Origin of the sequence: Caballeronia sp. EK (genome assembly GCF_014384845.1) — a bacterium.
Classification (GTDB): Bacteria; Pseudomonadota; Gammaproteobacteria; order Burkholderiales; family Burkholderiaceae; genus Caballeronia; species Caballeronia jiangsuensis.
On record NZ_JACSUE010000012.1, the window covers coordinates 1 to 115,343 of the forward strand.

102 protein-coding genes (1 of these 102 running past the window's edge) are annotated in these 115,343 nt (G+C 63.2%); 37 read left to right on the top strand and 65 right to left on the bottom strand.

All coding sequences use genetic code 11. The features are described from left to right. Positions 1-81: 81 nt before the first annotated feature. Positions 82-1,119: an aromatic ring-hydroxylating oxygenase subunit alpha gene (locus IAG25_RS29930; RefSeq protein WP_187608073.1), complete on the bottom strand. Its 1,038-nt coding sequence runs from the start codon at positions 1,117-1,119 to the stop codon at positions 82-84. Positions 1,120-1,309: 190 nt separating this feature from the next. On the opposite strand from IAG25_RS29930, the gene IAG25_RS29935 reads away from it, so the two are divergent. Further along, entirely contained in the window at positions 1,310-2,404 is a 1,095-nt protein-coding gene (locus IAG25_RS29935) for a GGDEF domain-containing protein (RefSeq protein ID WP_187608074.1), read from the top strand. A 1-nt stretch (position 2,405) separates the two neighbouring features. On the opposite strand, the gene IAG25_RS29940 is transcribed toward IAG25_RS29935, so the two are convergent. From IAG25_RS29940 to flhF, 3 genes are read right to left on the bottom strand one after another with little or no spacing between them, the layout of a single operon-like run. Then, positions 2,406-3,140, bottom strand: coding sequence for an RNA polymerase sigma factor FliA (locus IAG25_RS29940; protein WP_187608075.1), 735 nt, complete (start codon positions 3,138-3,140; stop codon positions 2,406-2,408). 15 nt (positions 3,141-3,155) lie between these two features. Next, the gene (locus tag IAG25_RS29945) at positions 3,156-4,073 is read right to left on the bottom strand and encodes a MinD/ParA family ATP-binding protein (protein ID WP_187608076.1); all 918 of its coding nucleotides are present in this window, start codon (positions 4,071-4,073) and stop codon (positions 3,156-3,158) included. Continuing rightward, the gene (flhF, locus tag IAG25_RS29950; protein WP_187608077.1) at positions 4,066-5,868 is read right to left on the bottom strand and encodes a flagellar biosynthesis protein FlhF; all 1,803 of its coding nucleotides are present in this window, start codon (positions 5,866-5,868) and stop codon (positions 4,066-4,068) included. Before flhF ends, IAG25_RS29945 begins: the two co-directional genes overlap by 8 nt. A gap of 311 nt (positions 5,869-6,179) precedes the next feature. Here flhF and IAG25_RS29955 point away from each other — a divergent pair, with 311 nt between their 5' ends. The 3 genes from IAG25_RS29955 to IAG25_RS29965 all read left to right on the top strand — a co-directional run bounded on the left by IAG25_RS29955 (position 6,180) and on the right by IAG25_RS29965 (position 8,770). Next, positions 6,180-7,886 carry a thiamine pyrophosphate-binding protein gene (locus IAG25_RS29955; RefSeq protein WP_187608078.1) on the top strand — a complete coding sequence of 569 codons (1,707 nt, stop codon included), beginning with the start codon at positions 6,180-6,182 and terminating at the stop codon, positions 7,884-7,886. Positions 7,887-7,964: 78 nt separating this feature from the next. After that, the gene (locus tag IAG25_RS29960) at positions 7,965-8,228 is read left to right on the top strand and encodes a PepSY domain-containing protein (RefSeq protein ID WP_187608079.1); all 264 of its coding nucleotides are present in this window, start codon (positions 7,965-7,967) and stop codon (positions 8,226-8,228) included. 2 nt (positions 8,229-8,230) lie between these two features. Beyond that, the gene (locus IAG25_RS29965; protein WP_309243985.1) at positions 8,231-8,770 is read left to right on the top strand and encodes a cytochrome b/b6 domain-containing protein; all 540 of its coding nucleotides are present in this window, start codon (positions 8,231-8,233) and stop codon (positions 8,768-8,770) included. Between the two features lie 40 nt (positions 8,771-8,810). Here IAG25_RS29965 and IAG25_RS29970 read toward each other — a convergent pair whose 3' ends face one another. From IAG25_RS29970 to hemE, 4 genes are all read right to left on the bottom strand, one after another. Continuing rightward, complete coding sequence (locus tag IAG25_RS29970) at positions 8,811-9,959, bottom strand: branched-chain amino acid ABC transporter substrate-binding protein (RefSeq protein WP_187608080.1); 1,149 nt, start codon at positions 9,957-9,959, stop codon at positions 8,811-8,813. A gap of 100 nt (positions 9,960-10,059) precedes the next feature. Continuing rightward, entirely contained in the window at positions 10,060-13,992 is a 3,933-nt protein-coding gene (gene putA / locus IAG25_RS29975) for a trifunctional transcriptional regulator/proline dehydrogenase/L-glutamate gamma-semialdehyde dehydrogenase (protein WP_187608081.1), read from the bottom strand. A gap of 473 nt (positions 13,993-14,465) precedes the next feature. Further along, on the bottom strand, positions 14,466-16,712 hold the full coding sequence (locus IAG25_RS29980; protein WP_187608082.1) for a primosomal protein N': 2,247 nt from the start codon (positions 16,710-16,712) through the stop codon (positions 14,466-14,468). A gap of 460 nt (positions 16,713-17,172) precedes the next feature. Continuing rightward, the gene (gene hemE / locus IAG25_RS29985) at positions 17,173-18,270 is read right to left on the bottom strand and encodes a uroporphyrinogen decarboxylase (protein WP_187608083.1); all 1,098 of its coding nucleotides are present in this window, start codon (positions 18,268-18,270) and stop codon (positions 17,173-17,175) included. A 183-nt stretch (positions 18,271-18,453) separates the two neighbouring features. Here hemE and IAG25_RS29990 point away from each other — a divergent pair, with 183 nt between their 5' ends. Next, positions 18,454-19,293 (top strand): transporter substrate-binding domain-containing protein, encoded by an 840-nt coding sequence (locus IAG25_RS29990; RefSeq protein WP_187608084.1) that lies wholly within the window; start codon positions 18,454-18,456, stop codon positions 19,291-19,293. Positions 19,294-19,296: 3 nt separating this feature from the next. Here IAG25_RS29990 and IAG25_RS29995 read toward each other — a convergent pair whose 3' ends face one another. The 28 genes from IAG25_RS29995 to IAG25_RS30130 form a co-directional block, all read right to left on the bottom strand. Further along, positions 19,297-20,244 (bottom strand): alpha/beta hydrolase, encoded by a 948-nt coding sequence (locus tag IAG25_RS29995; protein ID WP_187608085.1) that lies wholly within the window; start codon positions 20,242-20,244, stop codon positions 19,297-19,299. 618 nt (positions 20,245-20,862) lie between these two features. Continuing rightward, positions 20,863-22,593 (bottom strand): AMP-binding protein, encoded by a 1,731-nt coding sequence (locus tag IAG25_RS30000; RefSeq protein WP_187608086.1) that lies wholly within the window; start codon positions 22,591-22,593, stop codon positions 20,863-20,865. Positions 22,594-22,870: 277 nt separating this feature from the next. Further along, entirely contained in the window at positions 22,871-23,296 is a 426-nt protein-coding gene (locus tag IAG25_RS30005; RefSeq protein ID WP_029672474.1) for a F0F1 ATP synthase subunit epsilon, read from the bottom strand. 75 nt (positions 23,297-23,371) lie between these two features. Then, positions 23,372-24,766 (bottom strand): F0F1 ATP synthase subunit beta, encoded by a 1,395-nt coding sequence (gene atpD / locus IAG25_RS30010; RefSeq protein ID WP_222946708.1) that lies wholly within the window; start codon positions 24,764-24,766, stop codon positions 23,372-23,374. A gap of 44 nt (positions 24,767-24,810) precedes the next feature. Continuing rightward, positions 24,811-25,695, bottom strand: coding sequence for a F0F1 ATP synthase subunit gamma (gene atpG / locus IAG25_RS30015; protein ID WP_187608087.1), 885 nt, complete (start codon positions 25,693-25,695; stop codon positions 24,811-24,813). A gap of 64 nt (positions 25,696-25,759) precedes the next feature. After that, positions 25,760-27,301, bottom strand: coding sequence for a F0F1 ATP synthase subunit alpha (gene atpA, locus IAG25_RS30020; protein WP_035499351.1), 1,542 nt, complete (start codon positions 27,299-27,301; stop codon positions 25,760-25,762). Positions 27,302-27,358: 57 nt separating this feature from the next. Then, the gene (locus tag IAG25_RS30025; protein WP_187608088.1) at positions 27,359-27,901 is read right to left on the bottom strand and encodes a F0F1 ATP synthase subunit delta; all 543 of its coding nucleotides are present in this window, start codon (positions 27,899-27,901) and stop codon (positions 27,359-27,361) included. 2 nt (positions 27,902-27,903) lie between these two features. Then, entirely contained in the window at positions 27,904-28,374 is a 471-nt protein-coding gene (locus IAG25_RS30030) for a F0F1 ATP synthase subunit B (RefSeq protein ID WP_035499354.1), read from the bottom strand. A gap of 133 nt (positions 28,375-28,507) precedes the next feature. Continuing rightward, positions 28,508-28,777 carry a F0F1 ATP synthase subunit C gene (atpE, locus tag IAG25_RS30035; RefSeq protein ID WP_007180033.1) on the bottom strand — a complete coding sequence of 90 codons (270 nt, stop codon included), beginning with the start codon at positions 28,775-28,777 and terminating at the stop codon, positions 28,508-28,510. 89 nt (positions 28,778-28,866) lie between these two features. Continuing rightward, a complete protein-coding gene (gene atpB / locus IAG25_RS30040; RefSeq protein WP_187608089.1) occupies positions 28,867-29,718 on the bottom strand; it encodes a F0F1 ATP synthase subunit A in 852 nt (283 codons plus the stop codon). A 177-nt stretch (positions 29,719-29,895) separates the two neighbouring features. After that, a complete protein-coding gene (locus IAG25_RS30045; protein ID WP_375336550.1) occupies positions 29,896-30,441 on the bottom strand; it encodes an ATP synthase subunit I in 546 nt (181 codons plus the stop codon). Positions 30,442-30,651: 210 nt separating this feature from the next. After that, a complete protein-coding gene (locus IAG25_RS30050) occupies positions 30,652-31,788 on the bottom strand; it encodes an SLC13 family permease (RefSeq protein WP_187608090.1) in 1,137 nt (378 codons plus the stop codon). A gap of 12 nt (positions 31,789-31,800) precedes the next feature. Beyond that, on the bottom strand, positions 31,801-32,703 hold the full coding sequence (locus IAG25_RS30055) for a ParB/RepB/Spo0J family partition protein (protein WP_187608091.1): 903 nt from the start codon (positions 32,701-32,703) through the stop codon (positions 31,801-31,803). 46 nt (positions 32,704-32,749) lie between these two features. Further along, on the bottom strand, positions 32,750-33,529 hold the full coding sequence (locus tag IAG25_RS30060) for a ParA family protein (RefSeq protein WP_187608092.1): 780 nt from the start codon (positions 33,527-33,529) through the stop codon (positions 32,750-32,752). An 80-nt stretch (positions 33,530-33,609) separates the two neighbouring features. Then, positions 33,610-34,275 (bottom strand): 16S rRNA (guanine(527)-N(7))-methyltransferase RsmG, encoded by a 666-nt coding sequence (gene rsmG / locus IAG25_RS30065; protein WP_187608093.1) that lies wholly within the window; start codon positions 34,273-34,275, stop codon positions 33,610-33,612. Next, positions 34,272-36,236: a tRNA uridine-5-carboxymethylaminomethyl(34) synthesis enzyme MnmG gene (mnmG, locus tag IAG25_RS30070; RefSeq protein WP_187608094.1), complete on the bottom strand. Its 1,965-nt coding sequence runs from the start codon at positions 36,234-36,236 to the stop codon at positions 34,272-34,274. The genes rsmG and mnmG overlap by 4 nt, the downstream gene beginning before the upstream one ends. Positions 36,237-36,394: 158 nt before the next feature. Continuing rightward, complete coding sequence (locus IAG25_RS30075) at positions 36,395-37,162, bottom strand: ABC transporter ATP-binding protein (protein WP_187608095.1); 768 nt, start codon at positions 37,160-37,162, stop codon at positions 36,395-36,397. Continuing rightward, on the bottom strand, positions 37,162-38,934 hold the full coding sequence (locus IAG25_RS30080) for a branched-chain amino acid ABC transporter ATP-binding protein/permease (RefSeq protein WP_375336551.1): 1,773 nt from the start codon (positions 38,932-38,934) through the stop codon (positions 37,162-37,164). The genes IAG25_RS30075 and IAG25_RS30080 overlap by 1 nt, the downstream gene beginning before the upstream one ends. 4 nt (positions 38,935-38,938) lie before the next feature. After that, the gene (locus IAG25_RS30085; RefSeq protein ID WP_035499368.1) at positions 38,939-39,994 is read right to left on the bottom strand and encodes a branched-chain amino acid ABC transporter permease; all 1,056 of its coding nucleotides are present in this window, start codon (positions 39,992-39,994) and stop codon (positions 38,939-38,941) included. 146 nt (positions 39,995-40,140) lie between these two features. Then, positions 40,141-41,313, bottom strand: coding sequence for an ABC transporter substrate-binding protein (locus tag IAG25_RS30090; protein WP_035499370.1), 1,173 nt, complete (start codon positions 41,311-41,313; stop codon positions 40,141-40,143). A 276-nt stretch (positions 41,314-41,589) separates the two neighbouring features. Then, positions 41,590-42,768, bottom strand: coding sequence for an ABC transporter substrate-binding protein (locus IAG25_RS30095; protein WP_187608097.1), 1,179 nt, complete (start codon positions 42,766-42,768; stop codon positions 41,590-41,592). A gap of 476 nt (positions 42,769-43,244) precedes the next feature. Beyond that, positions 43,245-44,216 carry a branched-chain amino acid ABC transporter permease gene (locus IAG25_RS30100; RefSeq protein ID WP_187608228.1) on the bottom strand — a complete coding sequence of 324 codons (972 nt, stop codon included), beginning with the start codon at positions 44,214-44,216 and terminating at the stop codon, positions 43,245-43,247. After that, positions 44,216-45,100, bottom strand: coding sequence for a branched-chain amino acid ABC transporter permease (locus IAG25_RS30105; protein WP_035499373.1), 885 nt, complete (start codon positions 45,098-45,100; stop codon positions 44,216-44,218). The genes IAG25_RS30100 and IAG25_RS30105 overlap by 1 nt, the downstream gene beginning before the upstream one ends. 93 nt (positions 45,101-45,193) lie before the next feature. Further along, entirely contained in the window at positions 45,194-46,414 is a 1,221-nt protein-coding gene (locus IAG25_RS30110; protein ID WP_035499375.1) for an ABC transporter substrate-binding protein, read from the bottom strand. Positions 46,415-46,488: 74 nt separating this feature from the next. Next, positions 46,489-47,250, bottom strand: a complete 762-nt coding sequence (locus IAG25_RS30115; protein ID WP_187608098.1) for an ABC transporter ATP-binding protein — start codon at positions 47,248-47,250, stop codon at positions 46,489-46,491. Further along, entirely contained in the window at positions 47,247-48,026 is a 780-nt protein-coding gene (locus tag IAG25_RS30120) for an ABC transporter ATP-binding protein (protein ID WP_187608099.1), read from the bottom strand. Before IAG25_RS30120 ends, IAG25_RS30115 begins: the two co-directional genes overlap by 4 nt. Before the next feature lie 373 nt (positions 48,027-48,399). Continuing rightward, on the bottom strand, positions 48,400-50,076 hold the full coding sequence (locus IAG25_RS30125; RefSeq protein WP_187608100.1) for a GMC family oxidoreductase: 1,677 nt from the start codon (positions 50,074-50,076) through the stop codon (positions 48,400-48,402). 46 nt (positions 50,077-50,122) lie between these two features. Continuing rightward, positions 50,123-51,646: a CoA-acylating methylmalonate-semialdehyde dehydrogenase gene (locus tag IAG25_RS30130; protein WP_187608101.1), complete on the bottom strand. Its 1,524-nt coding sequence runs from the start codon at positions 51,644-51,646 to the stop codon at positions 50,123-50,125. 105 nt (positions 51,647-51,751) lie between these two features. Between IAG25_RS30130 and IAG25_RS30135 the strand changes: the two genes are divergently transcribed. Continuing rightward, positions 51,752-52,654 carry a LysR family transcriptional regulator gene (locus IAG25_RS30135; RefSeq protein ID WP_187608102.1) on the top strand — a complete coding sequence of 301 codons (903 nt, stop codon included), beginning with the start codon at positions 51,752-51,754 and terminating at the stop codon, positions 52,652-52,654. 116 nt (positions 52,655-52,770) lie between these two features. After that, positions 52,771-53,301, top strand: coding sequence for a class IV adenylate cyclase (locus IAG25_RS30140; RefSeq protein WP_187608103.1), 531 nt, complete (start codon positions 52,771-52,773; stop codon positions 53,299-53,301). Here the strand turns inward: IAG25_RS30140 and IAG25_RS30145 are convergent. Together IAG25_RS30145 and IAG25_RS30150 are read right to left on the bottom strand one after the other, a co-directional pair. Then, positions 53,259-53,762 carry an Lrp/AsnC family transcriptional regulator gene (locus tag IAG25_RS30145; protein WP_187608104.1) on the bottom strand — a complete coding sequence of 168 codons (504 nt, stop codon included), beginning with the start codon at positions 53,760-53,762 and terminating at the stop codon, positions 53,259-53,261. The two genes, IAG25_RS30140 and IAG25_RS30145, sit on opposite strands and share 43 nt — an antisense overlap. A 249-nt stretch (positions 53,763-54,011) precedes the next feature. Then, complete coding sequence (locus IAG25_RS30150) at positions 54,012-54,242, bottom strand: DUF3717 domain-containing protein (RefSeq protein WP_187608229.1); 231 nt, start codon at positions 54,240-54,242, stop codon at positions 54,012-54,014. 179 nt (positions 54,243-54,421) lie between these two features. Here IAG25_RS30150 and IAG25_RS30155 point away from each other — a divergent pair, with 179 nt between their 5' ends. Together IAG25_RS30155 and IAG25_RS30160 are read left to right on the top strand one after the other, a co-directional pair. Next, complete coding sequence (locus IAG25_RS30155) at positions 54,422-55,108, top strand: response regulator transcription factor (protein ID WP_035499390.1); 687 nt, start codon at positions 54,422-54,424, stop codon at positions 55,106-55,108. A 20-nt stretch (positions 55,109-55,128) separates the two neighbouring features. Further along, on the top strand, positions 55,129-56,643 hold the full coding sequence (locus IAG25_RS30160) for a sensor histidine kinase (protein WP_255504039.1): 1,515 nt from the start codon (positions 55,129-55,131) through the stop codon (positions 56,641-56,643). Positions 56,644-56,697: 54 nt separating this feature from the next. Here the strand turns inward: IAG25_RS30160 and IAG25_RS30165 are convergent, their stop codons facing one another. From IAG25_RS30165 to IAG25_RS30200, 8 genes are all read right to left on the bottom strand, one after another. Then, the gene (locus IAG25_RS30165) at positions 56,698-57,162 is read right to left on the bottom strand and encodes an SET domain-containing protein (protein WP_187608105.1); all 465 of its coding nucleotides are present in this window, start codon (positions 57,160-57,162) and stop codon (positions 56,698-56,700) included. Between the two features lie 180 nt (positions 57,163-57,342). Further along, entirely contained in the window at positions 57,343-58,455 is a 1,113-nt protein-coding gene (locus tag IAG25_RS30170; RefSeq protein ID WP_187608106.1) for an NADH:flavin oxidoreductase/NADH oxidase, read from the bottom strand. Positions 58,456-58,565: 110 nt separating this feature from the next. Further along, complete coding sequence (locus IAG25_RS30175) at positions 58,566-59,291, bottom strand: glutamine amidotransferase (protein ID WP_187608107.1); 726 nt, start codon at positions 59,289-59,291, stop codon at positions 58,566-58,568. A 134-nt stretch (positions 59,292-59,425) separates the two neighbouring features. Further along, a complete protein-coding gene (locus IAG25_RS30180; protein ID WP_035499399.1) occupies positions 59,426-60,070 on the bottom strand; it encodes a MarR family winged helix-turn-helix transcriptional regulator in 645 nt (214 codons plus the stop codon). A gap of 729 nt (positions 60,071-60,799) precedes the next feature. Then, a complete protein-coding gene (locus IAG25_RS30185) occupies positions 60,800-61,912 on the bottom strand; it encodes a YbdK family carboxylate-amine ligase (RefSeq protein ID WP_187608108.1) in 1,113 nt (370 codons plus the stop codon). A gap of 42 nt (positions 61,913-61,954) precedes the next feature. Next, positions 61,955-63,157, bottom strand: coding sequence for a cation:proton antiporter (locus tag IAG25_RS30190; protein ID WP_035499403.1), 1,203 nt, complete (start codon positions 63,155-63,157; stop codon positions 61,955-61,957). A gap of 821 nt (positions 63,158-63,978) precedes the next feature. After that, complete coding sequence (gene mnmC, locus IAG25_RS30195) at positions 63,979-65,781, bottom strand: bifunctional tRNA (5-methylaminomethyl-2-thiouridine)(34)-methyltransferase MnmD/FAD-dependent 5-carboxymethylaminomethyl-2-thiouridine(34) oxidoreductase MnmC (RefSeq protein WP_187608109.1); 1,803 nt, start codon at positions 65,779-65,781, stop codon at positions 63,979-63,981. Positions 65,782-65,799: 18 nt separating this feature from the next. After that, positions 65,800-66,822 (bottom strand): VTT domain-containing protein, encoded by a 1,023-nt coding sequence (locus IAG25_RS30200; protein ID WP_187608110.1) that lies wholly within the window; start codon positions 66,820-66,822, stop codon positions 65,800-65,802. Between the two features lie 297 nt (positions 66,823-67,119). Here IAG25_RS30200 and IAG25_RS30205 point away from each other — a divergent pair, with 297 nt between their 5' ends. Further along, on the top strand, positions 67,120-67,398 hold the full coding sequence (locus tag IAG25_RS30205; protein WP_008352404.1) for an HU family DNA-binding protein: 279 nt from the start codon (positions 67,120-67,122) through the stop codon (positions 67,396-67,398). Positions 67,399-67,508: 110 nt separating this feature from the next. Here IAG25_RS30205 and IAG25_RS30210 read toward each other — a convergent pair whose 3' ends face one another. Both IAG25_RS30210 and IAG25_RS30215 read right to left on the bottom strand, forming a co-directional pair. Next, on the bottom strand, positions 67,509-68,771 hold the full coding sequence (locus IAG25_RS30210; protein WP_187608111.1) for a GTP-binding protein: 1,263 nt from the start codon (positions 68,769-68,771) through the stop codon (positions 67,509-67,511). Positions 68,772-68,909: 138 nt separating this feature from the next. After that, the gene (locus tag IAG25_RS30215; protein ID WP_035499410.1) at positions 68,910-69,353 is read right to left on the bottom strand and encodes a lytic transglycosylase domain-containing protein; all 444 of its coding nucleotides are present in this window, start codon (positions 69,351-69,353) and stop codon (positions 68,910-68,912) included. 603 nt (positions 69,354-69,956) lie between these two features. Between IAG25_RS30215 and gspD the strand changes: the two genes are divergently transcribed. The 12 genes from gspD to IAG25_RS30275 all read left to right on the top strand — a co-directional run bounded on the left by gspD (position 69,957) and on the right by IAG25_RS30275 (position 81,421). Next, complete coding sequence (gspD, locus tag IAG25_RS30220) at positions 69,957-72,359, top strand: type II secretion system secretin GspD (protein ID WP_187608112.1); 2,403 nt, start codon at positions 69,957-69,959, stop codon at positions 72,357-72,359. Beyond that, positions 72,356-73,843 carry a type II secretion system ATPase GspE gene (gene gspE / locus IAG25_RS30225; RefSeq protein ID WP_035499413.1) on the top strand — a complete coding sequence of 496 codons (1,488 nt, stop codon included), beginning with the start codon at positions 72,356-72,358 and terminating at the stop codon, positions 73,841-73,843. Before gspD ends, gspE begins: the two co-directional genes overlap by 4 nt. Before the next feature lie 4 nt (positions 73,844-73,847). Further along, on the top strand, positions 73,848-75,065 hold the full coding sequence (gene gspF / locus IAG25_RS30230) for a type II secretion system inner membrane protein GspF (protein WP_035499414.1): 1,218 nt from the start codon (positions 73,848-73,850) through the stop codon (positions 75,063-75,065). After that, the gene (locus tag IAG25_RS30235) at positions 75,065-75,478 is read left to right on the top strand and encodes a general secretion pathway protein GspC (RefSeq protein WP_187608113.1); all 414 of its coding nucleotides are present in this window, start codon (positions 75,065-75,067) and stop codon (positions 75,476-75,478) included. The genes gspF and IAG25_RS30235 overlap by 1 nt, the downstream gene beginning before the upstream one ends. Before the next feature lie 157 nt (positions 75,479-75,635). Further along, entirely contained in the window at positions 75,636-76,106 is a 471-nt protein-coding gene (gene gspG / locus IAG25_RS30240; RefSeq protein WP_035499417.1) for a type II secretion system major pseudopilin GspG, read from the top strand. Between the two features lie 29 nt (positions 76,107-76,135). Beyond that, on the top strand, positions 76,136-76,609 hold the full coding sequence (locus IAG25_RS30245; RefSeq protein ID WP_035499420.1) for a GspH/FimT family pseudopilin: 474 nt from the start codon (positions 76,136-76,138) through the stop codon (positions 76,607-76,609). After that, the gene (gene gspI, locus IAG25_RS30250) at positions 76,609-76,995 is read left to right on the top strand and encodes a type II secretion system minor pseudopilin GspI (RefSeq protein WP_187608115.1); all 387 of its coding nucleotides are present in this window, start codon (positions 76,609-76,611) and stop codon (positions 76,993-76,995) included. Before IAG25_RS30245 ends, gspI begins: the two co-directional genes overlap by 1 nt. Then, positions 76,973-77,647: a PulJ/GspJ family protein gene (locus IAG25_RS30255; RefSeq protein ID WP_187608116.1), complete on the top strand. Its 675-nt coding sequence runs from the start codon at positions 76,973-76,975 to the stop codon at positions 77,645-77,647. The genes gspI and IAG25_RS30255 overlap by 23 nt, the downstream gene beginning before the upstream one ends. Beyond that, positions 77,644-78,762, top strand: coding sequence for a type II secretion system minor pseudopilin GspK (gene gspK, locus IAG25_RS30260; RefSeq protein WP_187608117.1), 1,119 nt, complete (start codon positions 77,644-77,646; stop codon positions 78,760-78,762). The genes IAG25_RS30255 and gspK overlap by 4 nt, the downstream gene beginning before the upstream one ends. Before the next feature lie 36 nt (positions 78,763-78,798). Then, positions 78,799-80,145: a type II secretion system protein GspL gene (gene gspL / locus IAG25_RS30265; protein ID WP_187608118.1), complete on the top strand. Its 1,347-nt coding sequence runs from the start codon at positions 78,799-78,801 to the stop codon at positions 80,143-80,145. Next, positions 80,142-80,645 (top strand): type II secretion system protein GspM, encoded by a 504-nt coding sequence (gene gspM / locus IAG25_RS30270; RefSeq protein ID WP_187608119.1) that lies wholly within the window; start codon positions 80,142-80,144, stop codon positions 80,643-80,645. The genes gspL and gspM overlap by 4 nt, the downstream gene beginning before the upstream one ends. Next, positions 80,642-81,421 (top strand): type II secretion system protein N, encoded by a 780-nt coding sequence (locus tag IAG25_RS30275; RefSeq protein ID WP_187608120.1) that lies wholly within the window; start codon positions 80,642-80,644, stop codon positions 81,419-81,421. Before gspM ends, IAG25_RS30275 begins: the two co-directional genes overlap by 4 nt. Before the next feature lie 3 nt (positions 81,422-81,424). Here the strand turns inward: IAG25_RS30275 and IAG25_RS30280 are convergent, their stop codons facing one another. Both IAG25_RS30280 and IAG25_RS30285 read right to left on the bottom strand, forming a co-directional pair. Further along, a complete protein-coding gene (locus IAG25_RS30280) occupies positions 81,425-82,969 on the bottom strand; it encodes an efflux transporter outer membrane subunit (protein WP_187608121.1) in 1,545 nt (514 codons plus the stop codon). 185 nt (positions 82,970-83,154) lie between these two features. Beyond that, positions 83,155-83,436, bottom strand: a complete 282-nt coding sequence (locus tag IAG25_RS30285) for a hypothetical protein (protein ID WP_187608122.1) — start codon at positions 83,434-83,436, stop codon at positions 83,155-83,157. A gap of 206 nt (positions 83,437-83,642) precedes the next feature. Between IAG25_RS30285 and IAG25_RS30290 the strand changes: the two genes are divergently transcribed. Next, positions 83,643-84,137 carry a MarR family winged helix-turn-helix transcriptional regulator gene (locus IAG25_RS30290; RefSeq protein WP_187608123.1) on the top strand — a complete coding sequence of 165 codons (495 nt, stop codon included), beginning with the start codon at positions 83,643-83,645 and terminating at the stop codon, positions 84,135-84,137. A 123-nt stretch (positions 84,138-84,260) separates the two neighbouring features. Next, positions 84,261-85,823: a DHA2 family efflux MFS transporter permease subunit gene (locus tag IAG25_RS30295; RefSeq protein ID WP_187608124.1), complete on the top strand. Its 1,563-nt coding sequence runs from the start codon at positions 84,261-84,263 to the stop codon at positions 85,821-85,823. 9 nt (positions 85,824-85,832) lie between these two features. Here the strand turns inward: IAG25_RS30295 and IAG25_RS30300 are convergent, their stop codons facing one another. From IAG25_RS30300 to IAG25_RS30355, 12 genes are all read right to left on the bottom strand, one after another. Beyond that, the gene (locus IAG25_RS30300; protein WP_187608125.1) at positions 85,833-86,354 is read right to left on the bottom strand and encodes a hypothetical protein; all 522 of its coding nucleotides are present in this window, start codon (positions 86,352-86,354) and stop codon (positions 85,833-85,835) included. Positions 86,355-86,506: 152 nt separating this feature from the next. After that, positions 86,507-88,126, bottom strand: a complete 1,620-nt coding sequence (gene gshA / locus IAG25_RS30305) for a glutamate--cysteine ligase (protein WP_187608126.1) — start codon at positions 88,124-88,126, stop codon at positions 86,507-86,509. Positions 88,127-88,342: 216 nt separating this feature from the next. Continuing rightward, the gene (ada, locus tag IAG25_RS30310) at positions 88,343-89,425 is read right to left on the bottom strand and encodes a bifunctional DNA-binding transcriptional regulator/O6-methylguanine-DNA methyltransferase Ada (protein WP_187608127.1); all 1,083 of its coding nucleotides are present in this window, start codon (positions 89,423-89,425) and stop codon (positions 88,343-88,345) included. Between the two features lie 334 nt (positions 89,426-89,759). Then, positions 89,760-91,100: an ATP-dependent protease ATPase subunit HslU gene (gene hslU / locus IAG25_RS30315; RefSeq protein ID WP_187608128.1), complete on the bottom strand. Its 1,341-nt coding sequence runs from the start codon at positions 91,098-91,100 to the stop codon at positions 89,760-89,762. A gap of 12 nt (positions 91,101-91,112) precedes the next feature. After that, entirely contained in the window at positions 91,113-91,649 is a 537-nt protein-coding gene (gene hslV, locus IAG25_RS30320) for an ATP-dependent protease subunit HslV (protein WP_187608129.1), read from the bottom strand. Between the two features lie 374 nt (positions 91,650-92,023). After that, positions 92,024-92,440: an RNA polymerase-binding protein DksA gene (gene dksA / locus IAG25_RS30325; protein WP_035499449.1), complete on the bottom strand. Its 417-nt coding sequence runs from the start codon at positions 92,438-92,440 to the stop codon at positions 92,024-92,026. A 565-nt stretch (positions 92,441-93,005) separates the two neighbouring features. Beyond that, positions 93,006-94,085, bottom strand: coding sequence for a CobW family GTP-binding protein (locus tag IAG25_RS30330; RefSeq protein ID WP_187608130.1), 1,080 nt, complete (start codon positions 94,083-94,085; stop codon positions 93,006-93,008). 121 nt (positions 94,086-94,206) lie between these two features. Continuing rightward, a complete protein-coding gene (locus IAG25_RS30335; RefSeq protein ID WP_187608131.1) occupies positions 94,207-95,406 on the bottom strand; it encodes a class I SAM-dependent rRNA methyltransferase in 1,200 nt (399 codons plus the stop codon). Positions 95,407-95,443: 37 nt separating this feature from the next. Then, positions 95,444-96,403, bottom strand: a complete 960-nt coding sequence (xerC, locus tag IAG25_RS30340; protein WP_187608132.1) for a tyrosine recombinase XerC — start codon at positions 96,401-96,403, stop codon at positions 95,444-95,446. Positions 96,404-96,405: 2 nt separating this feature from the next. Further along, positions 96,406-97,125 carry a DUF484 family protein gene (locus tag IAG25_RS30345; RefSeq protein ID WP_035499455.1) on the bottom strand — a complete coding sequence of 240 codons (720 nt, stop codon included), beginning with the start codon at positions 97,123-97,125 and terminating at the stop codon, positions 96,406-96,408. A 15-nt stretch (positions 97,126-97,140) separates the two neighbouring features. Next, positions 97,141-98,013, bottom strand: coding sequence for a diaminopimelate epimerase (gene dapF / locus IAG25_RS30350; RefSeq protein WP_187608133.1), 873 nt, complete (start codon positions 98,011-98,013; stop codon positions 97,141-97,143). Between the two features lie 50 nt (positions 98,014-98,063). Then, positions 98,064-98,948 carry a lipid A biosynthesis lauroyl acyltransferase gene (locus IAG25_RS30355; protein WP_187608134.1) on the bottom strand — a complete coding sequence of 295 codons (885 nt, stop codon included), beginning with the start codon at positions 98,946-98,948 and terminating at the stop codon, positions 98,064-98,066. 276 nt (positions 98,949-99,224) lie between these two features. Here IAG25_RS30355 and metK point away from each other — a divergent pair, with 276 nt between their 5' ends. Further along, a complete protein-coding gene (gene metK, locus IAG25_RS30360) occupies positions 99,225-100,412 on the top strand; it encodes a methionine adenosyltransferase (protein WP_106853978.1) in 1,188 nt (395 codons plus the stop codon). Positions 100,413-100,535: 123 nt separating this feature from the next. Further along, positions 100,536-101,651: an alkene reductase gene (locus IAG25_RS30365; protein WP_187608135.1), complete on the top strand. Its 1,116-nt coding sequence runs from the start codon at positions 100,536-100,538 to the stop codon at positions 101,649-101,651. 5 nt (positions 101,652-101,656) lie between these two features. On the opposite strand, the gene IAG25_RS30370 is transcribed toward IAG25_RS30365, so the two are convergent. Beyond that, complete coding sequence (locus IAG25_RS30370) at positions 101,657-102,007, bottom strand: hypothetical protein (protein WP_187608136.1); 351 nt, start codon at positions 102,005-102,007, stop codon at positions 101,657-101,659. Between the two features lie 313 nt (positions 102,008-102,320). On the opposite strand from IAG25_RS30370, the gene IAG25_RS30375 reads away from it, so the two are divergent. Next, positions 102,321-103,097, top strand: a complete 777-nt coding sequence (locus IAG25_RS30375; RefSeq protein WP_187608137.1) for a phytanoyl-CoA dioxygenase family protein — start codon at positions 102,321-102,323, stop codon at positions 103,095-103,097. A gap of 2 nt (positions 103,098-103,099) precedes the next feature. Here the strand turns inward: IAG25_RS30375 and IAG25_RS30380 are convergent, their stop codons facing one another. Both IAG25_RS30380 and IAG25_RS30385 read right to left on the bottom strand, forming a co-directional pair. Further along, positions 103,100-103,303: a DUF3185 family protein gene (locus IAG25_RS30380; protein ID WP_035499468.1), complete on the bottom strand. Its 204-nt coding sequence runs from the start codon at positions 103,301-103,303 to the stop codon at positions 103,100-103,102. A 64-nt stretch (positions 103,304-103,367) separates the two neighbouring features. After that, positions 103,368-104,165 (bottom strand): mechanosensitive ion channel family protein, encoded by a 798-nt coding sequence (locus IAG25_RS30385; RefSeq protein WP_035499470.1) that lies wholly within the window; start codon positions 104,163-104,165, stop codon positions 103,368-103,370. A gap of 222 nt (positions 104,166-104,387) precedes the next feature. On the opposite strand from IAG25_RS30385, the gene mgrA reads away from it, so the two are divergent. The 10 genes from mgrA to IAG25_RS30435 form a co-directional block, all read left to right on the top strand. Further along, positions 104,388-105,431, top strand: coding sequence for an L-glyceraldehyde 3-phosphate reductase (mgrA, locus tag IAG25_RS30390; protein WP_187608138.1), 1,044 nt, complete (start codon positions 104,388-104,390; stop codon positions 105,429-105,431). Between the two features lie 482 nt (positions 105,432-105,913). Then, on the top strand, positions 105,914-106,684 hold the full coding sequence (locus IAG25_RS30395) for a ferredoxin--NADP reductase (protein WP_035499472.1): 771 nt from the start codon (positions 105,914-105,916) through the stop codon (positions 106,682-106,684). Positions 106,685-107,016: 332 nt separating this feature from the next. Beyond that, positions 107,017-107,889 (top strand): sensor histidine kinase, encoded by an 873-nt coding sequence (locus tag IAG25_RS30400; protein WP_187608139.1) that lies wholly within the window; start codon positions 107,017-107,019, stop codon positions 107,887-107,889. An 11-nt stretch (positions 107,890-107,900) separates the two neighbouring features. Continuing rightward, positions 107,901-108,554, top strand: a complete 654-nt coding sequence (gene rqpR / locus IAG25_RS30405; RefSeq protein ID WP_187608140.1) for a response regulator transcription factor RqpR — start codon at positions 107,901-107,903, stop codon at positions 108,552-108,554. Between the two features lie 147 nt (positions 108,555-108,701). Continuing rightward, positions 108,702-110,159: an amino acid permease gene (locus IAG25_RS30410; RefSeq protein WP_187608141.1), complete on the top strand. Its 1,458-nt coding sequence runs from the start codon at positions 108,702-108,704 to the stop codon at positions 110,157-110,159. 221 nt (positions 110,160-110,380) lie between these two features. Continuing rightward, the gene (locus IAG25_RS30415) at positions 110,381-110,857 is read left to right on the top strand and encodes a (2Fe-2S)-binding protein (protein WP_187608142.1); all 477 of its coding nucleotides are present in this window, start codon (positions 110,381-110,383) and stop codon (positions 110,855-110,857) included. Between the two features lie 56 nt (positions 110,858-110,913). After that, entirely contained in the window at positions 110,914-113,298 is a 2,385-nt protein-coding gene (locus IAG25_RS30420) for a xanthine dehydrogenase family protein molybdopterin-binding subunit (protein ID WP_187608143.1), read from the top strand. 10 nt (positions 113,299-113,308) lie between these two features. Then, a complete protein-coding gene (locus IAG25_RS30425) occupies positions 113,309-114,109 on the top strand; it encodes an FAD binding domain-containing protein (protein ID WP_187608144.1) in 801 nt (266 codons plus the stop codon). Positions 114,110-114,114: 5 nt separating this feature from the next. Beyond that, positions 114,115-115,008, top strand: coding sequence for an AAA family ATPase (locus IAG25_RS30430; protein ID WP_187608145.1), 894 nt, complete (start codon positions 114,115-114,117; stop codon positions 115,006-115,008). After that, positions 115,005-115,343 carry the 5' portion of a vWA domain-containing protein gene (locus IAG25_RS30435; protein ID WP_187608146.1) on the top strand. It continues 852 nt past the right edge of the window, so the window shows 339 of its 1,191 coding nt (coding positions 1-339); it begins with the start codon at positions 115,005-115,007; its stop codon lies beyond the right edge, outside the window. Before IAG25_RS30430 ends, IAG25_RS30435 begins: the two co-directional genes overlap by 4 nt.

Genomic DNA, 115,343 nt, shown 5'->3' on the forward strand with positions numbered 1-115,343 from the left:
GAAGGGTGAACACGTTCCACTTCACCGCATGGGAAGCCTGCTTTTTGCTTCGAGTCTGGCCAAGAATCTTCGAAAACGACATTAGTAGAGTGCACTTCGCGACATCAGTGGGGTAACGGCACAGGCTTCCGCGAGAATCGTCCCCCAGCCGAACCCCATCCCCGCCAGCCATCTCCGGTAAGCCACCGCCATCCGATCGCACCGCTGATGCAACTCCGCATCGAGATCGAGCGGCAGACGCCGAGGCCATTGCGACTCGACGATCGGCGTGTCCTGCATCAGTATTTCCATATTGAAGTCGTAAAGCGCCTGATCGGAATGCGTCGCGTCGTCCTCATGAATCGACACGAGCCACGCGCGCGTTTCCGTCTGCGTCACCGGCGACGCCGCCAGCATGATATGCAGCGCACCCTGTCCGCCCGACGCCATCTTCGTGAGACTCGCGATCAACGGCCGCTTCACGCGATACACATAATCGATCATCGCGCCGCCGCCCTGTCCAGGAATCCCCGCGGGTTGCCAGTATCGGCACTGCCGCGCCTCCAGTCCGCCATCGGCAGTCTGCACGACTTCATAATCCGGCACTTCCGTATGCGCGTCCTCGCCCAGAATCCCCACATGCACGAACGAAAAGTGCGCCATATCGAGAAAATTTTCGACGACGCGCGGCGCCGATGACCTCACCGTCTGCGGCGCGAGATTGATGCGCCGGCCACCGGGAATCGCGGCTTCGGGAAAGAAATCGAGCGCGTAGGCCGGCTCGCCGAAGCACATCCACACGACGCCGTACTTCTCCTCGCTGACGAATGTCGTCGCGCAGGCACGCTTCGGAGGACGCAACGAAGGATTCGACGGAATCCGCAAGCACTGCCCTTCGATGTCGTAACGCCAGCCGTGATACGGGCACACGATCTGATCGCGCATCACGTGCCCGAGCGACAACTGCGCGCCGCGATGCGGACAGTAATCGCGCCAAACATGCGCCGCGCCGCTACCGTCGCGCCACACGACGATGCACTCATCGGCGACGACAAAGCCGCGCGCGCCGCCTTCGGGGACGTCTTCGCTATTGCAGACCGGCAGCCATTCGCCGGCCAGAGAAATGGATTCGTCGCGCATCACGGTGAATCGGAAATAGAAGTGCGAAAGCCGTTATTACACGAAACACAGCGTCTTCGCAAAACGTTGCAAAATAGCGGATCGCTCGCTCGGCGCAATTCGATACCACGCCATAAAGTCGATGCCACGCGACGGGGCCGCAGTAAAGACAGCAAGATAAAAGAAAGAAATCACCATCCAGGGGTTCAGTATGGAGCAGGCGCATCAACCGGCACGCCGGCCTTATGCCTTCGCATGGTCCGAGCACCGGAATCCCGAACGCGAGCAGGCCACGCTGCGGGTCTGGATGGGAGCGGCGGTTCTTCTGGCCTACGGCATCTTCGCGTGGCTCCGCCCTTCCTACGATGCACTGGCGGTCGCGCGTCTCATCGCGCTCTACGTGTCTTACGGTGCTGCCACGCTGCTGATCGTCAACCGCATGAGCACGCCGTCGGAGAAGCGTCTCACGGTCACGACCATCGCCGATCAAACGCTGCTCGGGCTCGCGCTTGCAGCGGGCGGCGCGATCGCGCTGCCGCTCATCTGGGTGATGTTCTGGTTTCTGATCGGCTCGGGATGCCGTTACGGCAAGCGCACGCTCGCGGTGTCATGCGCGACGGCGCTCATCGTCGTGATGGCGCTCGGCGTCTGGCAGCCGTGGTGGCGCGCCAATCTTCCCGCCGCGATCGGGCTGGGTTTGAGCGTGCTGGGCGCATCGGTGTATTTGAGCGTACTCGTCGATCGCCTCGGCAATGCGAATCGCGATCTCGCGCGTCAGGCATCGACCGATCCGCTCACGGGCCTGTCCAACCGATACGCGCTCGAACGGATCGTCGATCGTGCGATGACCGCGCGCGAAACCGGCGGCGACGATGCCACCGCGCTCCTTCTCATCGATCTCGACGGCTTCAAGGAAGTGAACGATACCTACGGTCACGCCGTCGGCGACATGCTGCTGCAAGCCTTCGCGCAATCGCTCGCGAAGCGCATGCGCAAGTCGGACACCATCGCGCGTCTGGGCGGCGACGAGTTCGTCGTGCTTGCACATCAGGTGCGCGACCGCGCGGCGGTGCTATCGGTGGCCGACAGCATTCACTCGATTCTCGACGCGATGACATCGGTGCAGGAGCGGCCGGTGTCGGTATCGGCGAGCATCGGCGCGTGTCTGCTTTCGAGCGCGACGAGCGCGCAGCAATCCGGCATCACCGCCGTGCTGCGCGCCGCCGATCGTGCGATGTATCGCGCAAAAAGTCTCGGCGAAGGGAAAACGGTCTTCGCCGAAACGCGCGACTTCGAAACGAACTGAATCAGGCCTCGACACTCGTCCACGCCTGCTCGCGCAGCTTCGTGCGCAGACGTGCGACCGCCTGGCTGTGCAGCTGGCACACGCGCGATTCGCTCACTTCCATCACCGCGCCGATTTCGCGCAGGTTCAGGCCGCGTTCGTAGTAAAGGCTCATCAGCAGCTTCTCACGTTCGGGCAGCTTGTCGATCGCTTCGATCAGCGCGCCGCGCAGGCTGTCGTCGAGCAGCGCCGAAAGCGGATCCGAGCGATCGACGCAATAGCGGTCGAGGAACGGCTCGTCGTCGGCGGAGCGGTCGAAGTCTTCGTAGTAGATCAGCTGGCTGCCGTGCAGATCCTGGAGCATCGACTGATACTCGTCGAGCGGCATCTTCATGTGCTCGGCGATCTCCGTCTCGCTCGCGGAGCGGCCGAGGTTCTGCTCGACCTTATGCACCGCCGATTCCACTTCGCGCGACGTCTTGCGCATGCTGCGCGGCAGCCAGTCGTTGGCGCGCAGCTCGTCGAGCATCGCGCCGCGAATGCGCTGGCTCGCGTAGGTTTCGAATTGCGCGCCTTGATCTTCCTTGTAGCGGCTCGCCGCGTCCAGCAGACCGATCATGCCGGCCTGGATGAGATCGTCGAGATCGACGCTCGCCGGCATCTTGGCGACGAGCTGAAGCCCCAGCCGACGAACGAGCGGCGCATATTTCGTCAGGACGTCCGACTGTGAGAGTTTGCCTTGGGCGTTATACATCATGGTCACCTATCTTGATCACATCGACGCCGTGCTGCTCATTGCAAAGTCGTGAAGCGCGGCCACACGATGCGCCGCCTCCCGCCCGCCCTGTTCAGAGTCGCCAACCGGAATTCGCGCGTCTGGCTGGCCGTTCGCCGCGCGCATGTACGGCGCGGGGCGCATCGGCCAGTGGAGGAGCTCCGCCGCGATCGCGCGGTAGTCGCGTGCCGCGGCCGTGGCCGGGAACGCTTCGACTGCGCAGCGTGAGAGTTCCTTTGCCCGAGCGACGCGCGCATCCTCGGACACATACCCTGCCTGCACGAGCGACACGGCCAGATACCGGCTCGCGACGCCCGACAGGTTGTCGAATGCGACCGCCGCGTCGGCCGGGTTCTGCACGTGATTGATGAGCACGCGGAACTGGCCGATCGCATGGGCGTAGTGCAGGCGCTTCATGCACGCATACGCCTCGGTGATCGCCGACGCGGCAACCCGCGTCACGATGAGAAAGTCATGCGCCTGAGCCGCGAGCGTCGACAGCGCGCCGTGACGGTCCAGTTGCGCATCGATCAAAACGATGTCGGCCGGACCATCGAGCAATGCGCGGCACTGCGCGGCGTCGTGGCTGATGCGCTCGTCGCGCGGTGCGGCGATCTGCGAGAAGCCGAACGGCGTGCGCTCGACGACATCGGCGAGCGCGCGGCGGCCGGACATCACCGCGGCGAGCGTGCCTGCATCGGACAAACCCAGCATGCGGCTCACCGATCCCGCGTCCTGATGCTCGTCGATCACGAGCACATCCTTGCCGTGCACGGACAGCGCCGCGCCGAGATTCACCACCGCCGACGTGCACCCGATGCCCGCCGGCCCGCCCGCAACCGCCACCACGCGCGAACCGGCACGCGTGAGCAGCCGTCGCAGACCTTCCGCCTGGTCGAGCACGAACTTATCCAAAGTGCACCCCATGCAGTTCGGTCGTGGCGCGCGCGGACAATGCGGAGAGCAGCGCCGGCACTTCTTCGTCCTGCGGCACGAACGGCGAGCCGTCGCGGGGAATGCAGAATGCGCTCTTGATGAGAAAACGCTTGGTCGCGACGTACAGGTTCTCCGGCACCTTCTGGCCGGTCGACACGTAATGCACCGGCAGCTTGTAGCGGATGACCGTATCGAGCACGCCGCCGAGATTCGTCGCTTCGTCGAGCTTGGTCAGGATGCAGCCCGCGAGCGGCGGCTGATCCGCGGCGCTCTTGTATGCCTGCACGACTTCGTTGAGCGTGTCGCCGTGGCTCGTCGCGTTGAGCAGCAGGATGCGCTGCACCGGATGGCCCGCGCCGCACAGCATCGCGATCTGGTCGGAGACCATGCGGTCGCGCTGGCTCATGCCGATCGTGTCGATCAGCACGATATGTTTGTTGCGCAGCTCGGAAAGCGCGAGCTGCAGGTCCGCGGCGTCCTTCACCGCGTGAACCGACACGCCGAGAATCTTGCCGAAGATGCGCAGTTGCTCGTGCGCGCCGATCCGGTAGCTGTCGGTCGTAAGCAGCGCGACCTTGCTCGCGCCGAAGCGCATCACGCAGCGCGCCGCGAGCTTCGCGGTGGTCGTCGTCTTGCCGACGCCCGTCGGGCCCATCAGCGCGAACACGCCGCCGCGTTCCATCAGTGCATCTTCGCTATCCATCACCGGGATGTTCGATTCGAGCACTTCCTGCACCCATTCGAGCGCGCCTTCCACGCTTTCCATCTCCGGCATGTTGTCCACCATCATGCGGACGAGTTGCGCGGAGAAACCGGCGGCGAATAGACGCTTGGTCAGCGCGCCGCCCGTCGGATTGCGGCGCTGGCGCTCGCCCCAGAGCAGACCGGAGAAGTGCTCTTCCATCATCGAGCGCATCGACGAAAGCTCGTTCATCACCGTTTCGTTGACGACCTGCTCCATGCGTGCGCGGATCGCTTCGGTCACGACCGCCGCCGCGTTCGCCGGCAGACCTTCGAAGGCGCCTTCCTGCGCAGCCGGCGCGGTGCTCGCCGCCGGTGCTTCGGCGTGCGGCGCGCTCGCGTTGATCTTCTGCGCGGCGCGGCGTGCGGCGACCTGCGCGGCTTCGCGTGCCCAGTCGGGCGTTTCGACCTTCGATTGAACGCGCGCCTGAGCGATGGCTTCCGCGCGGTTCGCTTGCGCATGCGCTTGCTGGCGAATCGCGTACTTGCCTGCTTCCGGCGTTCTGTCGGCGCGCGTTTCCGACGCGGCGACCGGGACCGGCACGCCCATACCGCGAGCGATCGCGGCGGACGCCGTCAGCGGACGGTTCGACGGCATCGTCGCCTGCTGCGCGATGCGCTTCGCATGCTCGATCAGCCACGGGTTCGAGTCGGCCATCGTGCGCGGCGCTTCTTCGTCGGATGCGGCTTCGTGTTCGTGCGCGAAATCGTCTTCATCGTCGGCGTCGGTGTTCGCGCCGAAGACCGACGAAAACACGTCGCCGCTCGCGTAGGGATTCGCGGCGGATTGCTTAGCCGGCAGCGCGGCGGCCGCGGCAGCCAGCGCGGCGCGCGACGAGCCTGCCGAGCGTACGGCCTGTTCCTTCGCGGCCGGCGAGATCGACGCGATATCGCTGTCCGCGACGCCGACGATCTCCACGGAACCATCATCCAGCGTGCGATTGGACAGCACCACGGCATCGGGGCCGAGCGCTTCACGAACCTGGCGCAATGCGTCGCGGCTGTTCGCGCCGATGAATTTACGAATGTTCAAACTTGCCCCCGATGAGGTGAAACTGCGATCTTTGCGAGGCGGACCCGCTTGGCTCGTTGCCGTGTCCGCTTTTCAGTGAAGCCATTATTGCGAACTCCACCCTTTCTCCATCGCTGGATAAGGGGCGAGAAAAAGGGGTATTTCGGCTGATGGAAATGCCGCGGACGGCGCGAACAGGCCGCGCGCGCCGGGAAAAAATTCCGCTTTGCTTCTGGCCGCGTGCTCGCCCGACGGCGTAAGCTTTAGGGCAATTCGCTCACGGTCCGGCCCGCATCCGCGACGATCCGGACACTCACAGGAGAGTTCTTCGCATGGCGTCCGCTGTCCCCTCCGCGCAATCCGCTTCTCCCGACAATCAAACTACCGGCGCGCGTCTTCTCGTCGATGCGCTCGTGCATCACGGCGTCGAGCGCGTGTTCTGCGTGCCCGGCGAGAGCTTTCTCGCCGTGCTCGATTCCCTGCACGACGAAACCTCGCAGATTCAGACGATCGTCTGCCGCCACGAGGCGGGCGCGGCGAACATGGCCGAAGCGGTCGGCAAGCTGACGGGCAAACCGGGCGTCGCGATCGTCACGCGCGGGCCGGGCGCGACGCACGCGTCGATCGGCGTGCACACCGCGTTTCAGGATTCGACGCCGATGATCCTGCTCATCGGCCAATGCGCGCGGGATCACATGGACCGCGAGGCGTTTCAGGAAATCGACTATCGGCGCATGTTCGGGCAGATGGCCAAATGGGTCGCGCAGATCGACGATCCGCGCCGCGTGCCGGAATACATGAGCCACGCATTTCACACGGCGACCTCGGGCCGTCCGGGTCCGGTCGTGCTCGCGCTGCCCGAAGACATGCTGACCGAAGCGGTCGCCGCAGCGCCGCCCGCGCCGCGTTATCAGCGCGTGGCGGCATCGCCGTCGGCGGCGCAGATCGACCGGTTGCGCGAACTGCTCGCCAGCGCGAAGAAGCCGTTCGTGATCGCGGGCGGCAGCGGCTGGACGCTTGAGGCGACGCAGGACTTCGCGCGCTTCGTCGAGCAATGGCGCTTGCCGGTGGGCTGCGCATTCCGCTATCAGGACACGCTGTCGAACGAGCATCCGAACTATGCGGGCGATGTCGGCCTCGGCATCAATCCGGCGCTCGCCGCGCGCGTGCGCGATGCCGACGTGCTCTTCGTGCTCGGCCCGCGCATGGGCGAATCGACGACGGGCGGCTACACGCTGCTCGACATCCCGAAGACGAAGCAGACGCTCATCCACGTGCATCAGGGCGCGGAGGAACTCGGGCGCGTGTACAGCGCCGATCTGCCGATCGTCTCGGGCATGCCGGAAATCGCGTCGATGCTCGCGGCCCTGACGCCGCCCGCGAATATCGCGTGGAATGGCGAGGCCGAGGCCGCGCACGCCGCGTATCTCGAATGGCGCACGCCGCGTCCGATGCTCGGCGATGTCCAGCTCGGCGAAATCATGCGCCAGCTCGCGGAAACGATTCCCGCCGATTCGATCCTCACGAACGGCGCGGGCAATTACGCGACATGGCTGCATCGGCACTATTCGTATCGGCATTTCCGATCGCAATGCGCGCCGACGAGCGGGGCGATGGGTTACGGCGTGCCCGCCGCGATCGCCGCGAAGTCGCTTTATCCGGACCGCACGGTGATCGCGTTCGCGGGCGACGGCTGCTTCATGATGTCGAGTCAGGAACTCGCCACGGCGATGCAATATGAATTGCCGGTGATTTTCATCGTCGTGAACAACGCGCAGTACGGAACGATCCGCATGCACCAGGAGCGGCATTACCCGAATCGCGTGCATGGGACGGGGCTGACGAATCCGGATTTCGTCGCGTTTGCGCGCGCGTTCGGCGCACACGGCGAACTCGTCGAAACGACGGATCAGTTCATGCCTGCATTCGAACGCGCCCGGAAATCCGGCCTGCCCGCGTTGATCGAGATCCGCATTCCGCAGGATCAGAGCACGCCGGGCGCGACACTCGAACAAATTCGCCGGCAAGGACAGCGCTAAGGGACAAACTTTCAATCTTCTTGCAGACCGCTCCCGGTGGCAGTAGAGTAGCCAGTTCGAAAACACAGGGAGTTAGCGATGCTTAAGATTCTGGCGTTGTCATTGGCGTTGAGCTTTTCGGGCGCGGCTTTCGCGAAGGCCGACTGCACCGCGCATCCGAAGAGCGAGTGGATGAAGGAATCGGATGCCAAGGCTCAACTCGAGTCGCAAGGCTACAAGATTCGCAAGTTCAAGGTCGATGGCAACTGCTATGAGATCTACGGCCACGACAAGAACGGCAAGAAAGTCGAGATCTATTACGACACGAAGACGCTGGCTGTCGTGAAGTCGGAAGTCGAGTAAGCGTGACGGACTTTGCCCGCGTGAAAGTCTGGGACGCGTGGGTGCGGCTCACGCACTGGGCCGTGGCGGGCATCGTCTTGTGGAATCTGTTCGGGCCGACGGATTCCACGCATCGTTTGCTTGGATATGTGGCGGCCGGGCTCGTTGCCGCGCGTATCGTTTGGGGCTTCATCGGATCGCGTCACGCGCGATTTTCCGCGTGGTGGCCGACGCGTTCGCATCTCTCCGACTATCTGAAATCGCTTGCGAACGGCAAGCCGATGCATCACGTTTCGCATAATCCGCTCGGCGGTTTGATGGCGCTGTTTCTCTGGTTTCTGATTGTCGCGCTCGCGGTGTCCGGCTGGATCATGAGGCTCGATGCGTTCTGGGGTGAGGAGTGGCCGCAAGAGGTTCATACGTGGCTGTCGATTGCGGTCGAGGTTTGCGTGTGCGTGCATGTCGCGGCGGCGGTGCTGATGAGCGTGTGGACGCGGGAGAATCTTATTCGCGCGATGGTGACGGGCCACAAACGCGACGCTGAAAACAAAAAAGCCTCGTGACCTGAATCACGAGGCTTTCTTTTAGCTCAACCCGCAGCCCTTACTTCCCGCCCACGCTCTGCAACGTCGTCCACTTCCCGCCGACGACCTTGTACAGCGTGATGCCGCCGTTCTTCAGATCGCCCTTCGAGTCGTACGACAGGTGCTTCGCCGTCACGCCCTGCATGTCGGTTTTCGCGAGGAACGGCAGGTACTTCGCCGGGTCCGTCGAGTTGGCCGCCTTCATCGCGTTGAACATCGCCATCGCGCCATCGTAGGCGTACGGCGAGTAGGTCTGCACGTCTTCGTTGAAGCGCTTCTTGTACTTCGCTTCGTAGTCCGCGCCGCCCGGCATTTCGTTCATCGGCAGGCCGGCGAGCGATGCCACCGTGCCTTCAGCCGCGTCGCCCGCGATCTTGACGAAGGTGTCCGTCTTCACCATTTCGCCCGCCATCAGCGGTGCGCGGAAGCCGAGCGTCTTCATCTGCTTGACCATCGGGCCGGCTTGCGAATCCGCACCGCCGTAGTACACGAGGTCCGGGTTCATCGACTTGATCTTGGTCAGAATCGCCTTGAAGTCGACAGCCTTGTCGTTCGTGAATTCACGGTCGACGATCGTGCCGCCCGCCGCCTTCGCCGCCTTCTCGAACTGGTCGGCGAGACCCTGGCCGTACGCCGTGCGGTCATCGACGATCGCGATCTTCTTGACCTTCAGGTTCTTCACCGCGAACTCGCCCGCGACCGAGCCTTGCTGCGTGTCGGAGGTCATCATGCGGAAGGCCGTCTTGAAGCCTTGCGTCGTGTATTCGGGCGCCGTCGCCATCGCGATTTCGGGGATGCCCGCGTTCGCGTAGATGCGCGATGCCGGGATCGTCGTGCCCGAATTGAAGTGGCCGAGCATGCCCTTGATGCCGTCATCGACGAGGCGCTGCGCGACGGTCGTGCCCGTGCGCGGGTCGGCCTGGTCGTCGGCCGAGTTCAGCACGATGCGAACCGGCTTGCCGCCGATCGTCGGCTTCGTGGCGTTGAAATCTTCGACAGCGAGCGTGATGCCGTTCTGCATGTCCTTGCCGTAGTGCGCCTGCGCACCGGTCAGCGGTCCGGCGTAACCGACCTTCACGTCCTCGGCTTGCTGTGCGAATGCGGTCCCCGCGAGCGACAGGCCGGCGAGCGTCATGGCTGCTGCCAGCTTGGTCATCGTTTGCTTCATAGCTTCTCCTGGTTCCAGTGTGGATGGCAGCTTGTGCCGGGATCGCCGTGCCTGCTGCCGCTTGTTTGAATTCGTTTGAATCGAGCGCTCGAGGGGTGTCTCAACCGATCGTCATCAAATTCGCATTGCCGCCCGCCGCCGCCGTGTTCACGCTCACCGAGCGTTCCGTCAACAGACGTTCGAGCGCGTAGTCTTCGCCATCGTGGCCAGCGTCGGCGAACGCTCCCGCAGCCACGCCCTGCACCGATACGATCGGTCCCGCGCGCTTCGCGACTTCCTTCACGAGCGACAGCAGTTCATCGCTGTCGCCTTCGAACAGAACGGCGTCGAAGTCCTCCGCCGCTCGGCGCACCTGGACATATGGCTTGAGCGATGCCGGCAGCGACGCCGCCAGTTGCTCACCCGCCGATCCGCTGAACAACGCGCGGTTGCCCGTCGCGAGCGCGGCGGCCAGTTGCGCGCGCGCGCCGCTCGATGTCGCCGCCACGCACAGCACCGTGCCGCGCGCGCCGAGCGTGTACGTGTTGCGCTCGCCCGTCGGGCCGTTCAGGACCGCGGTCGCGCCGGCCATCACATGCTGCAGATAGCCATCGCAGCGCGCGGCCGTCTGCGGATCGCGTTCGCCGATCGCCCAGTCGCGCAACGCGGTGAGCGCCGCCGTGGGCGTGTCTTTCGACGCGGTCTGATCGACGACGAGCGTGCTCGCGAGCGACTTCGGCAAACCGGTCGGGCGCTTCGCCAGGAGACGCTGCAAGTACAGCGCGCCGCCCGCCTTCGGACCCGTGCCCGACAAACCTTCGCCGCCGAACGGCTGCACGCCGACCACCGCGCCGATCACGTTGCGGTTCACGTAGATGTTGCCCACATGCGCCCGCGCGATCACATGCGCGATGGTTTCGTCGATACGCGTATGGATGCCGAGCGTCAGGCCATAACCCGTCGAGCGAATTTGGTCGAGGAGTTTATCAAGGTTCGATCGGCGATAACGCACCACATGCAGCACCGGGCCGAACACTTCGCGCTTGAGTTCGTCGATGCTGTCGAGTTCGATGAGCGTCGGCGGCACGAACGTGCCTTGCGCGCACGCATCCGGCAGCGGCAGTTGCGTGACGTTGCGGCCCTTGTCGCGCATGCCGGCGATATGCGCGTCGATGCCGCGCTTCGCGTCCGCATCGATCACCGGGCCGACATCCGCCGACAGACGATCCGGATTGCCCACCGCAAGCTGCTTCATCGCGCCGGTCAGCATTTCGAGCGTGCGATCGGCGACGTCGTCCTGCAGGCACAACACGCGCAGCGCCGAGCAGCGCTGGCCGGCCGAGTCGAACGACGACTGCAGCACGTCCGCGACCACCTGCTCCGCGAGCGCCGACGAATCGACGATCATCGCGTTCTGGCCGCCGGTTTCGGCGATCAGCGGAATCGGACGGCCGTCCGGGTCGAGGCGCTCGGACAGCGTCTTGTTGATGAGGCGGGCGACTTCCGTCGAGCCGGTGAACATGACGGCGCGCGTGCGCGGATCGGCGACCAAAGCCGCGCCGACCGTTTCGCCATTGCCCGGCAGCAGTTGCACCGCGCCCGCGGGCACGCCCGATTCGCGCAGAATGCGCACGGCTTGCGCGGCGATCAGCGGCGTCTGTTCAGCGGGCTTCGCGAGCACCGGATTGCCCGCCGCGAGCGCGGCGGCGACCTGACCCATGAAGATCGCGAGCGGGAAGTTCCACGGGCTGATGCACACGACCGGACCGAGCGGACGATGCGTATCGTTCGAAAACTCGGCGCGAATCTGCGACGCGTAGTAACGCAGAAAATCGATGGCCTCGCGAATCTCCGCGATCGCGTTCGGCAAGGACTTGCCCGCTTCGCGCACGACGAGGCCCATCAGCGTGTGCATCTGCGCTTCGAGCAGATCGGCGGCGCGCGCGAGGCAATCGGCGCGATCTTCGACAGGCGTCGCCTGCCAGATCGGCGCGGCGGCCACGGCGTTGGCGATCGCCGCGCTCACCTGTTCCGGCGACGCTTCCACGACCGTGCCGACGATATCGCGCAGATCCGACGGATTGCGCACGTCGCGCGCCGGCATGCCGTTCTCGATGATCGTGCCGCCTTCCAGCATTGGTTCGGCGCGCCACGGATGATGCGCGCTCGCCAGCAACGCCGACGACAGCGACGCCAGACGATGTTCGTTCGACAGATCGAGGCCCATCGAGTTGAAGCGCTCGTTGCCATACAACTGACGCGGCAGCGGAATCTTCGCGTGCGGCGCGCCGAGCGGCGTGATCTCCTGCGCCTCGTCGATCGGATCGCGCACGAGCTCCTTCACCGGAATGGATTCATCGGCGATGCGGTTCACGAACGACGTGTTCGCGCCATTCTCCAGCAGGCGGCGCACGAGATACGCGAGCAGCGTTTCATGCGTGCCGACCGGCGCATACACGCGGCACGGACGGTTCAGCTTGTCCCGGCCGGTCACTTCTTCATAGAGCGGCTCGCCCATGCCGTGCAGGCACTGGAATTCGTACTGGCCGGGATAGTAGTTCTGTCCCGCGAGGTGATAGATCGCGGACAGCGTGAACGCGTTGTGCGTCGCGAATTGCGGATAGACGGCATCCGGCGCGCCGAGCAGCTTCTTCGCGCACGCGAGATACGAGATGTCCGTGTAGATCTTGCGCGTGTAGACCGGATAGCCTTCGAGGCCATCGACTTGCGCTCGCTTGATTTCCGTATCCCAGTACGCGCCCTTCACGAGGCGAATCATCAAACGATGACGGCTGCGGCGCGCGAGATCGATCAGATAGTCGATCACGAACGGGCAGCGCTTCTGATAACCCTGCACCACGAAGCCGATGCCGTTCCAGCCCGCCAGTTCCGGATCGAAGCACAGCGCTTCGAGCAGGTCGAGCGAGATTTCGAGGCGATCGGCTTCCTCGGCGTCGATGTTCAAGCCGATGTCATAGCGCCGCGCCAGTTGCGCGAGCGAGCGCACGCGCGGCAGCAACTCGGTCATCGTGCGTTCCTGCTGCGAGCGCGAGTAACGCGGATGCAGCGCGGAAAGCTTGATCGAAATGCCCGGGCCTTCGTAGATGCCGCGCCCGCCCGCTGCCTTGCCGATCGCGTGGATGGCCTGCTCGTAGGACGCGTAATAGCGCTGCGCGTCTTCTTCCGTCGTCGCGGCTTCGCCGAGCATGTCGTAGGAATAGCGGAAACCGCGCGCCTCGTACTTGCGGCTGTTCGCGAGCGCTTCGGAGATGGTCTCGCCGGTGACGAACTGCTCGCCCATCAGGCGCATCGCCATGTCGACGCCCTTGCGGATCAGCGGTTCGCCGCCGCGGCCGATCAGACGCGTGAGCGCGGAGGACAGGCCCGCTTCGCTGTTCGTCGTCACGAGCTTTCCGGTGATCATCAGGCCCCACGTCGCCGCGTTCACGAACAGCGACGGCGCCTGGCCCATGTGCGATTTCCAGTCGCCCTTGCTGATCTTGTCGCGGATCAGCGCGTCGCGCGTGGCGCGGTCGGGAATGCGCAGGAGCGCTTCGGCGAGGCACATCAGCGCGACGCCTTCCTGGCTCGACAGCGAGAATTCGTGGATCAACCCTTCGACGCCGCCGCCCGAGCTTTTCGCGCGCAGCGCCTCGACGAGCTTCGTAGCGAGCTTTTCCGTTTCGGCGGCGACGGTTGCGGGCAGGCGCGCCTGGCCGATCAGGAACGGCACGCACTCCGGCTCCGGCCGGCGATACGCGGCCGTGATCGCCGCGCGCAGCACGGATTGCGGCTGCACGTTCTGCGCGAAATCGAGGAAGGGATGCGGCGCGCCGTCTTCGTCGCCATCGACGGGCGTGGTATCGGCCAATTCGGACGAACCGTTCGCGCCCGACAGTTCGGGCGGGAGCTGACCGTGCTCGATGCGCTCCAGATAAGCGAAGATCGCCTGCTTGATCAGCCAGTGTGGAGTGCGCTCGAGGCGCGTCGCGGCATCTTTGAGCCGGGAACGCAGCAGATCGTCGACTTTGACGCCTAGGGTTGTGCTCGCCATATTTCCTTCGTTTGCCGGTCGTGCCCAACCCGGCCCATGACTAAAAAGTTGGCGAATCGTACTCCGCTGATTTAAAAGGTGCAACCGAGATTTTCGCTAGGGTTGCACCACAATGAAACCCTTATGGAACAAGGCTTTGAGCAGCGCACCGCCGGCTATCGGTTGGCGCCTGTCGCCTAGTAGTTTCCCTAGTCGGGAATTTTCGAGACGCGCCCTACGTAAATCCTTTAACGCCGCCGATATAAACGCAATGCGCCGCCCACGGCGCTGCTTTCGCCGTCAGCGCACGGCGACTTCGGGGAGAGCAACGAGCATGAGCACTTGGATGGTGGTAACCGGCGTTTGGGCGATGATCGCGGTCTGCGTCGTGCTGTTCGTTCGGGGCGCGTCGCCGCACGTTCGCCGATCCGATGACGCTTCCGACCGCGGTAGCCGGGCCGCGCGCGACGTCGTCTGACGCGCCTTTTATCGACTCAAACGTCCAGCGGATCGACTTCGACGTTCCATCGCAATACGCCCTTGAGCGAGCGCAGCGCCGGTTGCCACGCGCGCAACGACGCCTGCAACGCCGCCCGCGACGCACTTTCGAGCAGCAGTTGCGCCCGATGGACATTGAACACTTTGACGATGGTAAGCGGCACCGCATCGTAGACGGTCACGCGATCCGCGCCGGGTAAAGGTGCGAACGCCGCCGCCGCATCCTCCAGAAACTTGAGCGCGGCTTCGAGCGTGCGGCCTTCGGCGCGCAACATCGCCTGATAGACGAACGGCGGCAGGCGCGCGTCGCGCCGCTCGGCGAGCGTCGAGTTGGCGAAACCCACATAGTCTTGCCGCGATAACGCCTGATACAGCGCGTGACGCGGATAGCGCGTCTGAATCATCACTTCGCCTGGCAAGCCCGCTCGTCCCGCGCGGCCGCTCACCTGCGTCAGTTGAGCAAAGAGCCGTTCGCTCGCGCGAAAGTCGTGCGAGAAGAGCGCGGTGTCGGCGTTGAGCACGCCGACGAGCGTCACGCGCCGGAAGTCGTGGCCCTTCGCGATCATCTGCGTGCCGACGAGAATATCGACCTCGCCCGCGTGAACATCGGAGAAGAGCGCTTGCGCACTACCCTTGCGGCGCGTGCTGTCGGCGTCGATGCGCAGCACGCGCGCGCCCGGCACCACGCTCGCGAGCGTTTCCTCGACACGCTGCGTGCCGCGGCCCATCGGCGCGATATCGATGTTGCCGCAGTCAGGGCACGACTTCGGAATGCGCGATTCCCAACCGCAGTGATGGCAGCGCAGCGCCCGCTCGGGCTTATGCAGCACGGCGTAGGCGCTGCAGCGCGGACAGCCGGCGACCCATCCGCAGGCGTCGCACGAGAGAATTGGCGCATAGCCACGTCGATTCAGAAACACGAGACTCTGCTCGCCCCGCTCGACGCGCGTTTTCAGCGCGGCGATGAGCGGACCCGCGAGCCCTTCGACCGATGCGCGGCCGCGCCGTCTCTCCTCTTCCAGATCGATGAGCTTCACGGTCGGCAATGCCGCTTCGGCGACGGCCCGGCGCGTAAGCGTCAGCCGCGTATAGCGGCCCTGCTCCGCTTGCCACCAGGTTTCGAGCGACGGCGTCGCCGAGCCGAGCACGACGGGAATATCGAGTTGTTTCGCACGATAGATCGCCAGATCGCGCGCCGAGTAGCGCAGACCTTCCTGCTGCTTGTAGGCAGGATCGTGCTCTTCATCAACGACGATGATCGCCAGTTGCGGCATCGACGCGAGAATCGCGAGACGCGTGCCGAGCACGATGCGCGCGCTGCCCGTGTGCGCCGCCAGCCAGTTGCGCGCGCGCTCGCCTTCGGCGAGACCGCTGTGCATCGTGACGATGGAACCGTCAGCGAGCGCCGAAAAACGCGCACGGAACGCGGCTTCGAACTGCGGCGTCAGGTTGATTTCGGGAACGAGAACGAGCGCTTGCGCGTCCGGCCGGGCGGCGAGCAAAACGGCGAGTGCATGCAGATAGACCTCGGTTTTGCCGCTGCCCGTCACGCCGTGCAGCAGGAACGGCGCGAAGCCTTGCGCGCCGGAAATCGCATCGACGGCATCGCGCTGTTCGTCCGTCAGCACCGGCAGAGGCGCGGCGCCGGTCGGGAGCACTTGCGCATTCGCGTCGGGCTCGACGGTTTGTGTCGTCGCCGTCTCGATCCAGCCGCGCGCGAGCCAGTCATCGAAAGTCACGCTCGCTTTGGGATGCAGCGCGCGGGCATCGGAAAGAGCGAGCAACGGCTGCTGCGCGAGCGCTTCGGCCAGACGGCGCAGGGCGCTGGCGCGCGTGGGCAACGCGTCGGGAAGTTGCGCGCGTCCTTCCGGCAAAAGCCGATAGCGCGGCTCCACGGCGAAAAGTCGATTCCAGCGCGAGGCGTCGCGCAACGCTTGAGGCAGCGCGGGCAGCGCGACTTCGCCGAGTCCACGCTGGTAGTAATCGGCAGCGAAAGCCGCAAGCGCGATCCAGGCGTCGGACAGCGGCGCGCAGCCATCGCAGATTGCGGTAACGGCGCGCAGTTTTTCGGCGGGCACGTCGCTTGAATGGGCGATTTCGCAGATCAGCCCGACGACGTCGCGTCGCCCGAACGGCACCTGCACCAGCATGCCGACGGCAGGCGCGTCCTGCAGCGCATAGCGGTAGTCGAACAGCACGGGCATCGGCTGATCGACGGCGACGCGCACGAAAAGGTCAGTCACCGCGCACGACCCCGCGTGCAACGGTCCGACACTGGAATCTGGCTGAACAGGGCGAAGTTAAAGTGAAACATCAGAATCGTCTGTAAACCGCCGATTATTTTTGGATTTCCGATGCTTTCCACAGGCCTGTGGATAACTTTGTTGAGAAGTGCGTTCGACGTCGCCGCAAACAATGTCACGAAACCCTTATGTGCGCTGGCCCACATTTCGGGCAAAGCTCTCGAAATTTCTTAAAAATCATAGGGTTGAAGCATACATAGAGACACGTTATTGGTTGCTGGAGGCCATACGTCTGATGGCGCGCCGCAGCGAACGAAATGTGCATAAGTTCAGTCTTGACATCGAGGAACGCCGCCTGAGATAGGCGATGCGGACGAAATGTTCCAGCCCTCGATTGCCGATTCCGAAGCGCCGACATTGCGCTGCAACATGCTTCGCAACGCCGGCTCTTGTATATGAGCTACCGCGTGGTTTGTTTCGCGCGCATCGCACGGCTGTGACGATGGACTTCGTCGACGAGCTCCGCGACGCTCTCCGGCGGCGTGAACTGCGAGATTCCGTGGCCCAGATTGAAGACGTGGCCCGGAAAATTCCCGAAACTCTCGAGCACGGCGCGCGCTTCTGTACGGATCGCCGCGGGCGGCGCGAAGAGCACGTTCGGATCGATATTTCCTTGCAGCGCCACGCGTGCGCCCACTTTTTCCCGCGCCTTGCCCAGATTCATGGTCCAGTCGAGACCGACCGCATCGACGCCCGTCGCGGCGATTTCCTCGATCCACAATCCGCCGCCCTTCGTAAAGGTGATGACGGGCACGCGCGCGCCGTCGTGCTCGCGCTTCAGACCCGCGACCACCTTCGCGATGTATTCGAGCGACAAGCGCTGATACGCGCCATCGGCGAGCGCACCGCCCCACGTGTCGAAGATCATCACGGCCTGCGCCCCCGCTTCGATCTGCGCATTCAGGTACGCCGTCACGGCTTGCGCGTTCACATCGAGGATTCGATGCATCAGGTCCGGACGCGCATAAGCCATCGATTTGACCGTGCGGTGATCGTCCGAACCGCCGCCTTCGACCATGTAGCACGCGAGCGTCCAAGGGCTGCCGGAGAAACCGATCAGCGGGACCTTTTGACGGCCTTGTGCGTCGGTGAGCGCGCGGCGGATCTGGCGCACGGCGTCGGTGACATAGGAGAGCGTCGCGCCGATGTCCGGCACGGCGAGACGTTTCACGTCGTCCTCGGTGCGCACGGTGCGCTCGAAACGCGGACCTTCGCCCTGCACGAAATTCAGGCCGAGGCCCATCGCGTCGGGGACGGTAAGAATGTCGGAGAAGAGAATCGCGGCGTCGAGCGGAAATCGTTCGAGCGGCTGAAGCGTCACTTCGGTCGCGTAATCGGGATTCTTCGCGAGCCCGAGAAAACTGCCCGCGCGGGTGCGCGTCGCGTTGTATTCCGGGAGATAGCGTCCCGCCTGGCGCATCAGCCAGATCGGCGTGTAGTCGGTCGGCTGGCGCAGGAGCGCGCGCAGGAAGGTGTCGTTCAGAAGAGTGTGTGCCACGTCGCTCGATGCTGAAGGCAAAGAATCATTCATTCTACCGGACCGGCCGGGCGTTTTCGTTGACTGAGCCCGGCAATTCGGGAAGTCTCATGCAGCGGGGCCTATGCGTTTCGGACGAGTGTCCGACGACGCGGACGCCTCGGTATCATCGACGGAACCCTACAACTAGAACCAGGAGAATAGATGCAACGCACGTCTGTCAGTCTCGCCGCCTCGGCCCTTGTCATGTCGCTCGCGCTCCCCGGCGTCGCGCACGCTCAAACGGTTCAAGCGGGCACCGTAGCGGGCGCAAAGCCTGCCGCGCCCGCGCCAGTCGCAGCACCCTCGCGGCTCGACGATATCCTCGCGCGCCACACGCTGCGCGTCTGCACGACGGGCGACTACAAGCCGTACTCGTTCCTTCGCCCGGACGGCCAGTTCGAGGGGATCGACATCGATCTCGCGGAGAGTCTCGCGAAGTCGCTCGGCGCGAAGGCGGAGTACGTGAAGACGTCGTGGTCGAACCTGATGAACGACTTCGTCGCCAAGTGCGATATCGCCGTGGGCGGCGTCTCGACCACGCTCGAGCGGCAGAAGCGTGCCTTCTTCACGGCGCCGTACATGGAAGACGGCAAAACGCCGATTGTCCGTTGCGACGATGTCGACAAGTACCAGACTGTCGCGCAGATCGATCAGCCGAACGTGCGCACGATCGTCAATCCGGGCGGTACGAACGAGCGCTTCGCGAAGCAGTTTTTCCCGCATTCGCAGTTGATCGAGTACCCGGACAACGTGACGATCTTCAAGCAGATCCTCGAAGGCAAAGCGGACGTGATGGTCACGGACGCCTCCGAAACGCTGCTCCAGCAGAAGCTCAATCCCGGGCTGTGTTCGGTGCATCCGGACAAGCCGTTCCAGTTCGGCGAAAAGGCTTATCTGTTGCCGCGCGGCGATGTGCCGTTTCAGCAGTATGTCGATCAGTGGCTGCATCTCGCCCGGTCGTCGGGCGAGTTTCAGGCCGTCTATGACAAATGGTTGAAGTAACGCTCAACGCCCGGCACGCATGAGCTCGCCTGCGCGCGTGCCGATCTTGCGCAGCCAGCCGAGCGCCGCTTCCGACTGCGAATGCATGCGCCCGAATCCGTGCGTCATGTCGTGCGCGTCGATCATCTCGACGCGGCCGCGGTTGGCTTGCAGGAAACGCTTGAGTTCGTAGGCGTCGTCGTAGAGCGGATCGTAGGCCGCCGCGACGACGAACGCAGGCGCAGGCGTGCGCTCGAACGGCTCGGACAGCGGGAACGCGCGCACGTCGTGCTCTTCTGGCGCATCGCCCGATAGAAATTGCGTCCAGTACCACTTCATTTCATCGTTCGTGAGCCCCGGACCGTTTGCATTCGCGATGCAACTGGGGCTTTCGAACTGGCGGCGCATCACCGGATAGAGCAGCAATTGCAAGCCGACGAGGCCAGCCACGCGCTCGTTCGCTGCGCGCGCCGCGACGACCGCCAGATGCGCGCCCGCGCTGTCACCGCCGACGGCCAACCGATCGACCGCGAAACCGAGCCGCGATCGATGCTCCGCGAGCCAGATCAGCGCGTCGAGCGCGTCCTCGCACGGCGCGGGAAACGGATGCTCCGGCGCGAGGCGGTAATCGACGCTCGCCACGGCGCATTGCGAATCCTGTGCGAGCCGTGCGACGAGCCCATCGTGCGTGTCCAGGTCACCGACCACCCAGCCGCCGCCGTGAAAGTACACGATGAGCGGCAGCGGCCCCTGCGCGCCCTTCGGCTTGTAGACCCGCGCGACGAGCGTGCGTCCTTCGAGAGCGATCTCGATGTTTTCCGCAATCACGGCATCGTCAGGCTTTCGGGCGTAAGCTTTTGCAATGTTGCTGAAGCGGTCTCGCACCGTCCGCGCATCTGCATCGGGCGCCAAAGCCGGGAAGGCTTCGTCGACGGCGCGGTAGTAGCGGAGCAAGGCTGCATCGATCGTCATGCGTGTCTCCATAGCGTTTTCTCGTTAAATGCTCATTTGCGGGCAACTTGCGCATCGATTTCATGCGTCCGCACGTTCGATTTTCGCGGAAATCCAAAAATATCGCTCTGGTCCGAAAATCGGCATTTGGCGGCGAGGTCAGGCCGATCGAATAAATGATCCGAATAACAGACAATATATCCGTGAAAATCGGATGATTCGCGCGACAAAATTTCCCCTCCGCCTTATCCGACGCGGGTTACAACCTGAAACACTTTGTTACGGCGACTCTGAATCAATTCGCCCACAATCTGTGAAACGGTTTCAACACGGATGTATTGGGCTGCGCTGTGCGAAAGTCGCGTGGTCCGATAGCTGGCTGTGGCCTAAGCGCTCAGATTTTGGGGCATCGGTGCTGGGATCGTTATTCGAATGTAATCCATTCGAAATCCCACGTGTGGTCTCCTCGCGCTAACCCCGTAGCGTGTGGTTTTTAGCGGGCTCCAGGCCCGCTTTTTTTTCGCCCGGACAAACGTTTGCGTTCTTTGAGAGTTTCAGGGCTCGAACGTTTCATCCAATGACAGAAGGGAGCGCCGCGGCGCTCCCTTCGTCGTTTCGTGATTTCGAATACTGCGAGTCTCAGGCCGTCTTGGTCTCGGCGAGCTTCAGTTCATCGATCATGCGCGCTCGCATCACGAACTTTTGCGCCTTGCCGGTGACGGTCATCGGCAATTCGTCGACAAAGCGGATATAGCGCGGAATCTTGTAATGCGCGATCTGCCCTTTGCAGAAGTCACGAATCTCGTCCTCGCTCGCTTGTTCGCCGGGACGCACGACGATCCACGCGCACACTTCCTCGCCGTACTTCTGATCCGGCACGCCGAACACCTGCACCGACTGGACCTTCGGATGGCGGAACAGGAACTCCTCGATTTCGCGCGGATAGACATTCTCGCCGCCGCGAATCAGCATGTCCTTGAGGCGTCCGACGATGTTGCAATAGCCTTCGTCGTCGAGCGTCGCGAGGTCGCCGGTGTGCATCCAGCCGTCGACGATCGCCTCGTCCGTCTTGGATTCGTCGCCCCAGTAGCCCTTCATCACCGAGTAGCCGCGCGTGCAGAGCTCGCCGGTCTCGCCGACGGGCACGATGTTGCCCGATGGATCGACGATCTTCACCTCGAGATGCGGCTGAATGCGTCCGACGGTCGTCGTGCGCTTGTCGAGCGGATCGGTGGTCGAACTCTGGAACGACACCGGGCTCGTCTCGGTCATGCCGTACGCGATCGTGATCTCGCTCAGATGCATCTTCGAAACCACGCGTTTCATCGTTTCGATCGGACACGGCGAGCCTGCCATGATGCCCGTGCGCAGACGGCTCAGGTCGTACTTCGCGAAATCGGGATGATCGAGTTCCGCGATGAACATCGTCGGCACGCCGTGCAGCGCGGTGCATTTTTCGTCGTGGACAGCGGCGAGCGTCGCGCCGGGGTCGAACGCTTCGCCCGGAAATACCATCGTGCAGCCGGTCGACACGCACGCGAGCACCGCCAGCACCATGCCGAAGCAGTGGTAGAGCGGCACCGGGATGCAGAGCGAATCCTGCTCGGTGAGGCGCATCGCCATCGCGATATAGCGCGCGTTGTTGACGATGTTCCGATGCGTGAGCGTCGCGCCCTTCGGATTGCCCGTGGTGCCGCTCGTGAACTGGACGTTGATCGCGTCGTCCGGACCCAGCTTCGCTTCGAGCGCGTCGAGCTTCGCTGCGTCGAGTTGGGTGGCGCCCGTGCGCATCACATCATCGAAGTTGAGCATGCCGGGCGTCTTGCCGTCGCCCATGCGGATGACCGCACGCAGTTCCGGCAGCTTCGCGGCGTCGAGCGCGTTCGGCGCGGCATGGGCGAGTTCGGGCGCGAGCGTCTGCAACATCTCCAGATACTTCGATGACTTGAACTGCTCAGCCGCGATGATCGCTTTGCAGCCGACCTTGTTCAGCGCATATTCGAGCTCGGCCAGCCGATACGCCGGATTGATGTTGACCAGCACCGCGCCCATGCGCGCGGTGGCGAATTGCGTGAGCAGCCATTCGGCGCGATTCGGCGACCAGATGCCGACGCGATCGCCCGCCTGAATGCCAAGCGCGAGCAGCCCGCTTGCAAGCACGTCGACCTGGTTCGCGAACTCGCGCCAGGTCCATCGGATGTTCTGCTCGCGGAACACCACGGCGGGTCGTTCAGGGAAGCGATTCGCGGTCTTGAGAAGAAAACGCGAGACGGTTGCGTCGCTTAGAGCGATGTCGGTCGCGCCGCGAACATGGGAAATGCCGTCGCGCGGTTTGATCTGCGCGCCGGTCTGCGTCGGTTCAGTTGCCATCGATGGTCTCCGCCAATATGAGTCGCCGCCCGATGAAGGCTAATTGGAGGCTATTGTGCATCGCAAAGACGCGTGCGGGCATTGAGTGTTTCCCCGCAACGCCGTCCTGGGGAAGGCGAGCAAAACCTAGCCGAATCAATGCGTTACGGAGACTCTGCCATCGATACACATAACCGATATGCACTAATGCCTGCGCGATTTGCCGATTTGGAGCATAAAAAAAGCAGCCCGAAGGCTGCTTTCTTTGAACTGCTGAACGCCGCATGGCGCGTCACGCTTAGTGCTTTGCGTGCGCCTTGCGCAGACGCTGGATCGCCGCGAGTTGAGCCGTCGCGTACGCGAGTTCCGCTTGCGCGGTCGCGTACTCGAGTTCCGAGGTGTTGTTTTGAATCGCTTCCTCGGCACGCTTCTTCGCCTGCTCTGCCTTCGCTTCGTCGAGATCGGCGCCACGGATGGCGGTATCGGCGAGCACGGTCACGATGCCCGGCTGGATTTCGAGAATCCCGCCTGCAACGAACACGAACTCTTCCGAGCCGTCTTCCGCCTCGATGCGCACCGCGCCCGGACGAATGCGCGTGATGAGCGGCGTGTGGCCGGGCAGAATGCCCAGTTCACCCGCTTCGCCCGGCAGCGCGACGAACTTCGCCTGGCCCGAGAAGATCTGCTCTTCCGCGCTGACGACGTCTACCTTGATGGTTGCCATTTATGTCGACTCCTGGATTGAGTGTAGTTCGCGGGCATCAACCGTCAGACTGACGCCCTTGTAGACACCCAATCTTTACTGGATCTTCTTGGCCTTTTCGAAGGCTTCGTCGATCGTGCCGACCATGTAGAACGCTTGCTCCGGCAGATGATCGCATTCACCTTCGACGATCATCTTGAAGCCGCGGATGGTTTCCTTCAGCGGCACGTACTTGCCCGGCGAGCCCGTGAACACTTCTGCAACGTGGAACGGCTGCGACAGGAAACGCTGGATCTTGCGCGCGCGCGAGACCGACAGCTTGTCTTCCGGCGACAGTTCGTCCATACCCAGAATCGCGATGATGTCGCGCAATTCCTTGTAGCGCTGCAGCGTTTGCTGCACGCCGCGCGTGATCGCGTAGTGTTCTTCGCCGATCACGTGCGGATCGATCTGACGCGAGGTCGAATCGAGCGGGTCCACTGCCGGATAAATACCCAGCGAAGCAATGTCACGCGACAACACGACGGTTGCGTCCAGGTGGCCGAAGGTCGTAGCCGGCGACGGGTCGGTCAAGTCATCCGCAGGGACGTACACGGCCTGAACCGACGTGATCGAGCCGGTCTTGGTCGACGTAATACGCTCTTGCAGCTTGCCCATTTCTTCAGCCAGCGTCGGCTGATAGCCCACTGCCGAAGGCATACGGCCGAGCAGTGCGGACACTTCCGTACCCGCCAGCGTGAAACGATAGATGTTGTCGACGAAAAACAGCACGTCGAGGCCTTCGTCACGGAAGTGCTCGGCCATCGTCAGACCGGTCAGCGCGACGCGCAGACGGTTGCCCGGCGGCTCGTTCATCTGGCCGTACACCAGCGCGACCTTGTCGAGAACGTTCGAGTCCTTCATTTCGTGATAGAAGTCGTTCCCTTCACGGGTACGCTCACCCACACCGGCGAACACGGAATAACCGCCGTGTTCCTTCGCGATGTTGTTGATGAGTTCCATCATGTTCACGGTCTTGCCCACGCCTGCACCGCCGAACAGACCCACCTTGCCGCCCTTCGCGAACGGGCAGATCAGGTCGATAACCTTGATGCCCGTTTCGAGCAGTTCGGTCGACGGCGACAGGTCTTCGAACGCCGGCGCCTTCTGGTGGATCGAGCGCATCGTTTCCGATTCGATCGGACCGGCTTCGTCGATAGGACGGCCAAGCACGTCCATGATGCGGCCGAGCGTCGGCTTGCCGACCGGCACGCTGATGGGCTTGCCCGTATTCTTGACCATCGTGCCGCGGCGCAGACCGTCGGAGGCACCCAGACAGATGGTGCGCACCACGCCGTCGCCCAGCTGCTGCTGGACTTCGAGCGTCAGTTCGGTGCCTTCCAGAATGAGCGCGTCGTAGATCTTCGGCATGTGCTCACGCGGGAATTCCACGTCGATAACGGCGCCGATGCACTGTACGATCTTGCCTTCTACCAAAGCAGTAGTACTCATCGCATTTCCTTTAGATACTGTGTTCTTTCAAGCGGTCAGCAAAATCAGACCGCTGCGGCGCCGCCGACGATTTCCGACAATTCTTTCGTAATCGCGGCCTGGCGGCTCTTGTTGTAGACGAGCTGCAGTTCGTTGATCACGGTCTTCGCGTTGTCCGACGCGGCTTTCATCGCGACCATGCGCGCCGATTGCTCCGACGCCATGTTTTCCGCGACCGCCTGATACACGAGGGCTTCGACGTAGCGCACGAGCAACTCGTCCACCACGGTTTGCGCGTCCGGCTCGTAGATGTAATCCCACGAGGTCTTCGGCGTGACGCCGTCTTCGTCCTTAGCGTCGAGATCATCCACCGACAACGGCAGCAGCTGCTCGATCACCGCTTCCTGCTTCATCGTGTTGATGAAGCGCGTGTACGCCAGGTACACCGCGTTGATCTTGCCTTCCGAATACAGGTCGAGCTGCACCTTGATCGCGCCGATCAGCTTTTCCAGATGCGGCGTGTCGCCCAGTTGCGTAACTTGCGACACGACACTGGCCTTCAGGCGATTCAGGAACCCGAGACCCTTGCTGCCGATCGCCGACGCCTCGATCTTGACACCGCTCTGATCGAGTTCCTTGATCTTGCTCAGCGACGCACGCAGGACGTTCGTGTTCATGCCGCCGCACAGACCCTTGTCGGTCGTGACGAGGATCAGGCCGGCCGTCTTCACGCCCTTGTTCTCGACCATGAACGGGTGGCGATACTCAGGGTTCGCCTTGCTCATGTGCGATGCGATTGCGCGGACCTTGTCGGCATACGGACGGGCGGAACGCATACGCTCCTGGGCGCGGCGCATCTTGGATGCGGCGACCATTTCCATCGCTTTCGTGATCTTGCGCGTGTTTTGCACGCTCTTGATCTTGCCGCGAATTTCCTTCATTCCAGCCATTGCTTACTCCTTGATCGAAGCCGCGCGACGTTCAACGACATCGCGCGTTGCTCCTCAGTCCCGATCAATAAGCGCCCGACTTCTTGAAGTCCTTCAGCGCGGCATGCAGTGCGCCTTCGTCGTCCTTCGACAAGTCTTTGTTGTCTTCGATGCGCTTAATCAGATCGGCGTGGCTGGTCTTCAGGAATTCGCGCATGCCCTTTTCGAACGGCAGAACTTGCGAGACTTCGAGATCGTCCAGATAGCCATTGTTGGCAGCGAACAGCGCGACAGCCAGTTCCCACACTTGCAGCGGCTGATACTGCGGCTGCTTCAGCAGTTCCGTCACGCGGCGGCCGCGCTCGAGCTGCTTGCGGGTGGCTTCGTCGAGGTCCGATGCGAACTGCGCGAACGCAGCCAGCTCACGATACTGCGCGAGGTCGGTACGGATACCGCCCGACAGCTTCTTGATGACCTTGGTCTGAGCCGCACCACCGACGCGCGACACCGACACGCCCGCGTTGATTGCGGGGCGGATACCGGCGTTGAACAGGTCGGTTTCGAGGAAGATCTGACCGTCGGTAATCGAGATCACGTTCGTCGGAACGAACGCGGTCACGTCGCCGGCTTGCGTTTCGATGACGGGCAATGCCGTCAGCGAGCCGCTCTTGCCCTTGACTTCGCCGTTGGTGAACTTCTCGACGTACTCTTCCGAGACGCGCGCAGCACGCTCGAGCAGACGCGAGTGCAGATAGAACACGTCACCCGGATACGCTTCACGACCCGGCGGACGGCGCAGCAGCAGCGAAATCTGGCGATACGCCCAAGCCTGCTTGGTCAAATCGTCATAGACGATCAGCGCATCTTGACCGCGATCGCGGAAGTATTCGCCCATCGTGCAGCCGGCGTACGGTGCGAGGTATTGCATCGCGGCCGATTCCGAAGCCGAAGCCGCCACGACGATGGTGTATGCCATCGCGCCGGTTTCTTCGAGCTTGCGCACCACGTTCATGATCGACGAAGCCTTCTGGCCGATCGCGACGTAGATACAGATGAGGTCCTTGCCCTTCTGGTTGATGATCGCGTCGACGGCCACCGCGGTCTTGCCGCACTGACGGTCGCCGATGATCAGCTCACGCTGGCCACGGCCGATCGGCACCATCGAGTCGATCGACTTCAGACCCGTTTGCACCGGCTGCGACACCGACTTACGCCAGATCACGCCCGGAGCGATCTTTTCGATTGCGTCCGTAGCTTTCGCGTTGATCGGGCCCTTGCCGTCGATCGGGTTGCCGAGCGCATCGACCACGCGGCCGATGAGTTCCGGACCGACCGGCACTTCGAGAATGCGGCCCGTCGTCTTGACGATGTCGCCTTCCGAGATGTGCTCGTATTCACCGAGAATAACGGCGCCGACCGAGTCACGTTCGAGGTTCAGCGCGAGGCCGAAGGTGTTGCCCGGGAATTCGAGCATTTCGCCCTGCATCACGTCCGACAGGCCGTGGATACGCACGATACCGTCGGTCACGGAGATCACGGTGCCCTGGTTGCGAACATCCGCGCTCGCTTCAAGGCCCTGGATCCGGCTCTTGATCAGCTCGCTGATCTCAGAGGGATTGAGTTGCATTATTCGCTCCTGATAGTCAATTCTGTTGCGTGCCAGCTTTCAGACACGGTTGATCGCTTAAGCGGTCAGAGCCGTCTGCATGCTGGCGAGGCGCGCGCGGACCGAGGTATCGAGCACTTCGTCGCCAACCGTCACGCGAACGCCGCCGATCAGCGACTGATCGATTTCGACGATCGGTTTCAGCTTGCGCTGGAACTTGCGTTCGAGGCTTGCAACGAGGTCGTTCAACTGTTCGCCTTCGAGGGGGAACGCGCTCACGATGTGAGCATCGGCAGCACCTTCACGGGCGTTCTTCAGCTCGTCGAACTGGACGGAGATCTCCGGCAGCAGCGACAGGCGATGGTTCTCGACCAGCATGCCGACGAAGTTCTTCGCCTGAGCATTGCTTTGTGCCAGCGGCGACTTCACTGCGGCGAGCAGGAGATCGACGATCTGCTGTCGGTTTACCTTCGGGCTCGAAGCGACCGATTCCACTTCGGGCAGACGCGCAACCTGTGCCAGCTCCTCGACGAAGGTGGACCAGCCCGCGAGATCGCCGGTTTCGGCTACGCGGAACAGCGCTTCTGCGTAAGGACGAGCGATGGTTGCAAGTTCGGCCATGATCAGAGCTCGGTTTTGAGTTGATTCAGCAGATCGGCGTGAGCTTTCTGATCGACTTCGCGCTTCAGAATTTGCTCGGCGCCCTTGACGGCCAGAGCCGCGACTTCCGCGCGCAGCGTTTCGCGCGCTTTCACGACTTGCTGGTCGGCGTCAGCCTTGGCTTGCGCGACGATGCGCGCGGCTTCGGCCTGAGCGTTGGCCTTGATTTCTTCTGCGACTGCTGCGGCGCGCTTTTCGGCATCGGCGATGCGCTGCTGGCCGTCGTTACGCGCTTGCGCGAGTTCCTGGTCGACGCGCTTGTGCGCCGCTTCGAGTTCCGCTTTGCCCTTGTCGGCGGCGGCGAGGCCGTCGGCAATCTTTTTCGAGCGCTCGTCGAGGGCGTTGATCAACGGCGGCCACACGAACTTCATCGTGAACCACGCGAGGATCAGAAACACGACCATTTGCGCAAACAGGGTTGCGTTGAGATTCACGGTGTTTCCTTAAACGTTGCTTGATCGGAGGTGAAACGGTTAAAAGGCGCTCATCGGCTTGTTGAGCTCGATCAGCGCCTCATCCGTTCCGTTCAGGCGTCTTTGCAAATCAGACGCACAGTTCCGAGGAACCTCAGCCTGCGAGCTTCGAGAGCAGCGGGTTCGCGAACGCAAACAGCATTGCCACACCAACGCCGATCAGGAAGGCCGCGTCGATCAGACCAGCCAGCAGGAACATCTTGGTCTGCAGCGGGTTCATCAGTTCCGGCTGGCGAGCGCACGCTTCAATGTACTTGCCGCCCATCAGACCGATACCGATACAGGCGCCGATTGCACCCAGGCCGATGATGATGCCGATACCGATGGCGGTCAGACCCTGGATGTTGGCGATGAAAGCTTGCATGATCACTCCTTTGATTAAAGACTTTGGAACTGGATTTATAAAAAACGAAAACCTAAAACCTGAACGATTCCGGAACGTGCCGCAACGCGTCAGTGTGAGTCATGCGCCTGGCCGATATACACCAGCGTCAGCATCATGAAAATGAACGCCTGCAACAGCACGATCAGAATGTGGAAGATCGCCCACACCGTGCCCGCGACCACGTGGCCGATGAAGCCGAGCACAGAAGCGTCCGCACCGAACGTCCACATGCTGCCCAGAAGGGCGATCAGCAGGAACAGCAGTTCGCCGGCGTACATGTTGCCGAAAAGCCGCATGCCGAGCGAAACCGTCTTGGCGACGAACTCGATGATGTTCAGCGCGAGGTTCGGAATCCACAGAAGCGGATGCGCGCCGAACGGAGCGGACAGCAGCTCATGCACGAAGCCGCCGGCGCCCTTGATCTTGAAGTTGTAGTAGATCATCAGCACGAACACGCCGAGCGCGATGCCGATGGTGCCGTTCAGATCGGCCGTCGGCACGATGCGATGATGCGGCAGCGCTTCCGACAGACCCAGCCAGCCGATGACACGGCCCGGCAAATCAACGGGGATGAAGTCCAGCGAGTTCATCAGGGCGACCCAGACGAACACGGTCAGCGCGAGCGGAGCGATGAAACGGCGGCTGCCGTGAATCATCGACTTCGACTGATCTTCGACCATTTCGACCAGCATCTCGATGGCGCACTGGAACCGCCCGGGAACACCGGAGGTCGCCTTGCGTGCGGCAAGACCGAGGATGAGGATGGTTACGAGACCGCACACGATCGACCAGAAAAGCGTGTCGAGATTCCAGACGTGGATGTCGAAAATCGACGTCTGTGCGTGCGTGGAAAGGTTCTGCAAGTGGTGCGCAATGTACTCGGACGGATCCAGAGCGTGCGTTCCTTCGCTAGCTGCCATATCGTTAAAGCCACCCAAATTGTCAAAAATCTTTCGCCGCCTGTCGCTTCCGAGCCGCCGCTTCGCTGAGCGGCTCCGGGTCGAGAGGCCTGAGTGCGGAACAGGGTCCGCACGTCTTCATATGTGATGCTACTTGCAACCTGTGCTGCAGGCACTTACCTGGGACGTCAAGAATCGTCACCGTAGCGCCATTGCAACCCAGTAAGTCTTCAGGGCGACGATGTACGTGACGAGCAGCGGCAACCACAACGCGCTCTTGTACCAGTACGCGACCGCCACGAACATGGCGATCGTCGCTCCCATCTTGAGCGCCTCGCCGATCATCCAGCTCATGATCGTCTCCGCGCCGCTCTTCGCTCTCAGGCGCGCGGCGAACAAAGCGCTCGGCACCCAGCAGATTGCTCCCCCCAGAAATGCGGACAGCGCAGCATCACCCGGCGGCTTGTAGAACAGCCACCAAAGCAGCGTCGCACCCAGGGACAAAACCATTTGCGCTGCCACCACCTTAAACGGCGTGACACGCGATGGACGACTCACCTCGGGCCCAAACAGCTTCTGTGCCTGATCCCGCGTGAGCGGAACGATATTGTTATCTTGCGCTTCGGCATCCCACGCGTCGGCAGACGAACTGCGCGGCTGATTTCCGGAGGCGTTCGCATCGTCGGTTGCGTGAGCGTTCGGCGCTCGATTTTCCTCTCGCACCGTCTTCAAACCTTCAACCAAGAGTCCGGAAAATCACCTTGCGCTTTCGCTGCGCTTTCGAGGTGGCCTAGCTGATAAATCCGGGCGATTGTAAGCGATTGTTGTCGCGGATTCAATAGTTTAGGTGCGTCAAAAGCCAAGCGGACGAAGCTTAAAAATCAATCTCAAAAGCGAGACTTTTCTTGCAATTGCAAGGAGATTCTCATTCGATGGCAGAGCCTTCGGTGAGCGTCAAACGAGCGCCCAACCGATGACCATTGCCACGATCCAGAATGGTATCGACACCATGTGAAACGGCATCCACATACCCTTTTCACCGGACAATCGCACGGCGATGAGATTGGCCAGCGAGCCGATCGCCACGCCGAATCCACCGACGCTGACACCGAATGCGAGCGCGCGCCAGTCCTTCGTGAATTCCGCGAGCACGATGGCCGCGGGCACGTTGCTGATCGCTTGCGAGAGCACGGCGCCGGCCGCATACGCGCGCGCTGACGTGCCGATTCCAACTTGGGCGATGGCTGCGTGAATCGATGGCAACGCGGCCGCGCTACGCAGCACGATGAACATCATCACGAAGATGAGCAGCAGCAGCCAGTCGATCCTGAACACGATCTCGCGACGCCACAGCAGGAAGACGATCGCGAGCGCGGCAAGCGCCGGGCCGACATGATGCGCATCGGCGAGCGCCACGAATATAGCGAATGCAAGCACACTCACGCCGCACAACATGCGATCGACGCGGTGCTCTTCGACATCGCCGGATAGATCGAGCGGTTTCGCGCGGAACATCGCGAACGTGACGATGCCAAGCAGCGCCATCAACGCGGCGCATAGCGGCAGCATCGCCCACACGAACGCGGGGAAACCGACGCCGCCCGTTTGCCATAGAAAGAGGTTCTGCGGGTTGCCAAGGGGCGTGAGAATCGAACCCGCGTTGACCGAGAGCGCGATCACGATGACGAGCCGCTTGATCGGCAGCGGTGCGAGCTTGTGCAGCGACAATGTGAGCGGCACGACGGCAAAGAGCGCGACGTCGTTGGTCAGCACGGTCGAAAGCCCCGCAGCAAGCGCCACGAGCAGCAGCGCCAGGGTCCGCTCGCCATGAATGTGATGCACGAGCCGATGCGCCGCCCACATCAGGAATCCTGATAATTCGATCGCCTTCGTCAGAATCAGGAGGCCGGCTAGCGTGAGCACCGTCTGCCAGTCGACGAGACCGGGCAGCGACATCCACGGACGCGGATGCGCGATCTGCAGCGCGAGCAGCGCGAAGATGAGAATCGCGAGAACCGGCTCTTTCGAGACGGTCCTCCAGATAAGCGCGAGGAAGTCGGAACGCGTGCGCTTCGCGTTGAATTCGGACAAGATCCGTGCGAATCAGTTGGCGGGAGTCGGGGCTTCGATACTGCCGCGCAACTTGGTGAGGATGCCTTCGAGCGAGTCCAGATTGCCGAAATCGATCGTGACTTTGCCCCGCCCTCTTCCGCCCAATTTGATCTTCACGTTCGCGGAAAGTAGATCCGACAGCTCTTCTTCCAGACGACGCGTATCACGTCCGCCGTCGTTTGCGGCGCGTGCTTTTGTCGCAGGCGCTTCCTTGGTCGTCGCCGCCACCAAGCGTTCGGTTTCACGAACCGACAAACGGCGATTGACGACGTGATTGGCAAGCTGGATTTGCGTCGCCGCATCGACCGCGAGCAATGCGCGCGCGTGGCCCATGTCGAGATCGCCGGCGAGGAGCATGGTCTGAACGGGCGACGCCAGGTTCAGCAGACGCAGCAGATTCGACACCGCGCTGCGCGAGCGCCCGACCGCGTCGGCCGCCTGTTCGTGGGTAAAGCGGAATTCGTCGAGCAGACGCTGGATGCCCTGCGCCTCTTCCAGCGGATTCAGATCCTCGCGCTGAATGTTCTCGATCAGCGCCATCGCGGCGGCGGCCTGATCTGGCACGTTTTTCACGAGCACCGGAACTTCGTCGAGTCCCGCAAGGCGCGCGGCACGGAAACGTCGCTCGCCCGCGATGATTTCATAGCGATCGTCGCCGATAGAGCGCACGAGAATCGGCTGCATCAGGCCCTGCGCGCGAATGCTCGCCGCGAGTTCCTGGAGCGCGCCCTCGTCCATCCGCGTGCGCGGCTGGTACTTGCCGGCCTGCATCTTATCGAGCGACAACACCGAGGGCGCGCCCTCGCCGCGCACGGCTTCCGTAATGTCGACGCTGCCGCCGAGCAATGCATCCAAGCCTCGGCCTAGACCTTTTTTCTTCATCACAGCGCTCATTTCGGTTCCTCCGTCAGCGTTCTCTGTCGCATCGAATGGGTTTTGCTTAGTTGACGTTGAGCGCACGCACACGCTCGATCATTTCATTGCCGAACTGGATATACGCCTGCGCGCCGCGCGACGACTTGTCGAAGACGACGCCGGGCAGTCCGTAGCTCGGCGCTTCGGCAAGGCGCACATTGCGCGGGATCACAACGTCGAACAACTTGCTGCCAAAGTGTTCCTTCAATTGGTCCGACACTTGCTGTTGCAGCGTAATTCGGGGATCGAACATCACGCGCAGCAGGCCGATGACCTTGAGATCGCGATTCAGATTCGCATGCACTTGCTTGATGGTGTTCACGAGGTCCGACAACCCTTCCAGTGCGAAATATTCACACTGCATGGGGATCACGACACCGTGGGCAGCGCACAGCGCGTTGAGGGTCAGCAGCGAGAGTGCCGGGGGGCAATCGATCAGTACGAAGTCATAGTCATCGACTACCTCGGCGATCGCCGCTCGAAGGATGCCCTCGCGATTCTCCATCTGCACGAGTTCTACTTCGGCACCCGCCAGCTCGCGGTTTGCGGGCAGTACGTCGTAGCCGACGGCCTCCGGGCGCGTCCGCGCCTCGCGTAGCGTGACGCCATCGACGAGCACTTCATAGACTGTGTTCTCGCACGCGGCCTTGTTGATGCCGCTGCCCATGGTCGCGTTGCCCTGCGGGTCGAGGTCGATCAGCAACACGCGCTGGTCGAGCCCTGCGAGGCTGGCCGCGAGATTGACCGCTGTCGTGGTCTTTCCAACGCCGCCCTTCTGATTTGCGACGCAGAAGATTTTTGCCATCGTTTAGTGTCCTCGTTTTTCGCTGTCAGAAGATCAGCGTGCCTGGCTGGAATGCTGGATGGAACCTGTACAACGGACCGTCAAGCTGGCTCGACGGCAATCTCGACGAGGTGCCGCTCCGCGTCGAGCATCGGAACGTTCAGTCGCTCGATGCCGAGCACTGTCGCGCCCGCCGGCACACGCGCGGCTTCGGCTTCGGGCCTGACGCCCTTCATCGCCAGAATTCGCCCATCGTCGGCAACCAGGTGACGCGCAAGTGTAACGAAATCGGAGAGCTCTGCGAATGCGCGCGACACGATTAAATCGAATTTTCCCGGGACTTCGACTCCCGGACGTAAACTTTCGACGCGGCCAGTCACAACCGACAGATTGTTCAGACCCAATTGCACCTTTGCCTGCGACTGAAACGCGGTTTTCTTATGAACGATGTCGTTGAGCGTGACGCGCAGTTCCGGCAGCGCGATCGCCAGTACGATGCCAGGTAATCCGCCTCCGGAGCCGACATCCAGCGCCGTCGCAGGCTTGCGCGTGGAGACTGCCGGAACGATCGCGAGCGAATCCAGGATGTGCTGAATCAGCATCTGCTGCGGATCGCGGATCGCCGTCAGGTTGTAGACGGAATTCCACTTGCCGAGCAGTGCGACGTAATCGAGAAGCTTCTGAATTTGCGAGGGCGACAGCGCAATATCGAGTTCGGCGACGCCCTTCTCGAGCGTCGTCGCCAATGATGGATTGCGCTCCGTCATTGAACCGCCGTCGGGTTATCGGTGATTGAATCGTCGCCGGCCGCATTGCGACCACGCCGGCCAGCGCCGCGCTTCAGATGGACCATAAGAAGCGAGATCGCAGCCGGCGTAATGCCCGAGATACGCGAAGCCTGCCCGATCGTCTCCGGGCGATGCTGAATCAGCTTCTGGCGGGCCTCGAAGGACAAACCTCGGACTTCGTTATAGTCGAGAGCTTCCGGCAGGCGCGTATTTTCCTGCGCTCCATTCCGCACGATTTCGTCCGCCTGACGATCGATGTAGCCCTGATACTTCACACCGATTTCGATCTGCTCCTTGATCTGAGCGAGCAGGATCGGATCATCAGAGAGTGATGTCTCGGGACCGCAGGCACCATCACGCAGCGAGCAGATTCCGTCGTAAGAAACGCCAGGCCGTCGCAGAAGATCGGCAAGACTATATTCGTGATCGATCGGCTTACCCAGTAACACTGTCGCCTCTTCCGCCGGAAGCGTTTTCGGATTGACCCACGTAGAACGAAGGCGTTGTGTTTCACGTGAAACAGCATCGCGCTTGCGGCTGAAGGCGTCCCAACGGACGTCGTCGACGACGCCCAACTCGCGCCCCATCTCCGTCAAACGCATATCTGCGTTGTCCTCACGCAGCGACAGCCGGTACTCGGCCCGACTCGTGAACATCCGATACGGCTCTGACACCCCACGCGTGACGAGATCATCGACGAGAACGCCCAGATACGCCTGATCGCGGCGCGGCGACCACGCTTCTTTCCCTTGAACTTGTAGTCCAGCGTTAATGCCCGCCAGCAAGCCCTGAGCAGCAGCCTCTTCGTAGCCGGTCGTACCATTGATCTGCCCTGCAAAGAACAGCCCGCTGATCGCCTTCGTTTCGAGCGAAGCCTTCAACGCGCGCGGGTCGAAGTAGTCATATTCGATCGCGTAGCCAGGTCGCAGGATGTGCGCATGCTCAAGGCCGCGCATCGAGCGAACGAGTTCGAGCTGGACGTCAAAAGGCAGACTGGTGGAAATGCCGTTCGGATAGAACTCATTCGTGGTCAACCCTTCCGGCTCCAGAAAGATCTGGTGCGCGTCCTTCGAAGCAAAACGATGAATCTTGTCTTCGATAGACGGGCAATATCGCGGCCCGACGCCTTCGATCACGCCTGTGTACATCGGCGAACGATCGAGTCCGGAGCGGATGATGTCGTGCGTCTGGGCGTTCGTATGCGTAACCCAGCAAGGCAGTTGACGCGGATGCTGCTCTACGCGCCCAAGAAACGAGAACACAGGGATCGGATCGAGATCGCCCGGCTGCTCTTCGAGTTTGGAAAAATCGATCGTCCGGCCATCGATTCGCGGAGGCGTGCCCGTCTTGAGACGGCCTTGGGGCAGCTTCAGCTCCTTGAGCCGCGCCGAAAGCGATACTGCGGCAGGATCGCCGGCCCGTCCACCGACATAGTTATTCAGCCCGACATGAATCTTGCCGTCCAGGAACGTGCCCGCGGTCAACACAACGGCGCGGCCCCGAAAGCGAAGCCCGACTTGCGTGACGGCGCCGACAACTCGATCGCCTTCAACCATCAAATCGTCGACGGCTTGCTGAAACAGCCACAAATTGGGCTGATTTTCGAGCCGATGTCGGATCGCCTGCTTGTACAGCAGACGATCGGCCTGCGCGCGCGTTGCCCGCACAGCCGGCCCCTTCGACGAGTTGAGAATGCGGAACTGAATCCCCGATTCGTCCGTCGCCGCTGCCATTGCCCCGCCGAGCGCGTCGACTTCCTTGACGAGATGGCCCTTGCCGATCCCGCCGATCGACGGATTGCAGCTCATCTGACCCAACGTCTCGATGTTGTGGGTCAAAAGAAGGGTCTTACAGCCCATACGTGCAGAGGCGAGCGCCGCCTCTGTGCCTGCGTGACCGCCGCCAACGACGATCACATCAAATTCTGTGGGATAAAGCATCGGGATATCGTGTGCGAACGACACGAACCTGGAAGAGAGAATAACTTTGAATTATAACGGCTTCTTCTCTGGCTCGAATTCGACCGATCGGCCGAGGACGAAAAAAAAGGCGTGTTTCACGTGAAACACGCCTTCTGATGGCACTTCAGCCGTCGTTCTTACGCGACTTTCTTCGTCAAACCGAGGTAGGTTTCGATGACTTGCGGATTGTGTTGGAGCGCGTCTGCGTTTCCTTCCAGCGCGAATTCACCCGTCTCAAGCACGTAGCCATAGTCGGAAATCTGCAAGGCAGCGCGTGCGTTTTGCTCGATCAGCAGCGTCGCAACGCCCGTCTGACGAAGCGCGCTGATGATGTGAAAAATTTCCTTAACAATCAGCGGTGCAAGTCCGAGGCTCGGCTCGTCGAGCATGAGAAGCTGCGGCTTGCCCATCAACGCACGACCCACCGCCAGCATTTGCCTTTCCCCGCCCGACAACGTCCCAGCCGCCTGCTTCCTCCGTTCCTTCAGTCGCGGGAAAAGCTCGAACACGTGATCGAGTTGGTCGAGAAAATTACGCTCGCCCGCCCGCTTGCGCCGATAAGCACCGAGCACCAGATTGTCTTCAACCGTCATCGTCGCGAACAATTCGCGCTTTTCCGGCACCAGGCACATTCCACGTGAAACGCGACGTTCAATTACAAGCGCGGATACATCTTCGGCGAGATATCGCACGACGCCCTTGGCATGCCCCGTTTGCGGCAACGCGCCCATGATCGCGTTGAGGAGCGTCGATTTACCTGCGCCGTTCGGCCCGATAACCGAAACGATTTGCCCTGGCCCGACGGTGAGCTTGCCATCGTGCAACGCCTCGACCTTGCCATAGCGCACCGACAAGCCGTCGACCTGCAAGATCGGATTCTCGGCCGTATTCGATTCCTTTGCCATCACTCCACCCCGCCCAGATATGCTTCGAGAACCGCCGGATCTTTTTGGACTTCGGTTGGCAAGCCCTCCGCGATCTTCGTCCCGAATTCCATTACGACGAGCCGATCGGTCAAATTCATCACGAAATCCATATCGTGTTCGACCAGCAGAATGCTCATCCCTTCAGCGCGCAGCTTCCGCATCAACTCGGCCAATTGCAACTTTTCTTGATAACGCAGACCCGCCGCGGGTTCGTCGAGCAAGAGAAGAGTCGGGTCGCAGCACAACGCGCGGGCGATTTCGAGAATCCGCTGCTGACCGAGTGCCAAACTGCCGGCCTCGCTATAGATATGCTTCTCCAGACCCACACGCTTGATCTGCTTCGCAGCTTCGGACATCAAGCGCGATTCCTCTGCCGCATTCAATCGCACGACGCTGCGCCAGACGCCAGTGTTGCCGCGCAAATGCGCACCGATTGCGACATTCTCCAGCACCGTCATCCCCGGAAGCATCTTGACGTGCTGGAAGGTCCGGCCAATGCCACGTTTGACGATTTCACGTGAAGTGAGCTTTTCGATGCGCTCCCCGTGAAAACTAATCGCTCCGCTCGTGGCCTGAAGGACGCCCGTCACGAGATTGAAGGTCGTGGATTTCCCCGCACCATTCGGGCCGATCAACCCGATGATCTCGCCCGCCTTTACTTCGAAACTCACATCGTTGACCGCGACGAGTCCGCCGAACTGCTTGCGCGCTTTTTCCACCACCAGCAAGCGCTCGCCCGCGTTCGGCTTGCTGCGCTGCGGCAAAACATCGCCGTGATCCGGGACGTGCGCACGCGGCCCGCGCGGGAAAAGGCGAGCCACGAACGGCCAGACGCCCTGCCGCGCGTATTGCAGCAGCAACACCATCACGACGCCGAACACGATGATCTCAAAATTGCCATTAGCGCCGAGCAGCTTGGGCAGAAGCGTCTGAAGATAGTCCTGCAGAACGGTGAGGATCGTCGCGCCCAGAATCGCACCCCAGACGTGCGAGACGCCGCCGACCACTGCCATGAACAGGAACTCGATACCGTGATTCAGGCCGAACGGCGTCGGGTTCACCGCACGCTGTAAATGGGCGTACAGGAAGCCGGAAATAGCCGCGAGAACCGCTGCGTAGACGAATATGACGACGCGCATCCACGCGGTGTTGATGCCCATCGCTTCGGCCATCGTGCCGCCGCCTCGCAGCGCACGGATCGCGCGCCCCGGACGACTATTAAGCAAATTCTGAACAGAAATCACCGCGAGCAATACCACGACCCAGATCAGGTAATAGATGCTGCGGCCCGATTCGAGCTCCCAGCCGAACACATTGAGCACGGGAATGCCGTTGATGCCGTCGTACTTGCCCAGCAGTTCCATGTTGCCGAACAGATAAAACAACGACAGCCCCCACGCGATCGTCCCGAGCGGCAGGAAGTGCCCGGAGAGGCGCATCGTGATGAGGCCGAGCAACAGCGCGATGAACGCCGTCAACACGACGCCCGCGATCAACGCGAGCCACGGCGAGACACCGTATCGCGTCGTCAGGAAGGCCGTCGCATACGCGCCTACGCCGACGAACGCAGCCTGCCCGAAGCTCGTCATTCCGCCGATGCCGGTAAGCAGCACGAGTCCGATCGCGACGATCGAATACAGGCCGATGTAGTTCAGCAGCGTGATCCAGTACTCGGGCACGGCGACCGGCCGAGGCAGGATCGGCAGAGCGAAGACGATCAACAAAAAGATCCAAAAAGAACGGAATTTCATCGGCTTACTCCTCGTCTTCATCCGAATGCGGGCTTGCCAGGCTGCGCCACAGCAAAACCGGAATAATCAAGGTGAAGACGATCACCTCCTTGTACGCGCTCGCCCAGAACGACGAATACGATTCGAGCAGACCCACCAGCAGTGAGCCTGCAGCCGCGAGCGGATAACTCACCAGACCGCCGACGATGGCGCCGACGAAGCCCTTCAGGCCGATCAGAAAGCCGGAGTCGTAGTAAATGGTCGTGATCGGCGCCACGAGCACGCCGCACAGCGCGCCCAGGCCCGCCGCGAGGGTGAACGCGAGGCGGCCTGCCTGCGTCGTGCCGATGCCCACGAGCCGCGCGCCCAGCCGGTTCACGGACGTCGCGCGCAAGGCCTTCCCGGAGATGGACCGATCGAAGTAAAAATACAGCGCGGCGATTAACACCACCGCCGTGCCGACGACCCACAAGCTCTGCCCGGAAATCGACACGCTGCCGAGATTGAACGTGGCGTCAGAAAACGCCGTCGTGCGCGAGCCTTCCGCGCCGAACATCACGAGCCCGAGGCCGACCATCGCGAAGTGCACCGCCACCGCCACGATCAGCAGCAACAGCGTGCTCGCCTCCGCGATCGGCTCATACGCGAGACGATAGACAAACGGTCCCATCGGCACGACGATCAGAAGCGTCAGCGCGATCTGCACGATCATCGGCAGAGGCTGTGCGAACGCTGCCTGCGTGATTCCCCAGACCGCGACGGGAAACAGCAGATACTTGCCCGCCAGCACCGCGAGCAAGCGTCCGATCTGGTGATATCGTGCAGGATGCCGAACGATACCAGCGAGTTCCGCGACAAAGCAGCCGACGCCCATCGCGATGAGCAGATAGCAGGTCGCGGGCAGCTTCTGCGTTTGCAGCGCGGCCAGCGTGAGCGCGCCATACGCGACGAACTCGCCCTGCGGAATGAAAATGACGCGTGTCACTGAGAACACGAGCACCAGAGCGAGCGCGAGCAAGGCGTAGATCGCGCCCGTGGTGATCCCGTCCTGCGCGAGGATCGCCGCAATCGATAAGTCCATACTTCCTCTTCAAAGCTTCTTTTGAAACAGGCGCCTCAATAACAGCCGCCGGAACATGGTCAAAGCGGCGCGCCGTTGCCGGTGCGCCGCTCGTTCATCTCAAAATCAAGAAACAAGAACGCGCGATGAAGCGCGTCCTCTGACGCTCAGTCGTTCAGCAATTTCCACTTGCCGTCGACGATCTGCACCATCACGCGCGCGCGATTGTCGAAGCCGTTGTGATCGGTCGGCGTCATGTTCATGATGCCGTGCGACACCGGCAGATCCTTCAGGTTTTCCAGCGCCGCGCGCAGCGCTTCGCGGAATTCCGGCGTGCCCGGCTGGCCCTTCTTCAGCGCCTCGGGAATTGCGCGCTGGAGCATCTGGCCCGCATCCCATGCATGTCCGCCGAAGGTCGACAGCGAGCCCGCGCCGTACGCCTTCTCATACGCTTCCTTGTAGGCGGCCGACGACTTCTTCACCGGATTGCCGTCCGGCAACTGCTCGGTCACGAGCACCGGACCCGCGGGCAGAATCTCGCCCTCGCAGTCCTTGCCGCAGACGCGCAGGAAGTCGTTGTTGGCGACGCCGTGCGTCTGATAGACCTTGCCCTTGTAGCCGCGCTCCTTCAGCGCCTTCGCCGGCAGCGCCGACGGCGTGCCCGCGCCCGCGATCAGCACCGCGTCCGGGTTCGCGCCCATCGTCTTCAAGACCTGGCCGGTCACGGATGTGTCCGTGCGGTTATAGCGCTCGTTCGTGACGATCTTCAGCTTGTGCGCCGCCGCCGCCGTGTTGAACACGTTGTACCAGCCGTCGCCGTAGGCATCCGCGAAGCCGATAAAGCCCACCGTCTTCACGCCGTGCTTCTCCATGTAGCTCGCGATTGCATCGGCCATCAGCGCGTCGTTTTGCGGCGTCTTGAAGACCCACGACTTCTTCGCGTCCATCGGCGCGATGATCGCTGCGGACGCGGCCATCGAGATCATCGGCGTTTTGCCGGCGGCGGCCGCATCGATCATCGCGAGCGAGTTCGGCGTCACAGTCGAGCCGACGATCGCATCGACGTGATCTTCATCGATCAGCTTGCGCGTGTTCTGCACGGCGCGGCTCGTGTCGGAACCGTCATCGAGGACGATGTATTCGACCGATTTCCCGCCGATTTCCTTCGGCAGCAGCGCGACGGTATTTTTCTCGGGAATCCCGAGCGATGCGGCCGGTCCCGTCGCCGAGAGCGTCACGCCGATCTTCACCTGAGCGAACGCCGCGCCCGATCCTGCGAGCACGCTGCCCGCGATGGCGAGCGCGATGCCCGTCCTGATCCATGCCTTCTTCGTTTTCATTGCTTGTCTCCAAACGCGACTTGCGGTTCACGCACCCCTGCGGTGCGCTGCTGCGAGTTGTTATCGATGCTGCTTCCCTGGGCTAACCAAAGAGCCGCCCCAATCTATTTACCGCGTTACTGCGTGCCAAGGCTGGTTTTCCCTGACCGTTGCGCCGTTGCGATCGAGGCTTCGCGCCCTCTTCTACGCTTCGGGTTCATACTGCACGGCACAGAAAAAAGGCGCGTTGTGTTGCTAACGCGCCTTTGTTCTCCGAATCGTTCACATGCGAATGCGTCAGTTGCCCGAGAGCTTCCACTTGCCGCCGACGATCTCCACCATCACGCGCGCGCGCTGGTCCAGTCCGGAGTGATCGTTGGGGCTCATGTTGAAGATGCCGTGCGATGCAGGCAGATTCTTCGTCTCTTCGATAGCCGCGCGCAACGCTTCGCGGAACGCCGCCGTGCCCGGCTGGCCCTTCTTCAATGCGACGGGAATCGCGCGCTGCAGAATGAGGCCCGCGTCCCACGCGTGACCGCCGAACGTCGACACGGAACCCGCGCCGTATGCGCCTTCGTAAGCCTTCTTGTACGTGAGCGCGGCCTGCTTCACGGGATTGCTGTCGGGCAACTGCTCCGCGACGAGCAACGGGCCCGCGGGCAGGAACGTGCCTTCGCAATCCTTGCCGCACACGCGCAGGAAGTCGTTATTGGCGACGCCGTGCGTCTGATAGATCTTGCCCTTGTAGCCGCGCTCCTTGAGCGTCTTCTGCGGCAGCGCGGCCGGCGTGCCAGCGCCCGCGATCAGCACCGCGTCCGCGTTTTGCGACATCATCTTGAGCACCTGACCCGTCACCGATGCATCGTTGCGCGCAAAGCGTTCGTTCGCGACGATCTTCAGCTTCGCCAGATCGGCGGCCTTCGAGAATTCCTTGAACCAGCTCTCGCCGTAAGCGTCGGAAAAGCCGATGAACGCGACCGTCTTCACGCCATGATTCGACATGTGTTGCGCAATCGCGGTGGCCATCAGAATGTCGTTCTGCGGCGTCTTGAAGACCCACGCGCGCTTGCTGTCCATCGGTTCGACGATGCTCGCAGCCGCGGCCATCGAAATCATCGGCGTGTGCGTTTCGGAGGCGATGTCGATCATCGCGAGCGAATTCGGGACGACCGTCGAACCGACGAGCGCGTCGACGTGATCTTCGCTCGTCAGCTTGCGCGCGTTTTTCACGGCCTGGGTGGAATCGGTGGCGTCGTCGAGAACGATGTATTCCACCTTCTGCCCGCCGATTTCCTTCGGCAACAATGCGACGGTGTTCTTTTCCGGAATGCCGAGCGAAGCCGCCGGGCCCGTCGCCGAGACCGTCACGCCGATTTTCACGTCCGCCAGAACGGGATTGCTGAATGCCGCCGAGAAACTAATGCAAACTGCCGCGACAGCCATTGCGACCGTCTTGCCGCGTAAAGCCAACTTCATTGATTTGCGCCCCGTAAATCAGTTTTCTGCGTGGAGAATTGCCTGCGAATATGCCGCTGATTCGCGCCCGCCGTGAATCACCGACCATCGGGTCGGGAAATGCAGTTTAGCGGACGAAACCACCGCGCAGCAAGCGTTTTGAAGGGTTTAGCGTGCGCTGGAAACCCCGGGAAAACCCGCGTTAAAATCAATTGCGGGATTTTATTCGTATTATCGATGGGGAATAAAAAAAGCGCTGTTGGAATCATCCAACAGCGCTTTTCGGTCGGGCACTTTGTGCCTCATGTCTCCTCGTTCTCCACCTCAAAAAATCTGGGTGCAACAGAACTAGGACGCATATTAAAGAACGCATCAGTATGCGACAACCTAGCATTTACCCTAGTGGTGCATAAAAGCACCTCAAAAGGGCGTATTTCTTGCAATACAGCGGTCTTCTCGCAAGTGCCCGATTCGTTCGTATTTCCAACTAAATCGCGTCAGCCTTGCAGCGGCCGAACCCGCGCGATGATCTCTCCGACGATCCCGCGACGGAACGCCAGCACGCACGCGATGAAGATCAACCCCGTCACGATCGTCACCGATTCGCCCAGCGAATTGAACCACGACACGCCCGTGATCCGCGCAATGCCGCTGCCGATATCGCCGAGCTTGTCTTCCAGCGCGACGATGATCGCCGCACCGAGCAACGGCCCGAACATCGTGCTCATGCCGCCGACGAGCGTCATCAGCACGACGAGACCGGACATCGTCCAGTAGGCGTCGCCGAGCGTTTCGAAGCCGAGCACGACCGTCTTCATCGCGCCCGCGAAACCCGCAAGACCCGCCGACAGCACGAACGCGAGCAGCTTGTAGCGCGACGTGTCGTAGCCGAGCGAAATCGCGCGCGGCTCGTTCTCCTTGATCGCGATCAGCACTTGCCCGAACGGCGAATGCACGATGCGCACGATCAGCGCGAACGCGAGCAGCATCACCACGAGCACGACGTAGTAGAGCGTGATGTCGTTGCCCAGATCGAGTACGTTGAAGAGCTTGCCGCGCGGCACGCCCTGCAGACCGTCTTCGCCATGCGTGAACGGCGCCTGCAGGAACACGAAGTACACCATCTGCGCGAGCGCGAGCGTGACCATCGCGAAGTAGATGCCCTGGCGCCGGATCGCGAGCAGACCGGCTACGAGCCCGAGCAGCGTCGCCGCCGCCGTGCCCGCGATTACACCGAGCTCCGGCGTGAAGTTCAGCGACTGGATCGCATAGCCGGCGACGTAGCCGGCGGTCGCGAGGAACATCGCGTGCCCGAACGACAGCAGCCCGGTATAGCCGATCAGCAGATTGAACGCCGCCGCGAACAGCGCGAAACACAGCACCTTCATCATGAACAGCGGATACACGCCGACGAACGGCGCCGCAATCAGGCCGATCAGCAGCAGGCCATAGAGCGCTTTTCTCTGCATCATTTTTCCTTGCCGAAGAGTCCTGCCGGGCGAATCATCAACACGATCGCCATGATGACGAAGACGACCGTCGCGGACGCTTCCGGATAGAACACGCGCGTGAAGCCCTCGATCACGCCGAGCAGCAGGCCGGTCAGGATCGAGCCCATGATCGAGCCCATCCCGCCGATCACGACGACCGCGAAGACGGTGATGATCATCGACTGGCCCATCAGCGGCGACACCTGGATCACGGGCGCCGCCAGCACGCCCGCGAACGCCGCGAGTGCGACACCGAAGCCGTAGGTGAGCGTGATCATCATCGGCACGTTGACGCCGAACGCCTCGACGAGCTTCGGGTTCTCCGTGCCCGCGCGCAGATAAGCGCCGATGCGCGTCTTTTCGATCACGAACCACGTCGCAAAGCACACGACGAGGGACGCGACGACTACCCACGCGCGATAGTTCGGCAGGAACATGAAGCCGAGATTGGTCGCGCCCTGAAGCAGCGAAGGCACGTCGTACGGCTGCCCCGACGAACCGTAAACCGAGCGAAACACGCCTTCGATCACGAGCGTGAGGCCGAACGTGAGCAGAAGCCCGTAGAGATGATCGAGCTTGTAGAGCCAGCGCAGCATCGAGCGTTCGATGACCACGCCGAACAGGCCGACCACGATCGGCGCGAGCAGCAGCATCGCCCAGTACGGGATGTTGAAGTAGGAATAGCCCATCCACGCGAGCATCGCGCCCAGCATGAAGAGCGCGCCGTGCGCGAAATTGATGACGTTGAGCAGGCCGAAGATCACCGCGAGCCCGAGGCTCAGGATCGCGTAGAACGAGCCGTTCACCAGCCCGAGCAGCAGCTGGCTCATCATTGCGGCGAGCGGAATGCCGAATATTTCCATTGAACCTGCCGTCAGAAACGTGTTGACGCGGTTGCGACGGCGAGGCGACCTTCCGGCCGCCCGCCGCGCGAACGCTTGCGCGCTACCGAATGCTTACTTCCAGAGCTTGCAGCGCGATTCGGCCTTGGTGCCGAACGCCTGATCGCCCGGAATCGTCGCGGTGATCTTGTAGTAGTCCCACGGCTCCTTCGATTCCGACGGCTTCTTCACTTCCATCAGGTACATGTCGTGGATCATCGAGCCGTCTTCGCGGATGTAGCCCTTCGCGTAGAAGTCGTCGATCTTCGCCTTCTTGAGCTGCGCCATGACCTTGTCGCTGTCGGTCGTGCCCGCCGCCTTCACTGCATTCAGGTACGTCGTGACGGCCGAGTAATCCGCCGCCTGCAGGCTGCCCGGCATCTTCTTCATCTTGTCGAAGTAGCGTTTTGCCCAGGCGCGCGTCTTGTCGTCCTTGTTCCAGTACCAGCTATCCGTCGCCACGAGACCTTGCGTGGTTTCGAGGCCGAGGCTGTGAATGTCGGCGATAAAGACCAGCAGCGCGGCGATCTTCATCGACTTGGTGATGCCGAATTCCTTCGCGGCCTTGATCGAGTTGATCGTGTCGCCGCCCGCGTTCGCGAGGCCGAGCACCTGCGCCTTCGAGCCCTGCGCCTGCAGCAGGAACGACGAGAAGTCCGACGCCGACAGCGGATGGCGCACTTCGCCGAGCACCTGACCGCCGTTCGCCTTCACGACATCAGCCGTGTTCTTTTCCAGCGCCTTGCCGAAGGCGTAGTCGGCCGTCAGGAAGTACCACGACTTGCCGCCCTGCTTCGTCACCGCGGAACCGGTGCCCTTCGCGAGCGCCATGGTGTCGTAAGCGTAGTGGACCGTGTAGGGCGAGCATTGCTCGTTGGTCAGATTGTCCGCGCCCGCGCCGATGTTGATGTACGGCGTCTTCTTCTCCGCCGCCACCTGCGCGCTCGAAAGCGCCGTCGCCGAGTTCGTGCCGCCGATGATCACGTTCACGCCGTCGCGGTCGATCCACTCGCGCGCACGCGACGCCGCGATGTCCGCCTTGTTCTGGTGATCCGCGTAGACGAGCTCGATCGGCTTGCCGTTGACCTTGCCGCCGAAGTCCGCGATCGCCATGCGAATCGCTTCGAGCCCGCCTTGTCCGTCGATGTCCGCGTAGAGGCCCGACATGTCGGTGACGAAGCCGATCTTCACCGTGTTGCCGTCGGCGGCATTGGCGCTCGTGCTCATCACCGCCACACTCGCCGCCGCAGCCGCAAAGCACAGAGTAGAGAGGCGCGCGAGGGTCTTCTTTTTCATTCCAGTCTCCATGAGTTTTGATTTGATGCGGTGTTACTGGTGTTGCCCTTTCCGATGTGCCGCGCCGGGATCGATTACACCCCGAGCAATTCGTGCAGCACCGGCATCTTCGCTTCGAGTTCCCCCGCGCCGAAATGCTCGACGATGTTCCCGTGTTCCATCACGTAAAAGCGATCCGCAAGCGGCGCCGCGAAACGAAAATTCTGTTCGACCATGACGATCGTGTAGCCGCGCGACTTCAGCATGAGGATCATGCGCGCGAGTGTCTGCACGATGACCGGCGCGAGCCCTTCCGAGATTTCATCGAGCAGAAGCAGATTCGCGCCCGTGCGCAGAATGCGCGCGACGGCCAGCATCTGCTGCTCGCCGCCCGAAAGACGCGTGCCCTGGCTCGCGCGGCGCTCCTTCAGGTTCGGGAACATCGAGTAGATCTCGTCGAGCGGCATCGCGTCTTTCGCGTTGCCGATCAGCGGCGGCAAAAGAAGGTTTTCCTCGCAGGACAAGCTCGAAAAAATGCCGCGCTCCTCCGGACAATAGCCGACCCCGTAATGCGCGATCTTGTGTGTGGCGAGGCCGATGGTTTCATTGCCGCTCACGCGGATCGAACCCGTCCTGCGCCCGGTCAAACCCATGATGGCGCGCAACGTGGTCGTGCGGCCCGCGCCGTTGCGGCCGAGCAGCGTGACCACTTCGCCGCGATTCACCTTGAGGTCCACGCCGTGCAGGATGTGCGACTCCCCGTACCACGCCTGCAGACCCGAGATTTCCAGCGCAGGCACATTGCCCGCCGCGCCGTTCGCCTCGCGCGAGCGGCGCTCCTCCACGATCGTACTCATGCATGCGCTCCGGTGAGCGCCGCATCGGCGCTGCCCATGTAGGCTTCCATCACGAGCGGATTCTTCGACACTTCCGCGTAGCTGCCTTCGGCGAGCACTTCGCCGCGCTGAAGCACGGTGATGGTGTCGGAGATGCCCGCGATCACGTTCATGTTGTGCTCGACCATCAGGATGGTGCGCCCCGCCGACACCTTCTTGATCAGCGCCGTCACGCGATCGACGTCCTCGTGACCCATGCCTTGCGTCGGTTCGTCGAGGAGCATCAGTTCGGGCTCCATCGACAACGTGGTCGCGATCTCCAGCGCGCGCTTGCGGCCGTATGAGAGCTCGACGGTTTTCGTATCGGCGAAATCGGTGAGGCCGACTTGCGTGAGCAGATCCATCGCGCGGTCGTTGAGCGCATCGAGAGAACGCTCGCTGCGCCAGAAATGAAACGACGTGCCCAGTTGCCGCTGCAAACCGATGCGCACGTTCTGCAGCACCGTCAGGTGCGGAAACACGGCCGAAATCTGGAACGAGCGGATGATCCCGCGTCGCGCGATGTGCGCCGGACGCTCGCGCGTGATGTCCACGCCGTTGAAAACGATCTGTCCCGCGGTGGGTTCGAGAAACTTGGTGAGAAGGTTGAAGCAGGTCGTCTTGCCTGCACCGTTCGGTCCGATCAGCGCATGGATCGAACCGCGGCGAACGCGCAGGTTCACGCCATTCACGGCCGTGAAGCCTTTGAATTCCTTCGTGAGTCCTCGCGTTTCAAGAATGGTGTCGCCGAGAATCATGTCCCCTTCCATGCGAAGTGAAGCGCTGGGCAAATCCGTATTCGCCTGCGCCTTATTTTTTCTTTCCGCGCGCACCCGAACGTTGTCTCCATCCCGGTACTGCTTCGCTTCATGCATCGCTGTTGCGCCCGCACAAAGTGTGCACGAGGTATGCCGAGCATCACTAATTCCGGGGCCATTGTCGCGCCAATGATGCAGCGCAATCATTGGGATTTGCACTTACTAACGAATTGCTTGGAGTTTTGGCGCGTGCACGCAATAGGGGCACGGAGAGTGCTTATTCCCTGCGCATATAAGCAATCGTTTGTGCAACGTCATGCGCGCGCCATTCACGCGTCATCCCGACATGTGAAGCGCGCGCGTCACCGATCTGTCATGCGAGCGCCGTCGCGATCACTTCTTCCGCTTCAATGCCGCGCCTGTCCTCGCGGATCATCTGGCTCGCACGCTCGGCGATCATCAGGGTCGGCGAGTTCGTGTTGCCCGATGTGATCGTCGGCATTATCGATGCATCGACCACACGCAGGCCGCGCACGCCGATCACGCGCAGACGGCTGTCGACGACCGCGGCCGGATCGTTGTCCGTGCCCATGCGACAGGTGCCGACCGGATGGAAGATCGTCGTGCCGACCTTGCCCGCCGCTTCGACGAGTTCTTCCTGCGTCTGATACTGGATGCCCGGAAGAATTTCCTCGGGCCGGTATTGCGCCAGCGCGGGCGCGCTGACGATGCGCCGCGTGAGACGCACCGAATTCGCGGCCACTTCGCGATCGTGATCGGTCGACAGATAATTCGGCGCGATCAGCGGCGCCGCATGCGCATCCGGCGATTCGATATGCACGCTGCCGCGCGATGTCGGCCGCAAGTTGCACACCGACGCGGTGAACGCATTGAACGAATGCAGCGGCTCGCCGAAGCGTTCGAGCGACAAAGGCTGAACGTGATATTCGACATCGGGGCGCTTGATCGATGCATCGTCGGGATTGGACTTGGCGAACGCGCCGAGTTGCGACGGCGCCATCGACATCGGTCCGCTTCGCATCAGCGCGTATTGCATGCCGATGAAAAGTTTGCCCCACCAATGCGCCGACAACGTGTTGAGCGTGCGCACACCGTTGACCTTGTACGCCATGCGCAATTGCAAGTGGTCCTGCAGATTTTCGCCGACACCTCGCAGGCTCTTCACGACATCGATACCGAGACGTTGCAGACGCGCGCCGTTGCCGATGCCGGACAGTTCGAGAATCTGCGGCGAGTTCACCGCGCCCGCGCTGAGAATCACTTCGAAACGCGCACGCGCGACGTAATCGATATCGCCGCCGCGATACTCCACGCCGACGCAGCGCGAGCCTTCGAACACGAGACGTTGCGTATGCGCACCGGTGATCGTCGTGAGATTGGGACGCTTCATCGCTTCGCGCAGGAAGGCTTTCGCCGCGTTCCAGCGTATGCCGCCGCGCTGGTTCACTTCGAAATAACCGACGCCGGTGTTGTCGCCGCGATTGAAGTCGTCCGTCGCGGGAATGCCGCTTTGCTGCGCGGCTTGCGCGAACGTCTCGAGAACTTTCCACTTCAGGCGCTGCTTCTCGACGCGCCATTCGCCGCCCGCGCCATGCCATGAATTGCCGCCGCCATGATGATCCTCGCTGCGCATGAAGACGGGCAGCACGGAATCCCACGACCAGCCCGGATCGCCGCTGATGTGCGCCCAGTCGTCATAGTCCTCGCGCTGGCCGCGCATGTAGATCATGCCGTTGATCGACGAGCATCCGCCGAGCACGCGTCCGCGCGGATACGCGAGCTTGCGACCGTCGAGGCCCGGTTCCGCCTGCGTCTTGTAGAGCCAGTCCGTGCGCGGATTGCCGATGCAATACAGATAGCCGACCGGAATGTGAATCCAGTGATAGTCGTCCTTGCCGCCGGCTTCGAGCAGCAGCACGTTCACGTTCGGATCTTCGGTGAGGCGATTCGCGAGCACGCATCCGGCCGTGCCCGCCCCGACGATGATGTAGTCGAATTCGCCTTCCAGCTTGCGCGCGTTCTGTTTCATGACGTGTCTCCAGTCGATGCCGTCTTGCGCGGCTTCGATGATTCGATTACTTCGCTACCGGCATCGTGAATTCGGCGCCCTTCGCGATGCTGTCGGGCCAGCGTTGCATCACGCTCTTGTAGCGCGTATAGAAGCGCACGCCTTCTTCGCCGTATGCGTGGTGATCGCCGAAGAGCGAACGCTTCCAGCCGCCGAACGAATGCCACGCCATCGGCACCGGAATCGGCACGTTGATGCCGACCATGCCCACCTTGATCTGACGCGAGAACGCGCGCGCGACGCCGCCGTCCGTCGTGTAGCACGACACGCCGTTGGCGAATTCATGCTCGTTGATGAGTTCGACCGCGCTCGCGAAATCCGGCACGCGCACCACCGACAGCACCGGCCCGAAAATCTCTTCCTTGTAGATGGTGCTGTCGGTCTTCACGTTGTCGAACAGCGTGCCGCCGAGGAAGAAGCCGTTTTCGTGGCCTTCGACCTGATGTCCGCGTCCATCGACGACGAGCGTCGCGCCCGACTTCACGCCTGCGTCGATATAACCTTCCACCTTCGCGCGATGCGCGCCCGTGACGAGCGGACCCATTTCGGCATCGCTTTCCATGCCGTTCTTGATGACGAGCGATTGCACGCGCGGCGTGAGGCGTTCGATCAGTTCATCAGCGATGTGACCCACCGCGACCGCAACCGAAATCGCCATGCAGCGCTCGCCCGCCGAACCGTACGCCGCGCCGATCAACGCATCGACGGCCTGATCGAGATCGGCATCGGGCATCACGACGAGATGATTCTTGGCGCCGCCCAGCGCCTGCACGCGCTTGCCGTGCTTCGTGCCTTCGGTGTAGATGTATTCGGCGATCGGCGTCGAGCCGACGAACGACAACGCTTCGATATCCCGATGCGCGAGCAACGCATCGACGGCGGTTTTATCGCCGTGCACGACGTTGAACACGCCATCGGGCAAGCCCGCTTCCGTCAGCAATTCCGCGAGCCGAACCGATGCCGACGGATCGCGCTCCGATGGCTTCAACACGAACGTATTGCCCGTCGCGATCGCGATGGGGAACATCCAGCACGGCACCATCATCGGGAAATTGAAGGGCGTGATGCCCGCGACCACGCCGAGCGGCTGACGCAGGTTCCAGTTGTCGATGCCGCCGCCGATCTGATCCGTGAAGTCGGTCTTGAGCAGATTGGGAATGCCGCACGCGAACTCGACGATCTCGATGCCGCGCATCACTTCGCCCTTCGCGTCGCTGAACACCTTGCCGTGCTCGCGCGTGATGATTTCGGCGAGCTCGTCGTGATGTTCGTCGAGCAGTTGCTTGAACTTGAAGAGCACGCGCGCACGCTTGATCGGCGCGGTTTCGCTCCATTCTGGGAAAGCGGCTTTCGCGGCGGCCACGGCTGCATCGACTTCGGATGCGCTCGCGAGCGGCACGCGCGAGGCGAGGGCGCCCGTCGCCGGATTGAACACGTCGCCGAAGCGCCCGCTCGCGCCTTCGACCCGCTTGCCGCCGATGAAATGCGTCAACGCCGCGACCTGCGCTTCGCTTCGATGTGTCTCGCCCATGATGTCTCTCTTATATATGCGGATAGGCCGAGCGTACTGCCGGATGCATCCCCGAATCCAATGAGATATGTTCAACTGGGATATAAGAAGCTTTAATATCAGGCGATGGACTACATCCTCTTGCGCGCCTTTATCACCGTCGCCCGTGAAGGCAATCTCACGCGCGCCGCGGCGCACCTGCATCTCACGCAGCCGGCCGTCAGCCTGCAGATCAAGAACCTGCAGGAGATGCTGGGCGTCGTGTTGTTCTCGCGGACGTCGCACGGTCTTCTGCTGACGCGCGACGGCGAAGCGCTCCTGCCGCACGCCGAACGCGCGCTCGCCGCCGCCGCCGATGTGCAGCGCGCCGCTGCCGCGCTGCGTCACGAGGTGAGCGGCACGCTGCGCATCGGCACGATTCTCGATCCCGAATTCCTGCGGCTCGGGGGCTTCCTGCGACAACTGGTGGAGACGCACCCGCGCATCGAAACGTCGTTGCGGCACGGCATGTCGGGCTGGGTTCTGGACCGCGTGAGGGCGCGCGATCTGGATGTCGGTTATTACATCGGCGATCCGGCCATCGACGGCACGCGCGACGGCGATCGCTTTCACGTCGTCAGGCTCACGCCGTTTCTGTATCGCGTGCTCGCGCCGGCGGGCTGGCATAACCGCGTGAACAAGGGCAAACGCAGCTGGGCGGCGCTCGCCAAGCTGCCGTGGATCTGGACGCCGCCCGAGTCCGCGCACAACCGGCTTCTGTCGCGCATCTTCCGCGAGGCGGGCGCGATGCCGGTGATCGTCGCGGAAGTGGATCAGGAGCCGTCGATGCTCGATCTCGTGAAATCGGGCGTCGGTCTGTCGCTTGCGCGGGATTCGATCGCACTGGCGCAGGCGCATGCGCACGCACTGACGATCGTCGAAGGCGTGACCGTGCCGACGCAGTTGTCTTTCGTCGCGCTTGCGGAGCGCCGTGAGGAATCGGCGATCGCCGCGGCGCTGCGGCTGATCGATGCGCAATGGGCGGTTTGAATACACATCTAAGTGCAAATACCGAGTCCGCGCGTAAGTGCATTCAAGCGAGCTTCATCGATTATTTGCTAGTCTGAGCCCTCGCTGATCCATCCAACCGTGTTCGAGGAGCCTTCATGGCACGCAACATCGAAATCAAGGCGCGCGCGCATCAGTTCGACCAGCTGCGCGAGCGGGCGGCCTCGCTCGCCACCGACGCGCCGCTGGTTTTCCGCCAGCAGGACTTCTTCTACGACGTGCCGACCGGACGCCTCAAGCTGCGTCAATTCGACGACGGCACGCCGTCCGAACTGATCTTCTATCAGCGTGACGACCGCGACGGTCCGAAAGTCTCGTATTACTCGCGCAGCCCGGTGACGAATCCGGAAGCGATGCACGCGCTGCTCGCCCAGGCGCTGACGACGCGCGGCATCGTCTCGAAGGAGCGGCATGTATATCTCGTCGGACGCACGCGCATCCATCTGGACCGCGTGGACGGGCTGGGCGATTTCATCGAGCTGGAAGTGCTGCTCGGCCAGGACGACGACGAAGCCGGCGGCGAACAGGAAGCGCACGCGATGTTCGCGCGCCTGGGTGTGGGCGAAGCGGATCTCGTGCCGTTGGCTTATGTGGACTTGCTCAGTCCCGAGTCGTCGTCGGCCAGATGAGCGAGCGGCAGCGGGCCGTTGCGCTTGAACGTCGTGAGCACGATGTTCGAGCGCACGCTGTCGACGCCCGGCACGCGCATCAGTTTTTTCATCACGAAACCTGACAGCGCGTTCAAATCCGGCGCGACGATGCGCAGCAGATAATCGGCGTCGCCCACGGTCGCGTGGCATTCGAGCACTTCGGGCAGCATCTCGATCTGCTGCTGAAACTGCTCGATGATCGAATCGCCGTGATGCTTCAGCTTCAGGCTCGTGAACGCCGTCACGCCCAGGCCGAGCTTCTCCGGCCGCAAGACCACGCGATACCCTTCGATCACACCCGTCGCTTCCAGCCGCTGCAGACGCCGCCCGATCTGCGACGGCGAAAGCGGCACCTGCTCGCCCAGTTGCTGATGCGTGGCGCGCCCGAACCGTTGCAGCACGTCGAGCAGGGCAAGATCGAAATGGTCGAGTTCGAGCATGAGGCGGATGTGCGCTGGAGCGGTGATAAATGCGACTTTATCGCATCGACGCCGGCTTGCTCACAAACCCCTTGCGCAAAAAGGCCGTTTCGCGCGCATTATGACGAATTGCTTACGGCAGCAAACAAGGTAACGCGCGTGTTACCAATCATGACACCGCGAAAGGCGAAAACTGCGCGCCTTTCCGCGAAAACGGGATAAATGGAAGCATTCGAACAGGAAAAAGAAAGCTTGAATGTCAGGTAGCTTTCAGTCTCGGCTACCATTCCTGAAGCGCTCGTAAGCTTCCCACGCAGCGCGAGCGTCGACGTCCAGTTGCTCGGGTAGCACGCTGGACTGACGCTGTACAATCAGCAGCGCATAGGGCCTGGACAGCGCGCTCGCCTCCTTGCAGAGGCTGAGTTCGTCGCCGCTAGACGGGGAGCGGCCGCGCCAGTAGTTGATCGCGGCTTCGAGTTCGTTGATCGAGATGACAGCCATGTCCGGGCGGAAATACATTCGGTGTACGGCTGCTCGCGGCTTCCGGGATACGGTCGCGCAACGCCGCATGAGATATGAGTTTTAAACCGGCTCGAGCCCGCGCCGCCCCGTCGTGCATGTGAGCATGTCACCGACCGCCCCGCCCGCTTGAGCTCAACCCATTGTACTTGAGCGACTCCATGCGAATCCTTCTGATCGAAGACGACCGCCCCATCGCGCGCGGCATTCAAAGCAGCCTCGAACAATCCGGCTTCACAGTCGACATGGTGCACGACGGCATCTTCGCCGAGCAGGCGCTCGCGCAGAACCGCCATGAACTGGTCATTCTCGATCTGGGCTTGCCCGGCATCGACGGCATGACGCTGCTCTCGCGTTTTCGCCAGAGCAACCGCCATACGCCGGTGATCATCCTCACCGCGCGCGACGAACTGCACGACCGCGTGCAAGGCTTGAACAGCGGCGCCGACGACTACATGCTGAAGCCCTTCGAGCCGCAGGAACTCGAAGCGCGCATCCGCGCGGTGATGCGCCGCAGCGGCCCGCACGGCGACGTGCCGCGCCCCGAAGTGACGCTGGGCGGTCTGCGTCTGTCGGGCGTCGATCGCCGCATCTTCAACGACGAACGTCCGCTCGAACTCTCGCCGCGTGAATTCGCCGTGCTCGAAATGCTGCTGCTGCGACACGGCCGCGTCGTGAGCAAGGCGCAGTTGCAGGATCACCTGACGCACTTCGGCGGCGATCTCGGCGATACGGCCATCGAAGTCTATGTGCATCGGGTGCGCAAGAAACTCGAAAACACGCGCGTCGAGATCGTGACGGTGCGGGGCTTCGGCTATCTGCTTCAGGAGATCCGGCAAGCGGCTTGACGCGCCTGCCGTAGACCGCCTTGCGACTTCCCACCCGCCGCGCGGGCGATCAGCGTTTCGCCCGCGAAGACTGGCTCGATCTGGCGCGATCGAAAGCCACCGAGACGCCGGCGCCCCCGAGTCTGCGGCGCACCCTGCTGCGCCGCCTCGCCGCGCCGCTGTCCCTGCTCGCGCTGATGAGCGGCCTCATGGCGTACTGGCTCGCCTGGCAGTACACGCAGCACGTCGTCGATCGCTCTCTCGCGGATCTCGCCACCGCCATCTCCAAGCAGATTCAGCTCGCGGGCGTCGATGCCCCCGTCACCGTTCCGCCGCTCGCGCAGGCGATGTTCTCGGACCCCGTCGAGCAGCTCATCTATCGCATCAGCACGGGCGATGACGAAATCGCCGGCGAACCCGATCTGCCGCTCACCGGCACCAACGTGCGGCGCATCCACTATGCGTATGTGTTCGAGACGCACTTTCAGGGCGTCTCCGTGCGCGCGGCGCAGGTGCGCGTGCCGCAGCCGACCGGCAATCCGATCGTCGTCGAGGTGGCGCAGCGCGTCGGCTCGCGGTATCGGATCGCGGTAGAGTTTCTGATCGCGATCATGATGCCGCTCGCGCTGCTGCTGCTCGCCGGCTGGGTGATCGTGTGGCGCGTCGTGAATCAGCAATTGAATCCGCTCACCGATCTCGCCGACGCGCTCAACCAGCAAACGCACATCTCGCTCGAACCCGTCGACGAGACTTTCGTTCCCGGCGAAATCCGTCCGCTCACGAGCGCGATGAACGCCCTGCTCGTGCGCCTGCAGACCGCGCTCGACGCGCAACGCAAGTTCATCGCCGATGCCGCGCATCAACTGCGCACGCCGCTGACCGCAGTCAAGCTTCACGCGGAGCAGGCGCTCAGCTCGCGCGATCCGAACAAAGCCATCGAGGCGGTGAAGGAGTTGCGCGCGTCGGCGGATCGTGCGGTGCGTCTTTCGAATCAGCTGCTTTCGCTCGCGCGCGCCGAGCCGGGCGAACAGGCAGCGCGTTTCGCCGATTTCGACCTCGCCGCGCTCGCCTTCGAAACCGGCGCGGAATGGGTGCCGCGTGCACTCGCCGCCCAGGTCGATCTTGGCTTTCAGCGTCTCGACGATCCCGAGAACGAGCATCCGCTGATCGTGCGCGGCAATGTCGTGCTTTCCCGCGAAGTGCTCGCCAATCTGATCGACAACGCGCTCAAGTACATTCCGCCGTTCCGCGTCGAAGGCGCGCGCATCACGATGACGGTCACGGAATGGAGCGACGCGAACGGCCGCCGCTTCGGCGAAGTCATCGTGGAGGACAACGGCCCGGGCGTGCCGTCGGATCAGCAGCCGGATCTCTTCAAGCGCTTTTTCCGCGGCGACGGACAGAGCGTGGAAGGCGGCGCGGGACTCGGGCTCGCGATCGTTCACGACATCATGGCGCTGCACGGCGGCACCGTGCATTACGAGGACGCGCCCGAAGGTGGCGCGCGCTTCATCGTGCGGATGCCGCTCAAGGAAGAGAAGCCCGTCGCGGAATGAAAAAGAGCCACGCTCTCTCGCGTGGCTCTTTCGAATCGAAGAAGCAGGCGCGGCCTACTTTTTCTTCTTCTCCTTTTTCACCGCGAGCATCGTGCCACGGCATTTCCTTGCGCCGCATCGGCACTCGTATTCCTTCTTGAGCTTCTTCGTAATGCGGCCTTCGATAACGAGCCCGTAGTCGTAGTTCAGTTCTTCTTCCGCCTCGATATCGCGCAACGCGTGAATGAACACGCGCCCTTCGACTTCCTCGGCCTCGCAATTCGGCGCGCACGAATGGTTGATGTACTTCGCGCTGTTCCCTTCGATCTTGCCGTCGATTACGCGGCCGTCGTCGAGTGCGAAGTAGAACGTGTGGTTCGGCTCTTCGGGGTTGTGCGGATGGCGGCGCAGCGCTTCCTTCCATGAAATGCGCTCGCCTTTGTATTCCATCACCTGCTCGCCCGCGGCAATCCGCTTCACGGCAAACACGCCCTTGCCATGTACGCCGGAGCGGCGAACGGTGACCCTGCGTGAACTCATCGAACGAATCCTTAAATAACGCTTCGCTCCCGCGCGATCGGGATGAACATCGGGATGAAAAAAAACGCGGTGGCCTCGAAGGCGCCGCGTTCACTCGGTTGAACGCTCGCGCTCAACACACCGGTATCCTACACTCCCGGCGCGCGAATGCTCAACCGTCCGGATGATGTTCGAGCGTTTTCAACGTTGCCCGATGGTGATCTCGCCGAAGAGATTCTTCTGTTCGCGCGGCTGCGAACGCCAGTACTGGGGAGGCGCATCGACGGTCGCGCCGAGCTCGGCGGCGGCGTGCCACGGCCAGCGCGGATCGTAGAGCATCGCGCGCGCCATCGCGACGTAATCGGCCTGGCCGCTCGCCACGATCTCTTCCGCTTCCTTCGCCTCGGTGATCAGCCCGACAGCGACGGTGTTCACGCCCGTCGCTTCCTTCACGGCTTTCGCGGACGGCACCTGATAGCCCGACGACAACGGGATCTTCTGCAACGGCGAGACGCCGCCAGACGATACATCGATCCAGTCGACGCCGCGCTTCTTCAGCTCCGACGCGAACGCGATCGTATCCTCGATGCCCCATCCGCCTTCGACCCAATCGGTGGCGGAGACGCGCACGCCGACGGGCTTGTCGGCGGGAAACGCGGCGCGCACGGCATCGAAGATTTCGAGCGGATAACGCATGCGATTTTCGAGCGAGTCGCCGTATTCGTCGGTGCGCTGATTGGCGATCGGCGACAGGAACTGATGCAGCAGATAGCCATGCGCGCAGTGCACTTCGATGCCGTCGATACCAAGCCGAGCCGCACGTTTCGCCGAGGCGACGAACGCTTCCTTCACGCGGATCAGACCAGCCGCGTCGAGCGCGAGCGGCGGCGTTTCTTCCGGCTTGTGCGGGATGGCCGATGGTGCGTAGGTCATCCAGCCGCCGTCGGCGACGGAGATCAACTGCCCGCCTTCCCACGGCTTGCGGCTCGATGCCTTGCGGCCCGCGTGCGACAACTGCATCGTCACCGCGATCTTCGAATACTGGCGGATCGCGGCGAGCACCGGACGCAGCGCGGCTTCGGTGGCGTCGTCCCAGAGACCGAGATCGCCCGGCGTGATGCGGCCGTCCGGCTCGACGGAGGTCGCCTCGATGAAGAGCATGGCCGCGCCCGACAGCGCGAGATGGCCCAGATGGATCATGTGCCATGCCGTGGCCTCGCCGCGCTCGGCGGAGTACTGGCACATCGGCGACACGAAGATGCGGTTGGGGAGCTGGAGGCTGCGGAGGGTCGTGGGAGTGAACAGCGCGCTCATGGCGGTGACTCGTCGCTAGAAAGGAGCGATCGAGAATAGCACCGCGATTTCTTTCGTGCAGGGACGCGCACCGCACGAGACGCGGCGCAATGGTTCATACCATCACACGTTCAGCGCGCGTCCACCACGGCGAAGCGGTCGAGCCATTCGCCGAACATCGCGCGGGCGGCGCGTTCGAGTGTCGCGCCATGACGCATGGTGTCCTCGCGCAGCGCGGCGACCGTCGTGCCGCTCCGCGCGATATCGCCCGGATACGTGACGAGCCAGCTCTCGAAGCGCTCGACCAGCACTTCCGGATGGCATTGCAGCGCGAGAACGTGCTCGCCCCAGGAAAACGCCTGATGCGCGCATGAATCGGTGGATGCGAGCAGGGTCGCGTCCGTGGGAAGATCGAAGGTATCGCCGTGCCAGTGGAAGACCGGCACGGGCGCGCCATCGGCTTCGAGATGCCGCAGCGCGGACGCGCGTCCTGCATCCGTCAATTCGAGCGGCGACCAGCCGAGTTCGAGCTTGTCCGACGGATACACGCGTGCACCGAGCGCCCGCGCGATCAGCTGTGAGCCGAGACAGATGCCGATCGTCGGCAAGCCCGCGGCGATGCGTTTTTCGAGCATGGAGAGAAGCGGCGCGAGATGCGGATAATGCGCGTCCTCGTAGGCGCCGATCGGGCCGCCGAGCACGACGAGCAAGGAAGGATCGAGCGGATTGGGCGCGTCGATGCGGCCGCGCCCGACGTCCAGATAGCGCACCAGATGGCCGCGATCGCCGAGCACGTGTTCGAGGCTGCCCAGATCTTCGAAATAGACGTGGCGAATCGCCAGGACTTCATGTTTCATCGGCGGCTTTCTCGGGACGGAGTAGTGACGAGCCTCGCCTCGCGGCGAGGCGCGACGGGCACAGTCTAACCGACTCGCCGCGGCCTCACAGCGCCGGATGACGCCAGAAACGCTTTTTACCCGGTCGACCCTAATCAGGCGATCTGGGCAAAGACCTTCCAGCTTTTCTTCTGCGTGGCGACGTCGGCTTCTTCGTATACCGAACAGTCGAGACGCAGATCCGTGTCCGCCATGTCGATCTGCAGAAGCGCGCAGTGATGCGGCGCCTTCTTGGGATTCTTGCTCGCCTCGAAATGCGAGCAGGAGAGACACATGCGGTGCGCCGGAATCTGCTGCTGCGATTCGAGCTGACGGATGGTCTTGAGCAGCGTGCGATAGAACGCCACCTGCTCGTCCTCGCGCAGCGTGCCGACCGCCTTCGCGAGGAAGTCCGGCCATTGCAGCGCCTTCTTCGCAGCCGTGCGGCCACGCGCGGTCAGCCGCACCGCGAGCGCGCGGCCGTCGTCGATCGCGCGACGCTTTTCGACGAGACCCTTGCCTTCGAGCGTGCTCACCGCATCGCTCGTCGTGGCGGCGGTCAGCGCCGTTTCACGCGCGATCTCGCCGAGGCGCATCGGCCCCTTGCGCTGCATCAGCAGAACGAGAATTTCACCCTGGGTCGGCGTCAGCCCCGCGCCTTCCGCCCATTCCCATGCCTGGCTGCGCATCGCGGTGCTCAGCCTCAGCAGGCCGTGGGTCACCCGCCCCGTCGCCTGCTCTCCGTAAACGCCTTCACTCATAGTCTTTCGCTTGTTGTTCCGCTTATGTGTTCTGACGGCACGCTCGCGCCAACCACCGCGAACACCTCGTTCGAAACGCCGCTCGCAGAAAATACTCCGAACACCTTGCGAACTACGCTTCGTCCTCGGTCCCCGCCGTCTCAAAATTCAGGCGTGCCAAGCCAATTAGCGGTGCCTGAATGGGGACATTTGCAACCCTCTTCCTATGCGCCGTCTTATGGTCCTGCTCGTGGCGCTGTTTTCCTGCCGACTATAACGCTATGCCAGCAAAGTCGCCATTCTAAGCGACATAGAACAAACGTACACCTTAATTATCCACGCAGAACTGTGGATAACCCGTGGAAAAGCGTCTTCTTTTATGTGTGCGTATTCTTGATAACACTTGGCCTCAAGTCGAGCACCTTTCCGTTGTCCAGAATTCCCTGTGGCGACGCCTGCGCATACCGCGTGGTTATCATCGCGCTAGCGCGTTGACTCTGCACCTCTTTTTGACGTTTTCCACAGCGTCGCGCAAGACTTGTTAACTTCTATTACGTCTGTATACGGATTTCTCGAAGAAATCCTTAGGGACGTCGAATCGGTTCTTCTTCAAACGTTGCCGCGAGCGCTTTATTCCCCTTGCTCGTCAAGCACATGTTTCATACCGACCAAAGTTAAAGGCCGCTTCGCAGTGTTTCCGAAGCGGCCTTTCGTGATGATTCGCTGGCTGGTGTCAGCGTAAGCGTGATGTTATCGACGCCATTGCAAACATTGCTGCCTGACGGCCTCGTGTAGAGATTTTTCCTTGTCGACCACGCCTCGCAGCCAGGTCGCGTCATTGACGCCGCGCGCGATATCGGCCACTTCCGCGAGCGCGGCTTGCGAACCGAGCGCTTCGGCATGCGGCGCGAGCACATCGAGCGTCGCGAGAATGTCTTCGCCGATGGTCCGCCGCTCGCCCGTCTGCGGATGGATGCACGTGCCTTCCAGTCCGAAGCGGCACGCCTCGAAGCGGTTGAACGTGTAGACGAGATAATCGTCCTCGCGCGGCGTGAGCGGTTTGTCGAGCAGCAGATAGCGCGACAGCGTCTGGATGTAGCAGGCGATCGCGGCCGCCTTGTCGACGGAAAGCGGCGTGTCCATCACGCGCACTTCGATCGTTCCGAAGCCGGGCTTCGGCCGGATATCCCAGTAGAAGTCCTTCATGCTGTTGACGACGCCCGTATTGACCATCTTCGAGAAGTACTCTTCGAAGCCGTCCCAGGTCAGCACGAAGGGCGCGCGCCCCGACAGCGGAAAAGCGAATACCGAATTCAGTCGCGCCGAATGGAACCCCGTGTCGACGCCCTGGATGTACGGCGACGACGCTGAAAGCGCGATGAAATGCGGGATATAGCGCGACATCGAATGCAGCAGGAAGAGTGCGCTGTTCGGATCGGGACAACCGATGTGAACGTGCTGGCCGAACACCGTGAACTGCTTGGCGAGGTATCCGTACAGTTCGGAGATGTACTGGAAGCGCGGCGCGTCGTAGATCTGGCGATCGCTCCATTGCTGGAATGCGTGCGTGCCGCCGCCCGCGAGCCCGACGTTCAGCTGGTCCGCCGCGGCGACGAGCGTATCGCGGATCTTGCGGAGGTCCGTGACGGCCTGCTCGTGCGTCGTGCAGATGCCGGTCGAAAGCTCGATCATGCTTTCGGTGATTTCCGGCGTGATGTTGCCCGGAATCTTTTCGTCCTTGATGAGACGCATGAGGTCCGACGCGGCGCGCGTCAGATCATAGTCGTGCGTGTTGACGACCTGGATTTCCAGCTCGACGCCGAACGTGAACGGCTCGGAGTTGATGAAAGGTTCGAGTGCCATGACGCCTCTTGAATGATCAATGCCTGGGCAGGGCGGGCGCGATCACTCGCGCCGCTCGCCGACTGCCGACAGGCTACGGTACACCACGAAAGGCGAGACGATCTGCAGCACGACGATCGAGCACATGATGATCGCGCGCAGCGTCGGATCGTAGTCCGGATAGAGCACGTACATGTCGTCGACGAGCACGTACGCGAGCGCCGACATCGGCGTCAGCGCGACGCCGAGTGCCGCGCCTTGCTTCCAGTCGAGTCCGCTCGGCTTCGCGAAAATCAGCACGCCGACGAGCTTGCCGACGAAACGCGCGACGATCAGCCCGAGCGCCGCGACGCCGCCGAGCGCGATATCGCGCCAGTGGAACGACGTCAGCGTCAGCGCAAAAAGAATGACGGTGAGCAGCCATCCGGCGGAGCCGAAATGCGACGGCCAGAGTTGCGGCCGCTCGTCGGCATTCTTCACGATGATGCCCGCGGCGAGCAGCGCGAGAATCGTCGATAGCTTGAAGATGTGCGCGACCGCGATCGCCAGCAGCACGAGCCCGAATAGCGCGACGAATGAATGCTCGTCGTTGGCGGGCAGACGCCGGACCAGCATGTTGCAGGCACGCGCGAGCAGGAACGCGAGCACCAGCGAGCCGATCAGAAGATAGAGCGGCTGCAGGATCGTCGCGAGCGCATTGCCGTAGATTTCCTGATGCAGCACGCCGGCCGCGAGCTTCTCCACGATCACCGCGTACATGCTGTTCAGCGCGGTCAGCGTCAAGAGACGCTGCGTGACCTGGCCTTCGGCGCGCAGTTCGGTCTTCAGCTGAATGACCATCGCGGGCGACGTGGCCATCGCGATGGCCGCGACCACGACCGATGGCATCGTCGGTACGTTGAGCAGCGTCAGCGCAATCAGCACGAGGCCGAACGTGAGCGTCGACTCGGCGATGCTCGACAGAATCAGATACGGATTGCGGCGGATCCAGCGCAGATCGAGCCGCCCGCCCAGTTCGAAGAGCAGCAGCCCGAGCGCTACATCGAGCAGCGGCCGCGACAGGCCGCCCGCGCTCGAGTCGATCACGCCGAGACCCGCGTTGCCAGCGATCAGCCCGATCACCGCGAAACCGGTGATGCGCGGCAGGCGCCACGCACGCCATAAAAGCTCTCCGGCGAGTCCCGCCGTAATGAGCGCGAGACCGGCCCAGAAAATGGCATCGGGTTCGAGCGGCCAGACGGGCAAAAATGAAAATGCCGAATTCATCGTATTGGCTTCTCCTTCGTAGCTGCAGCAGAGCGTGCACGTTCCGTTGCGTGACTCGCATCGACGGCGCGCGCTCGCGGGCGAGGCGCATCCGCCCGGCTATGCGAGCGTTGGTTCATTCAGGCGAAACGAAATGCGAACGAACACGGCGTCACGGTCGGGCCGTGCACGGATTAGACGACGCGTTCGGCTGGCTGCGATGCGCCTTGCACGCGCCCAATGTCGCACCGGAGATCTCGGATCCGTGTGACACGGGCAACACATGCGGCGCCTGCTCGAATGCCGGGCCGAACACAGCAAACGACGGCGCGGCTTCGTTGATCAGATTCTTGGCGCGCAACCATCGTTCCATTGAAGCGGTCGCCGTCCGAACGGCGCGACGCAGGAAGAAGCGCGATTGTGCCATACCTCGGTTCCCCTGACAGAAAGTCCAAGCTCCTGATTCTTATGAAGTAAAAGCGACTGCCTGTTCTCGTCCCGGCTGGAAAGGCTGACCGGTTGCTGCTTTCATGGCGTCCGGACTTTCCGTTTACGCCCGACCGATGGCCTCGCCGTCAGGTGTTTACAGGTTTACTGTATATAAACGTAGTAGTAGTTAACAAGAGCCCGCCGCTTCTGTGGATAACCTCGGTTTCGTCTTTTCATTCAATCATTTGGACAAAGCAGAAGCGGGCAGTAAACATGTTGGCGCGACGCGGTCAACCCGGAACAACTTCTGGGCGCGTAAACGTGACGGTGCAGTTGTCCCGTTTACGTGCACATCGCGTTCACAAGAGTTTCGCCTGCAATTCGACGGGTTATCCACAGCGCGCCGAGAACAACTATGTCGAGCCGGTTTCTCCATGACGAAGTGCCCTGAGCAAAAATCGGGCGGGGTCGATGGCGTCGGCGAGTTCGCGTTCGATGAGCCACGGTTCTCCTTCGACCTGCGATGCGATCAGTTCGGCCGCGAGCGTCGCCCAGACGAGCCCGCGCGAGCCGAATGCGAACGCGCCATATAGACCCGCCATGCGCGGCAGATCGAGCGGCCACGCGCCCGAAAGCCGATGCGCATCGCGGCGCGCGGAGCTCTCATCGGCGAGCTGGCCGATCATCGGCATGCGGTCGCTCGTCACGCAGCGGAACGCGACGCGGCCCGCGCGGATTTCTCCCGGCACGCGCGAGAGATCCGGCAACATGCCCGCAACGCGCTCGATGTTCTCCCGATGCCCGGCGTCGCGGATGTCGCGGTCGGGATCGTCGATGTCATAGGTCGCACCGATGAGCGCGCCGTCCGCGCCAAGCGGCACCGCGTAACCTTCGCCGACGACCGGCGCGCGCAGGGCATCGAGCGCGGATGAATCGAGCACGGTGAGCTGACCGCGCACGTTGCGTGTCGGCGCACCGTACAGACCGGCGAGACGCGCGGCATCGTGTGCGTTCGCGAGCACCATCACCGGCGCGCTGGCGATCTCGCCGCCGCTCGAATCGAAGGCTGTCCAGACGTGGCCATCGTGCGCGATGCGCGTCACTTCGGTCTTCATGCGCGGCGTGATCCGGGCCGCGCCGTCGGCAAGTTGCGCAGCGCAAACGGCCGCGGGCGAGATCGCGCCGCCGCGCGGAAAGAACCATCCGCCGCGTGCGACATCGACGCCAGCGATGCGCGATGCATCGTCGCGCGTCATCGGCTGCACGTAGTCGGATGGATACGCGAAGCGCGCGATGGCGCCGGCGAGGGCATCGGCGTCGTCGGGGGTATCGGCGATCTGAAGCAGGCCCGCGTCGCTGCGCATCAGGTCGTGATTCGTATCTTCGAGCGCGTGCCATCGGTGCAATGCGTAGAGAAAGCCCGCGCGCGTGAGGCGAGCGGCGACGCTGTCGTCGCGCCAGACGATAGGATGAAACACGCCCGCCGGATTGCCCGATGCATCGCGCGCGGGCAACGCGTGACGATCGATCAACGTGACTCGCCAGCCACGCCCGGCGAGCCGCGCGCTCACCGCGCAGCCCGCGAGTCCCGCGCCGATGACGATGGCCTCGCGTGTTCTCGCAGCGCAAGGAAGCGGCGGTTCGTGGCGGCGCACGCGCCAGCGCGGGGCGAAGCGTGCGAAGAGCGGCGTGTCCGTCGCCACCGACAGGCACTCGAAGCCCGACGATTCCATTGCGCGGCGCAAGGGCACTTGAAGCGGCCCGGACACGTTCGCGCAGACCGTCGCGCCGTCGCCGGCGAAACGCGCGAGCGTCTTGCACAGCTTGCGCGGATCGTCGGTTGCTTCGAGATGGAACGCATCGGCGCGCAGCCAGAGTTTCGACAGCATCTCGTGCGCGTCATCGCCGATGGCGAGCGTCAGCACCACGCGTCCTTCGTCGAACTCCAGCCGATGCACGCCCTGCACGCGCATCGGCCACGCACGCGCGAGCTCGGTTGCGAGCGGCGATGCGTCATCGGTCGAAGGCGCATCGTCCAGCGCGTTCAGCGTCGCAGTGGCCACGACATGCAGCCGGTCGCAACGTTCATCGTCGTCGCGCCAGCGCTGCCAAAGAGGAAGGAAGGCGCTGAACGTCGTATCGACGAAGGTGAAGACGCGCGTGCGCCGCCAGCGCGCGGGAAGATCGTGCGGCGCGAAAAGCAGGGATTCGGTCATGCGATAGGGAAAGACAAATCAGGCGGAAGACGACTTGGCGATGACCCGCGCGACGCCGTTCACCGCGTCTTCGATCATCAACGGTTCGAGCGCGTAGCCCGCCGCTCGCCATGCCGCGAGTCCGCCGAGCAGCGGTGCGACATCGTGGAAGCCATGCGCGACCAGCTCCTTGGCGGCGAGCGCCGCGGACACTTCGCTCGGACAGTCGCAGTACGTCACGAGCTTGCGGTCGCGGGCGATGCCGGCGAGCTGCGTGGCGGCGTCGTCGTGGAGGAGCAGCGCGCCGGGAATGGCGAACGGGTCCATCGCGCGTCGTTCGCGGCGGCGCACGTCGATGACGAGCGGCGGCGGTTCGCCATCGAGCAGCCTGCGCAGCATCGCGATATCGATGCGCGCCATGCGCAGCCTGCGCAACAGCGACACGCGCTGCCACCAGCGCACGGCGAGATAGAGCGCGAGCGCGATGACCGCGAGCACGATCACGCCGCGTCCGAACAGGTCGAGCCAGGCGAGCGCGCGATCGACGAGATCGGCGAAGATCGCGCCGAATGCGACGCCGATGCCGGACCACAGCAGCGCGCCGAGCGCGTCATAAAAGAGAAAGCTGGACAAGCCGATGCCGGTCGCGCCCGCGACGGGAATCGCGAGCGTCGACAAGCCGGGAATGAATTTCGACAATGCGAGGATGCGCACGCCGAAGCGCCCGAAGAAGTCGAGGCTGCGGTTCACGCAGGTATCGCGCGAGATCGAGACCTTGCACATGAAGGCGAGCACGCGGCTCCCGTAGCGCCGTCCGAGCCAGAACCAAAGCGTGTCGCCGATGAGCGCGGCAACGCTGGCCGTGACGACGATCGCCGCGAGCGGCTCCCACGCACCCGACGCGAAGCCCGAAACCGCACCCGATGCGAAGCTCGCGGAGACCGTGATCGCACCCGTCAAAACCAATGTGGGCAAGGCTGGGAGCGGCAGGCCGAGGCATTCGAGCAGAACGTTGGCAAAAACCAACGGCAGGCCGTATTCGATGATCAGCTCGCGTAGCATGGATCGGACCCAGTTGTTCTGCGCTGAAAAAACCGCCGGGAGCCCAAAAAATATAAGGGTAAATCTTTGAAACCCTTATCCTGATTGGGTTTGCGCTGCGCTATCATACCAAGCGCCGCGTATAGAGGCGGCGTGAAGGCGACGAAGTGGAGCAATGCCGGTGAGATGGCGCGTAACAACGCCGATTCGTCGGGCGGGCGCGCCAGAAGGCCGTCCCTACTCGACTGCACGGTTTGCGCACGTATAATCGGCGCGTTCGCGCTGTTCGTGTCAACCTAAACTGATAAAGGAACCTTAATGAACAAACAGGAATTGATCGACGCCGTAGCCGCTCAGACCGGCGCCAGCAAGGCTCAAACCGGCGAAACGCTGGACACGTTGCTCGAAGTGATCAAGAAGGCTGTCTCGAAAGGTGACGCAGTGCAGTTGATCGGCTTCGGCAGCTTCGGCTCGGGAAAGCGCGCAGCGCGCACCGGCCGCAATCCGAAGACTGGCGAGTCCATCAAGATTCCGGCCGCAAAGACGGTCAAGTTTACGGCTGGCAAGGCATTCAAGGACGCAGTGAACAAGCGGTAAGCTTCTTGCCGATTGTGCGGCTACTCGAATCGAAGTAGCCCGATATACATAACCCGCCATTGGCGGGTTTTTTTTCGGCTGTGTGTTTCGCCTTCGAAGCGGTCAAGCCTTCAGTGCCGATGATCGTCGCAATCGCAATGGGGACCATGATCGTGGTCATGGTCGTGATCGTGTTCTTCGACTTCCCACGCGGGGAACGGATCGGCGAAGCGTTGCCAGCCATCGAGGCCGAGCGCCCATTCGTCGTCGGTCCGAAGGCATGCGTCGAACTTGTCCTGCCATGCGGTCTGATCGAGATGCTCGCCGATCAGCACCAGTTCCTGCCGACGGTCACCGATGCTGTTGTCATCCGGATCGCCATACCATTCCGCAACGATCTCCGCTTCGAGTTCGGGGTCGTCGGTCGGCCATTCGCTGCGATCTTGCGCCGCCCACCAAAGCCCCGCCGGACCATGCCGGACCGTGCCGCCCGCTTGCGATAGCGAACCGCCGACATCGCTGCGCGTCGCGAGCCAGAAGAAGCCTTTCGCGCGCAGGACGCCGGGCCATTCCTGATGCAGCAGGTTCCACAGGCGCTCGGGATGAAACGGCCGGCGCGCGCGATACACGAAATGGCCGACGCCGGATGCATCGGGTTCGTCGCTCGCAGCATGCTCGCCGTTGAGAATCGCGAGCCAGCCGGGCGCGCTCGCGGTCGCATCGAAATCGAAGCGGCCGGTGTTCAGCACATCGCCGGAAGGCACGTTGCCCGCTTGCGCCCGCACCTGGAGCGCGCGCGGATTGAGGCCGTGCAGGATGCGCGCGATTCGTTCCACTTCGTCCGCGCTGGCGAGATCGATCTTGTTGATGACGATGACATCGCAGAACTCGATCTGTTCGACGAGCGTTTCGACGACTGTCTGATCGTCTTCGTCGTCGTGGCCTTCTTGCGCAAGACCGCGCTCGGCGAGCGAATCCGAAGAGGCATAGTCGCGCAGGAAGCTCGCAGCATCGATCACGGTGACGAAAGTGTCGAGATGCGCGCGGCCTGCGAGCGTCGCGTCGTCGTCATCGCCGAACGCGAGATGCTCGGCGATCGTCATGGGATGAGCGACGCCCGGCAACTCGACGACGATCGCATCGAAGCGCTGCTGTTCCGCGATCCAGGTGATCGCGCTTTCGAGCGCTTCCATCGACTGGTCGCAGAGCGTCAGGACGAGGCAGCCGTTGGGCAGTTCGGTGGTTTCGCGATCCGCGGCGGACGCGGCCTTGCCGCATGTCACGGCGCCGATGCGGATGTCGTCGGCGTTGGCGAGCAGGGCATCGACGAGCGTGGTCTTACCCGCGCCGGTGAATCCCGATAGCACGGTAATGGGCAATGGCGTCTGGTTCATCGCAGTGGAAGCGTGACGGGGAATGGAGCGCGCGAGCGCGAGCCCACGCAGCCGTTAGAACGGCGCGGGCGATCGAATAGGGGATTTTGCATCAAATGCGCGCGGGACGCGGCGCGCATGCGACGAGTGCGCCTAAGGTCAGCGCGTGGCCTGGAGCAGTTTCCAGCGGCGCAGGATCTCGATGATCTGTGCCGAGTACTTGTCGCGCAGCGCAGGTGTTTCGGAATGGTAAGCGCCGACTGCCTGCCACGAATTGCCGTACTTGTTCATTTTCTGGCGCAGATGCCAGGCCGCGACGTACACGCTCTTGCACGGCTCCATGAGCGTGCCGCTCGAAATGCCGTACTGCGCCAGCGTATTGAGATGGATCGAGTTGATCTGCATCAGCCCGTAATCGGTCGAGCCATTGGCGTTCTTGTTGATGGCGTCGGGCTTGTTGTGCGATTCCTGCCATGCGATCGCGCGCAGGATGAGCGGATTGACCTTCTGGTACTTCGCTGCTTCGTCGAAGCAGTCTGCGTGCGCGGAGGCGGCCGCTGTGAGCGGCACGCATATCGCAAGTAATCGCAGTGTTCTCTTCATCTTCCTTCTACTCCATCCGCCCATGCGGAACGTCATGCCGCCGTTGCGGCGCCTTGGCGCCAACGCCAACAAATCAACGCCCGCGGCCGGACTGCATGGGGAAAACCCGCCCATTTTGCAACCGCCCGGAATGCGGAACCGACCGTATCATACCGGCTGACGAATCAGACCATAAGTTGGCTATCAGACATACGCCTCGCTGACCGACGGAAGTCCTCATACACAAGAACCCACCCGACCTGTCAATCGGACGTGTTCTAAATGTATGAATAATAAGACTTCTGGACGGGGTACAATTCGACTCCCGCGTGCATCGGCCGACCTTTGGAACCGCCCCAAGTACGGTCTATCGGCAAGTTATTCGAAAGCTTGAGAGCGCTGGATTGGTATCGAACGAAACAGCAAGGGCGACCTGATGTGGAACGAATTGGCACAATTTCGTTACATTATGCTGTTATCGTCATATTTTTTAAAATGATCGCGAGGGGGCGGAACTGTTCGTCCCACGCCGCGATAAGCAGCGCTCTCGGCTGAGGAGCGGTGCTGCCTTAGCCGGCTCCCCAGAGACCCGGCTCTGACATCACATTCATGAGAAGACAACCTATGGCACTGCGTCGTATCGCGACGGCACTGCTGGCGGCGGGACTTATCGTCGCGCAAGCCGCGCACGCGCAAGTGACGTTGAATTTCGTCAATGCGGACATCGACCAGGTCGCGAAAGCGATCGGCGCCGCTACCGGCAAAACGATCATCGTCGATCCCCGCGTGAAGGGGCAACTCAACCTGGTCTCGGAGAATTCGGTTCCCGAGGATCAGGCGCTGAAGACGCTCCAGTCGTCGCTGCGCATGCAGGGCTTCGCGCTCGTGCAGGATCACGGCGTCCTGAAAGTCGTGCCCGAGGCCGACGCCAAGCTGCAGGGCGTGCCCACGTATGTCGGCAATGCGCCGGCCGCGCGCGGCGATCAGGTGATCACGCAGGTCTTTCAGTTGCGCAACGAATCGGCGAACAATCTCTTGCCGGTGCTGCGTCCGCTGATCTCGCCGAACAACACTATCGCGGCCTATCCGGCGAACAACACGCTCGTCGTCACCGATTACGCCGACAACGTGCGCCGCATCGCGGGCATCATCGCGGGTGTCGATACGGCGGCGGGCCGCTCCGTCGATGTCGTGACGCTGAAGAACGCGAACGCCATCGACGTCGCCGAGCAGATGAACAAGCTGCTCGATCCTGGCGCGGTCGGCAGCACGGACGCCACGCTCAAAGTCACCGTCACGCCGGACGCGCGCACCAACTCGCTGATGTTCCGCGCGTCCAGCGCCTCGCGCCTCGCCGCGGCGAAGCAACTCGCGCAGAAGCTCGATTCGCCCACCTCGCAGCCGGGCAACATGCACGTCGTCGCGCTGCGCAATGCCGACGCCACGCGCCTCGCCAAGACGCTGCGCGGGATGATGGGCAAGGGCAACAACAATTCGGACAATACATCGGGTTCCGGCTCGAACTCGAATTCGTTCGGCCAGAGCGGCAGCGGACTCGGTAGTTCGTCGATGTCCACCGGCACGTCCGGCACGCCGCCTCTGCCGGGCGGTCTCGGCGGCAGCACGGGCAGCAGCAACAATCCGATGTCGGGCGGCACCGGCAACCGCGACTCGAGCTTCTCGTCGAACAAGGACAACGAGTCCGGCAACGACCAGGGCGGCGGCATGATCCAGGCCGATGCCGCGACGAACTCGCTGATCATCACCGCGGCCGACCCGGTTTACCGGAATCTGCGCGCCGTGATCGACCAGCTCGACGCACGCCGCGCGCAGGTCTATATCGAGGCGCTGATCGTCGAATTGTCCGCGACCTCGGGCGCGAACCTCGGCATTCAGTGGCAGGGCGCGCTGCTTTCCAACAGCGGCAACAACGCGCTTTACGGCAGCACGAGCTTCGGCCAGGGCAACACGAATATCGTCGATCTGACCTTGCAGGGCAACGCGATCGCGCAGAATCCGTCCGCGCTCACTTCGGCGACGGGCCTGCTCGCGCAGGGTGTGAACATCGGGCTGCTGCACCGTTTCGGCAACCTGTTCGGTCTGGGCGGACTGTTGCAGGCGCTGTCGACGTCGGCGGATGCGAACATCCTCTCGACGCCTAACCTGATCACGCTCGACAACGAGGAAGCGAAGATCGTCGTCGGCCAGAACGTGCCGGTCGTGACGGGCTCCTACGCCACGCCGACCGCGAACGCCGCGACCTCGGTCACCGCGTTCAACACGTTCGACCGGCGCGATGTCGGCGTGACGCTGCACGTGAAGCCGCAGATCACCGACGGCGGCGTGCTCAAGATGCAGATCTATCAGGAAGATTCGAGCGTCGATACCACGACGAAGAACGATCCGGGCGGCGTGACCATCAATACGCGCTCGGTGCAGTCGACCATCCTCGCGGATGACGGCGAGATCGTCGTGCTCGGCGGCCTGATGCAGGATCAGTACAACAACAACAACAGCAAGATTCCGCTGCTCGGCGACATTCCGTTCATCGGCAGCCTGTTCAGAAGCGAAAGCAAGACGCGCACGAAGACCAACCTGATGGTGTTTCTGCGCCCGGTGATCGTGCGCGATCAGGCGACCTCCACGCAGATCGCCAACACGCGCTATGACTATCTGCGTCAGCAGCAGTACGGCTCGACGACGGACAACCGTCTCATCAAGGATCAGAATGTGCCGGTGATGCCGCCGAAGCCGCTCGGTCCGAGCGAGGGCGGCGGCGCGCCGGCCCAGAATCTGCTGGACTGGAGCAACACGACGCGCGGCCCCGGACCGAGCACGACGCTGCCGCAGAATCCGGACGCAGGTCCGGCGCCGCAGCCGATGCAGTCCGCGCCGCAATCGACGATGCCGCCGCAGAGCTATCCGCTTCCCGCGAACGGCGCGACCAACGCGATGCCGGGCAACGCGGCGACCAACACCCTGCCGGGTAACGCCGCGACGAACGGCCAACAGGGAGTCCGGCCGTGAGCACGGTCAACGGTGCAGTCGAGAGCGCGAGCAGCGCGGCGTCGCCGCTGGCGGCCCGGCTCGTGCCCTACGGCTTCGCGCGCAGCGGGCAGATTCTGCTCGCGCACCAGCACGCGGACAGCATCGAGGTATGGATCAGCGAGCGCACGACCGACGCGGCGCTCGCCGAAGTCGCGCGGAATTTCGGCGCGTTGTCGATCGTGCGCAAGCCCGCCGCCGAACTCGCCGCGGCGATCAATTCGGCCTACGCGCGCAACGACGGCAGCGCGGCGCAAGTGGTCGGCGAAGTGGAAGGCGAAGTCGATCTGTCGCGCCTGATGCAGGACATTCCCGAAGTCGAGGATCTGCTCGAATCGGAAGACGACGCGCCGATCATCCGCATGATCAACGCGCTGCTCACGCAGGCGGCGCGCGAGCAGGCATCGGATATTCATATCGAGCCGTTCGAGAACGCGTCTGTCGTGCGCTTTCGCGTCGATGGCACGTTGCGCGATGTCGTGCGCCCGAAGAAAGCGCTGCACGGCGCGCTGATCTCGCGTATCAAGATCATGGCGCAGCTCGATATCGCCGAAAAACGCCTGCCGCAGGACGGCCGTATCACATTGCGTGTGGGCGGACGTCCGGTCGATGTGCGGGTTTCGACACTGCCGACCGGCCACGGCGAGCGCGCGGTGCTGCGTCTCCTGGAAAAGGACGCGCAGCGCCTGAATCTCGAAACGCTCGGCATGGCGCGCGACACGCTCGTCCACTTCGACAAGCTGATCGGCCGCCCGCACGGCATCGTGCTCGTGACCGGTCCGACCGGCTCCGGCAAGACGACCACGCTCTATGCGTCGATGTCGCGTCTGGAAACCACGACCACCAACATCATGACGGTGGAAGATCCGATCGAATACGACTTGTCGGGCATCGGGCAGACGCAGGTGAACGAGCGCATCGGCATGACGTTCGCGCGCGCATTGCGCTCGATTCTTCGTCAGGATCCGGACATCATCATGATCGGTGAAATCCGCGATCTCGAAACCGCGCAGATCGCGGTGCAGGCATCGCTCACCGGTCACCTGGTGCTCGCGACGCTGCACACGAACGATGCCGCATCCGCCGTCACGCGTCTCACCGACATGGGCGTGGAGCCGTATCTGCTGGCGTCGTCCCTGCTCGGCGTGCTCGCGCAGCGTCTCCTGCGCCAGCTCTGCCCGGTATGCAAGGAAGAGCGCGTCGAGGAAGACGGCACGAAGCGTTACCATCCGGTCGGCTGCGAACGGTGCGGCCAGTCGGGTTATGTCGGCCGTCGCGGTGTCTATGAACTGCTTCTGATCGACGACGCGATCCGCCCGCTCATCCATCGAAACGCGGCGGATGCCGAGATTCTCGAAGCGGGCCGCAAGCAGGGCATGCGCACGCTGCGCGAGGACGGCGAGCGCTGGCTCGCGGCGGGCGTGACGTCGCTGGAAGAGGTGCTGCGCGTGACGGGCGGAGAGTAAAGGTATGCCGGCTTTTCGTTTCGAAGCGATCGACCACGCGGGCAAGACGCAGAAAGGCGTGCTCGATGCCGACAGCGCCCGCGCCGCGCGCAGCCAGTTGCGCACGCAGGGGCTGACGCCGCTCGTCGTCGAGGCGGCGGGCACGCGCACGCGCGGCGAGCGTCAGCAGCGGCTGTCGCTCGGGCGGCGTCTGTCGCAGCGCGAGCAGGCGATTCTCACGCGCCAGCTCGCGAGTCTCTTGATCGCGGGTCTGCCGCTCGGCGAAACGCTCGCGGTGCTGACGGAGCAGTCCGAACGCGATTACATCCGCGAACTGATGGCCGCGATCCGCGCCGAAGTGCTCGGCGGCCATTCCTTCGCCAACGCGCTCGCGCAGCATCCGAAGGACTTTCCGGAGATCTATCGCGCGCTCGTTGCGGCGGGCGAGCATACCGGCAAGCTCGGCCTCGTGCTGTCGCGTCTCGCCGACTACATCGAACAACGCAACGCGCTGAAGCAGAAGATTATTCTGGCGTTCACGTATCCGGGCATCGTGACGCTCATCGCGTTCGGCATCGTCACGTTCCTGCTGAGCTATGTCGTGCCGCAGGTCGTGAACGTGTTCGCGAGCACGAAGCAGGCGCTGCCTTTCCTGACCGTCATGATGATGGCGCTCTCGTCCTTCGTCCGGAGTTACTGGTGGGCGATGCTGATCGGCGTCGTGATTTTCGCGTGGCTCGTGAAGACCATCCTCGCGCGGCCCGGGCCGCGCATGTCGTTCGACCGGTGGCTGCTCGGCGCGCCGCTCATCGGCAAGCTGGTGCGCGGCTACAACACGGTGCGCTTTGCCAGCACGCTCGCGATCCTGACCGCCGCCGGCGTGCCGATCCTGCGCGCGCTGCAGGCTGCCGGCGAAACGCTCAGCAACACGGCGATGCGCGAGAACGTCGACGATGCGATCGTGCGCGTGCGCGAAGGCTCGTCGCTGTCGCGTGCGCTCGGCAACACGAAGACGTTTCCGCCTGTGCTGGTTCACCTGATCCGCTCGGGCGAAGCCACCGGCGACGTCACCACGATGCTCGACCGCGCCTCCGAAGGCGAAGCGCGCGAGCTCGAACGGCGCACGATGTTCCTCACGAGCCTGCTCGAGCCGCTGCTGATCCTCGCGATGGGCGGCGTGGTGCTGGTGATCGTGCTCGCGGTGATGTTGCCGATCATCGAACTGAATAATCTGGTGCAGTGATGAACGCCCTTCAAACTCGCTTACTGACGCTCGCCGCGCTCGCGCTCTTTTGCGTGACGGTGACGTACTGGGTCGTCACGCTGACCGCGCGGCAGACCGCGCCGCTGCCCGCCGCGGCCGCGACGCGCACGCCGTCGGTGGAACAGGCCGCGACCATTTTCGGCGGACGGCTTGAGCGTCAGGCCAATTCGGACGTGCATCTGTTCGGCATTCTCGCGTTGCAGGGCGGCGCGGCGGCCATCGTGAGCTACGGCGGCGAAGCGGCGAAGGCCGTGTCGCTGGGCGGGCCGCTCACGCAGGGCGTGAAGCTCTCGGAAGTGCGCGCGCGTTCGATCATCATCGAGCGCAACGGCGTGAAATCGGAGATCTTCCTGCCGCAGAATCCGCCCGGACCGACGATCTGGGTGCGCTGAACGTGACGCGATGCCTCGCACGGGCATGAAGCACGCGACGAAAGCGGATCGATAGAATGACCGGCGGCTTCCGAAAGACAGGAAGCCGCGCGATTTTTCCAATCATCACCGGGCATGAAGTCCGGAAACGATATTTTCAATTCAAGAGGTAGCAGTCATGCAATTGTGGACACAACGCCGCATGCGAATTCAACAGGCTCAGGCGCAGGGACGCCGTCAGCGCGGTTTCACGCTGATCGAAATCATGGTCGTGATCGCGATTCTCGGCATTCTCGCCGCGCTGATCGTGCCGAAGATCATGAGCCGCCCGGACGAGGCGCGCCGCGTCGCCGCGAAGCAGGACATCGGCACCATCATGCAGGCGATGAAGCTGTATCGCCTCGATAACGGCCGCTATCCGACGCAGGAGCAGGGTCTGCGCGCGCTGGTCGAAAAGCCGACGACCGAGCCGGTGCCGAACAACTGGAAGGACGGCGGCTATCTCGAACGCCTGCCGGCAGATCCGTGGGGCGCGCAGTATCAATATCTGAATCCGGGCGTGCACGGCGAAGTCGACGTGTTCAGCTACGGCGCCGACAACAAGGCGGGCGGCGAAGGCAACGATGCCGATGTCGGCTCGTGGCAATGACCATCGCACGGTAGACGAAGGACAGCGGCGTGAACAGGCACCGACATACGCGACGCAACGCGGGCTTCACGCTGCTCGAAATGCTCGTCGTGCTGGTGATCGCGGGCTTGCTGGTGTCGCTCGCGTCGCTGCAACTGACGCGCAACCCGCGCACCGATCTTAACGAGGAAGCGCAACGTCTCGCGCTGCTGTTCGAATCGGCGGGCGACGAGGCGCAGGTGCGCGCGCGGCCGATCGCGTGGCAGCCGCTCGACGGCGGCTTTCGCTTCGACATCCGCACGGAAGACGGCTGGCGGCCGCTGCGCGACGACCTCCTGCGCCAGCGACGCTGGGAAGGCGGTGTGACCGGCGTGTCGATCCAGTTCCTCGACTCGGACAAGACGGTGAGCCGGCTCGTGTTCGGCACCGAAGCCATCGACGCGCCGATGGAAATCACGCTGTTTTCGGCCGTGGGCCGCGTGACCATCGTCGGGAGCGGCAACGGCCGCTATCAGGTGCGGTGATGCGTGAACGTCGACATCAGCGCGGCTTCACGATGATCGAAGTGCTCGTCGCACTGGCGATCATCGCGGTGGCGCTCGCCGCATCGGTGCGCGCGGTCGGCTCGCTCGCGACGGGCGAAGCCGACCTGCATCGGCGGCTGCTCGCGGGCTGGAGCGCGGACAACGAACTCGCGCAACTGCGGCTCTCACGGCAGTTTCCGCCGATCGGCTCGCGCACCTTCGACTGCTCGCAGGGCAATCTGAAGCTCGTCTGCACGCAGCGCGTGAGCCAGACGCCGAACCCGATTTTCCGGCGCGTCGAGATGTTCGTCTCGACGCCGGGCCGCTCCGGCAATCTGGCGCAAATGGTCACGGTGGTGGCGAATGAAACGAACCGCTCGCTCTGACCGCCGCGCCACGCAGCGCGGCTTCACGCTGCTGGAGATGCTGATCGCCATCGCGATTCTCGCGGTGCTCGCGGTGTTGTCGTGGCGCGGGCTCGACTCGGTGATCCGCGGCCGCGCGACGATCGAAAACGCGATGGAAGACGAGCGCGTCGTCGCGCAGTTGTTCGACCAGATGCGCATCGACGCGCGCCAGGCCGCCACCGACGACGAAGCCGGCCAGCCCGCCGTGCAGGTCGGCAACGGCTCGCTGCAGATCGTGCGCGGCGTGTTCGCGCCGGGCACGCCGCCGCGGCTTCAGGTGGTGCGCTACCGGCTGTCGAACGGGCGCATCGTGCGCTTTGCGTCGCCGCCGCTTTCGAATGTCGGCGAAGTGCGGCGCGCGTTGTCGTCGGGCGATACCGGCGACGGCTGGAGCTCGATTCCGCTGATGGGCGGCGTGGCCTCGCTCGCGACGCGCGTCTATATTCCGGAAAAAGGCTGGTCGACGCGCATGAGCGACGTGCTCGCGCAGATCAACCAGAACGACAACAACCTGAAGGTGCCGCAACTCGGCAACGCGCCGCTCGCGCGCGCGGTGTCGGGCATTCAGATCGCGGTCGGCGCGCGCACGCTCGCGACGCCGCTCACGCGCGTGTTTCTGGTCGGAGAATGAGCATGCGCGCCCAGAACCCGAAAAGGCAACGCGGCGTCGCGATCATCAGCGCGCTTCTGGTCGTATCGCTCGCAGCGATTCTCGTGTCGGGCATGCTGTGGCGTCAGCAGGTGCAGATTCGGCGCATCGAGAATCAGCGGCTGCTTGCGCAGGCGCAGTGGATTTCGCGCAGTGCGCTCGACTGGACGCGCCTCATCCTGCGCTCGGAAGCCGATACCTCGCCGACGGTCACGTACCTCGGCGGCGTGTGGGGCGTGCCGATCGCGAAGACGAAGTTGTCGGATTTCCTCGGGCAGATCGGCGAAGTGCGCGCGCAGCAGGGCGCATCGACATATCTGTCCGGCTCGATCGAGGACGCGCAGGCGAAGTTCAACCTGCGCAATCTGGTCTCGACGCCGACGCCCGGCGTGCTGACCATCAACGTCGCGCAGATTCAGGCGTTCCAGCGGCTGCTCACGATGCTCGGCATCAACGGCTCGCTCGCGAAGACCGTCGCACTGCAGATGCGCGCGGGCCTCGCGCGCTCCGCGACGCGCTTTCAGACGCAGACGGGCGCGAGCGCGACCATGGCGACCGGCGCGAACAACGAAGCGACGACGCTCGCGGCGATCGCGCAGGGCGGCGGCACGGGCGGCGGCAATTTCACCGACGATCCCGGCCTGAAGGACGCGGACAGCAACGCGCCCGTCGCGCCTTTGCAGATGATCACGGTCGATTCGCTGCTCGATGTGCCGGGTTTTTCGCCGGAAGCGGTCGCGAAGCTGCGCCCGTTCGTCACCGTGCTGCCGACGACGACCGCCGTGAACATGAACACCGCGCCCGCCGAAGTGATCGCGGCCGTGGTGCCGGGGATGAATCTGTCGCAGGCGCAGGCGTTCGTCGCGCGCCGGGAGACGGTGTTCTTCCACGATGTCGGCAACGTGCAGCTCGCGCTGACGGGCGCGGGCGTCAAGACGGTGACGATCGATCCGAACGAGATGGACGTCACCACGAAGTATTTCGTGATCCGCGGAAGCGTCGAACATGAGCGCGCGCAACTGGAGCGCACGACGCTCGTGTATCGCGATCCGACGACGCATACGACGCGCATCGTCTACACGCGCGACGCGCTGTAAAGACGTGCCGCAGTCATTGATGAGAGGAAGTGGCCATTGAGCACACTGATCGTTTTATTACCGCCGCGTGATCCCGCGGTGCGCTCGGAAGAGTGGCATCTGCCGGATATGCCGTTTCTGCTGCTCGACAAGCGCGGCGAGCCGCAACGCATCGGCCGCTCGGCGCTCGGGCTTCTGCCGCGTGCGAGCGCGACGGTGCTGATCGTCGCCGCGCGCGACACGCTCCTGCTCGCCGCTTCCTTGCCGCCGCTCAAGGGCCCGCGCTTGCGGCAGGCGCTGCCGAACGTCGTCGAGGATCAGCTGATTCAGGATCCGCAGACGTGCCATATCGCGGTCGATCCGGTCGCGCTCGCCGATGGCAAGCGCGTGGTCGCCGTGATCGATCGCGGCTGGTTTCGCTTCGTGCTGGGCGCGTTTTCGGGCGCGGGGCATCGCAATGTGAAGGCCGTGCCCGCGATGCGTTGCCTGCCGGCTCCGGCCGCGGCGCCCGTCGAAGAAGGCCAGGAAGCCGAGGAAACGGAAGCGCCGCCGACGCCGTTCATCGCGGGTCTGCTCGGTCAGGTCGTGTCGACCGCGCCCGCGCTGATCGGCGAGCTGGCCGCGCCGTCGCCCGCCACGTTCGGCGCGCCGCGCATCGAAATCGCGATCGCGCGCGGCGAGCGCGCGGCGCTTGGCGAAGGCCTCGCGCTGCCCGCCGATTCGATTTCCGCGACGCTCGCGGCGCTCGCGGGCGATCATCCCGCGACGCTCTATTCGCTCTCCGATCTTCCCGGCGACGAGCCGCGCCTGTCGGGTTCGCGCAATGCCGCGGCAGCGGTCGCCGGCGCGTTGCCGCTCACGTTCGAGGCGCTCGCGCGCAACGCCGTCGCGAGCCGTTTCGACCTGTGCCAGTTTGAATTCGCCGCGCAGCCGTGGCGCCTCGACCGCGCGACGATGCGTCGTCTGCGCGTGCCGACCGCGCTCGTGGCGGCGTCGATCGTCGTGTCGATCATCGGCGTCAACGTGCAGTGGCTGCAACTCTCGCGTCAGCGCGACGCGATCAGCGCGCAGGAAACCGAACTGCTGCTCAACGCGTTTCCCAAGACGACCGTCGTGCTCGATGCGCCCGATCAGATGTCGCGCAATCTCGACCGGCTGCGGGTGGCGTCGGGCGAACTGTCGCCGTCGGACTTTCTGTCGCTCGCGGACGGGCTCGCGCGCTCGCTCGGTCCCGTCCCGGTGAACGGCGTCGCGGGGCTCGACTATCGCGACCGTCGTCTGGAAGTGACCTTCAAGCCGGAAACGAAGGTCGATCCCGACCTGACGAAGCGCCTCGCCGCGAACGGCCTGAACGGTTCGATCGATAGTAACACCGGCAAATGGACGATCAGGAGCGGCCAATGAAAGCGGAAATCGCACGTTCACTGTCGGAATTCTGGGAAGTGCGCACACCGCGCGAGAAGACGCTGCTGATGTGGGGCGGCCTCGCGCTCGGGCTCGTGCTCGTGTATCTCGTGCTGTGGGCGCCTGCCTACGAAGGCCGCGCGCGCTTGCGCGAAAGCCTGCCCGCGATGCAGCGCCAGCTCGCGACGATGACCGCGCAGGCCAACGACGCGCGCTCGCTCGCGCCTGCCGCCGAAGGCGTGATGCCGACGGGCGGCGCGTTGCGCGACGCGCTCGCGAAGTCGCTCGCCGACAACGGCATGCAGCCGACGCAAGTCCAGGTGATCGGCGCGGCGGTTCAGATCCAGTTGAAGAACGCGTCGTTCCCGAACTGGACGATGTGGCTCGACGACGCGCGCAAGCAGTTCAAGGTGCAGGTGTCGGAGGCGCACGTCACGGCGCTGAAGCCGGATGGCCAAGTGGATCTGACCGCGTCGCTGCAACCGGCCGGCGCGAAATGAGTTACTGGACGCGACGTTTCCGGCTCGCATTGCCGGCGCTTTTCGTGATCGTGATATCGGTCGCCGGCACGCTGCTCACGATGATGCCCGCTGCGTGGATCGTGCCGCAGTTCTCGAAAGCGACAGGCGGCCACGTGAATCTGGTCGATCCGGCGGGATCGCTGTGGAGCGGCTCGGCCACGCTGATGCTCGCCGCGGGCACCGACGGCGCGGGCGCGACGCTGCTGCCGGGGCGCATCGAATGGACGACGGCCTTCCTTCCGCTCTTCACCGGCCGCGTGCACATGACGATGCGCCAGACCGACGCGATGCCCGATGCCGTTACCGTCGATGCCACCACGCGCGGCGCGACAGTCACGGCAGGCCAGATCGCCGTGCCCGCGACGCTGCTCGCGGGGCTGGGCGCGCCGTTCAACACGCTGGACTTCGATGGCAGTGTGCGGCTTTCGTGGACGGAGTTTCGCCTGCTGAATCGCAACACTTACGGACAAGTGGTCGTCACGCTCGACGACATGGCTTCGCGCGTCTCGCGTGTGAAGCCGCTCGGGTCGTATCGCGTCGCGCTGCAGGCGCAGGGCGCGTCCGCGACGATCGATCTTTCGACGAGCAAAGGGCCGCTCATGCTGACCGGCAACGGCGCGATCTCGCAGGAATCGACGTCGTTTCAAGGCACCGCGACGGCCGCGCCGGATCAGCGCGAAAACCTCGCCGGTTTGTTGAACCTGCTCGGCCGCCATACCGATCCGGATACGGTCGCGCTGACCTTCATGCGCTAAGAATCAGCGATTGGCGGTTTGCGTCGCGCTCGCGGCGGACGCAGCCGCGGCGGGCGCTTCCACACCGCCCGTCTCGCGATCCATCTGCGCGACATCCCAGCCGCCGCCGAGCGCCTTCACCAGTCCCACCGATGACACCATCCGCTGCCCCGCGATATTCGCGAGCTTCTGCTGGGCGGTGAACGCGGTGGTTTGCGCGGTCAGCACGCTGATGAATGCGACCGTTCCCGCCTTGTACTGATTGTTGATGATCGCGAGCGCCTGCTGCGCCGATTCGACGGCCTGCTGCTGCACGACGATTTCCTTTTCCAGAATGCGCAGCGACGCGAGATTGTCCTCGACGTCCTGAAACGCGGTCAGTACCGTCTGCCGATACGTCGCGACGTTCTGATCGTAGGCGGCGCGCGCGGCTTCGGTGCGCGCGGAACGCAGGCCGCCGTCGAAAATGGTCGCGGCGATGTCCGGCCCGAGCGTCCAGAAACGCGACGGCGCGCGCAGCAATTGCGACAGCACCGAGCTTTCAAAGCCGCCTTGCGCGGAGAGCGTGACCGTCGGGAAATAGGCGGCCATCTCGATGCCGATCTGCTCGTTCGCCGCGGCCGCCTTGCGCTCCGCCGACGCGATATCCGGCCGCCGTTCGAGAATCGCGGACGGCATCTGCACGGGCACCGTGGGCGGCGTTGCGTCGAGCGGAATCGGCGGAACGGAGAAGGTCGACGCCGGCTCACCGACGAGCACCGCGATCGCATGCTCGAACTGTGCGCGCGCGACGCCGTTATCGATGGCGGATGCCTGCGCGGATTGCAATTGCGTCTGCGCCTGAATCACATCGGAGCGCGCGACGATGCCCTGCGCGTACTGATTCTGCGTGAGCTTGAGCGATTGCTCGTACGCAGCGACGGTTTCGTCGAGCAGCTTCTGTTGCGCGTCGAGCGAGCGCAACTGGAAATAGCTCTGTGCGAGCGTGGCCTGCGCGGACAGCCGCGCGTTGGCGAGATCGGCGGCGGCGCCCTGTTGACCCGCTTTCTGCGCGGTGACGGTGCGTGACACGCTGCCCCACAGGTCCGGTTCCCAGGACGCGTCGAGCGAAAGGCTGAACTGGTTGTTCACCGAGCCTTGCTGGCCGAAGCTGGAACTGTTGGTCGACCGGTTGCCCGCGCCGGTTCCGGAGCGCGCAGCCGATGCCGCCGCGCCGATCGTCGGGAAATACGCCGCGCGTGCTTCGCTGACGAGCGCACGCGCTTGCCGGTACGCGGCCGCGAACTGCGCGATGCTCTGATTCGATTGATTCAGGCGCGTTTCGAGCTCGTTGAGGCGCTCGTCGTTGTAGACGGTCCACCAGGTGCCGCGATCGGTCTGGTCGGCGGGCTGCGCGACTTTCCAGCCTTCGGGCGCTTCCTTGTAGCTGGCCGGGACCGTTGTCGTGGGGCGCTGATAATCAGGGCCGACCGCGCAACCGGCGATGAACATCGCAAGCGCGGCGGCGAGCGCCGTGGCGGTCAGTGGGCGCGTGACGGTGAGAGCGGGAAAGGCGGGGCGATGCGGCATCTGCTTGTCGGGATTCCTGTCGGCGCCGCGCAGTCCGAAGCGACGGACGCGGCAAGCCGAAATGGTAACGGAACGCGACGGGCGCTTGTTTCGCGCGCTCGTCAGGCAGACGTTAGCGTAACGGGTTCGCCGTAAGGCGGGTGTTACGCCGCAGCAGGAATCGGTTACGACGCGTTACGGGGGCGTCACGCGCCGCTGGCGCCACCGCCGCCGTGGCAGGGCGCGGCGAGCAGGGGCCGGGAGGGCGGCTTCTTCGGTGCGGAAGCTGCCGTCTTGCGCCGGTTCCGATTCTCGAACCATCCCATGCCCAGCACCACGAACGAACCGCCCGGCAGCAGGAACACGATCAGATACAACGCAAGTTTCCACGAACTCAGCTTCGGCGGGACGAAGTGACGGGAAGCGTTGGCGATCAGGCTGCTGATGGGGCCGAAGCGTCGGCGAGCGGTGCGAACAAAGCGGGTCATTGGAAGGTCCTTCGGGCGTCGCGAACGACGGCAGGCGGTCAGAACATGGTCTCGGGCGGCGCATCTCGCGCGTAACTCGTTGCATAGAATAATATTGACTGTGCAACTAGTTTTCAAGATACTGCTGATTGCTTTTTCGGTATTGTTGCCTTATCGAGACGCGACGTGGTGTCGCACTTCCGCATCAGCCGTTTGACCGATGTCGCATGAACAGCGAACCGCTTTACGATCCAGCAACGATTCAACTCGAAACGAGCCTCGGCTATTACCTCGCCAAGGCGCGCAACGTGCTCGTCATGCGCACCGATCAGGCGCTGAAGCCGCTCGACCTCACATCGCCGCAAATCGGCGTGATGCTGCTGCTGGCGTCCGGGCGGGCGCGCACGCCGCTCGAACTGTCGCGGGAAATGTCTTACGACAGCGGCTCGATGACGCGTATGCTCGACAGGCTCGAAAAGAAGGGCTTCGTGAGCCGTGCGCGCAGCGAGGCGGACCGAAGGATCGTCGAGCTCAGTCTGACGGAGCGCGGGCGCGACGCGGCGGGGCGTTTGCCTGTCATCGGCGCGGCGGTGCTCAACGAGCAGTTGCGCGGTTTCAGCCGCGCGGAGCTGGATCTTTTGATCGCGATGCTCGTGCGCATCATCGGCAATACGCCGGCGGGAGATTGCGCGCCATGCTCGTTCGATGAAGCATTACCCTGATTAATCCGACGAAAACGGCATTTTCTTGCGCAGATTTCACTGTCTGGGCAGAGAATGCCGCGACAAGAAAAGTTTGCATGCGATGCGCGCTTTGAACGCCGTCCACGCGCCGGAGAACCAACGATGTCCACATCCGCGACCAGCACGCCCGCCGCGCCGCCCGCGCCCATGCCGCTCAAAGGCGGCATCCTCGCCCTGTTGACGATGGGCCTCGCGCTCGGCACCTTCATGGAGGTGCTCGACACGTCGATCGCGAACGTCGCGGTGCCGACCATCTCCGGGAACCTCGGCGTGGCGACGAGCGAAGGCACGTGGGTGATCTCGTCGTACTCCGTCGCGTCCGCGATCGCGGTGCCACTGACCGGCTGGCTCGCGCGGCGCGTCGGCGAAGTGAAGCTGTTCACCATTTCCGTGCTGCTGTTTTCGATCGCGTCCGCGCTGTGCGGCCTCGCGCACAACTTCGAATCGCTGATCGCGTTCCGGCTGCTGCAAGGCCTCGTCTCCGGTCCGATGGTCCCGCTGTCGCAAACCATCCTCATGCGCAGCTATCCGCCGGAAAAGCGCGGCCTCGCGCTCGGTCTCTGGGCGATGACCGTGATTGTCGCGCCGATCTTCGGCCCGGTGATGGGCGGTTACATCACCGATAACTACACCTGGCCGTGGATTTTCTATATCAACGTGCCGATCGGCGTGTTTTCGGCGGCGATCGCGTACTTCCTGCTGCGCGGCCACGAGACGAAGACGACGAAGCAGCGCATCGACGGCGTCGGGCTCGCGCTGCTCGTGATCGGCGTCGCGAGTCTTCAGATGATGCTCGACCTCGGCAAGGACCGCGACTGGTTCAGTTCCAGCTTCATCGTGACGCTGGCGATCGTGTCGGCGGTGTCGCTCGCATTCATGTTCGCGTGGGAGCTGACCGAGAAGGAGCCGGTCATCGACCTTTCGCTGTTCCGCGACCGCAATTTCGCGATGGGCGTGCTCATCACGTCGCTCGGCTTTCTTGCGTTCTTCGGCTCGGTCGTGGTGTTGCCGCTGTGGCTGCAGACGGTGCTCGGCTACACGCCGTGGCTCGCGGGCCTCGCCACCGCGCCGGTCGGCATTCTCGCGCTGGTGCTGTCGCCGATGATCGGGCAGAACATGCATCGAATGAATCTGCGCGTGGTCGCGAGTTTTGCGTTTCTCACGTTCGCGTTCGTGTCGCACTGGAACTCGACCTTCACACTCGACACGCCGTTCCATCAGATCATCTATCCGCGCCTGATTCAGGGCATCGGCGTCGCGTGCTTTTTCGTGCCGATGACGACGATCACGCTGTCCAGCGTCTCCGACGAGCGGCTAGCGGGAGCGGCGGGTTTGTCGAACTTTCTGCGGACCTTGTCGGGCGCGATCGGCACGGCGGTCAGCACGACCTTCTGGGAAAACGACATGATCCGCCATCACGCGCGGCTCACCGAGTCGGTCACGCCGTATTCGGCGGGCACGACGGCATACTCGGATCTGCTTTCGGGACTCGGTTTGTCGGGACAGGCGCTGGCGGCGCAACTGGATCGCGTGGTGTCGGCGCAGGCGTACATGATGTCGACCAACGACTTTTTCCGCATTTCGTTCTATGCGTTTCTGGTGCTGGCCGCGATGGTCTGGCTGACGCGGCCGAAGAAGGGCGCGTCAGCCTCGATGGGACACTAGATTACTCAGTTACTGAGGCGTGAGCGGCGTCGCCGACTGGCCCGGCTCGTCCAGCGGGATGACCTGTACTCCGCCGGGCGCGGCGGGCGGCATTGCGCCTGCCTGCGGCGTCGCCGATTTCCGCAGCCCCGGACCGTTTCGGATGAACTGCTTGAAGTCGGCGCCCGCTTCCCACGGATTCGGCTGGCAACCGAGCGGATTGTCGCAATGCGCGGCGAAACCGATGGTCGCGGTGCCTTCGTTGGTCGGCGTCTTGGTGATCTGATACGCGAGCGCACGTTTGCCGCTCGACGGTCCGGCGGTCTGAATGATCGAATCCGTCACGGTCTGCAGCTTGTACTCCGAATGATTCGTGACCCAGACTTGCGCGCGCGCCCACCACGCGTCGCATTCGGCCTTGCTCATGCAAGTGAGCGGTTGGGTAGCCTGTTCCATGACGGTGCTGCTGACCTGATCCTGCACCGCGCAGCCGCCCAGGAGCGCGAGCGACGTCGCCCCCAGCGCGAGCGCGCCGAAGAACTTCTTTTTCATTGCTCCCTCGATCGTCGAAAAGTCGGCCATATTTTGCCCCGCCAAACCGGATGACGTTGTGACGCGTTTCCCTCTGTTGCATAAGCCGGTAAGCATTGCCGGCGGGCAAAGGCGGCGGCCCGGAAAAACCTGCTGGGTTCAGCAAAGAGCGATCACGCGCTCGCGGGATTCAGCGTGTAGACCTGATATGCCGCGATGAATGCATCGAAAGATTCGATGTCGCTGCTTTCCACCACCGTCTGTTCTACCAGCGATTTCGCCGCCAATTCTTCCATCGCTCGTTCTTCATCGACGGAAAGCGGGCGCGCGCGAAAACCTTCCGCGTGACGCGCGCTGAGTTCGAGCGCGAACTCGTCGAAGGTCTGCTGCTTGTCGCGCATCGTCTGCAGCACGCGGGCGGACGGCGTGAGCGATGCATCGGCGATGCGCGGCCGCAGTGCAACGAGCGCGCGCGTGTGCTCGTCATTGCCGTTGAGCGCGTCGAGTGTCTTCGCGACGGGTTCGATCGCGTCGAACAGCTCTTCGGCCCATAGCTGCATCGGCACGTTCGCGCCGTCGCGTTGCAGCGTGAGGCCGGGCTTGCGTCCTTCCTTCGCCACCGTGCTGAAATTGCCGTTCGCCTCGATGTTCGCGTCGAACGGCAGCAACGGGCTGTCCTCCAGCGCGCAGTAGAGGAGATAGGCGTCGAGAAAGCGGGCGGTTTCGAGCGAGATGCCGGTCGGCACGAATGGATCGATGTCGAGGCAACGCACTTCGATGTATTGCACGCCGCGCTCCGCCAACGCGTGCAGCGGACGTTCGCCCGAATGCGCGACGCGCTTCGGGCGGATCGTCGAGTAGAACTCGTTTTCGATCTGCAGGACGTTCGCGTTGATCTGCACCCATTCGCCGTCGCGCCGCGTGCCGATGGCTTCGTACGGCGCATACGGCTGACTCACGGCTTTGGCGAGCACGTCGAGATAGGCGTCGAGGTTGTCGTAGCTCGGCAGCAGATCCGCCTGCGCGGGATTGTTCGCATAGCCGAGATCGCTCATGCGCAGGCTGGTCGCGTGCGGCAGATGGAATGTGTCGGCATCGAATTGTTCGAGATGATGGGTCTTGCCTTCGACGAAGCGCTTGTTCAGCGCCGGCGACGCGCCGAACAGATACATCAACAGCCAGTTCGTGCGGCGGAAATTGCGGATCAGCGCGAAATACCGTTCGGACTGGAAATCTTTCGCGGACAGCGTGCTCGACTTGTCGAGCGCCTGCCACGCGCGCCACACATTTTCGTTGAGCGAATAGTTGTAGTGAATGCCCGCGATGCATTGCATCGTGCGGCCATAGCGCAGCGCGAGCCCGCGCCGGTAGACGGTCTTTAGCCTGCCGATATTCGACGTGCCGTAATAGCCGAACGGAATCTCGTCCTCGGGCGGCAGCGAGTTGGGCATCGAGTCGTTCCACAGCAGCTCGTCGCCCATGTGCGCGTAGGCGAAGCGATGCAGCGCGTCGAGGCGATCGAGCGTGATCGAGATATCGGATTCGGCAGGCGTGATGAGCTCGACCAGCGCTTCGGAGTAATCGGTCGTGATGAGCGGATGCGTCAGCGCCGAGCCGAACGCACGCGGATGCGGCGTCATCGCGAGCTTGCCTTGCGGCGTCACGCGCAGGCTTTCCTTCTCGATGCCGCGCAAGCCTTGGCGCAACGCATCGGCATGCGGGCCGGACGCGAGCGCGGCAAGCCTGCGCTCATAAGCACCGGCCTTGGAGTGAGCGGAATTCTTGTTTGTCATTGAAGCAATCTGCGAGGAGCGCGAGCGCGAGCGGCATTCGCCCGGTCGTATTTTTAGGGTAGCGGGCACTTTAACATCTCGGTGTCAGGCGTGCTTGAACCCAGACCAGGCAAGGGATTGCGGGGTTTTCGGGCGTTTCGCGGAGTGCGTTCCGGAGCCGGTTCGCGAGAGAAATCGAAGCGCTCGCGCGTCATGCCGACGGCGAGCGCCCGTGCTTCATGCGACCTTGTTGGTTTCGTTGCGAGTGCGCTCGGTTTCGAGCAACGCTTCCTTGCGCGGCTTGCCCCAGCGATAGCCCGAGATCGCGCCGTCCTTGCCGATCACGCGATGGCACGGAATCGCGAGCGCCACCGGATTCGACCCGCACGCATTCGCCACCGCCCGCACCGCGCGCGGCGAACCGAGCGATTCGGCGATATCGCTGTAGCTGCGCGTCTGCCCGTACGGGATGGAGCGCAGCGCGTCCCACACGCGCCGCTGAAACGCGGTCGCGCCGATGTCGAGCGGCAAGTCGAAACGCTCGCGCGTGCCTTGCAGATAAGCGCGAATCTGCGCGATGAACGGCTCCATCTTCGCGGCATCCTCGACGCGCTCGGCCTGCGCAAAGTCGGCGGCGAGCTGTTCGGCGAGCGTGTTCGCATCGTCGCCGAATGCGATCTTGCAGACGCCCTTGTCGGTGGCGGCGACGAGCACCGTGCCGAGCGGCGTCGTGGCGGTCGCGTAGCGCACGGTCAGTCCCGCGCCCTTGCGCTTGTACGCCGACGGCGTCATCCCCAGTTCGGTCGGCACGGCTTCATACATGCGCGATGGCGAACCGAAGCCGGCGTCGTGCGTCGCGCGCGTGACGTCGCGGCCGCGCTGCAACGCGTCGCGCAGCACGCCCGCGCGTTGCGCCGCCTGATACTGCCGCGGCGAAATGCCGACGATCCGCGAAAACAGGCGCTGGAGATGGAACGGGCTCACGTGCACGGCGTCGCTCAGTTGCGCGAGTGTCACGCGCTGTTGCGGATCGGCGTCGAGCACCTTGCACGCGCGCTCGACGATCGCCAGTTCGCGCGGCAGGCTGGTCGGCTGGCAGCGCTTGCACGCGCGGTATCCGGCTGCTTCGGCTGCGTCGGTAGTCGGGAAGAACTCGACATTCTCGCGACGCGGCGCCCGCGACGCGCACGACGGCCGGCAAAACACGCCGGTCGTGCGCACGGCGAAGAAGAAGGCGCCGTCGGCGCGCTCGTCCCGCTCGACGACCGCCTGCCAGCGGCATTCGTCGGACGAAAAAAAAGAATCTGATACGGTTTTCATGACGACCTCGTGGCTCTTGGGTACGGGACCACTGTAGAGCCGTGCAGATGAGGTTACGCGCCGTTTCTTGCTCTGTCATCGGCGGGCGGAATCCGGAAAATGACGCGCAGATACCACAAATGGAAGCTATAGGGGTTTTTACCGAAATTTCTATTGCGTCGCATCAAGTGCCTGTGTATTATTGGAACTGTCTCCTCCATGTCTCCTCCATGTCTCCTCCTGATATGGATTCAGCCCGCCAACTAGGCGGGCTTTTTTTCGTCCGTTGCATTTGCATCAGACGAAAAAAACCGGGCGCTTCAGCCCGGCTCTTTCCTGGACAACGCCGCCGCCGTTACAGCACGTAGCGGGACAAGTCCTCGTCCTGCGCCACATCGCCGAGCGCGCGGTCCACGTAAGCCGCGTCGATCCGCACCGGCTGGCCTGCATGATTGCCCGCCGCGAACGAAACTTCCTCCAGCAGCTTTTCGATGACGGTATAAAGCCGCCGCGCGCCGATGTTCTCGGTCTTTTCGTTCACCGAGTACGCAATCTCCGCGAGACGCCGGATGCCTTCGTCGGTGAAATCGAGTTCGACGTCTTCGGTCGCGAGCAGCGCCTTGTACTGCTTGACGAGGCTCGCGTCGGTCGAATTCAGAATCGACTCGAAGTCCCCGACGGAGAGCGAATCCAGTTCGACGCGAATCGGGAAACGCCCTTGCAGCTCGGGAATCAGATCGCTCGGCTTGGCCAGATGGAACGCACCGCTCGCGATGAACAGGATGTGATCCGTCTTGATCATCCCGTACTTCGTGTTGATGGTCGTGCCTTCGACGAGCGGCAGCAGATCGCGCTGCACGCCCGCGCGCGACACCTCGGCGCCGCCCGCCTCGCTGCGCGACGCGATCTTGTCGATTTCATCGAGGAACACGATGCCGTTCTGCTCGACGTTCTGCACCGCTTTGCTCTTGACCTCTTCGTCGTTGAGCATCTTGCCGGCTTCTTCATCCGTGAGGAGCTTGAGCGCTTCCTTCACCTTCACCTTGCGCCGCGTCTTCTTGCCGCCGCCGATGTTCGCGAACATCGAGCGGATCTGCTCGGTCATGTCTTCCATGCCCGGCGGCCCCATGATGTCCATGCCGACTTGCGGCATTTCCACATCGAGCTCGATTTCCTTGTCATCGAGCGCGCCTTCGCGCAGGCGCTTGCGGAAAGTCTGACGCGTGGCGTTGTCGCCCTCGCTGCTCGACGACTCGGCCGCGCCGAAGCCGACCGGACGCGCGCTCGGCAACAGGATGTCGAGGATGCGGTCTTCGGCGCGATCTTCCGCCTTGGTGCGCACCTTCTTCATCTCGGATTCACGCGTCTGCTTGACGGAAATCTCGATCAGATCGCGCACGATGCTGTCCACATCGCGCCCGACGTAGCCCACTTCGGTGAACTTGGTCGCTTCGATCTTGATGAACGGCGCATCCGCGAGCTTGGCGAGACGGCGCGCGATCTCGGTCTTGCCGACGCCCGTCGGCCCGATCATCAGGATGTTCTTCGGCGTGATTTCCTGGCGCAGCGGCTCGGCAACCTGCTGGCGGCGCCAGCGGTTGCGCAACGCGACGGCAACCGCCTTCTTCGCGCGTCCTTGGCCGATGATGTGCTTGTCGAGTTCGGAGACGATTTCGGAGGGAGTCATGGTGGTCATCGCTTGGGTCCTTTATTCGATCGTCTCGATGACGCGGTTGTGGTTGGTGTAGATGCACATGTCGCCGGCGATGGTGAGCGCCTTTTCGACGACTTCGCGCGGCGCGAGATCCGTATTCTCGACCAGCGCCTGCGCCGCGGCTTGCGCGTACGCGCCGCCCGAGCCGATCGCGGCGATGCCGTGTTCGGGATCGAGCACGTCGCCATTGCCGGTGATGACGAGCGTCGTGTCCTTGTCGGCGGTGATCAGCATCGCTTCGAGCCGGCGCAGCATGCGGTCGGTGCGCCAGTCCTTCGCCAGTTCGACGGCGGCGCGCGTCAGATTGCCCTGATGTTTTTCGAGCTTCGCTTCGAATCGATCGAGCAGCGAGAACGCGTCGGCGGTGCCGCCGGCGAAGCCGACCAGCACCTTGCCGCCATAGATGCGGCGCACTTTCTTCGCGCCCCCTTTCATGACGATGTTGCCGAGCGTCACCTGACCATCGCCGCCCAGCGCGACCTTTCCGTCGCGGCGCACGGAGACGATGGTCGTGCCGTGAAATTGTTCCATGTGCGTTCCTTGTGAAAACCAGAAGGACGCGGGGCGGTTTCGTCGTCGAGCGACCGGCCGCCGCGCAGTCGAGAATTCGATGGAGTGCACGGCGCGGGGTTCCGTCCAGGCTCGAGGCCTCGGGCGGAAGGCGCCGCGCGCGCGCCCGTCGCGATGATGCTTTTGCGGGGCGCGTCGAAAGCATTTTAGGGCGGCGCGAGATTTATCAAGACATACGGTGCGGGCGCTCGCCGTTTTTACCTGTCGGAAAGCAAAAAAGGGCACCCGATCGATGGGTGCCCTTTTCCTGATGCGAATGCTTGTGTGCAGCTTTTTGCGGCGGCGTCTCCCCCGTGGCGGGCCGGTCCCGCGACGCTCGCCTGCCAGCGGCGATTTCAGTCGCCGAAAAGCTTCTGGCGCAGTTCGCGGCGTTCCTGAGCTTCGAGCGAGAGGGTAGCCGTCGGACGCGCGAGCAGGCGCGGAATGCCGATCGGTTCGCCGGTCTCTTCGCACCAGCCGTAATCGCCCGAATCGATGCGCGCGAGCGACTGCTGCACCTTCTTCAGAAGCTTGCGTTCGCGATCACGCGTGCGCAGTTCCAGTGCATGTTCTTCCTCGATGGTCGCGCGATCCGCCGGGTCCGGCACGATCACCGTTTCCCGCAGATTTTCGGTCGTTTGGCCGGCATTCTTCAGAATGTCCGCTTGTAACTGCTCGAGCCGGTTTTTGAAGAAGGCGAGTTGATCCTCGTTCATGTAGTCCTTCTCGCTCATCTTCAGGATTTCGGCTTCGGTCAAGAGTTTCGTTGTCATCTGCTTGCTTCTTCAATGTAAGGCGATGTCTTCGCAACGCCCGCACTTGCGTTGCCCGCATGCAGCGCATCAGTGCGCTTGGGCTGCGCGATGCGCCGATGCGGGGCCGAACTCCTCTGGAAACCGATCTTGGATGATGCTCCGGATGTCCGGGCGCATTCGCATGGCCCGGGATTTCCGGCCCCGGTGCTTTGTCTTGATTTGCCTTCCCCCGGCAAATCGAGGCATCGTCCCGACGGGACATCCCTTCTCCTGACTTCCGCCGAGCGAGCGTTTGATAGACGCACATCCGGCGAAACTGCCCTTCTCCAGTGGGGCTGTATTGTAACTGAACCGCAAATTCCGACGATAACGAGGAAAACCCTGTCAATTCGCGACGGAATTTCAAAAATATAACGCCTGGACGTGCAAAAAGCGATGTCGGTTCGTGGGCACGACTACATACGCGCATCGAAAGTCAATCGTGAAAAACGCCGCACGCGAGGCATTCGCGTGCGGCGTTTTATTTCGATGCCCGTTTTTCGCCCCGCGCGAATTGCACGATCCAAGCGAGATACGTGCCGGATTACTTCACGAGACAGGCGTCGAGGCCGTCGGTGATCAGATCCTGCGGCAGCTCGATGCCGATGAACACCATCTTGCTGTTCTTCTTCTCGATCGGCATCCACTTGCCGGCGAGGTCGCTGCCCATCATCTGATGCACGCCCTGGAACACGACCTTGCGATCGACGCCCTTCATAAACAGCACGCCCTTGTAGCGCAGCAGGCGCTCGCCATAAATCTGCAGAATGCCGCCGAGGAAGTCTTCGAGGCGGTTCGGATCGAAGGGCTTGTCGCTGCGGTACACGAACGACTTGATCTTGTCGTCGTGGTGCGCGTGATGGTGATGATGATGCCCGTGTTCGTGATCGTGGCTGTGATCGTGGCCGCAGGTCGAATGATCGTGATCGTCGTCATGCGCATGGTCGTGCGCGTGATCGTGATCGTGATCGTCTTCCGCGAGGAAGTCCGGATCGATTTCGAGCTTCGAGTTCAGATTAAAGCCACGCAAATCGAAGATTTCCTTGATATCTGCGTCGCCGAAATTCACGACCTTGATCGCCGCGCGCGGGTTCATGTGCAGCAGGCGATGCTTCAGCGCGTCGAGTTCGTCCGCCGACACGAGATCGGACTTCGTGACGAACAGGCGATCTGCGAAACCGACCTGACGCTGCACGACTTCGTGCTGATCGAGCTGCGAATTCGCGTGCTTCGCGTCGACGAGCGTGATGATCGCGTCGAGCAGGAATTCGTCGGCGACGGTGTTGTCCATGAAGAACGTCTGCGCGACCGGACCCGGATTCGCGAGGCCGGTGGTCTCGATCACGACGCGGTCGAAATCGAGCGTGCCCGCCTTCTTGCGGTTGGCGAGATCTTCGAGCGCGCGCGCCAAATCGCCGCGAATCGTGCAGCAGATGCAGCCGTTGCTCATCTGGATGATCTGCTCGTTCGTTTCCTGCACGAGAATTTCGTTGTCGATATTCTCTTCGCCGAATTCGTTCTCGATCACGGCGATCTTCATGCCGTGCTGCTCGTTCAGGATGCGTTTGAGCAGCGTGGTTTTGCCGCTGCCCAGAAAGCCGGTCAGGATGGTTACGGGGATCATGGTGTCGCCTGTGTCCTTGTCTGTAATACGTAGATCGCACTGAATCGGCTATTGAAACATATTTGTCAAGCCGACGCTTCCGTGCTCCGCGCGTCAGTGCATCGCGCGCAGATTAGGCCGATCAGGCGATTTGCAACAGCAGCCCTTTCAGGTATTCGCCTTCCGGAAACGCCGTCAGCAGCGGATGATCGACGCCCGCGCCCAGCCGCTTCAGGATCCGCGCATCGACGCGCGCGTCGGCGGCCGCGCCCGCGACGATCTTCTGGAACAGATCCGCATCGATCGCGCCGGAGCATGAATACGTGAAGAGCAGCCCGCCCGGACGCAGCAACTTGAAGCCGCTCAGGTTGATGTCCTTGTACGCGCGCGCGGCGCGATCGACGGTTTCCTTCGACGGCGCGAACTTCGGCGGATCGAGCACGATCAGGTCGAAGCGCTGGCCTTCGTCGTAGAGACGGCGCAGCGTCTTGAACGCGTCGGCGTCGAGCCATTCGGCTTTTTCCGCGTCGAAGCCGTTCGCCGTGACGTTTGCGCGCGCGAGCGCGAGCGCTTCTCCGGACGAGTCGACGGAAACCACGCGCGTCGCTCCGCCTTTCAGCGCGGCAAGCGAAAAGCCGCCGGTATAGCAGAAGCAGTTCAGCACTTCGCGGCCTTGCGCGTTCTGCGCGACGAGCACGCGGTTGTCGCGCTGATCGACATAGAAGCCCGTCTTGTGGCCGTTACGCACGTCGACGTGATGGCGCACGCCGCATTCGTTCGTGATGAGCGTCTCGGGCGGCGCGTCGCCGGCGAGCACACCGGTCGTCTGCTCGAGGCCTTCCTTCTGGCGGATCGACACGTCCGAGCGCTCGTAGACATTCGGGCAGCCGGTTGCCGCGATCAGCGCCTGCACGATCGCTTCCTTCCACGACTCGACGCCCGTCGCCATGAACTGGCAGACGAGCTGCGCGTGCGAACCGACGTCCGCGACGTAGTAATCGACGATCAATCCCGGCAAACCGTCCGCTTCGCCGAAGACGAGGCGCGTGGCCCCAGTGTCCTTCACCATCGTCTCGCGATGCCCGACGGCGCGTTGCACGCGGCGCTTGAAGAACGCGTGATCGACAGGCTCGCTTTCGTCGAACGTCCAGACGCGCGCGCGAATCTGCGAGTGCGGGCTGTACGACGCGCGCGCGAGAAAGCGCCCGTCGGCGGCGCGCACGGTGACCGTGGCGCCAGGCGCGGGATTGCCGTCGATGCGCGCGATGGCGTTCGCGTAGATCCACGGATGGCGGCGGACGAGCGATCTGTCCTTCGCCGGTTTGAGCGTGATGGTGTTCATTGCAGTGACAAGTGCAGCGCGCGGGGCGCTGTCGGGATCAATCGCGCTTCTTTGCGCGCGGGTGCGCCGCATCGTAGACGCGGGCGAGATGCTGAAAATCGAGCGACGTATAAATCTGCGTGGCCGTGATGCTCGCGTGGCCGAGCAGTTCCTGCACCGCGCGCAGATCGCCGCTCGATTGCAGGACATGCGTGGCGAAGGAATGCCGCAGCACGTGCGGATGCACGTTCGACGGAATACCGGCCTGCAACGCGAGCCGCTTCACGCGCTCGCGCACCACGCCGGGCGACATGCGATTGCCGCGCACCGAGACAAAGAGCGCGTGCGGATCGAGCTTGACGAACTCGCCGCGCACGGCGATCCACGCGCGCAATGCATCGATCGCCTTGCTGCCGACGGGCACCTTGCGCATGCGCTTTCCCTTGCCGAGAACCGTGACTTCCGCGCTCTCGAGATCGATCCAGCCCTCGGACGTATGCTCCTTGGTATCGACGTGACGCACGTCCAGCCCGACGAGCTCGGCGAGCCGCAAGCCCGACGAGTAGAAGAGTTCGAGAATGGCGTGATCGCGCAGCGCTTCGGTCGTGCCGGCCTGCGGCGCGTCCATGAGCCTCATGGCGTCATCGACGGAAAGTGCCTTCGGCAGCGTCTTTTCGCGTTTCGGGGCGCGCACCGTGGCGACAGGATTCGCGGGCATCTCGACGCGCTCGGCGAGCCACCGATAAAACGCGCGCCACGCCGACAGCCGATGCGCGATCGAACGCGACGACAGCCCGCCCGAGTGCGCCCGCACGACCGCGCCGCGAATATCGGCGGTGGTCAGCGATTCCAGCGGACGGCCTTTGGCGAGCGCGCGCAGCTCGCTCAACTCATGCGTGTAGCCGCGCAGCGTGTGCTCGGACAGATGCCGCTGATGCTCCAGCATCGCGAGATAGTCGGCGATCGCGCCGTCCAGCGGGACTTCCTTCGGAGCGTCAGCGGCGGCGTCGGCGTTCATGTTCAGTACGGCAGCAAGCGAGACAGCGCGGCGCTCGCCAAGGCCCCGATGTGCGTGAGGAAGTCCGTCGCCATTCCGTCGTGGAAGCGTCGCGGATCGGGCGAGCCCATCACGAGCAGGCCGAAGCTCGGCGCATCCGGTCCGGCTTGCGGATCGCGCAACGCGATCAGCGACACGGATTCGATCTTGCGGTCGGTGTCGGGCGGGCCGTCGCTCGGCGGGACCGTCGCCGATGCCGAGTTCGCCGCGCCGAGCCACTGCGCCGCCGCGAAACCCGTGTTCGCGCCGCAGTACGGTGCAGCGAGACTGCTCGTGAAAATGCGCACTTCTTCGCCGACCTGACGCGCGAAATCCGCCTGCCGATACGCTTCGTCGATATCCCACACGCGCAGCGCGGCGTGCGGCACGTCGAAGACTTCGCACAGGCCCTTGCTGATCGTCGCGGGCAACGCGTACGGATCGCGCTGCGAAATCACGCGCACGGTCCAGCGGTTGAACTTGGTCGAGATGCTGTCGTTCTCGTGGCCGTAGCGCAGCAGCTCGGCGAGACGCCGTTCGAGTTGCTTGTTCTTGTCGCGCAGCATTTCCATCTGGCGTTCCTGAAGCGACACGGCAGCTTTGCCGTGCGGATTCGAAAGCCGGATGGTGCCGAGCAGTTCCGCGTGCTCGGCGAAGAAATCGGGGTTGTCGAGCAGGTAGTCGGCGACTTCGCGTGGATTCATGGTGACGTGTGTGCGTTAGACGATGCGATCGAGCTCGATTTCACCCTCGAAAACGGTCGCTGCGGGGCCCGCCATGAAGAGCGCGGCGGATTCGTCGCGCGCGCCGTTCCAGCTTATCGTGAGCGTGCCGCCATGCGTTTCGACGCGCACCGGCGTGTCGAGCACGCCGCGGCGGATGCCGGCGGCCACGGCCGCGCACGCGCCCGTGCCGCACGCGAGCGTTTCGCCCGCGCCGCGCTCGTAGACGCGCAGTTTCACCGAATGGCGATCGACGATCTGCATGAAGCCCGCGTTGACGCGCTTCGGAAAGCGCGCGTGACGTTCGACGAGCGGGCCTTCGGTCAGCACCGGATACGCCTCGACATCGTCGACGATCTGCACCGCGTGCGGATTGCCCATCGATACGACGGAGATCAGGCGCGTCTCACCGTTCACGTCGAGCGGCCAGAGGGTGTCGTTACCTTCTTTCCGGCCTTCGAGCCCTTGCGCGTCGAACGGCACGCGCGGCGGATCGAACACCGGCGTGTTCATGTCGACGACGACTTCGCCGTTTTCCTGCATCGTCAGTGTGATGATGCCGTTTTGCACCTGCACGCGTACGGTGGACGCGTCGGTCAGACGGCGATCGCGCACGAACTTCACGAAGCAGCGCGCGCCGTTGCCGCAGTGCTCGACCTCGCCGCCATCGCAATTGAAGATTCGGTACTTGAAGTCGACGCCGTCGATCGTCGGCTTTTCGACGAGCAGCAACTGATCCGCGCCCACGCCGAAATGGCGGTTCGCGAGCGCGCGCACTTGCTGCGCGGTCAGATCGAGCGCCTGCGTGTAGCCGTCGAGCACGACGAAGTCGTTACCCGCGCCTTGCATCTTGGTGAATTTCAGTTTCATGGCGCTATTGTATGTGACCCGCAAGTGCGGCGTTTCGCGCCGCGCCCGCTTCAGTAAAAGCTCGGCTCGCCCGGCGGCCGAGTCTTGAAGCGCTTGTGCACCCAGTAGTACTGCTCGGGCATGTGCGGAATCTGCTCTTCCAGGAACGCGTTCATGCGACGCGCGTCGGCTTCGTCGTCGCCGGTCGGATAGTTGTCCCACGGCTTGAAGATCTTCAGCCGATAACCCTTGTAGTCCGGCAGCACCTCGCCGATGAACGGCACGACCTGCGCCTTGCCCGTCTTGGCGAGCCGGCCGACGGCCGTCAGGGTGCAGGTCGGGACGCCGAAGAACGGCACGAACGTGGAGTTGCGCATGCCGTAGTCCATGTCCGCGCCGAGCATCACGGGCTTGCGGTCGCGCAGCCAGCGCAGCACGATGCGGGCGCTGTCGGCGCGGCTCGCCATGTCGGCGCCGAAGCGGGCGCGCTGTGTCTTCGCGAGTTCCTCGATCTGCGGATTCGAAAAAGGCTGATACAGCGATCCGCATCGCCGATGCAGCGAATAGTTCAGAAAGATCGACCCGGCTTCGATGCCGACGAAGTGCAGGCCGAGAAAGAGCGTGGGCGGCAGATCGGGATCGGTGAGATCGACGGCGCTGTCCACCTGGATCAGTTTTTCGAGTTTTTTCGCCGAGCCGAACCATTGCACGCTGCGCTCGACGTAACTGCGGATCGCGTGCCGGAAGTGCTTCTGCGCGATGTCCTCGCGTTTTTCGTCGGACCACTCCGGAAAGCACAGCTTCAGATTCGTGTGGACGATGCGCTTGCGCCGGCTCGGAATCTGATAGAGCAGCCAGCCGAGGCCGTCGCCGAAGCGCGCGGTGATGCCGTAAGGGATGAGCGCCAGAAACTTGAGAAAGCCGATGGCGAGCGCCACGCCGATACGCCCTAGCATGAGCGGCTCCAGCGAGCGATGGGACGACCGCGACGTGCGGATGATTGATGCGTGGCGGGTAGCGACAAAAGCGTTCGGCTCTGTGAAAACAAGGGAAACCGGTATAATAGAACCTTCGCCGAGTTAATGGACAACTTGCGGGGCGAAGCGGGCTGGAGACTTCGGAACTTCTCGAAGTCGCCGGCCCGGAAAGACATCCGCTAAAGCGTCGCCGCTTCAGACTCCAAACGAAGACGGCTACGTGAATATCAACCGTACTCAAATGGAGTCTGAAGCGTGTCAAACGACTATCTCTTTACTTCCGAATCCGTTTCCGAAGGCCACCCGGACAAGGTCGCCGATCAAATCTCCGACGCCATCCTCGACGCTATCTTGTCGCAGGACAAGTATTCGCGCGTCGCGGCGGAAACGCTCTGCAACACCGGTCTCGTCGTCCTCGCGGGCGAAATCACGACCAGCGCCAATGTCGATTACATCCAGGTCGCGCGCGACACCATCAAGCGCATCGGTTACGACAACACCGACTTCGGTATCGACTATCGCGGCTGCGCGGTGCTCGTCGCGTATGACAAGCAATCGCCGGATATCGCGCAAGGCGTGAACAAGGCGCACGACGACAACCTCGATCAGGGCGCAGGCGACCAGGGTCTGATGTTCGGTTACGCGTGCGACGAAACGCCCGAACTGATGCCGCTGCCGATCCACCTCTCGCACCGCCTCGTCGAGCGTCAGGCCGATCTGCGCCGCGACGGCCGTCTGCCCTGGCTGCGTCCGGACGCGAAGTCGCAAGTCACCGTGCGTTACGTCGACGGCAAGGCGCATTCCATCGACACCGTCGTGCTCTCTACGCAGCACTCGCCGGACATCGATCTCTCGCAGTTGCGCGAAGCGGTCATCGAGGAAGTCATCAAGCCGACGCTGCCGAAGGAACTCATCAAGGGCGACATCAAGTTCCTGGTGAATCCGACGGGCCGTTTCGTCATCGGCGGTCCGCAAGGCGACTGCGGTCTGACGGGCCGCAAGATCATCGTCGATACCTACGGCGGCGCGGCTCCGCACGGCGGCGGCGCGTTCTCGGGCAAGGACCCGTCGAAGGTGGACCGCTCGGCGGCTTACGCAGGCCGGTATGTCGCGAAGAACATCGTCGCGGCTGGGCTCGCGTCGCGCGCGCTGATTCAGGTGTCGTACGCGATCGGCGTCGCGCGTCCGACTTCCGTGATGGTGAATACGTTCGGCACGGGCCGCGTGTCGGATGCCGAGATCACGAAGCTCGTCCAGGAGCACTTCGATCTGCGTCCGAAGGGCATCATCCAGATGCTCGATCTGCTGCGCCCGATCTACGAAAAGACGGCGGCATACGGCCACTTCGGCCGCGAAGAGCCGGAATTCACGTGGGAAGCCGCGGACAAGGCGCTCATCCTGGCGGAAGCGGCAGGCACGGAGCCGGTCGCGAGCGTGGCGTAACGCGATCCGCTGAACGGGCGGGACAAGAACCGGCGAGCATCGCGCTCGCCGGTTTTTTTGCGCCTTCGCGGCGCGATTTTTGCGTGATCCTCGGGCAATATCACCGCCGCCGATGGAACCGCCATGCCGTACGACACGCTTCTCTCACCTGTCTCCATCGGCAATCTTCAACTGCCGAATCGCGTCGTGATGGCGCCGCTCACGCGCAACCGCGCGTCGCAGCCCGGCGACGTGCCGTCCGAAATGAACGCGCACTATTACGCGCAGCGCGCGAGTGCGGGACTCATCGTCACCGAGGCGACGCAGGTGTCGCGGCAAGGTCAGGGTTATTTCGCGACGCCGGGCATCTATTCGGATGCGCAGGAAGCCGGATGGAAGTCTGTCGTGGGTGCGGTTCACGCGCGGCACGGACGCATCGCGTCGCAGTTCTGGCATGTGGGGCGCGTGTCGCATCGATCGCTTCAGGAAGGCGGCGCGCCGCCTGTCGCGCCGTCCGCAATCCGCGCGCGCGATACGCAGGTCTTCGTGAAAAACGATGACGGCTCATTCGCCATGACCGACGCCGACGATCCGCGCGCGCTCGAAACCGACGAGCTACCGGGCATCGTGTTGCAGTTCGTCGATGCCGCGCATCGTGCGCAACGTGCCGGCTTCGACATGATCGAGGTGCACGCGGCCAATGGCTATCTGCTGCATCAGTTCATGGCGACGGGCACCAACCGGCGCACGGATGATTACGGCGGCGGCATCGAAAATCGCGTGCGGCTGGTCGTCGATGTGCTGGAGGCGGTGGCCGGCGTGATGGGCGCGAATCGCGTGGGCATTCGCATTTCGCCGAACTTCACGGGATTCGATCTGCAGGACGATGAAGGCGAGGCTTCATCGTTGTATCTGGCGCAGGAGCTGAAGCGCATCGGCATCGCGTACCTGCATCTGGCGGAAGGCGACTGGACCGGCGGCGCGCCGCTTTCGGAAGACTATCGCCGCGCGCTGCGCAAGGCTTACGACGGCGCGATCATCGTCTGTGGCGAGTACACGGCGGAGGAAGCGAACGCGCGCATCGAACGAGGCGATGCCGATGCCGTGGCTTTCGGTCGCGCGTATATCGCCAATCCGGATCTGGTTGAGCGCTTCGCCGCAAACGCGCCACTTAACACGCCCGACGAGACGACGTTCTACGGCGGCGGCGAAAAAGGCTACACCGACTATCCGTCACTCGACGACGCCAAATCCGGTTGAGCGCGTCAGCGCGCAGCGAACGCGTACCAGCCGGCGCTGCTCGCCGACACGCGACGTGGACGGCGGCTCGTCAGCGCGGCGGCCTTCGGTTTGGGCGATGGGGCGCGCAACTGCACCGGACGGCGCAGCAACGCACGCAACGACACCCGCCGCGAAGCCGCGCGCACGCGCAGATTGAAAAAGAAACCGCGGAACCACGACCGGATGCCGTCGACCGGATGCACGTTTTTCAATTGCTCGGCCAGCACCTGCGTGCGTGCGGAGTGATGGCGCAACGCGCGGATCATGCCGCGGCGGGCAGGGCGCGCCGCTCGCGAGGCAACGCGAGTCAGGCCAATAGCGATTCGGTGGTTCATGTCAGCGGAAGGTCGGTTGCGTGGAAGCAAACTCGACGATAGTCGTCTCAAAATTAGCGTTCAAGGCTTCGATTCAACGGCGTTTGCTTAGTTGCACCGAAATGACGCGCCCAATGTACAAGACCTTTATTACCCGGGTAAGTCCGCGTTTTCCCTGCCGTTTTATGAAGCGCCTGCTGATAAAAATCAGCCGATGCATTGCCGCACGGGCCTTCGCGCGCTGCCGGATTTACAATCGTCGTATTCGCCCCAATTCTAGGTATAGCGTCGACGGCATGAATAAAATCGAAAGCCGTTGGAGGCAAGAACTGAAATGTCAGATCAAAACGCATTGAAATCGAAAAAGGAACAAGTGCGCGAGTTGCGCGAAAAAGGCTACGTGATCGTGAAGGGGCTCGTCACGAAAGAACGTTGCGACGCGATGCGCGAGGTGGCGCGTCAGCAGCTCGCCGACGCTGCCGCGCCGCTGGAGTTCGAGGCCGATCTGAAATATCCCGGTGCGCCCGATTCGAAGGACGCGCCGGGCGGCCATACGGTGCGGCGTCTTCTGGACGCCTACGTGCGGCATCCGCTCTTCGCGGAATTCGCGACATCGCCCGACGTGCGTGGATGGATGGAGTTGTATTTCGGCGAGACGCCGTATCTGTCGCGCGCGCATCACAATTGCATGATGACGAAGCACCCGGCGTACGGCAGCCTGACCGGCTGGCATCGCGACGTGCGCTACTGGGCGTTCGAGCGCGACGATCTGGTGTCCGCGTGGGTCGCGCTCGGCGACGAAACGGTGGATAACGGCGCGCTGTGGTTCGTGCCGACTTCGCACAAGCTGCCGTTCACGTCCGATCGTTTCGACGAAGCCAAGTTCTTCCGCTCCGATCTGCCCGAGAACGCCGCGCTGATCCGCACGGCGGTGTCGCCCGAACTGGAACCGGGCGATGTCGTCTTCTTCCACTGCAACACGCTGCACTCGGCGGGCAAGAACCTGACCGATCAGGTGAAGTTCTCGCTCGTGTTCACGTATCGCGGCGCGAGCAACGTGGCGCTGCCCGGCACGCGCTCGGCATCGAAACCGGAAGTGCCGCTGGTCTAAGGTCAGCGCTTCGAAGGAATCGCGAGGCCGATTAGCCCCGCGAGCGACGCGACGATCCCGCCCGCGATCAGCCAGATGGTCTTGTTCGTGGGCGAGCCGGTGAAGAAGCGCGCGACGTCGTTGGAGAGCGAATGAAACGACTGGCCGCCGAAATACAGCAGCACGACGCCGCCGACAAGCAGCGCAACGGAAATCGCTCGGGTCATATCGTGTTCTCGTAACTTGAGGGCGCGTCAGGTTAGCGGGTCTGCGCGGGCGCGTCCACTGCGCTCAAGCGGCTTGCGCTTCCTCGCGCGTGTAGGGCTGGATCTTGCGCAGCAGATCGGCCATCACGTACTGGTGATCGCTCCTGTTCGTCCACGCGCCGAGGTTGTACTTGACGCCGGTATCCGTGTAATCGGTGACCGCGACCCACGGCGCCGACGGCCCGTCCTGCACGATGCGCGAATCTTCGCTCATCAGGCTGCGCAATTCCGCGAGCACGTGCTCGACCTTCAGCCCATGCTGCGCCTGAAAATTGATGACGACGCGACGGCGATCGTTCGCGCTGTAGTTCGTGATGGCGTTCGCCCAGATGAGGCTGTTCGGCACGAACATGACGATGCCGTCGGCTTTCGTGAGGCGCGTCGTGAAGAGTCCGATCTCGTTGACCGTGCCCGCCGTCGTGCCAACGCCTTCGATGTAATCGCCCACGCGGAACGGCCGCAGCAGCAGGAGCATCAGACCGGCCGCGATATTCTGCAGCGTGCCCTGCAGCGCGAGGCCGATGGCGAGGCCGGCGGCGCCGAGCACGGTCAGGATGCTGGCCGCGGCGATGCCGAATTTGCCGAGCGCCGCGACGATGGCGACGACGCGGATCGCCCACATCGCCAGACTGGCCAGCACCGGCGTGAGCGTGGCGTCGACATTGGTGCGGGCGAGCGCGCGACGCATGGCGTTCGCGACGGTGTTCGAAATCCACCATCCCACCGCGAGAATCAGCAGCGCCAACAAGATGTCGATGCCGTAAGTCACGGCGATGGCGGTAAAGGAATCGTAGGCGGGGCGCAGTCGGTCGATCGAATCCATGGGTGAGGCTCCTTGCAAAAGAATCTGCATTGGTCCGGATTCGCGTTGGATCGTTCCCCTTACCGACCATCCGGCCGATGCCGAATTGAGGGGCCGCGGCGCGTGCCGTGCGCGCTCAGCCCCGATTGGCTTACCATTGACGCCCTTGGCAGGGCGCGGGCGCGTGCTCGTCTCCTGTCGGTCGCCGTCCGATCAATTAGCAATCCGCAGAGGAAATCCGTCATGGCCTACGAAGCAGCGTCCGAGCGATATACGCAGATGCAATACCGCACCTGCGGTAGGAGCGGGCTGAAACTGCCCGCGTTGTCGCTTGGTTTGTGGCATAACTTCGGCGATACCACGCCGATCTCCACGCAACGCGACATCCTTCGCGCCGCGTTCGATCTCGGCGTCACCCATTTCGATCTGGCGAACAACTACGGCCCGCCGTACGGCAGCGCAGAGGCGAACTTCGGGCGCATTTTCAAGGACGACTTTCGGCCTTATCGCGACGAATTGCTGATTTCGTCGAAAGCTGGCTGGGATATGTGGCCCGGTCCGTATGGCCAAGGCGGCGGCTCGCGCAAGTACGTGCTCGCGAGCCTCGACCAGAGCCTGAAGCGCATGGGCCTCGATTACGTCGATATTTTCTACTCGCACCGCTTCGACGCCGACACGCCGCTCGAAGAAACCGCCGGCGCCCTCGCGACGGCCGTGCATTCGGGCAAGGCGCTCTACGTCGGCATCTCGTCGTATTCGGCGACGAAGACGCGTGAAATGGCGAAGCTGCTCGCCGAGCACAAGGTGCCGCTCCTGATCCATCAGCCGTCGTACAACATGCTGAATCGGTGGATCGAGGAAGAACTGCTCGATACGCTCGACGATGTCGGTGCCGGCAGCATCGCGTTTACGCCGCTCGCGCAAGGTCTGCTGACGAGCAAATACCTGAATGGCGTGCCGCAGGACGCGCGCGTGAACAAGCCGGGCGGCGGCTCGCTCAAGCAGGAGCATCTGAGTGACGCAAATCTAGCGCACGTGCGCAAGCTCGACGAGCTCGCGCAGAAGCGCGGCCAGAGCCTCGCCCAGATGGCGCTCGCGTGGGCGCTGCGTGGCGGGCGCGTGACCTCGGTGTTGATCGGTGCGAGCCGGCCGGAACAGGTCGCGGAGAACGTCGGCGCGCTGAAGAACCTCGAGTTCACGAAGGAGGAGCTCGCGGAGATCGACCAGCACGCGCAGGAAGGCGGCATCAACCTGTGGGAAAAACCTTCGACGGATCAACGCGTCTGACGCGCCGAGCCTTTCGGCAGAAGGGTATTTCGGGATAGGACCGTATCCGTTGCTATCATGCGGGCTCGGCGGCTTGTCGGCAGCGATTGCGATCGCCGCCAATTCAGGCCGCCGTCCGTGCAGCCAGCCGAAAGCGCATTCTCCAGCACGCACGTTCGCCCACGAGGCGCACGTGCGCGCCTTTGCCGCCGAAACGACGTTCGGACCGCGAAACGACTATCGGGTTAAAATAGCCGATTGCGCCGGGCTGTCTGGTTTTTTGCGCGATCTTCACGCATGGCGCGGCGTGAAACGCTGTCTTCGAATCTCGGGTTTCGGGTCAAATCGGCAAACTTCACCATTCGATCGTCCTGTTCGGGCAGCGCAGCGCCCTCGTAGCGCCCTTTATGTTCGACGCCGGCCCGGCGTGGCATCGGCTGCAATCAGCCGCGAGCGTCAGAGCGTCACCGCTTTCGCACAGTTAGAGCACAGTTCAAGAAGCCATGAGCAACCTTAATTCTCAAACCGTTCTGAGCGTCCATCACTGGACCGACACGCTTTTCAGTTTCACCTGCACCCGCGACAGCTCGTTCCGCTTTGAGAACGGCCAGTTCACGATGGTGGGTCTCGAAGTCGAGGGCAAGCCGCTTCTGCGCGCCTACAGCCTCGCGAGCGCGAACTATGAAGAGCATCTCGAATTTCTGAGCATCAAGGTTCCCGACGGCCCGCTCACCTCGCGCCTGCAACATTTGAAAGTGGGCGATTCGGTGCTGATCGGCAAGAAGCCGACGGGCACGCTCGTCGCCGACAACCTGCTGCCCGGCAAGACGCTGTGGCTGCTGTCGACCGGCACTGGCCTCGCGCCGTTCATGTCGATCATCAAGGATCCGGACGTCTACGACCGCTACGAAAAGATCGTGCTGACGCACACCTGCCGTTTCGTCGATGAACTCGCGTACAAGGATTTCATCACCGAGCACCTTCCGGCGCACGAGCATATCGGCGAAATCGTCTCCGAGAAGCTCGTGTATTACCCGACGGTCACGCGCGAAGAATTCGCGAACCGCGGCCGCATCACGGATCTGATCGAGACGAAGAAGCTGTTCGCGGATCTCGCGCTCGAGCCGTTCTCGATCGAAAACGATCGCGTGATGCTCTGCGGCAGCCCGCACATGCTGCGCGACACCCGCGAGTTGCTCGACTCGATGGGCTTCCAGGAAGGCAGCAACAACCATCCTGGCCACTATGTCGTGGAAAAGGCGTTCGTCGGCTGAGTCGATACGACAGCACCTTTGCAAAGACCGGAGCCTCGCGCTCCGGTTTTTTTTCGCCTGCGCCAAATCCAGCTTGTTACAAATTGGCGGTCGTCAGTAAGTGTTTTTCCTACGCATTAGATGCAGCGAACTTGGTAAACGACATGAAGTTCGCCCGTCGAAGCCTTGTCGGACATAGATTTATAATATTTTTGAGATATGATCCGTTTACGCTGAGACGGCGCGCACGACCGTGTAGTCCGTCATCGATGTTACAGAGTGTAAATTCAGTTACGCCTCTCGTGAGTTGGCCGAGGACGTAGCTCCAGTTGCGCTCAACGCGAGGATAGTGAATGAATCCGTCGGCCACGATCACGCTCGATGAGAGCCCGATTCGCCGCGCCCCGCTGCGCGGGGTTCCGTCACCGTTGCCGGAACGCTCCGGCGCGTCGTTTGCCTCTCCGTATTCCGCGCTGATCGACGCCAAGCTCAAGGGCGATCGTCAGATTCAGCGCCTCACCGCCCGCGTCCAGGAACTCGCCGCGCTGCTCGCCGTCACGGAAGAGCGCGCGCGTCAGGCGCTTGCACAGGATTTTCACGACGGAACCGGCGCTGCGCTCACCGTCGCCAGTCTCGCGCTTGCGCGTGCCGAGCACCGCTTGCCCGCCGACGCGCCCGCCGCGTTCGGCGACGCGCTGCTTCAGGCGCGCGCGGCGCTTGCGGAAGTCTGCGAGACGAGCCATCGCATCGTCGAAGGGCTGCAGACGCCGGCCTTTGACGCGAACTTCGCCGCCACGCTTAACGACTGGATCGCGAGCTTCGGCGCCCGCACGGCGATTTCCGTCGATTTCTCCTGTCCCGACGATGCGCGGCTGGATCGCATGTCGCACGACATGTCGCTCGCGCTCTTTCGCGTGATGCAGGAAGCGCTCGGCAACGTCGCGCGTCACGCGCAGGCCGCGCACACGAGCGTGACCGTTTCGCTCGACGGCCAGGGCGTGACGCTCACCGTCACCGACGACGGCGTCGGCATCAGCGCGGCCGCACGGCGCAAGAGCGGGCGCTTCGGGCTCTCCGGGATGCGCGCGCGTTGCGAGGCGCTCGGCGGCACTCTGCGCGTCGCGGCGGCGAAGCCGGTCGGCGCATGCGTGCGCGCGCGTCTGCCGTGGTCCGCGGCGCGTCCCGGTCTTTTCACGCTCGGCTCGCTGCACGTGTTCAGCGCCTGAGGCCGCCCGCGATGCTCCGAATTCTGCTCGCCGACGACCACGCCATCGTGCGCCGCGGCGTCGCGCAATTGCTGCTGGAACGCGGCGTTGCATCCGAAGTGTCCGAGGCCGAAACCGGCATGCAGGCGCTCGCGCTGGCCGCCCGCCGTCCGCTCGACGTCGCGATGCTCGATATCTCGCTGCCGGACGTCAACGGTATCGACGTGCTCAAGCGTCTCAAGCGCGAGAACCCGCGTTTGCCCGTGCTGATGTTCTCGATGTACCGGGAGGACCAGTACGCGGTCCGCGCGCTAAAGGCGGGCGCGTCGGGTTATTTGTCGAAGACGGCGGACCCCGCGCTGATGATCAGCGCGATCCAGCAGGTCGCGGCGGGCCGCAAGTATGTGAGCCCGGAAATGGCTGAAGCACTCGCGACCTACGTTTCGCTCGACACCGACCGTCTTCCGCACGAAAAGCTGTCGGACCGCGAATATCAGACGCTTTGCATGCTGGCGTCGGGCAAGCGGCTGACCGATATCGCTCTCGCTTTATCGCTTTCAGTTAAAACGGTGAGCGTTTATCGCGCGCGGTTGTTGGAGAAGATGAAGCTCGCCAATAACGCCGAGCTTACGTTCTATGTGATGAGCAACCGTCTCGTCGATATGAACCCGGCGATCGCGGGATAGTTTTTATCTTAATCAAGATAAATTTGTAGCAAATCACCGCAACATTGCGTCGCGTGCCCGATAACCGGGCAATCTTCGAGTCTCCGATAAAATGTCGGGTTTTCCCGCAGCCGGGCGCCCGCGCGCGCCAGAAGGAGACTCATCGCAATGTCGTTGTTCCGCAAGAAAAATATCGAGCACATGCTGGCCGGCGCGCACAGCACGTCGCTCAAGAAGACGCTCGGCGCCCTCGATCTGACGTTTCTCGGGATCGGGGCCATCATCGGCACGGGGATTTTCGTGCTGACCGGCACCGGCGCCGTGCAAGCCGGTCCGGCGCTCATGATTTCGTTCATCGTCGCGGCGATCGCGTGCTGTTTCGCCGCCCTCGCGTACGCCGAATTTTCCTCGACGATTCCCGTCGCCGGCTCCATCTACACCTATTCGTACGCGACGCTCGGCGAACTCGCGGCGTGGATCATCGGCTGGGACCTGATGCTCGAATACGGGCTCGCGACGTCGGCGGTGTCGGTCGGATGGTCGGGCTATCTGCAATCGCTGCTGTCGGGCTTCGGCATTTCGCTGCCGACGGCCCTGTCCGCCGCGCCCGGCGCGCTGCCCGGCCATGCGACGCTCTTCAATCTTCCCGCGTTTCTCGTGATGATGGCGATCACCGCGCTGCTGTCAGTCGGAGTGAAGGAATCCACGCGCATCAACAACATCATGGTCGCGATCAAGGTGACGGTCGTGCTGCTCGTGATCGCCGTGGGCGTGTTCCATGTCAAGCCGGCGAACTGGCATCCGTTCATGCCGCACGGCTGGTCCGGCGTGTTCGGCGCGGCGGCGGTGATGTTCTTCGCGTTCATCGGCTTCGATTCGGTGTCGTCGGCGGCGGAGGAAGTGAAGAATCCGAAGCGCGATCTGCCGATCGGCATCATCTCGTCGCTCGCGGTGTGCGCGGTGCTGTATGTGGCGGTCGCGGCGGTCGTGACGGGCATCGTGCCGGCGGCGCAGTTCGCGAACAATCCGCATCCGGTCTCGTTCGCGCTTCAAATGGCGGGACAGAACTGGGTCGCGGGCTTCATCGATCTCGGCGCCGTGCTCGGCATGCTCACCGTGATTCTCGTGATGAGCTACGGCCAGACGCGCGTCATCTACGCGATGTCGCGCGACGGCCTTTTGCCCGCGCGGCTGTCGAAGGTGCATCCGCGCTTCGCGACGCCGTTCTTCACGACATGGATCGTCGGCATCTTCTTCGGGCTGATCGGCGCGCTCGTGCCGCTCAACGTGCTCGCCGAACTGATCAACATCGGCACGCTCGCCGCGTTCTCGATGGTCTCCATCGCCGTGCTGATCCTGCGCCGCACGCATCCGGAACTGCCGCGCGCGTTCCGCTGCCCGGGCGTGCCGGTGGTGCCCGTTCTTGCCGTGGCGTCGTGCCTGTTCCTGATGGCGAATCTTCAGGCGATGACGTGGATCGCGTTCGCGGTGTGGCTGGTGATCGGCCTCGCGATCTACTTCGCGTACTCGCGCCGCCACTCCGTGCTCGGACGCGCGCCGCTCGAAGCGCCGCGCACCGCCACCGCCGCTGCCACGCAGAAGAAGCGTGAAACCGTGACGCACTGAGCGTCGTCGTTCCTCGCGAAAGCGCCGCCCGAGAGGCGGCGCTTTGCTTTTGCGGCCGAGTTTCCGTGAATATGGGACGGACGTTCGCGCCGATAGCGACGCCCGCCGATTTGTGTTTTACTCGATGTCACAAACACATAACACCAAATCCGGCTGAACGCTCACGGCGGCAGTAGGCGGTGCGTGGCGTGAAGCTGGTCATCCCCTAGGAGACAGTGAAAATGGCGCTCAGCATCAGCCTGACGGTCAACGGGAAATCCGTGACCGCCACCGTCGAACCGCATCTGCTTCTCGTCCAGTTTCTCCGCGATCAACTCAGGCTCACCGGCACGCATATCGGCTGCGACACCGCGCAGTGCGGCGCGTGCACCGTTCATCTCGATGGCCGCGCGATCAAGTCGTGCAACATCCTCGCCGCGCAGGCGGACGGCATGAGCGTGACAACCATCGAAGGCATGGCGAAAGACGGCCAGCTTCATCCGATGCAGGCGGCCTTCAAGGAATGTCACGGTTTGCAGTGCGGCTTCTGTACGCCCGGCATGGTGATGAGCGCGTGCGCACTCGCCACGCAATCGCCCGATCTTTCCGAGGAAGACGTGCGCGAGCAGCTCGACGGCAATCTGTGTCGCTGCACGGGGTATCACAACATCGTGAAAGCGGTTCTCCAGGGCGCGCAGGCGATGAAATCCAGCGCCTGACGCCACCCAGACTCCCTCCCGAAAACGATGAATCGCGCCTTGAACAGGAGACCGCGATGAATGCCCCTGAGCAACAGAAATTGATCGGCGCCGGCGTCAAACGCAAGGAAGACTATCGCTTCCTGACGGGCGCGGGCCAGTACACCGACGATGTCGTCATGCCGCAGCAAAGCTACGGCGTATTCCTGCGCTCGCCGCATGCGCACGCGAAGATCAAGAACATCGATATCGATGCCGCGATGAAGTCGCCGGGCGTGATCGGCATTTTCACCGGCAAGGACATGGCGGGCGAGAACGTCGGCGGCCTGCCGTGCGGATGGCTCATCCACAGCACCGACGGCTCGCCGATGCACGAGCCGCCGCATCCCGTCATCGCGCACGACAAGGTGCTGCATGTGGGCGATCAGGTGGCGCTCGTCGTCGCGGAATCGGTGAAGGAGGCAAAGGACGCGCTCGAACTGATCGAAGTCGACTACGAAGAACTGCCCGCGACCGTCGATACCGGAAGCGCATCGGATGCCGGCCGGCCGCTCGTGCACGACAGCGTGCCGAACAACGTCTGCTACAACTGGGGCCACGGCGACAAGGCGAAGACCGACGCCGCGTTCGCGCAGGCCGCGCACGTGACGACGCTCGATATCGTGAACCAGCGCCTCGTGCCGAACGCGATCGAGCCGCGCGCCGTCAACGCGAGCTATTCGAGGCACGACGACAGCTATACGGTCTATGTCGCGAATCAGAACCCGCACGTCGAGCGCTTGCTGATGGCGGCGTTCGTGCTGCAGCTGCCGGAATCGAAATTGCGGGTGATCGCGCCGGATGTGGGCGGCGGCTTCGGCTCGAAGATTTTCCTGTATCCGGAAGATGTCGCGCTGACGTGGGCATCGAAGAAGGTCGGGCGGCCGATCAAGTGGACCGCCGAGCGTTCCGAAGCATTCCTCTCCGACGCGCATGGTCGCGATCACGTGACCAAGGCCGAGCTCGCGCTGGACAAGGACGGCAAGTTCATCGGCATGCGCGTGCACACGACGGCGAACATGGGCGCGTATCTGTCGACATTCGCATCGTCGATTCCGACCGTGCTCTATGCGACGCTGCTCGCCGGTCAGTACACGACACCCGCGATCTACGCCGAAGTCAAAGCCGTGTTCACGAACACGGTGCCCGTCGATGCGTATCGCGGCGCGGGCCGTCCGGAAGCGACGTATGTCGTCGAACGTCTCGTGGAAACGGCGGCGCGCGAGCTGAACATCGATCCGGTGGAATTGCGCCGCCGCAACTTCATCCGCGAGTTTCCGTACGCGACGCCGGTCGGTCTCACCTACGACACCGGCGATTACGACGCGTGTCTCGATCGCGCGCTCGAACTCGCCGATGTGAAAGGCTTCGCGGCGCGCAAGGAAGAATCGAAGAAGAACGGCAAGCTGCGCGGCATCGGCTACTCGTGCTACATCGAGGCTTGCGGGCTCGCGCCGTCGAACGTGGCGGGCGCGCTCGGCGCGCGTGCAGGGCTCTTCGAAGCGGGCGAGGTGCGCGTTCATCCGACCGGCTCGGTCACGGTCTTCACCGGCTCGCATAGTCACGGGCAAGGACACGAAACGACTTTCGCGCAGGTCGTCGCGGACCGGCTCGGCGTCTCGATCGAGAACGTCGAGATCATTCACGGCGATACCGGCCGCATTCCGTTCGGCATGGGCACGTACGGCTCGCGCTCGATCTCAGTCGGCGGCTCGGCGATCATGAAGGCGCTCGACAAGGTCGAAGCGAAGGCGAAGAAGATCGCCGCGCATCTGCTCGAAGCGGCGGTGGAGGACATCGAGTTCAAGAACGGCATATTCAGCGTCGCGGGCACGGATCGCACGAAGACCTTCGTCGATGTATCGCTCGCCGCCTACGTGCCGCACAACTTCCCGCTCGAAACGATGGAGCCGGGCCTCAACGAAAACGCGTTCTACGATCCGACCAACTTCACCTATCCGTCCGGTGCGTATGTGTGCGAAGTCGAAGTCGATCAGGACACGGGCGAAACGCGCATCCAGAAATTCACGGCGGTCGATGACTTCGGCAACGTGATCAACCCGATGATCGTCGAAGGACAGGTGCATGGCGGCCTGGGACAGGGCATCGGCCAGGCGATGCTGGAACGCTGTGTCTACGACGACAGCACCGGCCAGTTGCTCTCCGGCTCGTTCATGGACTACGCAATGCCGCACGCGATCGATCTGCCGAGCTTCACCGTCGAGACCGCGAAGGGCACGCCATGCACGCATAACCCGCTCGGCGTGAAGGGTTGCGGCGAGGCGGGCGCGATCGGCTCGCCGCCGGCGGTCATCAACGCGATTCTCGATGCGCTCGCGCCGGTCGGCGTGAAGGATTTGCAGATGCCCGCGACGCCGCACCGCGTCTGGACCGCGATGCACAACGCTGCTCAAAACGCCTGAGGGGCCCGACATGTATTCATTCGATTATCAAAAGGCCGACGAAGCGAAAGCGGCGGTCGCGGCGCTCGGCGCGGACGGCGACGCCAAGTTTCTCGCGGGCGGCCAGAGCCTTCTGCCGACGATGCGCCTGCGTCTCGCGCAGCCGTCGGCGCTGATCGACGTGACGCGCATCGCGTCGATGAAAAGCGTCACGCTCGATGGCGACAAACTCACCATCGGCGGCGCGGTGTGTCATGCGGACGTCGCGTCGAACGCCGACGTGAAAAAGGCGCTCCCCGGCCTCGCGGACCTCGCGAGCCGTATCGGCGATCGACAGGTGCGCGAGCGCGGCACGATCGGCGGCTCGCTCGCGAACGACGATCCGGCGGCGTGCTATCCGTCCGCCGTGCTCGCGCTCAACGCGACCGTCGTGACGGACAGGCGGCGCATCGGCGCGGACGATTTTTTCATCGACATGTACACGACCGCGCTCGAACCCGATGAACTCATCACGGCCGTCGAGTTTCCGCTCGCCGAGCGCGCGGGCTACGAGAAGTTTCGCAACCCGGCATCGCACTTTGCGCTCGTCGGCGTGTTCGTCGCGAAGTTCAAGGATGGCGTGCGCGTCGGCGTGACGGGCGCGGCGTCGTCGGTGTTTCGGCCGGCCGAGCTGGAAGCGGCCTTGTCGAAGGACTTTTCGGTGGCATCGGCGCGCGGCGTCAAGATCCTGCCCGACGAACTGAACTCGGACATGCACGCGAGCGCCGAATATCGCGCGCATCTGATTCCGGTGCTCGCGGGCCGCGCGATCGAGCGCGCGATGTCCTTCTGATCGCGATGCAGGGCGAGCCCGCTTCCATCGACGATACGCTCGCGCGTTTGCGCGAGCATCAGTACTTCGCGAACCGCGAGCTCGCGACGGCGCTCTTTCTCGCGTTCAGGATGCAGCGGCCGCTGTTTCTCGAAGGCGAGCCGGGCGTCGGCAAGACCGAGCTCGCGAAAGCGGCGGCGGGCCTGTGCGGCACCACGTTGTTGCGCCTGCAATGTTACGAAGGCCTCGATACGGCGAGCGCGCTCTACGAGTGGGACTATCCGCGGCAGATCATGGCGCTGCGGCTCGCGGAGGCATCGGGTGAAACGCCGTCGAACGATTCGCTGTATCGCGGCGAGTTTCTGCTGAAGCGTCCCTTGCTTCAGGCGTTGCTGCCCGATCCCGCGAATCCCGACGCGCGCCGCGTGTTGCTGATCGACGAAATCGATCGCGCCGACGAGCCGTTCGAAGCCTTCCTGCTCGAATTGCTGTCGGACTTTCAGGTATCGATTCCGGAGTACGGCACGGTGCGCGCGGCGCGGCCGCCGCTCGTCGTGATGACGTCGAACCGCACGCGCGAAGTCCACGATGCGTTGAAGCGCCGCTGTCTCTATCAGTGGATCGGTTATCCCGAGCGGGACGTGGAACTCGCGATCGTCGCGGCGCGCGCGCCGGAAGCGGGGCAGGCTTTGCAGAAGCGCGCCGTCGAGTTCGTGCACGCGTTGCGCACGCTGGATCTGTTCAAGGCGCCGGGCGTCGCGGAGACGATCGACTGGTGCCGCGCGCTCGCGGCGCTGTCGGTGTCGGAGCTCGATCCGCAATCGGTGCAGGACACGCTCGGCGTGCTGCTGAAGTATCAGGACGATCTCGCGCGCATGGACGCCGACACGCTCGCGCACTGCCTCTCCGCCACGCCATGACGATGCAGCCGTTCGCCCGCAACGTCGTGCATTTCGTGAGGCTCCTCCGGGGCGCGGGTCTCGGCATGTCGCCCGCTCACGCGGTGGACGCGCTCGACGCGCTGCGCTTCGTCGATCTGAACCGCCGCGACGACGTGCGCGCGACGCTCGCGTGCCTGCTCGTTCACGCGAGCGACGAGCGCGATATCTTCGACGCCGCATTCGATCTCTTCTGGCGCGATCCCGATTGGGAAGGCAAGCTGCGCGCGCTGTTGCTGCCGAAAGTGAAGGGCGGCATACCGCCGCCGAAGCGCAACAACCGTCTCGCCGATGCGCTGGCGGCGCGCGCCGCAGCA

Excerpts from the sequence above, each read along its gene's own strand:
- IAG25_RS29930 (WP_187608073.1), bottom strand. The coding sequence starts at position 1,119 with ATGCGCGACGAATCCATTTCTCTGGCCGGCGAATGGCTGCCGGTCTGC.
- IAG25_RS29935 (WP_187608074.1), top strand. The coding sequence starts at position 1,310 with ATGGAGCAGGCGCATCAACCGGCACGCCGGCCTTATGCCTTCGCATGG.
- IAG25_RS29940 (WP_187608075.1), bottom strand. The coding sequence starts at position 3,140 with ATGATGTATAACGCCCAAGGCAAACTCTCACAGTCGGACGTCCTGACG.
- IAG25_RS29955 (WP_187608078.1), top strand. The coding sequence starts at position 6,180 with ATGGCGTCCGCTGTCCCCTCCGCGCAATCCGCTTCTCCCGACAATCAA.
- IAG25_RS29960 (WP_187608079.1), top strand. The coding sequence starts at position 7,965 with ATGCTTAAGATTCTGGCGTTGTCATTGGCGTTGAGCTTTTCGGGCGCG.
- IAG25_RS29970 (WP_187608080.1), bottom strand. The coding sequence starts at position 9,959 with ATGAAGCAAACGATGACCAAGCTGGCAGCAGCCATGACGCTCGCCGGC.
- putA (WP_187608081.1), bottom strand. The coding sequence starts at position 13,992 with ATGGCGAGCACAACCCTAGGCGTCAAAGTCGACGATCTGCTGCGTTCC.
- IAG25_RS29990 (WP_187608084.1), top strand. The coding sequence starts at position 18,454 with ATGCAACGCACGTCTGTCAGTCTCGCCGCCTCGGCCCTTGTCATGTCG.
- IAG25_RS29995 (WP_187608085.1), bottom strand. The coding sequence starts at position 20,244 with ATGACGATCGATGCAGCCTTGCTCCGCTACTACCGCGCCGTCGACGAA.
- IAG25_RS30000 (WP_187608086.1), bottom strand. The coding sequence starts at position 22,593 with ATGGCAACTGAACCGACGCAGACCGGCGCGCAGATCAAACCGCGCGAC.
- IAG25_RS30005 (WP_029672474.1), bottom strand. The coding sequence starts at position 23,296 with ATGGCAACCATCAAGGTAGACGTCGTCAGCGCGGAAGAGCAGATCTTC.
- atpD (WP_222946708.1), bottom strand. The coding sequence starts at position 24,766 with ATGAGTACTACTGCTTTGGTAGAAGGCAAGATCGTACAGTGCATCGGC.
- atpG (WP_187608087.1), bottom strand. The coding sequence starts at position 25,695 with ATGGCTGGAATGAAGGAAATTCGCGGCAAGATCAAGAGCGTGCAAAAC.
- atpA (WP_035499351.1), bottom strand. The coding sequence starts at position 27,301 with ATGCAACTCAATCCCTCTGAGATCAGCGAGCTGATCAAGAGCCGGATC.
- IAG25_RS30025 (WP_187608088.1), bottom strand. The coding sequence starts at position 27,901 with ATGGCCGAACTTGCAACCATCGCTCGTCCTTACGCAGAAGCGCTGTTC.
- atpE (WP_007180033.1), bottom strand. The coding sequence starts at position 28,777 with ATGCAAGCTTTCATCGCCAACATCCAGGGTCTGACCGCCATCGGTATC.
- atpB (WP_187608089.1), bottom strand. The coding sequence starts at position 29,718 with ATGGCAGCTAGCGAAGGAACGCACGCTCTGGATCCGTCCGAGTACATT.
- IAG25_RS30055 (WP_187608091.1), bottom strand. The coding sequence starts at position 32,703 with ATGAGCGCTGTGATGAAGAAAAAAGGTCTAGGCCGAGGCTTGGATGCA.
- IAG25_RS30060 (WP_187608092.1), bottom strand. The coding sequence starts at position 33,529 with ATGGCAAAAATCTTCTGCGTCGCAAATCAGAAGGGCGGCGTTGGAAAG.
- rsmG (WP_187608093.1), bottom strand. The coding sequence starts at position 34,275 with ATGACGGAGCGCAATCCATCATTGGCGACGACGCTCGAGAAGGGCGTC.
- mnmG (WP_187608094.1), bottom strand. The coding sequence starts at position 36,236 with ATGCTTTATCCCACAGAATTTGATGTGATCGTCGTTGGCGGCGGTCAC.
- IAG25_RS30075 (WP_187608095.1), bottom strand. The coding sequence starts at position 37,162 with ATGGCAAAGGAATCGAATACGGCCGAGAATCCGATCTTGCAGGTCGAC.
- IAG25_RS30080 (WP_375336551.1), bottom strand. The coding sequence starts at position 38,934 with ATGAAATTCCGTTCTTTTTGGATCTTTTTGTTGATCGTCTTCGCTCTG.
- IAG25_RS30085 (WP_035499368.1), bottom strand. The coding sequence starts at position 39,994 with ATGGACTTATCGATTGCGGCGATCCTCGCGCAGGACGGGATCACCACG.
- IAG25_RS30090 (WP_035499370.1), bottom strand. The coding sequence starts at position 41,313 with ATGAAAACGAAGAAGGCATGGATCAGGACGGGCATCGCGCTCGCCATC.
- IAG25_RS30095 (WP_187608097.1), bottom strand. The coding sequence starts at position 42,768 with ATGAAGTTGGCTTTACGCGGCAAGACGGTCGCAATGGCTGTCGCGGCA.
- IAG25_RS30100 (WP_187608228.1), bottom strand. The coding sequence starts at position 44,216 with ATGCAGAGAAAAGCGCTCTATGGCCTGCTGCTGATCGGCCTGATTGCG.
- IAG25_RS30105 (WP_035499373.1), bottom strand. The coding sequence starts at position 45,100 with ATGGAAATATTCGGCATTCCGCTCGCCGCAATGATGAGCCAGCTGCTG.
- IAG25_RS30110 (WP_035499375.1), bottom strand. The coding sequence starts at position 46,414 with ATGAAAAAGAAGACCCTCGCGCGCCTCTCTACTCTGTGCTTTGCGGCT.
- IAG25_RS30115 (WP_187608098.1), bottom strand. The coding sequence starts at position 47,250 with ATGAGTACGATCGTGGAGGAGCGCCGCTCGCGCGAGGCGAACGGCGCG.
- IAG25_RS30120 (WP_187608099.1), bottom strand. The coding sequence starts at position 48,026 with ATGATTCTCGGCGACACCATTCTTGAAACGCGAGGACTCACGAAGGAA.
- IAG25_RS30125 (WP_187608100.1), bottom strand. The coding sequence starts at position 50,076 with ATGAAACAGAACGCGCGCAAGCTGGAAGGCGAATTCGACTACATCATC.
- IAG25_RS30130 (WP_187608101.1), bottom strand. The coding sequence starts at position 51,646 with ATGGGCGAGACACATCGAAGCGAAGCGCAGGTCGCGGCGTTGACGCAT.
- IAG25_RS30135 (WP_187608102.1), top strand. The coding sequence starts at position 51,752 with ATGGACTACATCCTCTTGCGCGCCTTTATCACCGTCGCCCGTGAAGGC.
- IAG25_RS30140 (WP_187608103.1), top strand. The coding sequence starts at position 52,771 with ATGGCACGCAACATCGAAATCAAGGCGCGCGCGCATCAGTTCGACCAG.
- IAG25_RS30145 (WP_187608104.1), bottom strand. The coding sequence starts at position 53,762 with ATGCTCGAACTCGACCATTTCGATCTTGCCCTGCTCGACGTGCTGCAA.
- IAG25_RS30150 (WP_187608229.1), bottom strand. The coding sequence starts at position 54,242 with ATGGCTGTCATCTCGATCAACGAACTCGAAGCCGCGATCAACTACTGG.
- IAG25_RS30155 (WP_035499390.1), top strand. The coding sequence starts at position 54,422 with ATGCGAATCCTTCTGATCGAAGACGACCGCCCCATCGCGCGCGGCATT.
- IAG25_RS30165 (WP_187608105.1), bottom strand. The coding sequence starts at position 57,162 with ATGAGTTCACGCAGGGTCACCGTTCGCCGCTCCGGCGTACATGGCAAG.
- IAG25_RS30170 (WP_187608106.1), bottom strand. The coding sequence starts at position 58,455 with ATGAGCGCGCTGTTCACTCCCACGACCCTCCGCAGCCTCCAGCTCCCC.
- IAG25_RS30175 (WP_187608107.1), bottom strand. The coding sequence starts at position 59,291 with ATGAAACATGAAGTCCTGGCGATTCGCCACGTCTATTTCGAAGATCTG.
- IAG25_RS30180 (WP_035499399.1), bottom strand. The coding sequence starts at position 60,070 with ATGAGTGAAGGCGTTTACGGAGAGCAGGCGACGGGGCGGGTGACCCAC.
- IAG25_RS30185 (WP_187608108.1), bottom strand. The coding sequence starts at position 61,912 with ATGGCACTCGAACCTTTCATCAACTCCGAGCCGTTCACGTTCGGCGTC.
- IAG25_RS30190 (WP_035499403.1), bottom strand. The coding sequence starts at position 63,157 with ATGAATTCGGCATTTTCATTTTTGCCCGTCTGGCCGCTCGAACCCGAT.
- mnmC (WP_187608109.1), bottom strand. The coding sequence starts at position 65,781 with ATGACCGAATCCCTGCTTTTCGCGCCGCACGATCTTCCCGCGCGCTGG.
- IAG25_RS30200 (WP_187608110.1), bottom strand. The coding sequence starts at position 66,822 with ATGCTACGCGAGCTGATCATCGAATACGGCCTGCCGTTGGTTTTTGCC.
- IAG25_RS30205 (WP_008352404.1), top strand. The coding sequence starts at position 67,120 with ATGAACAAACAGGAATTGATCGACGCCGTAGCCGCTCAGACCGGCGCC.
- IAG25_RS30210 (WP_187608111.1), bottom strand. The coding sequence starts at position 68,771 with ATGAACCAGACGCCATTGCCCATTACCGTGCTATCGGGATTCACCGGC.
- IAG25_RS30215 (WP_035499410.1), bottom strand. The coding sequence starts at position 69,353 with ATGAAGAGAACACTGCGATTACTTGCGATATGCGTGCCGCTCACAGCG.
- gspD (WP_187608112.1), top strand. The coding sequence starts at position 69,957 with ATGGCACTGCGTCGTATCGCGACGGCACTGCTGGCGGCGGGACTTATC.
- gspF (WP_035499414.1), top strand. The coding sequence starts at position 73,848 with ATGCCGGCTTTTCGTTTCGAAGCGATCGACCACGCGGGCAAGACGCAG.
- IAG25_RS30235 (WP_187608113.1), top strand. The coding sequence starts at position 75,065 with ATGAACGCCCTTCAAACTCGCTTACTGACGCTCGCCGCGCTCGCGCTC.
- gspG (WP_035499417.1), top strand. The coding sequence starts at position 75,636 with ATGCAATTGTGGACACAACGCCGCATGCGAATTCAACAGGCTCAGGCG.
- gspI (WP_187608115.1), top strand. The coding sequence starts at position 76,609 with ATGCGTGAACGTCGACATCAGCGCGGCTTCACGATGATCGAAGTGCTC.
- IAG25_RS30255 (WP_187608116.1), top strand. The coding sequence starts at position 76,973 with ATGAAACGAACCGCTCGCTCTGACCGCCGCGCCACGCAGCGCGGCTTC.
- gspK (WP_187608117.1), top strand. The coding sequence starts at position 77,644 with ATGAGCATGCGCGCCCAGAACCCGAAAAGGCAACGCGGCGTCGCGATC.
- gspM (WP_187608119.1), top strand. The coding sequence starts at position 80,142 with ATGAAAGCGGAAATCGCACGTTCACTGTCGGAATTCTGGGAAGTGCGC.
- IAG25_RS30275 (WP_187608120.1), top strand. The coding sequence starts at position 80,642 with ATGAGTTACTGGACGCGACGTTTCCGGCTCGCATTGCCGGCGCTTTTC.
- IAG25_RS30280 (WP_187608121.1), bottom strand. The coding sequence starts at position 82,969 with ATGCCGCATCGCCCCGCCTTTCCCGCTCTCACCGTCACGCGCCCACTG.
- IAG25_RS30285 (WP_187608122.1), bottom strand. The coding sequence starts at position 83,436 with ATGACCCGCTTTGTTCGCACCGCTCGCCGACGCTTCGGCCCCATCAGC.
- IAG25_RS30290 (WP_187608123.1), top strand. The coding sequence starts at position 83,643 with ATGAACAGCGAACCGCTTTACGATCCAGCAACGATTCAACTCGAAACG.
- IAG25_RS30295 (WP_187608124.1), top strand. The coding sequence starts at position 84,261 with ATGTCCACATCCGCGACCAGCACGCCCGCCGCGCCGCCCGCGCCCATG.
- IAG25_RS30300 (WP_187608125.1), bottom strand. The coding sequence starts at position 86,354 with ATGAAAAAGAAGTTCTTCGGCGCGCTCGCGCTGGGGGCGACGTCGCTC.
- gshA (WP_187608126.1), bottom strand. The coding sequence starts at position 88,126 with ATGACAAACAAGAATTCCGCTCACTCCAAGGCCGGTGCTTATGAGCGC.
- ada (WP_187608127.1), bottom strand. The coding sequence starts at position 89,425 with ATGAAAACCGTATCAGATTCTTTTTTTTCGTCCGACGAATGCCGCTGG.
- hslU (WP_187608128.1), bottom strand. The coding sequence starts at position 91,100 with ATGACCACCATGACTCCCTCCGAAATCGTCTCCGAACTCGACAAGCAC.
- hslV (WP_187608129.1), bottom strand. The coding sequence starts at position 91,649 with ATGGAACAATTTCACGGCACGACCATCGTCTCCGTGCGCCGCGACGGA.
- dksA (WP_035499449.1), bottom strand. The coding sequence starts at position 92,440 with ATGACAACGAAACTCTTGACCGAAGCCGAAATCCTGAAGATGAGCGAG.
- IAG25_RS30330 (WP_187608130.1), bottom strand. The coding sequence starts at position 94,085 with ATGATCCCCGTAACCATCCTGACCGGCTTTCTGGGCAGCGGCAAAACC.
- IAG25_RS30335 (WP_187608131.1), bottom strand. The coding sequence starts at position 95,406 with ATGAACACCATCACGCTCAAACCGGCGAAGGACAGATCGCTCGTCCGC.
- xerC (WP_187608132.1), bottom strand. The coding sequence starts at position 96,403 with ATGAACGCCGACGCCGCCGCTGACGCTCCGAAGGAAGTCCCGCTGGAC.
- IAG25_RS30345 (WP_035499455.1), bottom strand. The coding sequence starts at position 97,125 with ATGAATCCACGCGAAGTCGCCGACTACCTGCTCGACAACCCCGATTTC.
- dapF (WP_187608133.1), bottom strand. The coding sequence starts at position 98,013 with ATGAAACTGAAATTCACCAAGATGCAAGGCGCGGGTAACGACTTCGTC.
- IAG25_RS30355 (WP_187608134.1), bottom strand. The coding sequence starts at position 98,948 with ATGCTAGGGCGTATCGGCGTGGCGCTCGCCATCGGCTTTCTCAAGTTT.
- IAG25_RS30365 (WP_187608135.1), top strand. The coding sequence starts at position 100,536 with ATGCCGTACGACACGCTTCTCTCACCTGTCTCCATCGGCAATCTTCAA.
- IAG25_RS30370 (WP_187608136.1), bottom strand. The coding sequence starts at position 102,007 with ATGAACCACCGAATCGCTATTGGCCTGACTCGCGTTGCCTCGCGAGCG.
- IAG25_RS30375 (WP_187608137.1), top strand. The coding sequence starts at position 102,321 with ATGTCAGATCAAAACGCATTGAAATCGAAAAAGGAACAAGTGCGCGAG.
- IAG25_RS30380 (WP_035499468.1), bottom strand. The coding sequence starts at position 103,303 with ATGACCCGAGCGATTTCCGTTGCGCTGCTTGTCGGCGGCGTCGTGCTG.
- IAG25_RS30385 (WP_035499470.1), bottom strand. The coding sequence starts at position 104,165 with ATGGATTCGATCGACCGACTGCGCCCCGCCTACGATTCCTTTACCGCC.
- mgrA (WP_187608138.1), top strand. The coding sequence starts at position 104,388 with ATGGCCTACGAAGCAGCGTCCGAGCGATATACGCAGATGCAATACCGC.
- IAG25_RS30395 (WP_035499472.1), top strand. The coding sequence starts at position 105,914 with ATGAGCAACCTTAATTCTCAAACCGTTCTGAGCGTCCATCACTGGACC.
- IAG25_RS30400 (WP_187608139.1), top strand. The coding sequence starts at position 107,017 with ATGAATCCGTCGGCCACGATCACGCTCGATGAGAGCCCGATTCGCCGC.
- rqpR (WP_187608140.1), top strand. The coding sequence starts at position 107,901 with ATGCTCCGAATTCTGCTCGCCGACGACCACGCCATCGTGCGCCGCGGC.
- IAG25_RS30410 (WP_187608141.1), top strand. The coding sequence starts at position 108,702 with ATGTCGTTGTTCCGCAAGAAAAATATCGAGCACATGCTGGCCGGCGCG.
- IAG25_RS30415 (WP_187608142.1), top strand. The coding sequence starts at position 110,381 with ATGGCGCTCAGCATCAGCCTGACGGTCAACGGGAAATCCGTGACCGCC.
- IAG25_RS30420 (WP_187608143.1), top strand. The coding sequence starts at position 110,914 with ATGAATGCCCCTGAGCAACAGAAATTGATCGGCGCCGGCGTCAAACGC.
- IAG25_RS30425 (WP_187608144.1), top strand. The coding sequence starts at position 113,309 with ATGTATTCATTCGATTATCAAAAGGCCGACGAAGCGAAAGCGGCGGTC.
- IAG25_RS30430 (WP_187608145.1), top strand. The coding sequence starts at position 114,115 with ATGCAGGGCGAGCCCGCTTCCATCGACGATACGCTCGCGCGTTTGCGC.